We start from the raw sequence: 91,288 nt of genomic DNA on the forward strand, positions 1-91,288 counted from the left end.
TCCTCCTCTTCCCCCTTTCCCCCGCCCCTCCCATCCTCCCCCCGCACACAGAACCAAGTCCCCGGTTCTGCCATGTCAACGGCTGGGCATCCTTGAAAGCGAAGGTTGAACTGGCGTTAGGGCCGGGCCTTCATGGGGGAGGGGATGCATGGGGGTTGCCGGGGAGGCGCTTCCTTTGCGGCAGGGCGCTTTCAGAAAAACCCTACGGCGCGGGGCGCTGTTGGCCTACAGACACGAGGTCATCAGGGTATGAACGTAGGCGACCGTTTGCCTACAACGAGGTGCTTGAATGAACGTGCAAATTCTCGCTGTCCATGGACAGGGGGACTACCAGACTGAGTATGTGACGCTGCGGGTGCTCGATGACTGTGACCTGGGCAAATATCAGCTCTGTGACAGCACTTACACCGCCGAGAATACCGTTTCGAACCGGCTTCGCCATGTCTATTGGTTCCCGGATAAGCAAGTCGTCAAGGGTGATCTGATTGCGCTTTGGACCAAGCCCGGTAAGGCAACCACAGGAAAGACCCGAGACGGGCATACCATTCACCACTTCTACTGGGATCTGAAAACGGCCGTGTGGAACAACGACGGCGATGCGGCCGTTCTTCAGCGCTTGGCCAATTGGTCGCTCTTTCCCGCCAAGCGCTAAGGCATCGAGAACCCGCGCCGAGTGTCGCGCGGGATTCTTGATCAGTTAGGCTGGGTGGCCGGACTTGGGGCAAGTAAGGGCTGATCAAAAAGAGGGCGTCTGCCGCGCGGCCACTTCGTCGGCCAGGTCAAGCTGAGCCTGGTTACCGTCACGCTCCTTTCCACTCAATCCAAGGCGGCTTACCCTAACTTAGCCAAGGCACGGTGCAGGGCGGTCAACGTGGGGCGTCGGCGAGCCGCCTCAGCTCGGGGCGGGGTCCTGCGCTGTCTATCAGACGCCCATAAAAAACCCCGGAACAAGTCCGGGGCGAGTGTTCTGGGCATAGTGCGAAAGGACGTGAGCATTTCTGCTCAGTGGAAGCTCCCGCCAACCCTTGAAATAAAGCCTACCAGCGGAGGCCCTGTATGTCAACATACATCTTTGCAAACCAACCATGGAAGGCTGGGAAATGCCCAGAACGCTGACACTTAATCCCGATGTTCTTAACAATTTGTTCACATCGGAGCGACTCAACAGCTACACGGCTGTTTTCGCCCCAAGGGACGAATTCGAACTCGTTGGTGCTTATTTGTGGAACTCGCGCGTTTGCGGTGCGTTGCACCCTATCCTGGGAGCGGCGGAAATTACGCTACGCAACTCCATCGATGGAGCCGTCAGCAGTGGCCCACTAGGGCGATTTTGGTGGAGCTCTTCGAAGCTGCAATGGAAGTCGCGTGGTCAAGGGCTTATCCCTTATCCCGTGGCTAAGCTGCGCGAGAATTTCTCAAAAGCTTCTTCTCAGGTCATCCGCGAGAAGAAGGAGCGATATCAGATCAGGGGACACATTAAGCCCACCCATCACGAGATCATCTCTAAGACGGATTTCTCAACTTGGGAGTTCGCATTGGACGGAGAGTTCATGGGGCGCGGCTTGCTTTGGAACCTCTATCTTTCCTCAGTGTTTAGTGGGGATTGGGGCGGGCGGCGTCCAAGTGTATTGCTGACGCACGCTCGCAACCTTGTCAACGCTGTGCGCCACTTTAGAAATCGTGTTTCCCACCATGAGCCGGTATGGAAGGGAGCTGGCATTGCAAATCCAGAAGATGCGACGCGACATTTGGCGCGCAAGCTTTTGCAGGTGGTCCAGCTCATTGAGCTGATCGAACCCGTCCAGGTGCAGATTTTGCGGAAGAACGGATTGCTTGGCGAGGCGGAGCGCGCTTGTTCGGCGTCTGAGCTCCGGCGCTACCAGCTCATGACTCGAGAGCGCACGATCACATCCAGGCGCGGTCTAGCCCTCGTGATGAAGCAATGCGAGTCGTCAAATGCCTCCTTCTATGTGAGACGCAGTGTCAGTTCTTCGCGTTTCTTGCTTACCCCTGTGACCTAGCATGGGGTGGGGGCGTCCTGGGCGAAACGGCCGCTCTGGTGGCATGCTGCAACCGTTGACCCAACGCGTGCTAACGGGGAAGTGGTGTCAGTTCATTCGATAAGACGGGGAAGCGCTGGGGAACTCTTTTCCAGTGCCTATGCGCAGCGGTGGCTTCCCAGGCAAGCTCAGGCTCGCCTTCTGCGGACCATTGTGGCGGGCTTGAGGCTGCGCTGGACTAAAATTGTGGCGTAACTGGGGCCTTGCGGTCGCCTACAGGCGCTGATACGGGGCGACCGCTAAGTCGATAACTCAAAGGCTGTGTTTTGGATCGTCAAGTCAAGCAAGTAGAGCCTAAGCTGGAAGGTGTTGAAGGGGCACCTTTTAGCGCGTTCCAGCAATTCAAGAATATTGTCGTGCTCGGAGATCCAGGGGCCGGGAAGAGTGAGCTCTTCCGCTCGCAAGCCGTGGAGACGGGCGGGGCATTTTTCACGGTCCGTGAGTTGCTCAACACGCCGCTGGACGACATTCCGTCTGACCAGGTGCTTTGGATTGACGCACTGGATGAGACGCAGGGAGGGCGTGGAGACCGATCACCCGTTGACGAGCTCACGCGGAAGTTGGCTGAGATATCGCCCTGCGGAGTGCGCTTGTCCTGTCGCGCGGCAGATTGGTTGCAGACCACCGACCTAGAAGCGTTGAAGCCTTACCTCCGAAAAGGTGGGGCGACAGTCGTGGTGCAGTTGCTAGCGCTCAACAGGTCCGAGCAAGCTCAGATCCTTACAAGCAAGGGCTTTGCGAACCCAGGCAGTTTTCTCGATGAAGCTGAGCGTCGAGAGCACGGCGAACTCCTTGGGAATGCGCAGACGTTGCTTATGCTCGCAGCTGTCTCAGGTCAGGGCGATTGGCCCGCCACTCGCACCGAGCTATTTCGACAAGCCGCGTTGGCGTTGCTGGATGAGGCCAACGAACAACACGCTGATCGCGATCAGGGCGTTGCTCATATTCCTGGGACTCAGCTACTCGATGCGGCAGGTGCACTCTGTGCAATGCGTTTGACTTCTAACTGCTCGGGGCTTACTTGGAAAGCAAGGTCTGTTGGGAAGGATATTCCGAGCTACAAGGAGCTAACGCTAGCGCCGCAAGGTCATCTTTTGGCCTGCCTCAAAAGACGGGTGTTTGTGGCGACCGGCGTGGACAGGGTGGACTACGTTCATCGCACCGTTGCCGAATACTTGGCAGCGCGATGGATTGCTGATCGTGTCCAGTCAGGACTGCCCATCGGCCGTGTATTGGCTCTGATGGGTGTTCAGGAGCGTCCACCGACAGCGCTTAGAGGACTGGTTGCCTGGCTTACGTCTCAACTCCCCGATCCATCCCCCATGCTCCATTTGGACTTGGTTGGACTGCTGATGTATGGAGACTTGTCTACATGGTCCTCTTTCATGAAGATGCGCCTGCTCAACGCGTTGATCACCGAGAGCAGGAACAATCCCCTTTTCTTCCGCGAGATGCACCTGCCCACCGGTGCCCATGCGCTGGCCGACCCGGCGTTGCTGGCCATCTATCAAGAGTTGTTGGCTAGCCCAAGTGCTGAAGTCTCTGCCAAGCTGCTGGCCATTGTGGTCCAGAAGTCGGGGAGGATGACGCTTGGGATTGAGGGCGCGTTGGAACGCCTCATCTTAGATGAGACGCAGGTAATTGTGCTCCGCATGGAAGCGATCCACGCGTTGCTAGAGGGCAGCTCAGCGCACCGACAATTGCTCGTCGCTGCCTACCAGCGACTGGGAACAAGCGCTGATGACACGCAGCTTCGCTTTCTTCTGGTGCGGGCTCTCTATGACAGCGGCTTGGGCAAGGAGGAAATTGTTGTCCTCCTCCTACATTTTCTCCGCATGAACGAGCGCATCCCCATCGGAGCAAGTTGGGGGTTGACGGATGTTGTGACGCCAGTTGATGCCGCCGAAATCCTTCGCTCAGTCGATCTGCCAGTGCCAAGTGGGCCGCTGCTGGTCGGGCCCAATACGAGGGAGTTTGCGCGTATTTATGGCGAGCTCTTTGCCAAGGCGCTGGCTGTTGAAAGCGCGGGGCGCCTGATCTTCGATTGGTATCTGATCTACTGCCATTATCTGAGCGGTGAAAATCCGGGCAAGTCGCTGCTTCTTGCACTCTCAGGAGGTGAGGGCCAAGATTTAAAGCTGCTTCGGAGCGTGTTGCGGCACATCGATTTCGGTGTTGGTGTCAATCTGCCGTGGGATCGTTTTATGCGCCTGTTCGGTTCCGTCCTGGATCCGCAAGTGGTGCTTGATGAGATGGAGTCTGCTCTGCTGCAAAGTTGCGATCCGCGTCGTGGCCAGATCTACGCAGCGTGCCTTCGGCAGGCCATACGGGGTGATGTGTCACCTTATCCTGTTTTTTGGCGTCTCTACGCGCTGGCAGACAATGACGTAGAGCTAAGCGAAATCAGGTCGTTCCATTCAGTTGCCTACCTGGAAGTGGCGCCCGTCCTGGATATTGAAGAGCTGCACAGGCAAGACAGCGAAGCCGAGGCTGAGCGGTGGTTGCGCGAGCTCGGTGCTGAGTTCACAGCTAGGCGGGAGGAAGTTGTCGCGGGCAAGGCGTCCGCTTTCCTGGATAGCTTGGCAAGAGTCTATTTCGGCCAATGGCTGCCCATTCGATTCGCCGCATCGCTTACGCCGCTCGCCCGGCTGGAACAAGTTTTGGGTGCGAACGATGCTCTGACAACCTTGCGTGGCTTCGAGGTATTGCTCTCCAGCGGCGAGCTACCAAGCATTGGCGCGCTGCTTTCAAAGCGACGACGTCAAGAGGAATTTCGCTGGACAGCACTGTTGGCAGCACTTGATGATCATTGGCGCAGTAACGCTCGGATCGCTGATCTTCCGGAGGCCGTTTTGTCTGCGGGGTTGGCGGTTGCTTTGCTTTGTCCGGTGTATGTCGAAGTAGATTCGCATCCCCGCGTTCTGGAGCACGTCTGGTTTAGCCCGCTCTTAGAAGCCAAACCCAAGCTCGCCATCCAGACATATGAGACTGTTCTTGCTGCTGAGCTCGCGCTTGGTGGTCACGAGCTTCGAGCGCTCAGCGCTCTGGAAAACGTTGAGCTTGCAGGTCAAGATCGGGGCAAGGCCATTGTCCGAGTGCTCCAAGCGCACCCAAGAATGGCTGAGTATGACCTGCTTCGGATGCTTCGCTTGTGCAAGGCCGAGGGCTGCTGGAGCGACCTCCCGGCCTTAGCAAGAGCCCAGGTGGATCAGCTTTTGAGTGAGCAGGACAACGATGCCGAGCATCTAAGGGGCGGCTTGAGGGGCGGTTTGGCTGCGTGGCTTTGGTGTGGCTTCTCGCTCAGTCCAGAAGCTTACTTTAATGTGCTGCAAGGACTCAGTGGTGATCGAGAAGAGTCGGCGATGTGGGCTCTGCTCGAAGACGGCGGTGAAGCATCATGGGGATCTCAGAAGACGTGGACGTATAGCCTCACTCAAATTGAGTTCATCGTGACCTGGGTGGCATCACGCTATCCCCATATGTCGCATCCAACTGGATCATCGGTGGGAACACGAAATCCTTGGGACGCTGCTTCCATGGTTAACACGATGCTTGCGCAGCTTGGCAGCGATCCGGGTAGGGCGGCAGGAAATACTCTGGCGCGGATGGCGGGTTTGCCGGGCTTGATGAGTTATAGAAAATACATTTTGCACCAGCTTGCAAATCACAAGACGGTTGTTGCTGATACGGAATACGAAATACCGACCTGGGAAAAGGCGATGGGAACCTTGGAGAACGGAGCCCCCAGTAGTGCGAAGGATCTTCATGAACTTGTGTGCTGCCACTTGGAGCAAATTGCCAAGTCACTTTCCACACGCAACGAGGACCCGTTTAAGCAATTTTGGAATACAGGGTCGCATGGTGAGATCGTTGAGCCGAAAGTGGAGGAAGTTGCCCGGGATTGCCTGCTCGGTATGCTGAAGCCGTTGCTAGCCCCGCACGGCGTTCGCGCTGAGCCCGAGGGGCATATGAGCGCGGATAAGCGCGTCGATATCGTCGTGTATGGCGATAAGATCAAGAGCGTCATTGAGATCAAGCGGGACTTTCATAGCCAAGTGTGGACGGCGGCATCGGAGCAGCTTCATGGTCTTTATTCCGTAGATCCGGAGGCCAGTGACTTCGGCATATATCTGGTCTTTTGGTATGGAGAGAAGCGAAAAGCCACTCAACCTCTGCCGCCCAATAGAGGAGTTCGACCAGCCACCGCTAAAGAGATGCAAGCAATGCTCGAAGACGATCTTCCTGCGCATCTGCGAGCGACAACGCGAATAGTGGTGATGGATGTGACTGGCGCGCGGGACGATGCTTAGTTGCCCTAAGTCAACTGCCCGCAAAAGGCTTGGCCGCGCGGGTTCTGTTGGTAAGTGAGCCACGGTTCTAGCTGGCTCCCTGGCCCGTTATTCCGATAGGCGTTCGCGGCAAGAGATCAGGCTCGGTCGTGACTCGCTTAACGAACAATGAGCCTGCCCTAATCTAAGATTCTTTGGGAGATGGCGTGTGACTCTTGGCCGCAGCTTGATCGGAGACATCCAAACAGCGGATGTCAGCGCCATCATGAAGGTTGTCTCTGAGTCAACTGATAGTGGGCGCTTGGCATGGGAAGTGGTTCATGACGCCATCAATGCCAATCGTGAGGCGTTGATTGAAGCGTTGATTCCCATGTTGTCCTCCGACGACAGAGTCTTTGCCTTGGCGTTGGCGGCCGAGGAGGGGCTTGCCAATGTTGTTCGTAAGCTTGTTCCGCTGACTGAGCCAAGGGCAAGAAACTCGCTAGCGCTGGTGTGTGCAGCTCGGGCAGGGCACAAAGAGGTCGTGGAGCTACTGTTGCCCGTTAGTGACGCGCTAGCGGAACACTCCGCTGCACTATACGAAGCAAGCGCCTGCGGGCATGCGGACGTGGTGAAGCTACTAATTCCGCACAGCGATCCTCACGATAAGGATAGTCGAGCTCTTGCTCAGGCTGCTCACGAGGGCCATCTTCGTGTGGTCAAACTGCTGCTTCCAGTGTCGTCATCCATCACATGCGCCACTCAGATCTTTCCAACGGTAGCCGGCCACGGGGGAGCAGAGGTCGTCAAACTCATGCTTAAAGCTAAGCTCCCAGACGCTGCGCACACGTATGCAGCTGCTTTTGACGTTGCGGCGAGCAAAGGTCAACTTGAGGTCGTTCAGCTTATCCTGGGTGCAATTGATCAGCTAGGACGCCCGCGTCGTTTCGGCGAGAAGGCGATCTACGATGCAGCCAGCAACGGCCACCGAGAGATCGCGGAGTTGCTGGCACCGACCGTAGGTCAAAGCGCGTGTAATTCGGCGTTGGTCGGAGCAGTCGGTCACGCGCAGCGAGAGACAGCCCGAGTTCTCATTCGCCATGCAAGCTTGGATGAAGTCAGGGCGAGGCTGTTCGGTCCTGAGCACCACACGCTACTGGACGAGCTTGTGGCTGAGGTGTCTGCACAGCGGGACCGTGAGGCCTTGAACAAGCAGACCCGGCTGCCAATGGGGTCGCGATCAAAAGCGGTGCGGCTCTAATAGGTTCGTCGTGCTCTCCGAAGATCCAGCTTGCGATTGCAGCTTGGCGCTGAGGCAGGCTGGAGCGCAGCTTTCGTTTCGCAGTTACGGATACATCTTCGCCTCTTTCCCTAGCTTTTCTTTGAACTGTCCGCGTTGATACACCGGGAGCACTACGGCCGGGTTGTATTTTGCCAATGCCGCGATTTGACGCTCTCGCACCAGCTTCGGCGAGCGGTGGATGTAGTTGCTATGCAGCACGGGAACCTTCTTAGAGATGGAGTGACCCGTTATGAGAGCAATGTCCTCTTCATTGACGCCAGCGGCTTCCAACTCTGTGGCAAGCGTGTGGCGGAAGCCATGGAAGCCAACACCTTTCGGGAAGCCCAAGTCTTTGAAATAGTTGCTGAGCTGGATGACAAGGGCCTGGCTGTATCTCGCATTGGAGTTGCCCGTTGCCTTGTTCACACCCGCTGAAAGCTGCGGAAACAGGCGAGGGTGACCGCATGCTCGGATGTCGGCCACGAAGTCCAAGAGTCCTGCTTTGAGCAGGGCAGGGTGCACCGGGATCGTGCGGATCGCGCTTTTTCCTTTAAGCCGCTGCCTGGTTTGCTGCCCGTCGCTCTTAGCAAGATCAGCATCTTTGGTCATCCGAATTGCAATGCACCAGGTGCCTTGGTCTTGGATGATGTCTGCAACTTTAAGCTGTGCGACTTCGTTGACCCGTGCCCCAGTGAAGAGGCCAATCATCGTTGCCCACCAGCGATGTGGGAACTTGGATGCCCACGGTGTGAACGTGTCTGGATTGAAGATCCTCTGCACGTCTGCGGTGCTCAGTAGCCGCTCTGCGCTCTTGCTGCTTTCTAAAAGACTTGCCTTGACCGGGCGGAACGCGGACATGGGCGAGTGGGGGATGGCTTTGGTGTTGACGAGTGCTTGGAAGAACGTCGTGAGCATTCGACGATGGAGCTCTAACGTCGCCACGGCGGGGGCAGGCACGTTGAGCTTCTTGCCTAGCGCGATCAACTGCTCAGCGGTCATTCGTTGTAGCACCGGGTCAGTGGTCAGGCTCGGCGGCGATGAGCGCAGCAAGTCCCACATTTGGTGAATATGACGGTGGTCGATCATTGAGGCCGGAATGTCGCCACAGGTCATTTGTAAGATCTTCAACGAGCGCGCAGCTGCTTTGATCGTTGTGTCTTGCAACGCGCGGCGCGACATGTCAGCCAGATAGTCCGCAACTTCCTCTGAGAGACGCCGGGCGGGACTGGCGATTGGAAGTGTGTCCGGAAAGCGCGTGCTGTTGCGACGGCGTCGAGAGTTTTCGAGCTGCTGGATCGTAAGCTGCAATATCTCGTAGAGCTGGATGCCAGCCTGGCGACTGTTGACGACGACGTCTTTGAGTTCTAGCTTCCCAAGTTTGATGCTGCTGATTTGAAGCGAGTCGGTGGTGCTGAGAGGAATTTTGCGGTTGAAATTGGATAAATCAGAGGTCATCTACGATCCGTATTTGCGAAGGTAGATTGTTGATAAGAGATAAACATTTTCTGTCAATTGGAAATTCTGAACTATCTTCTCGTGGCTGGTTGATGTCCGGGCGTTGAGAAATAGCCTTGCAATCGACGTAAATTTTTAAAGAATATTATTGCGAAGAATTGTCGTAGAACATTTGGGGCGTATAGCCTCTAGAGTTTATCTACGCAGCGTTATAAAAGAACTTGCCATAGTGTTTAGTTATATATATTCGCCGAAAATAACTGAGATTTAATATGAACGCCAGATAAATTAGTCCCATTGGGCGCGATGCCGTTAGTATCTAAAGAGGGCCTTTAGGCATTCTCTGGCCCAGCCTGTTGGCTCCATTCAGTGCGCGCTGGCCGAAGAGTGGAAATTAGGAATAACTGGCGTTGACGGCGTCTTCTCCGTCTCATCGGCGTATCCAAATAGAAGGTGATGCTGTCATATTTGGACGGTATGATGCTCTTGCCGGAAATGACTCCGGCTAACATGGAAGTGTCATGAGTGACATTACGGCGGACGAGGCGCGTGCATTGCAGAAAAGCGCAGTGGGGAGCTCTGAGGAGCTTTGGGAAGAGTATGTAAACGCCATTCGCGCGGGTGCGACAGTGGGTATGTCCGCAGTCACGCTGGGACTCAAGCCGAAGTTCAACTCGGAGCAGAAAGCAGCGGCTGTCGAGATGCTTCGTCAGCGCGGTTTCACTGTTCAGGAAAACGGGGAATACCTCAACGTCTCCTGGGCTGATGTGCAGAGCGTCCACGCGCTCTGAGTTTGCTCTCACCAAGCAAACGCGCTCCTTAGGCTATTGCGGCCTGAGGAGCGTTTAGCAAGATAGAATAAGTGAGCTCAATTGATGCTCACGTCATGGACCCCATTCGCCGCAAGAAGACTGCTCGCTTCTCTGAGATCGCTGTTGCGGCTGGGGTGAGCGCGAGCACGGTGGATCGGGTCTTGAACCAGCGGGGAAGCGTGTCGGACGCCGCGCGTCGGCGCGTCATTGAAGCCGCCAAACGGCTCGGTGTGCCTCGCATTCTCCCAAGCTCGACCCATGGGCTGTTGCGTTTTGATGTGGTGCTTGGCTACGAGCGCGACAATGCTTACTACCAAAGCCTGGATGCGGCCGTGCAACGGCATGCTGAGCTCCTGGGAACACGCGTCGTGGTGCATCGGCATTACTGGACGCCTGATCGCGAGGCAGACATGCTCGCCTTCATCCATCATCCGCCCTACCCACGACACGGTTTGATTGTCGCAGCGGCAGATACGGACTCCATGCGTGCTGCGCTTTTGGCTCAGCAGCAATCGGGTGTCTCGGTGGTGACCCTCACCAGTGACATCAGCGGATTAGCTGGAAGCCACTACACCGGCATCGACAATCGCATGGCCGGCGCCACGGCAGGCTATCTCCTTGGTGGGCTAGCCAGGGCACCTGGCCGAGTGGTCCTGATGGTCACCTCCATGGCCTGGCTTGCCCATATTGAGCGAGTAGAAGGGTTTACCTCCGTTCTCGGTGCGCGCTATCCGCAGCTCACTGTCGATGCCCCGCTCGAACACGGTGACGACCCCGAACGGGCTCGGGCCCATATGCGCACGGCACTGCGAAAAGAGGGGCCGGTCGTGGCGCTTTACAACACCGGGGTCGCCTCCGCTGGGATCGTTTCGGCGCTGGGTGCGGCGCGCTCGATTGAGCGACCAGTATGGCTGACCCACGAGGCTACGGCCGAGCACCGCTTGTTGATGGGTCGAGGACACATTGATCTGGTGATCGATCAAGATCCCGACGCTCAGGTCTTGGCTGCCTTGCAGCGCCTCTTGCATGCATGCGGAGAGATCGACAGCGTCTCAGCAGGGCCCACGCGTTTTCGGATTGAGACCCCCGAAAACAGCATCGATCAAGCCTGATAAGCGTAGTAGCGCTTGGTTTTGGCGATAAATCGTCAAGGTCAAACACGCCTCATCCTGACTTTGATCTAGGCTCCCTCGCTTTCGTGCAGCAAGGGCATGCCTCGGAGTGGCTTGTGCCTGGGCGCGCTGCGCTTCTTGTCTGGATCCGTCTCATGAAACTGCCTGTTTGCCGGAAGCTGGGGTTGCCGGTGCTGACCCTGCTGTCACTTTGCCCCCACCTTGCTGCCGCCGCCACGCTGACTCCGTCGACCCCGGCTCGGCAGGCGCTGCGAGCCCAGGGCGTGACGGTTGATATCAACTACACCTCTGAGGATGCCGCCAATCTCAGTGGAGGGGCGAAGCAAAGCTTTGCTCATGCCGGACAACTGGGTCTGGGTGCGCAGCTCGACTTAGACAGGCTCTGGGGTTGGTCCGATACGAAGGCTCAGGTTGCTCTGTCGTTGCGCGATGGAGACAACCTCAACACCCGTGCTGGGTTGGGTCAGCAGCTCCATAGCCAAGAAGTCTATGGGCGCGGATCGATTTGGCGTTTGGGAAGCCTTTGGATCAGTAAGCGCTGGGCAAGCATCGGCATGAAGGTCAAAGTCGGGCGCATGGGCGTTGGCGAGGATTTCAACTCGCTCGATTGCATGGCCATGAACTTGACGTTTTGCGGCAGTCAGCCCGCGATGATTGTTGGCGACTATTGGCTCAATGGCCCAGCAAGTCAGTGGGGCGCGGTGATGGAGTTCTCACCCGATGAAGCGCGCTATGTGCGCTTGGGGGTTTACCAGGTCAACCCACGCTACACCGATGAGCAAGGCGGCGGGCTTCGCCTGGCGCCGTCTGGCACGGTAGGAACCCTGACACCGATTGAGCTTGGATGGAACGGCAAGACCAACGGTCTAAGCCACCACTATGCCGTGGGGGCTTGGTATAGCAGCGCCCCGCGAGCCGATGCTTGGCAAGACATCCAAGGTCAACCCTGGGTTGATAGCAGCCTGGCACCCGCACTGCGAAGTGGAGCGTATGGCGCTTGGCTGAGCGTGCACCGGCAGCTCACCCACGGCAACAGGAGTTCGGATCAGGCCGGGCTTGAAGTGAAGTTGGATGCCGTTGGCACCGACCATCGCACGGGCGCAGTTGTGGGCACAGCGCATGCGATCTTGATCTACACAGCTCCCTGGGCAACGCGACCGTCGGACCAGCTTGGCCTGGGCATTGGGGCCACCGAGATCAACCCACGAGCCAGGCAAGCGCGTGGAGACGAGCGGTCGAGCGCCAGCATCGAATACACCGCCGAGGCGTTCTTTGCCTATCACTGGCATCGAGGTGTGGTGCTGCAACCGGTGGTGCAATACGTCGTTCACCCAGATGGGCGCTCGTCAACGCCCGACGCGCTGGTTGTGGGCCTAAAGACACAGCTGTCCTTCTAAGCGCTGAGTCACAATTGGATCTGCTTTGACGAAATATCGTCAAACATTCCCGGCCTGAGGTTCGATCTGCCGCGACAATATGCCACTTGCAACCTGGCCGTGACGTCTCGAACCAGGCCAGTCTTAGCCAGGAACGGATGATGAAACGACGCCAAGCCTTGCTCACCATCGGTGCGGTGGTTGCCGCCCCGGTCGCCAAAGTGGTTGCCGATGAGCTCAGCGCCTACCCGCACGACATGGCGCTCGATCCGGCGTTCTTGCCGTCTCCTGTGCACAGCGGGCAAGCATGGCGCGTCCTGACCGAACCTGCTGATCGAACGACGTTGGCCGCTGTCTTTGATCGCTTGATCCCTAGCGATGACTTGGGCCCTTCGGCAAGCCAAGCTGGCGCCTTGGAGTTCCTCGATGCCCAGCTTTGGGGACCTTTTGGCAAGGGCGCGACGCAATACAAAACTGGACCCAAAGCGCCGGGTGAAGATGCCTTGATGCAAAAGCCCCAGTTCATCGCAACGCCACGCGAGCGCTACGCAACGGGCATCCAAGCACTCAACACCTACGCCAAGCGGGCCCATGGGGCGTTGTTCGCTGCGCTGCCGGAAGCGATCCAAGACCAGATCTTGGCCGGCATGGAAGACGGCTCGATCCAGCTGTCTCGCGAGGTCAACACCAAGGCATTCTTCGAGCTTTTGCTCATGAATGTCCGGGAGAGCTATTTCGCAGATCCCATGTATGGCGGCAACCGCGACATGGTGGGCTGGAAGATGATCGGCTTCCCGGGCGCGCGCTATGACTATCGCCTCTATGCCGACCGCACGGGCCAAGCGCTCAACCTGACGCCGGTCAGCCTCATTCCCAAGGACTGACCGCGCAAGCGGCAGTTCTTCGCACGTCAAAGAAGAATCTCATGGCAAGCAAACGCGCTAAGGCTGATGTCGTCATCGTCGGCCTGGGTTGGTCCGGCTCATTGATGGCCGAAGAGCTCACCCGGGCTGGACTGAATGTGGTGGCTATTGATCGTGGCCCTTGGATGGATACGTCCACGCACACCCCGCCTGCGGTCGACCCCGATGAGCTTCGGTGGGGACAGCGCAAGGAGCTCTTTGCGCCACCGCGCGACAACACCGTGAGCTTTCGCAATCGCTTAGACCAGATCGCCGCGCCCCTTCGCGACTTTGGCATCTTCGAGCTGGGCGGCGGGGTGGGTGGGGCTGGGTTCCATTGGGCTGGCATGGCCTGGCGGTTTAGCCCGTGGGATTTTGAAGTCCGGAGCCGAACGATCGAGCGCTATGGCAAAGCCAAGGCTGACGATGGCGAGTTGCAACTCCAAGACTGGGGCGTGACCTACGACGAGCTCGAACCGTTTTATGACCGCTGGGAGCGCATCGCCGGTGTGTCGGGTCAGGCGGGAAACATTCAAGGCGTGATCCAGGCGCAAGGCAATGTGTTTGAAGGGCCTCGCAGCCGCGACTATCCCACGCCCAAGCTCAAGACGCTTCGGATGATGGAGCTCTTCAACGACGCCACAACCCGCATGGGTTTGCATCCTTTCACGATCCCCTGCGCCAACATATCTCAGCCTTATGTAAACCCCCTTGGGGTCACCATGGGTGCTTGCACGTATTGCGGCTTCTGCCTGGCCTATGGCTGTGGCAACTTCTCCAAATCCAGCCCCCAGGCGTGCATCTTCCCAGTCCTGATGCGCCGGCCGAACTTCTCGGTCATCACCAAGGCCTGCGTAACGCGCGTGAACAAGGCGGCTGATGGGAAGACGGTCACGGGCGTCACCTATGTGGATGAGCACGGGACGGAGGTCGAGCAAGAGGCCGAAATCGTGTGCCTGACCGCATTCCAGGTCGACAATGTGCGCTTGCTGCTCAACTCCAAGATTGGCCAGACCTATAACCCGGCAACGGGCGAGGGGACCATTGGTCGCAATTTCAGCTTCCAGACCATCTCCGGAACGGACATGTGGTTTGAAGACGAGCAGATCAATCCGTTCATTGGCACGGGCGGGCTTGGATCGCAAATTGACGACTACAACGGCGACAACTTCGATCACGCCAAGCTCGACTTCATTGGCGGGGCAGGGATGCTGACGCTTTCGCGCGACGGCGCACCCATTGCCAAAGCCGCCAACTTGCCGCCAAGCGTGCCGCGTTGGGGCTCTGGCTTTAAGAAGGGCTACGCCAAGTATTACCAAAACTACGGTGTGATCTTTAACCAAGGCTGCTCCATGCCAACGCGCTTAGGGTCGCTGGATTTGGATCCGAACTACAAAGATCGCTTCGGTGTGCCCTTGCTGCGTTTGACGTATGACTACGCGCAAAGTGACCGCAACATGGCAGCATTCACCCGGGACCGCGCCGTTGAGATCGCGCGCGAGATGGGCGCATCGCATGTCTCGGCCTTTAACTTTGCCGATAAAGCATTCACCACTGCGATTGTGGCCTCGGATCATGTGGTGGGCGGGGCCGTGATGGGGGCTGACCCCAAAACGTCCGCTGTGAACACGTGGCTTCAAAGCTGGGACGCACACAACCTCTTTGTGGTGGGTGCCTCCGCGTTTCCCACCAATGCTGGCTACAACCCAACCGGCACGCTGAGTGCGTTGGCCATTCGCACTGCCCAGAAGATCCACCAAGACTACGTGCGCGACCCGCGCCCCTTGGCAGGAGCCTAAGCCATGGTTCGCTGGAAGAAAATCAGCTTGGCCGTTGCCCTGGTTGCCGCTGCTGTGCTTGCCACGCTGGCTTGGACACGCCTCAACACCAAGCGCTCGGTGGTCGCCAATGATACGGTGACGCTTGCCCAAGTGCGTGGCGCAGATCGTGCTGCCGTGGCACGCGGCGCCTATGTCATGCGCACGGGCGATTGCATGGCGTGCCACTCGGCAGGCCAGGGTGAATTTGCCGGTGGCTACAACATCGACACGCCCTTTGGCCGCATCGTGTCCTCCAACATCACCCCCGATCCCGAAACGGGGATCGGCGCGATGACTGAGCGTGAGTTCTTCAACGCGGTGCGCCACGGCCAAGGGTCCAAGGGGCTTCTTTACCCCGCAATGCCTTACACCGCCTACCAGCGCCTGACCGATCAGGACATGCATGATCTCTGGGCTTACATGTCCACAGTTGCCCCCGTCCACAACAAGATCGAAGAGACCGCAGGGCTTGGCTTCCCCGTCAATATTCGCCTGGTCATGGCCGGGTGGAACCTGCTCTTCTTCGACAATCGACCCTTCACGCCAACACCGGGGCTGAGCATTGAGCAAACGCGCGGGCAGTATCTGGTCGATGGCGGCACCCATTGTGCGGCGTGCCACAGTCCGCGCAACCTGCTTGGCGCTGAGAGCGGCAAGGGCTATATGCAAGGTGGTAACTTGGGGCTTTGGTATGCCCCTGACCTCACACCCAACCCCCACACGGGTCTTGGCGGCGCAAGCGAAGACAGTGTGGTGGAGTATTTGCAAACCGGCTCCAACGGGGTGGCAGTTGCCACGGGCCCCATGGCCGAAGCCGTAGAGCACTCGTTCCAACATCTGGAAGAGTCCGACATTCGCTCGATTGCCCGCTACCTGCAAACGCTCCCAGCCTCCCCCGGGACGCGGCCTAAGGCGATCGCGCAAGACACGCCTGCCATGCAGCGCGGAGCGCTGCGCTACGAGGTCAACTGCTCGGCCTGCCACGGTGTGAGGGGTGAGGGGATGGGCGGCATGACCGCAGCGTTTGCCGGCAACCGATCCTTGCAATCGGATGATGCGACAAGCTTGATGCACGTCATGCTTGTGGGTGGACGCGCAGCTGCGACAGACGCCAAACCAACAGGCGCCGGTATGCCGTCCTTTGCCTGGAAGATGAGTGACCGGCAGATCGCTGAGACGCTGGACTACATCCGAAATTCCTGGGGCAACGCAGCCAAACCGGTGGACGAGGCAGAGGTCGCGCGCCTAAGAGCGGTGCTCTCGGCTAGAGATCAGCTGCCTGCAAACTAGCAATGGAGCCGTTCGCATTATTGAGAGCCAATCGTGGTGGCCGAAAGCCAAGGCAGTCCGCGTCACGCTCCGCGCCGATCGTTGCGGGGCAGCGTGCACTAGGCGATGCCATTCGTCGTGCACGGACGAGCCAAGGGCTGACACAAATCGAGCTTGCCGAGTCGTTGGGCATGCATCGCACGCAGCTTGGACATGTTGAGCAGGGAAAAAAGGACTGCCAGCTTTCGACTCTGATGCGCTTGGCAGATGCTTTGGGATTGCCATTGTCGATGTTGGTCAGAAGCGCTCAGCTGTAATGTGCAGGACGTGGTCAGCACGGCTCAGCGACTCTCTGAGGTTGGGAGCGCGGCTGAGTCATTCTTGTAAGCCGGACCAGAGTTGCGCTACGCATCTTTGATCACATTGCGCTTTTCGGCCCGCCGCTAGGTCTGCTGACCATGGCAACGACGGCAGCAGCGCCCTGTGGGTTTGCTTGGATACCACCGATAGGCTCGAGAGAGGCTTGGTTGATGCAATCGAAATCCGGTGTAAGACCTGTGCCGCCCTTGTCATCCACGACGACGATTGCGCCCATTTCGATAAGCTCTGGCAAGAACTTCTTAATGACAGTGCGAGGAAGCACCAACCAGCCAGCCCCTTTGCCTGACAAGCCTTCAGTGATCGTGTCAATGAAAGGTGCGCGGGGTTTCGTCAACTTGTGGGACGTCTGGGCTGCTCTCGAAATCTCGGCCTCGATGCAGCCCTGATCCAGCTGGTTCAAGGGAACTGTCGTTGCTTCGCCATCTTGATAAACCACGTAATGGACCCAGTCAATGTGCTTCACAAGCGCTTCAACTTGATGCGATTGAAATTTCTCAAGCCGTGAAGCGGCAGCGATTGAGGTTGAGTCAGATGCAAACTCGTTAAAGCCGGGCGCTTGCGATTGCGCCAGTATTCTGCACACAAATGCAAGCAGCATGGTCATCTGAAAGTGCGGTTTGGCTGACTCTGCTGGGCCGCGCCTGATGGATAGAACACGAGATTTGACGTTGGATTCGAGCTTTTTAGCCTGAAAGATCGCGACCTTGGCGCAATCTTCGTCGTGACCAACAACGAGGCAGAAGTCTGAGCCTGTAGCGGTTTCACTCAATGGTGTTTTGGCACCGCCACTCTTCCGAAATGTCCCAAATCCGCAGGTCACTTGATCGGCTGGACTGTGGCCGCCAAAGACGGCTAACAGCGGTGCTGCTATTGCCGCGCCACCGAGGATGGTGGACGTGTAGCTTTCTTCATCGTAGTCCTGAACACCTGCGATGGTTTTGGTCCGCGCCATTGTCCAAGCAAGCGCTAGGTGCATTGGATCTAACGCCTGTTCGGTCGATTCTCTCTGTTCGCTCGTCGCCATCTTCATCCTCCTTTGGATAAACGAAGATATCATTGGGTTCGCAACCTGCGCGAGTAGGTTGACTGCGAACTATGCGGTTGGGAAGAAGATATTCATGGCGTCAGGCGCATGGCGACGGATAGCACGGAAGAGCTTTCCTCCGCCAAGGACAGCGCCCTCACCCTCACCCTCGATAGCCTGGGCTAGACGATCAGGCCAATCGTCGGGGATAGTCTCCATTGTCACTGATGAACTAGCGAACAAGTAATCCAATGGACTAGCCCTGCCATGTTCGTAGTCTGAAAGCGCGTTGAGCAGATTGATTTGCCCTTCAACATCGACGGCCAATAGGGCAGACATGAAGCAGGCACGTTTGCGCTCGTTTTCAAGAGCGAAGGCGACATACCAGCACCACTCCGCCCAGAAGTGTCCTAAGGTATCAAACCGAGAGGACTCGCTTCCTGCGCGCCATGCTCGCCAAGTGCTATCCCCTTCAAGAACGACTCCGTCGCCGTCACGAGTCAGGCTCATGCCGAAAGGCTCGATGGCATCGTTGGCGTCTTGCAAGCTTGGAAAGAACATTTTTGGGCTCCTTTAAATATCCTTTGGTAGGCCAAAAATAGGGCTTGTCAAGTGTGCTCAGTCTTGCGAAGGCGCCCAAACCCTTGAGCGCCTGGGGAGCACCAGAAGCGTCAGGGTGTAGTCGAACTGGTCAGCGCTGATCTTCATTTCCTTAAGGCTGAGCCCGTCTTCTGCATGCTTGAACCACGCGCGTGCGGGAAGCTCAACACCCAATCGTTCGTGCACGATCTGACCGTTAGCGGCCAAGGTGTCCTCACCGATGGCGATTGCGCTTTGCCGCGCACGGAAGAACGCGCCACCAGCCCGTGCCGATCGGCTCGAGATCGACCAGTTGATGAAGCCATCGGTGTGAGAAATGAGCACGGCGCAATGGTCGGTGTGGTCGATCCAGCGCAATGCAGCAGCAGTTAGCGATACGCCATACCGATCGGCGCAGTCTGCGAGCACGTCAAAGTCGGCGCCGTCCTGTGTGCTTTGGCGGAAGTCGTCCAGGGGCATCAGAAGCGTTGCCGCAAAGGCGTTGGCCTGGGCTTCCATTGATGCCTCTTGCTCGGTGAGACTCAACATGTCTTGCGTGGCGCACTTAAAGTCGATGCGATCTTGTCGATGCAGCAAGTAGTGGCCAAGCTCGTGAGCTTGCGTGAAGCGGATGCGGCCTGCGGATTTCAGTGTCTGGTTGTAAAGCAGCATCCACTTGCTGCGCGTATCGTTTGCGAAAAGCGCGCCTTCAAAGGTCTTGATGTCAGCCGATTCGACGTCAGTGATGGGGTCATCCCAGTGGAAGATCTCTGCCGCCCCCTTGGCTAGTGTCACGACGTCAACTGGAAAACGAGGGTCCCCGTGCGCCGCCGACATTGCGTTGAGCAAGTGCGTCAGACGGTAGGCAGCCTTGGAGGGAGTGAGCACATCAGCATTCATCGGCCAATCCTTTGGCAAAGTTAGGACTTCTTGAAGGTTTCCATGATCCTGCGCATCTGCTCTTTGGCGGTTGAGTCCAGCTCGCCGTAGTTCCTAAAGAACGCTTGGTCCAGATGTCGCTCCTCAGGACTCGTCGCTTCCTCATCCAGGAAATAGGACACATCCATAGAGAGCGCTTTAGCTAAGGCGGCGAGCTTCTCAACCGACGGGCGAGGGGACTCTCGGTTCTCCAATTCCCACAAATAGCTCTTACTCATGCCAGCAGCATCAGCGAGCGAGTCAAGTGTGAACCCCTTCTCTCGCCTTAGGTTCTTGATTTTATTGCCAAAAATGGTGGACATCGACAGTTCCTTGGAGGCCGGCACAGCGCCAAGTGCCACTATACCGAACAAAAGCTTTGACAGGAGCGAACGATGCGGGCAAGATCGTGCTGAAAGTTCGCTGCACCGAACAAAAAATAGTGCTATAAAAATGTGACTCAGCTCACATTCCACCCAGGAGCTGTGCTAGAGTCCAACGCAAAAGGGCCCGACCGGATGGTCGAGCCCAAGATATAGGGGGTCTTAATTTTTCAAGCACAACATGCAGTGGTTCAGAAGATCACTGCGTGAAGCAAAAAACCTCACCTGTACGGCGTTCAGCCGGTGGGGTCTTTAAGATTGGCTGCCTCGTAAACAGCCGTAAAAGTATAGCGCTCCGCAAAAGAGTGTCAATACACCAGTCTTGAAGTTGTCGGATGAGCGCCCTCAACCAAGAGGACCACCGGCCGTGTCTACAACGACCGCTACCCCTCGTCCTGGCTACAAGCTCATCTTCCGGGCAGTCATCACCTTGAAGAACGGCAAGAAGCTCCACGCTTCTGCTGCGGGCTTGAAAGCTTGGCCGATCTGGGTCCCTGACGTGTAGTCAGGTGATGTGCGGGGCAGCGATGCTGCCCCGCCTTCAACGGTCAGGACCAGTCGCCTCTTGTGCTTTTCTTCCTCAACTACCGAGAACTTCAATGGCTACCAATCCACCGAAAGGCGACGGTCACCGCAATGGCGCGGTGCGCAACCGGTCGCAAACCCAGACCCCGGCCGGCAATTTCGTCAAGCGAGACACCGGCACCGGGCGCTTCATGGACGTCAAAGCAGACAAGACGCCCTTCAAGGGCGTGCGCAAGGAAAAGTAAGTAACGGTCGGTGGTGCTCAGGCACCACCGACCACTTAGCTGCTGTCAATTTCAGGAGAAGCGCTTTGCCGAACTTCATCATCAACAAAAACGCCCAGGCCAACGGCGATCACGAGGTGCATAACACCACCACGGGATGCACCTTCATGCCGCTGTCGGCTAATCAGATCAGTCTGGGCTCCCACTTGACTTGCAAGCAGGCCGTGGCCGACGCGAAAGCCCGTTGGCCGCAGAACCGCATCAACGGGTGCTACTACTGCGCCAACGCGTGCCATACCAGCTGATGAGTCATCCAGGGTGCCGGCATCTTGCCGGCGCCCTTTCTAATGCATGTCGAAAGCGCGACAGCCGAAGCCAAGACTCACGCCCTTCAACAGAGGCAATTTCGCTGAGGAATGTGCGTGGCGTTGGGCCCTGATTGGTCGCCATGCTGAACGTAAGAAAACGATGAAACGGAGCGCCAAATCCCATGGCCTTTAGGCGTCACTCTTGTGCTGATTTGTTATCGCCCAGACTCCTTGTTTGTTAGGCCCCGCCGCCTATACATGGATGCTCAATCAACGGAGCATTTATGGCCATTTACCACACTCGCGTCAAAACCTTCAGTCGTGCCAAACAACACTCAGCCGTCGCCGCTGCCGCCTATCGTGGCGCACTCTGTCTCACTGACACACGCACAGGGATCGTGCACAACTATCAAAGTCGTTCGGGCGTCCAGCGCGTCATCTGCATCAGTCCCATCGGCGCGCCAGAGTGGACCGAAGATCCTCAGCGGTTGTGGAACGCAGTCGAAGCTGCTGAGAAGCGCAAAGACAGCACGGTCGCTCGTGACTTCGAGATAGCGCTGCCCCATGAGCTTGATGATGATCAGCGCTGGGAACTCGCGTTGGATGTCGCTCGCAAACTTGTGCTGCGTTTCCAGTTCGCCATTCAAGTCAGCATGCACGAGCCGCCCAAGAATGCAGATGCGCGCCACTACTACGCCCACCTCCTGGCAACGACACGCAAGGTAGATGCGCAGGGCCTCGCGCAGAAGACGCGTGAGCTCGATGGCGTCATCAATGGCAAGCCACAGGTCGAATGGATTCGCGCAACCATTGCCCAATCGATCAACGACCACCTTCGACAAGCCTCTGATGCAGCGCGAGCGGTGCTGGGTGCGGGGCAACCGAAGGATCAACCTACATCCACGGGGCATCTGTTGTCGAAACTCGTCAGAGAGTTCGAGAGCGCAATGCTGGCTCACCAGAGGAAGGACGTAACTCAGCCTTCGTCTGCTTCTCATGATTCGGTTGTCTTGAACAACAACGATGCAGTGCTAGCGGCATGGCAGAAAGCGAACAACGCACCATCGCAGCGCCTGTCGTAGGGCGCCGGCACCGCCGTGTAAGAGTCCCGACAACGACTGGTCTGCTTGGTGCCTCGCGCACCAAGCACGCCGCCAACGAACGATCTTGCTAAGCGACGCAGACTCAGTCTCGCGTTAGAGCGCCTAGTTATTAGCGGTCAGCAAACGGTCAATGTAGGTAAGGCTTGATGACTGCTTGGCTGAGCGCATGCAGATCATAGCTGCCGTCGACATACCGATCCAAAGCGACATGGATGCGGGCGTCGGGTTGCTCTCCGCGATCGGCCAGGCATCGGAGCCAGAAGTGCACATGTTTCCGACGCGAATCCGGGGTGTTTGGCTCGTCGAAGTCGGGAAGGTCTGGGGTATCGGGATTGCAGGAGAGTTTATTCATGCCTGATTCCTAACGCGAATCATCCCGTTGTCAAGTTGCGCCAGCTCAGTGGGTGACCAAGCGGACTTGCCTTAACTGATATAGCGTTCGATCGATTTCTTTAAGTCTTCATCGCTGCCCTTTTCATGAGGGACTAAATCCAGCGTCTTGGGAAGCAGCAGCATGAGTCTGTGCGTTTGCAACTTCCGCGTTGTATACGCTACATCTTCATAGCCCATCGTCTCGACGATTAGCGCATCCCTCTTCAACTCCGGATTCGCGCGGAGGATAAAGTCTGGCCTGATCTTAGCCGCCGTCTTCCCGTCCATCACAGTCAAGTCGGTCAGCGGCTTAATGATGGTGTAGGGCTTGGATGCTCGCTTCATCTTGGATAGGTCGCGCCTGAGTATGCGCAAGGTATGGCGCTCCAGATCCGAATCGACTAGGAAATATTCCCTTTCCGAATCCATGGGGTGCAGGTAGACCTGGTCAAACTCTGCGCTTACCCCTGGTCGCTTGGATGCCAGCGCGATGGCCAACCAAGGCCCCGGTGTGTTTGCGCCTGGAACGATGAGCCGTCCGGAAAAAAAGAACTGCTCTCCATGCACATTCGTCAACGCATGTGATGTTGCGTTGCTGTGGTAGTCGATCACTTGCTCAATGATAAATCCTTGGGGAACCGTCTTGCCCCAATCCTCCTGGTCTTGCTTATCGAGTTTCTTAATAATGGATTGAGCGGCGTAGAAGCTAAGTTTGCACCAGTCGAACAGCGATTTTCCCGGAGCGATGAAGTGCTTTCGTATCTCCACCTCAAGTCGAGATTTTGCGTCAGTTGTGCTTAGCCTTCCTTGTTGAAGAACATTGAGCCCGGCGCCCTCAAGAATTGTGAAAAGAACAGCGGCGAGCTTGGGCGTTCTCTTGGCCGCGCGCGCTTCCGATGTGCCGTGGGGTCTGGGAGCCGTGGCAACCAAAGGTGCCGTCGCACAGGGACCCCCCATCGCTGGAAGCACACTCATCATTCCAGTGATTGATGAGCGAGACTGATGAGTCGGAGTGTCCGTGAGGTCAGGCCTCTCGCGTTCAAAGTCGCAGCCCGCTTTATGGGGGTTGCGGTCATACAAAGGAACGAGAACGGCCGGCCTACTTGCGCTGCGGGGAACGGACCGTGGAAACAGCAGCGGGGTTTCCGCACTCAATGCTCCGGTGCAACCGCAAGCCACCCACATACGCTTTGCGATGAGTGACTGAATTCGCGTAACCGCAGCCTGCTGCGTGTGTGCCGAAACGTCGCCGCCTTGAAAATACTCTGCAAGGTGATCGACTTCACTGTGTGAGAGCTGCTCAACCAAAGCGGGTGTGTCGCCGCTTTCGGTGGGTTTGACGACGGAAAGGGCACGTGAGATTGACATGGGCCAACTGTGCTTGACTGGGCACAGGTGCGTCAACAGGCAAACTTCTTAGAGGCGCGTAGCAACCCTGATCAGGCTTACCGCCGCTGTTTGTTGATCAAGCCTCTCTCGCCCTGCGCGTCGTGCAAGCATGCGAAGCCAAGCGAAATAGCCTCGAACATCATGAGGTAAACGCTGAGAAGAATTGCAGGCATTCCTAAGGCCAAGTAGCTCATCGGAAGACAGCCAATGATAGGGCGTCGTTGCCCATGGCCATCCCGTGCGAAGCAATGTGCCACTCGCATGGTCCCATCGCGCATTGCGCCATGGCCAAGGTGGACTTTTTTTTCGTCTCATGTCGATGCTGTCACCTTCGGCTTCCAGCCAGACGTGGAACAGGCGTTGATCCTCTATGCTGGCATGGGTATAGCGTGCGATGAGCTGTTTAGCGCATCGGCGCTCAAAGAGGCGGTCCGACTGATCCTTCCACCAGTCTGCCCAGAGCTGATCAAACGTCCGGCCGCCGCAGCGGCCGTCAATTGCGTAGAGGGTTCTGCTGTCGTTGACTTCTATCCACACATACGCGTTTTGATTGACGATTGTCTGCGTCAGGGCGGCTCCCTGCGTGGCAAAGTAAGTGTCGAAACAGCGGGGCTGCATTGGCGGCGAGGGGCACGCTTTTGCAAATGGCGGAGTAAGAAGTGGCATGGAAGACACATAACCGGAATCTTGTTTCGGTCAAGTCTCACGAACGCTTATCGACGTTGTGCAACAGCGTCGTTAGCCGGTATGAAGCAATGAGCTTTGGCAATTTTCTAGCGAAGCACAATGCGGACGCTTGCTGTCGAGTGATGCTGGTTGCTAATAGTTCGCGACACGTTTGGAGTGTCCGCAGCCTACCTGTCGTTAATCGCTTGGTTCAACAGCTCATACCACTGATTCATCGTGGCCTCGCTGGTGAACCTGATCGTCCAGACAGGCTGGTCGACGTCGCGCATACTCACTGTTAGCGTGCCTTCTCGCTTAGTGCTGTGCCAGTGTTTTTCCCAGCTACGCACGTCAGTAAAGGTGTAGATCTTGGTCCGGTTGCGGTCACGAAGCTTGATCCTTGCTCGCTCAGGCGACAGCGCGATCGCACCCGAGCGCGAAAAGTGGCTTCGTGCGTAGTCCTGCTCAAAGTTGCCGCGCTCGCTCCGCAGTTTGAAACTGCGGCCCAAGCCAACAAGCACAAGCGCGGTGGCGCCGAGGACGAGCAGGAGGAAGAACGTGCCGACGGTCATGGGAACTCCTGATTGGCTCTGGGGTGATATGCGCGGGGTTGCGGTGCGAAGCGCGTCGCGGTCAATTAAAGGGTGCGACTGACGACGCCGATCACCTTCCACGCGCCGTCCACATCGGCGAACGTAAAGACACCATTGAAGTCTTCGTCGAAGCGACCATTCATGGCCAAGACGCGGGCCTGGACGGGGCAGTTGTAGCCACCGTCGCCTTTCTCGCACTTGCCGATAGCAAACTTGGTCAAGCGAGCGTCGTCAGATCCGTTGGCTTTCACAAAGACAAGCATCGCGTCCTCTGCTTTGTTTTGGGACGGCCCAGCAGAGCACGCGGTCAGGAGCAGGGCAGTGGCAAGCGAAGCCAGGAGGGTCTTGGACATGGTCATTCCTTTGAAGTCAGAAGGTGGATGGGCGAGGGTAGGCAGGACGAACAAAGCGATAGGCAGGTCCCGCGCGACTCGACCCGAGACGGCAAGGGCCGGTTTTGACGAGCACGTTTGAGCGAGCGTCAGGCGATGGAGGAGTGCCGATCCGGAGCAGGCTTGCCAAAAAGGTTACGTCAAACGTATGATGCGTTCAACGTAACTTTGCGTTGGGCGTAACTGACGTTCATCATTCCCAGATGAACGCGCTCGCCCTCTCGATCCAGACCCTTATCGCGACCCGCATGAAGGAGGTCCGCAAGGCGTCTGGCGTCTCTCAGCGGGCCCTGGGGAAGAGCGTGGGGTTAGATGACAAGCGGGCAGGGCCCTACATCAGCCGCTATGAGAGCGGCGTCCATGCGACCGACTGGGAAACGACTTTGAAGATCGCCCAGTCCTTGGGCGTGTCCGTGGCGTATTTGGTTGCCGAAACGCCCGAGCTTGCAGAGCTCATTAAGGCGGTCCAGGACTACGAACCGGAGGAGCTTCGGGCACTAGCCGAAGAAATCAGGGTTCGCCACGCTCAGATTGATCCCACAGCGCAGGATCAGCCGTAGCGGTTTGCCGGCGCAGAACCCAACTCCGCAGCTGAAGCTGGCCGAGCGGGTAGGCTGCTTTTAAGATAGGGCAACCTATCTGCGAGCTGCCAATGACTTCGGACCAGGAAGACGCGCGTCAGCCAGACCAAGCGCCGGGTGCGCGACTCACGCGTGTGATTGACCGAAGCTCGGCAACGCGGCTTGTTGAGCAGATGCAACGCAACTCAGCCATCCATGCTCTCCACGCGACCCAGCAGCATCCATCGATTGCCGCTATGCGAGGTATCGAGTCACCCGCTACCCGATTTGCGATAGAGCTGGCCAACAGCGACGTGCTGCGTATGTCCTCAGGCATACGACAGAATTTGGCCGACCGCATGGGTCAGTTGAACGAGTATGCAGAGATGGCCAGGCGATCAGCCATGGCATTGCGCCAGTCCCTCATGCCTTGGCAGCCGGTTGTCAGCGAACTCGCGATGGCTGCAAGCCGAACGGCAAATGACATTCTTGCTTGGCGCGACCGGTATGCGCCCCAACGCGACGCTGCCGTCGAGGCGATGCGCCGACTCGAGTCAAGCATTGGCCCTGTCAGACGCCTGGCTGAGCAATTTGGTGAGCAGTTGCACGTAGCAGCGCAGCTGATCCAATCGCCGGCGTTTCAGTCCTGGCTATCGGAAATGTCCAGCGTCGAGATGCAAGAGCGCATGGAGCAGCTTTTGCAGGAGGCGTCGGAGGATACGTCATCCTCGTCACCGGATATGGCACCGCCCCCTGCTGCAATGCAGGGAACGGCAACATCTTTAGTTTCATGGTTGGTGGGGTGTTTGGCTGCGTTGCGCTCATCGGGTCTACCGCATGCAGATCGAATGGTCCTCTACGGATATGCGCTGACAATTGCTTGCTTCCTCTATACGGAAATCGGAAGCAATCAAGACCACGCTGAGCACATGGCCAAGATTGACGCGCAAAGTCAGGCGATGAACGCCAAGCTTGACGAGCAGAATCGAAGCGGGCGTCAGATGGTCGCGCTATATCAAGCCAGGTTGGATCTAGAGATGGCTGATCATACCTACCAGGTCATCGTCGGTTCCGCTCCATTTCGGGCAGAGCTCTCTGAGCCAGCCAAGCACTGGTTGCCTTACGGTGAGGAAGTGCAAGTCCTGCGCGCTGCCGGCAAGTGGCGCTTTGTCCGAACGGTTGACGACGAGGGCGCGTTGCGGTTCGGATGGGTCCTGAACAAGCATTTGGAGCGCCTCACCGAGCCGGACTAATCGTTCCACTTTCGGATTGTGGTCACGAGTTCTTGCATGCGTTTGGCCCAGTCAAAGCGTGGGGCCATGATGGCTGATGTGGTGTGCTCGCGCGAGGCGAGGGCGAGCTCCACCTTATCGATATTAGCCCGATTGAGCTTGGCTTCTACGTAAGAGTCCCCCTTCTTCGACTTCGATGCGCTTGGAAAGAAGAGCTCGAACTGCGCAGGATCAACCGGATCAACTTTCATGCCAAGCGCCTTGCCAATCACTGAACCAGGCAGGTAAGTCTCAATTTCTTTGCCGGCAGTCACCCACATGTATCCATTACGCAGCTTTGCCATTTCTTCTTGTGCTTTCAGAACGCGCTTTTTGAGCGAACTGCTCTTTGATGACCGATCGCTGTCGCAAACCATCGCTGCGTTGCGGTTGAGTTGGATGAGCTTGATCAGCTCCGGGTTGGCTGCTGTGGGGTCACTGAGCGTGGTCCGAGAGAGCAATGATCCGCCGTAGAAGGCGCAGGCGTAGTCACGGCCTTCCAAGAGACTGCCTTCGGAGAAGGTCTCAATCCAATGGTTGAGATAGATGGCATCTGAGGGACCCTCAACCCAGATGATTCCGTTCGCCTGCAAGATGTCTGACGCGCGGGCACCCAGGTCACCGACGACCTGAGAGTGATCAAAATGCGCAGAGATCGTCTGGGTCGATGCAGCGGTCCCATCATGCGAAACCCGCACGAATTGGGCGTGATCCGAACGACTGAACTGGTCTAGAGTTGCGCTGGAATGGGTGGTTAGGAAAATCGTGCAGCCGTTCTCGACGGCGAACTCATCGATATATTTCAGCAGGCGCCGGAGTAGGGAAGGATGAAGATTATTTTCCAGCTCTTCAAACGCAAAAACATAATCCCGCGCTTTTTTACTCTCGAGCGCGGGGACGATGAGGAGATTGAGAAGAACCAGGATGACGGTCTTCAACCCACTGCCGGAACTGCTGAGTGGGACGAGCCCCTTGAAATCCTCTTCTAGGAAGATCTCCCATTCGCCGCCTGCCTGCTCATGCACCGAAATGGCTGAGAAGGAGCCATCTGGACCGAAGATATGGTTGAGTGCCGCTCGCAAATCGCTTTGGATGAGGCGCCGCGTCACCATGATGTCGTCCGCCCGGATCATGTGGTCACGGATGATGTTCGTCGCGCCTTGCCCGTCTGGTCGAAGATCAAGCTTGGCGCCGGCAGGCTCGTTTCGGATGTCGCGATCAGCCAACATATGACGGAAGATCTTGTCAGCAAACGGACTTTTGAGTCGACTAACTGCCTTAGCAAGCTCCATCTCTGCCGCTTCGTTAACCTGATGGGAGAGGGTCCTTCCCCAGGCATCAGACCTCTCTTTCGCCTGATGTGACAGGTCATCCACGAGTCCGTGGGCGTTCTCGATCCAACTCACCGGCATATCAACGAACCGCAGGCCGTGATAAGTCCAGTTACTTTCAGTGTTTGGAACGCCGAGGGCACCAGAGCGCTGAGAATTGGAAAAAATTCCTTGCAGCGTCCCTTCGTCGAAGGTGCCCGTGAATCGATACGAGGCAGGAAGGCGCGACTTGGTGCGATCCGGCGAGCAAAGACTCTGGACCACTTTCAGCAGCTGCGATTTGCCGGTGTTGTTGCGCCCGATGATGACATTGATCAGCTTGAACTCGTCAAAGCCGCAGAACTCTGTGGTGAAACAGCTCAGACCCTTGATCTTGACCCCGGTGATGGGCATAGCATTCCTTGCAAATTTGGACTGAGACGAACCGCCGCATGATGGGGCTCTTTCTGTGACCCGCATCGCAGTCTAGCGCGACAGCAAACGGAACCAAAGGTAACCACTGCTGCGCCCTATTCATATTCCGTTCACCAAAAGATACGTTCAGCGTAAGTCGTTTCGCGATTTGGCGGCGGCAACGGAGATACAGTTTAGAACGAGGAAGAACCCTAAAAATCAAAGTCAAAACCGCACTTATGGTTTCCGCTTCGCGTAAACCGTGCGGCCTGCCAGGGTTTGGCCGAGCGCTGACGCGCCCGCATTTGACGTGTCAAATGGCCAGGCAGGCAGACCAATCCATTCGCCGAGAAAAGTGTGAGCTAGCGCTCGCTTACGCAGTTGAGTGCTAGCACTAGACGAAGACAAGTCGCGCCTTTAATTGGGTGCTCCATTCACAGGAGCCCTACTTAAATGGCCATTTATCACGCAACACTGAAATCGTTCTCCCGTGGCAAAGGCGAGTCGTCTGTCGCTGCTGCTGCCTATCGGGCGGGATTTGATCTCGTCGACACCGCAACAGGTCTGTACCACCGCTACTCTCATCGTCATGGCGTTGCTCACCACCAGATGCTCGCGCCCATGGGTGCTCCAAGTTGGTGTTATGACCCTCAAAACTTCTGGGACGCCAACGAGGCAGCCGAAACACGTGCTAACGCGCGCGTTTGCCGTGAGGTCGAGGTCGCTTTGCCCCACAGCCTGTCAGACGCGCAACGCAAGGCCCTAGCTCTGGATTTGGGGCAGCTCATGGTTGACCGCTATCAAGTTGCAGTCTTGGTCGCGATCCACGCCCCGTCGAAAGAAGGCGATCAGCGTAATCACCATGTGCACTTGTTGATGTCGGCGCGAAAGGTCGACTCCAGAGGACTCGGCGAGCGCGCAGGCATGGCGTTTGACTCGCGGCAAGGCGGGGGCGCCAAAGCTATTCGGGAGCTAAGGAAAGCCATTGAAGGGGTCATCAATGCGCACTTGGAACGCGCTGGTGGCACGGATCGTGTGGACCATCGGACGCTCAGGGCTCAAGCCCGCGAAGCGGCATTAAAGCAAGATTTTGTCCGTGCCAATGAGCTCAGCCGCCCACCAACGAAGCATATGGGCAAGACCCGGACCGCGATGATGCGCCAAGCCAAGAAGATGGGTGTGGATCACGCGCTTACAACAGGGAGCTTTGTGGAGCGGGTCATTAGTCGACGCTTGCAGACCGCCGCCCTAACGCATGGCGTGCCCAAAGGGCACTCCCACCAATCTGCGCTGGCGGATCGTGCGCGCGAACAGGCGGCGCTATCGGAGGGGGCGCCAGGCAGAGGAAACACGGAGGGGAAATCGGGCCCGGTCGGTGGACGCATCATGCCAACAGCCGTGCCGGTAGGGATTACGCGAAGGATTAGTCGTGTCATGCGTTTGGCGCGGGCGACTGGGCAAGACGCTGACGTTCTCAACGCCGAAGCAGAGCTCGTCGAACAATGGTTGGAGAGCCAGCGCCAAGCTGCGCAGGACTCGCTCGATATGCTTCGGAGCGTGGGCGGCATCCAGATCGAACCAAAGTTTCAAAAAGCCTACACCACACTGATGTGCCGGCGAGTCGACGCCTATGCGACCAGTTCGTTCTTGTATGAGGACACTGAGCGCTTGTCGCAAGCGGTGATGAGCTATGCGCACGCTGTGGTGAGGCCTCAGCGGGCGCGAATGGCCTACCTGTATGCTCGGGCTAAGCTCTCTGAGCACGAAGCTTCGCCTACGTCACGCGAGGCTGCTCGCGCGAAGCAGCGCTACTTCCGCGCCAAGGCGCACATCTCCAAGCGTGCAGCGGCGTTGCAAGCGGACGCGATCGATCAGGCGCGTGAGCAGATGGTGGAAGCGGCTGACCACCTTGAACGAAGATTTGGCATAACAGGACCCCGTGCAAGGAGCTCAGGCATCAACCTAGGCGAGGGTGAGGCACGCAACGGCGTTCAATCCAGTGGTCAGCTTGATCTTCGCCCACGCCCTGCTCGACCCAAGGCTTAAATCTGCTGTGGAGATGCTTTCGCGTCAAAAGTTTGGGCGTCTCAAAGCGATCGGTGCTCCTCCTGCGGAGCACCGAATGTTGACCAAGTGCATCGACGTCCCGTGCAGGAGCCGCTTCGCCGAGGCGGACCAGCTACGTCAGTTTGACACCCGCCCTTGGGCCCAGGGGCGTTGTGCCCAGGCATGCTTAGCGCTAGTGGCGGTGCAGCATGGTTGTCAAAAGCACGGGCGGCATCGCAACGCCGGCCTTGATCAGGTGGGTCCCCGTGACCGAAAGGTGATACAGACCGTGGGTGCTGAGATGCAGCAGCATCTCTTGCCGCGTCATCGTGCCATGCATCCCATCCGTGAAGACAAATTCAACGACCTCCTGAGAGGCTTGATTGCTCATCGAGCTCGCAAGTTCAATCAGCGCGTCGTTCAGGGCGGTCGACCTGCCGCGCAGCTCATCCAGTTCGGGGATGTCGTCAGAGACGGTCGAGGTGAACGCATGCGTCTTACCAGTCAGATGCGCGAAGAAGATCCGGTCAACGATGTGGATATGCGAAAGCCAGTAGAGCACTTCCCGTTGAAGCTCAGGTTTGGACGCCACCGCCACGGAGCCAGCAACATCGTAGAACGCTGCATCAATCCATTGCTTGTGCTGCATTAATGTGGTCAGGGGATTTGTTGTCACGGTAAACCTCTTGCTCGTTGCTAGCGCCTAAGTCTATGCCAGGCACCGCGCGCCTTTGGGCAGCGCACCCGAACATTAGATTTGTTCGCCCATCAGAGATTTTCTTAAGAGGTTTGCGTGCGCAAGATCACCCTGATAGCGTGCCTTGCTTCTGCATTCTGAGGTCGTCATGTCTTCATTTGTCCCAACTATTGAGCCCGGTGTTTTGACCTTGGCACCTGGGTTTCGCGCGCTGAGCCTGTTTGTGGATGCAAAGCCTGTCGCTGCTTCCCATGTTGCAGCCGAGGCGGCGCTGCGCGCAGCGAATGCAGTGAAACAGGGCGGACCAGCATGGGCAGAGCAGCATCTGGCGGCTTGGGCTGAAGCTTTTCGGGCCTTTGGCGCAAAGCCGCAGCGCACCCCATGTTCTGCCGAGGCGCTTCGCAAGCGGGTATTGCGTGACGGGGCGTTGCCGGCCGTTGATCCGGTGGTCGACCTCTACAACGCAATCAGCGTTGAGTTTGCCGTGCCCATTGGCGGGGAGAACGTTGCTGCCTACCAAGGCTCTCCTCGCCTTGTTGTGGCGGAGGGCACGGAGCCCTTTGACACCATGAAAGATGGTCAGCAGGCCATTGAGTTCCCTGAGGCTGGGGAGGTGGTGTGGCGAGATGACCAAGGCGTAACGTGCCGCCGCTGGAACTGGCGTCAGGGCGTTCGCACCCGGCTTCATCAGGACGTGGAGCAGATGTGGTTTGTCTTGGAGGCATTGCCATCAATGCCAGATGCGGCATTGCATGCTGCTGGCGGGGCCTTGGCTCAGGACTTGATCAAGATGATGCCTGGCTCCACTATTCGCATCGAGCTGACGGACAAGTCAGCTGACTGAACAACGCACGAGTTGTTGAGGAGGACGACCTCCCCCAGTTGTGGGCATCAATCCAGGACGGCCTGGCAACATCAGGAGGCGTCTATGGCTTGGCTATACCTATTGCTCGCAGGACTGTTGGAAATCGTTTGGGCTGTTGCGATGAAGCAGTCCGAGGGGTTTAGTCGTCTTGTCCCCTCGATCATCACCATTGTCGGAATGATCTTTAGCTTCTGGCTGTTGTCATTGGCCATGAAGACATTGCCCCTTGGCACCGCCTACACGATCTGGACAGGCATTGGCGCAGTCGGTGCGTTTGTGCTTGGCATCGTGTTCTTTGGCGAACAGCTTTCGGTAGTTCGGGTCTTGGCAGCCGGTCTGATCGTCTCAGGTCTGTTGCTGATGAAAATGGCTTCGCCAAGCGCATGACCAGCAGTCCAACAGCGGGGCCCCAAGCTGTGTCGCCCACGCCCGAAGGCTTGGCTGTGGGCGGTTCCACCGATGAGGCCAGGTCCGGAAAGGGCTCGGGCTTGCCCATTCTCGTCTTGGCCGTTGCCGCGTTTGCGCTCCTGACCACTGAGTTCCTCATCCTAGGACTGCTACCGCCTTTAGCCCGAGATCTGGGCATCAGCATCTCCATGGCGGGGCAGCTGGTGACTGTGTTCGCAGTCGTTGTCGTCCTGACAGGTCCTATTGTTGCCGCCTATGTCTCGCATTGGCCGCGTAAGCCGTTGTTCCTGGGAATACTGGTGATCTTTGCCGTTTCCAATGGGCTTTCAGCGCTGGCCAATGACTTTTGGAGCCTGGCACTGGCCCGAACACTTGCTGCCATTGCATTGCCAGTGTTCTGGGGAACGGCCAGTGAGAGTGCTGCCGCATTGGTTGCGCCCGGGCGAGCGGGCAAGGCAGTGGCTCAGGTTTACTTAGGCATTACCACCGCGTTTGTCTTCGGTATTCCGCTTGGCACGCTCGCAGCTGCGAGCGTGGGTTGGCGAGGCAGCTTTGCGCTTCTCGGTGCGTTCTGCTTGCTTGTTGCCGCCCTCATGGCCGTCTTTATGCCAAATATTCCAGGCAGCGCAGAACGGACGGGGGGGACTTCTCAGTTCGCCATCCTTCGAGACAAGCGCTTTATGGCCCATGTGCTGCTGACCTTGCTTGTCTTCACCGGCATGTTCATCGCCTACACCTACTTGGCTGACATGCTTGAGAAAGTGGTGCTAGTGCCGCCCGCCAATGTGGGCTGGTGGTTGATGGGCTTTGGAGTCGTGGGTGTGGCAGGGAATGTGCTCGGCGGTAGACTGCTTGAGAAAGACGCTTCCGTGGCTACGGCGATCCTTCTCACCGTGCTTGCTGTGGGCATGGCGGCGTTGCCTGCGGTTGGGCAATGGCAACTTGGCGCTGTCATCGCGCTTTTGATCTGGGCAGTTGCCTACACCGCGTTGTTCCCTGTCTGCCAGGTGCGGGTGATGCAAGCCGGAAGCAGCGCTAAAGCGCTGGCTGGCACCATGAATGTGTCCGCCTCCAACGCCGGCATAGGACTGGGTGCGGCCCTTGGTGGCGCTGCCATTCCTATATTGGGGCTCAACCACTTGGGCTATTTGGCAGCAGGAGCTGCCTTGGTCGCCATTGCATTGGCCTTAGTCCTTCGGCCCAAGGCTGGCGTTTCCTCGCGTTAGTTCATGTGCGCCTTGGCCGCGTCGACAAAGGCGCGGCTCACAGCTTGAAGGGTGGAGGAGCGCACGGCAGAGTGCTGCCAGTAAAGCGGCACGTCGATTGGGCGATCCTGGTCCAGGACGACAACTTGCTTTGCCGCCACGGCGCTTCTGATCAACGCCTCTGGCGCCAAGCACCAGCCAAGCCCAAGCCTGGCCGCGTCGACAAACCCGGTGGAGGAGGGCAGGTAGTGGACCGGTGGGCTGATCTTGGCTTTGGTTACTCGTCGGACGAAGCGCCATTGCAGCTCGTCTTTCCGGTTGAAGATCAACATCGGGGCCTTGGCCATGGTCAGGGCGTCGACCCCGTGCGGGAAATACGTCTTCACGAACTGGGGCGAGGCAATCGGGCGGTATCGCATCGAGCCCAAGGAAACGACATTGCAGCCCTTCAAGGCGCTAGCCTGGGACGTGACCGCACCCAAGACGGCGCCATCGCGAAGCAGCGATAAGGTGTGATCCTGGTCGTCGACGCGCACATCAAAGAGGTAGCCGTGGGCTTGGTGGAGCTGCGCCAGAGCGTCGAGCACCCAGGTTTGAAGCGAATCGTCGTTGACGGCAATGGCTACCGCAATGGTGAAGAACGGGCCAGCCTTCTCGGGATGCAGGTCGGCCAAGGCTTCTGCCTCCAAGATTTTCATCGGTTGAAGGCGCTGCAACAGGCGCTGCCCTGCGGGCGTTGGCACACATGGGCTTTGACGCACCAGGAGCACTTGGCCCAGACGATCTTCCAGGGCTTTGACGCGCTGGGACACAGCCGAAGGGGTCACGGAGAGCTTCTTGGCGGCTGCATCGAAACTGCCTTCATCCAAGGCGGCTGAGAACGCGGCCAGCTGGGGGTGGATCAGGTCCATGGATCACTCCGTTAGGTTTTCTGTTGCAGGCGCTGAAATATTAGCTTTTCTGGCGCCGCTGAGGGCGGCAGGATGCGCTCATCCTTTTCGGAAGACCCCGATGCTCCTCTCCGCCGCTGTCTCCGGTTTCATTGCCGCCGCAGGCCTCATCATGGCCATTGGGGCCCAAAATGCCTTTGTGCTGCGTCAGGGGCTTCAACAAAGCCACGTAGGGCTCGTGGTTCTGGTTTGCATGCTGGGCGACATCGTTCTGATCATCGCCGGCGTGGCGGGGATTGGGGCTTTGGTCCAGCAATGGCCTTGGCTCTTGCAAGCCCTGCGCTTCGGTGGCGCAGCCTTCCTTGCCGTCTACGGCCTGCTCGCTGCTCGGCGCGCGATAGCCGGTGGCGGGGAGCTGGCTCCCGCCAACGCCGCCAAACAGCATTGGCGTCCGGTGTTGCTGACGGCCCTGGCCTTCACCTTCCTCAACCCGCACGTCTACCTGGACACCATGGTCTTGCTGGGGAGCCTGTCCACCCGGTATCCGGCAGAAATCCGGTGGGCCTTTGCTCTGGGCGCTTGCTGCGCCAGCACCGCTTGGTTCAGTGCCTTAGGCTTTGGTGCTCGGCTGCTCCTGCCGGTGTTTCGAAACCCAAAAGCCTGGCGCGTTCTGGACACAGTCATGGCGATCTTTATGTTTGCGCTCAGTCTGCTGCTGCTTTTGAAGCCGCTGAGGGTCGGGTAAGGATCCGGGCAGGGCTGTCGAGCGTTGCCCAAGGCGGGTATTGACAGCCACTGTATTTGCCTTAGTTGTGACTGCCTCTAATCGGGCTGCAAAACATGTCAAAAGACGAAAAGCAAAAAGGCAAAGGTGTTCAGGTCGGAAATGAATCACGCAGCGGGCGTAAGGATCTGGCTGAACCCCCAAAAGGCTGCAATACGGCAAATCTTCATGCGCGTGTTGAGGGAGAGGGGCCGCCAAGCGCAATGAGGGCCGAGAAGGTCGTCATTGCACGCGCACCTCTTGCACAACTTAGGTTCGACGAAGGCCGACCCGGCGACGTCGTGGGGCCTGGTCGGGGAATGCGGATTTTCCGGAGTCAGGAATCACTTCCACCGACTGAGCCTTCTGAAAGCTAACTCGCGCGATCTCAGCATTTGCGTCTGCCCCGATTGACTCAAAGGAGTTGGCGCGGCAGATGATCATGTCGTGTCCTTCAACACGGAGCTCAAAGTGAGCACTGACGTTGTGCCCAGCGCTGTTGAGCCAGCGCACCTGAACAATCTGTACGCCAGTGCTCGGGTCGTGAAACCTAATCATTGCACTGCAAAACAGAAGTCCATCGCTGGGGATGTTGGTAAGAATATTGCTGGCGCTCTGAGGGCTGTCCTCGAACAAGTAATTCTGAGAAGCCTCCTTAAAAAACGCCTCTGAGTCGATGGAAATATAAAGCCAAAGAGGAATGCGGCCGTCCTTCGGAACAACCATGAAGCCCAACGGTCCAGTGCTGGATATCACTTCGAAGCAATATGACATCGGCTTACTCAAGTTCTCATCCATGACGTTCCCAATCCCGTTTTGGTCGAGCTTGCAGCTTATCAGCACGGCGACGCCTTGGCGCTAAGGCCAGAGTGCTACGCGAACCGGTGGCCCATTCGCCAGAGTTCGAGGGCGCGCGTGCTTCACTGACCGGGCTATGCCACGTTCGTTTGGACCCTGACTTGGCTCGCCGCGTGTTCGGCCTGCGACCGGGCGATGACAGAAAGGTTCAATTCAATCCAATCAGCGAGATCACGGACCTTCAATGCTGCCTCGCGTCCGAGGGGCGTCAGGGTGTAGTCAACGTGTGGAGGAAGAACGTCATGGGCGCGCCGTTCAATCATGCCGTCTTGGATTAGCAGGCCCAAGGTGTGGGAAAGCATGCGTTCGCTGACCCCGCCGATGCGCTTACGCAGTTGACTGAAACGTTGTGTGTCGTCAAGCAGGGCTATGAGGACGAGCACACCCCAGCGATTGGTCAGGTGACTCAGGATGGGGCGCGAGATGCAGTCCCCACTCATGACATTGCCTCGCAGCGGGTGCGCGTCGTGGGAAGCGACAGTGCGGGCCGGGGTTGACGGTTTTGGACTCGAGTTGCGGGGCATGGCCATGCTTACCTTTTTGTCTGTATTTACGAACGGCGGCGTCTGTTCCTATAGTCCAGCCTCCTCCCCACAACGGCAAATCCACCATGACCATCGCAGTCACCGGCGCCGCCGGGCAGCTTGGCCAAATCGTCGTCAGCAAGCTTCGGTCGAAGTTCCCTTCGGATCAGATCTTGGCTCTCGTGCGCGACCCAAGCAAAGCCTCCTCCTTGGGCGTTGCCGCACGCGCCTTCGACTACACCAAGCCCGAGGACCTCTTGCCGGCACTGGAAGGCGTTCAGACCCTGCTGCTGATCTCATCCAGCGAAATCGGCCAGCGCGCCCTTCAACATGAGAACGTCATCAACGCCGCCAAGCAAGCAGGCGTGGGCCGGATCGTCTACACCAGCGTGCTCAACGCGCCCGGGTCGCAGTTGAGCCTCGCTGAGGAACACCGGGTGTCTGAGGGCCTGCTCATGGCCTCTGGCCTCACCTATACCATCCTCCGCAACGGTTGGTATACGGAGAACTATCTCCGATCGCTTGAGTCGGCCTTGGAACATGGCGCCATCATCGGCAGCGTTGGCGACGGCAAGATTGCGTCCGCCACGCGCGAGGATTTCGCCGAAGCGGCCGCCGTTGTGCTTGTCGAGCAAGGACACGACAACGCCATCTATGAACTGGCAGGCGATCGCGCCTGGACGCAGGCCGGTCTCGCTGCCGAAGTATCCAGGCAAACAGGCAAGACCGTCGTCTACAACGATTTGCCCGAGGCAGAGTATGCCAAGGTCTTGGAAGGTATGCATTTGCCGCCTTCAATTGCCGCAAGCGTGGCATCGTGGGACGCAGCAGCGGCAAAGGGTGCGCTTTTTTCCGAAGACAAGACGCTGTCAAAGCTGATCGGGCGACCGACGACAGCCCTCGAACAAGCCGTCAGAGAAGCCCTGAAAGCGATCTGACCCCTCCTCTAGATCGATTTCATATCCGCGCCTCCCGGGCTTTACACGGCGGCATCAGGCGAAGGGCCGGGCCGTGAGATCCACGGCCCGATCGTAAAGGGTGGCTGTCCTACGCCATCTCACAAGCATTTCTTGTCACGAAGCAGCTGACGCCAAAATCCTGCGTCGGGTTTGGGAAGAAGCAGCGCCAGAGAGATCGCAGATCTTAGAAAGCACCATCAATGTCGGTGATGGCGATCAGCTTGTGATTGACAAACTCCTTAATGCCCAACCCAACCAGCTCCCGGCCGTAGCCTGAGCGACGCACGCCACCGAAGGGAAGATCAGCAGCAACACCCGTTGGATGGTTGATGTAGACCATGCCTGTGGAGATCTTCTTGGCCACTTCGACACCGTGTGTGATGTCTTGGGTAAAGACCGAGCCGCCCAAGCCGAAGGGGCTATCGTTGGCGATCCGAATGGCGTCCGCTTCATCTTTGGCGCGAATAACCTGTGAGACAGGCCCGAAGAACTCCCACCGATACGCTGGGTTGTCCTCAGCCATGCTCAGCAAAATGGGCTGAAAAAATGCCCCTGTCTCTGGCACCGGCACGCCAATGACTTCAACCTTGGCCCCATGCGCAACCGCCTGTGCCACTTGGGCTCTCAAGTCATCCGCAGCGCCTTGAGAGGACAAGGGTGCCAGAGTCGTGCTGGGGTCCAGCGGATCACCGGCCTTTAACGCGGCGACGCCAGCCTTGTATCTTTCCAAGAAGGCGTCGTAAATTTCATCCACGACGATGATGCGCTTGGACGAGCAGCAAACTTGGCCCGCGTTCCAATGCCGTCCAATGACCGCCCATTTGGCAGCCTTATCGATATTTGCATCAGCCAGGACGACAAAGGCATCGGCGCCGCCAAGCTCCATGGTCGATTTTTTGAGGGCATTGCCAGCCTGGGCAGCCACCACGGCTCCTGCGCCCTCCGAACCCGTGAGGGCAACGCCTTGCACGCGCGGGTCTTCAATGATGGCCTTGATCTGCGCGCGGTTGGCGTAGAGGTTCGCAAATCCGCCATCGGGAAGACCGGCCTCGCGAAACAGTCGTTCGAACGCGGCAGCACATTGAGGCACGTTGGAAGCATGTTTGAGCAGGACAACATTGCCGGCAGCCAGCTGGGGAGCGGCAATACGCACGATCTGATAATACGGAAAGTTCCACGGCTCAATCGCCAGCAAAATCCCTTGGGGCTCGTGTTCAACCCAGGCTTGGGTATAGGAAGGGTGCTTGCTCGGCAGCTTCTCGGCAGCAAGAAGGTTCTCAGCGTTCTCGACGTAGTATTCCAAAATTTGCGCTGACAGCTCCACCTCCGCTTCGGCCTCACTCAACACCTTGCCCATCTCCAAAGTCAGCAACTTGGCGTAGTCGGACGCGCTGCCGCGCAGCAACGCTGCGGCCTTCTTCAAGACCTCGGTGCGCTTGAGGATGCTGACGTTCCTCCACACCTCGAACGCGGCCTGTGCTCGGTCGAGCGCGTTAGCGACTTCAGTATCCGTCGCGTCATCGTAGGTCTTCAACGTCTTCCCGGTGTAGGGGTTGATGGTGGCATAAGCCATGATTGTTGCTCCGTCTGAGAGGGGGAGGGACATGCGGACGAGGACGACTGATCTACATGGACGCCCAAAGCCGCTTACAACACTTGCGTAGGACCAGCGGTTAAGGAGTGACGAGGGCAACTAGCCCGGGTTTTCCTTGGTATGAAGCGACCGTCCGATTGATCGGGAAGGTGAGCTGAATTGGGCGGGTAAGCCCGAACTAAGAGGTTGATTGTGGTGTCGACTGCGGTCTGAGACGGCGCGTGCGCGGGACCGAGAAAATTGCAGCGAGCAGGGAAATCGAGAAGCGCAAGGACGAGTGTGGCAAACTGCTGTGCAGCCAGATGCGGTTGCGCGAAGTCGTGCATCGACAGCAGGGATTGAATCGCTCTTACAAAGCGTGCGCGTCTCGCGAGCCAGAATCGGAGCGGCTTGTTTGAGCTTCCCGGTGGCGGGTTCAGCAAGGCGATGGCAAAGCGTCGGCAGAGGGGGTCTGATGCGTCTCTAAGGAGCGCTTGTGCAGTCTTGGCTAAGTCGTCTTTGAGTTCGCCTTTGGTATTAGGGAGCACTGGCAATTGGGGCAGGGCACTCATCCACAGCTTGACCACTCTGGAGTAAAGCGCCTCCTTTGAATGGAAGTGCAGATAGACCGTCTTCTTCGTAACGCCGCTCAGTGCTGCGATCTCATTCATGCCAACTTCCGTGTAACCGCGCTCTAGAAAAAGAGCAGAGGCGGTTGCCAAGATATGAGGCTTTCGCGATGAGTGCGGAGATCGCATTACGGTCGCTCAACTAATTCGAATTTTGGGCTGAACCATTGCATTGGCCTGCTCGGCCATCCACAGTGCGCTGGCCCTGAGTGGGCCATGTAGAAGGAACTGATGGCGTCGATAGAGGTAGGCATGGCTTAGCTGTGCGAACTTGCCCTGGATAAAACCACCACGGAAAAATCCGAGGCGCCCCAGGGTTCCAAATGCGTTGTAGTTGCTCAGCGAGACCAGCGAGCCCAAGTCTTGGAAACGGAAGTCAGGGATAGGTGTGCCTCGACGTAAGCACTTGGGCAAGTGCTTAGCCAAGTGCTGCGCCTGCTGATTGGCCACTTGGGCCGTGGCGGGCAATGGGCGGTCACCACCAGCCGGCGTCAGGCTTGCGCAATCCCCGATTGCATAAATATGGCGTCGACCTTTCGCAGCCAAGTTTTCGCCGATGACAATTTGGCCGGAGCGGTTGACTTCCAACTGGCCTACGCCAACGGACATAGCGCAAATGCCTGCGGCCCAGACTTTGAGGCCCGCCTCGATGCGAGACCCGTCTTCAAGGCTGAAGCCGTCGGTGTCGGCGGCAACGACACGGACATTTGTTATGATGCTGACCCCAAGAGCTTGAAGTTGCGTCATGGCCGATTGCGCTACATTGTCTGGGAAAGCGCTGAGAATGCGGCGCGAGCTGTCTAGCAGCGTGATGCGCATTCGGCCACGGACATTTTTAATTCCGCCATAGGCCGAGGCGATTTCCATCAAGCGGCTGAGCTCGGCGGCAAGTTCCACGCCGGTGGCTCCGCCGCCGACAATGGCGATGTCGACATTCTGAGCGGTGACAAAACCCCGTGCCAAGGTTGCTCGCAGCTCGGTGTTGAAGTCCTCCGCCTGTTGCTGCCCATCGATGAAGTGGCAATGCTGCGACACCCCGGGCGTGTTGAAGTCATTGGCATGGCTCCCGTGAGCGAGAATCAGCTCATCAAAGGCTATGTCTCGCTCCTCGGCAACGCGTGTTGCCCCAATGTCTAATGCGTGGAGTTGGATAGAGCCCCGAGCGGTATCGACGCTCTTTAGGCTGCCTGGAACGAATTCAAAGTGATTGCTATGGGCGTGCGCGAGGTATTGAACCTGTTGTTGGAACACGTTCCAGGTCCCTGCGGCAAACGTGTGGAGCATCGGTTTCCAGACATGCGTCGGCCCACGATCGACCAAGATCACCTCGGCATCGCCTCGACGACCCATGCTGCGCCCTAGGCGCGTAGCAAGCAGCAACCCGGCCACTCCACCACCGACGATCACGATGCGAGGCTTGTGTATGGGGGTGCCGGTGTTCATTCGTCCTCCAATATTGCCTTAATGACTTTGTTTAAAAGGCGCACGGTGGCGTCTTGGTCCCTTTCAGGCTCCACGATGGATCGCATTGCCAATCCCTGGATCACGGCCGCAATCATCGTCATTCGCAACCGAAGTTCTTCTATCGGCAGGTTCGACAACGAGCCAATGCGATGGATCAGATCCACAAACTGATCACCGATGGCCCGATCGCTCCGCTGAAGGATTTGGGCGATGGTCGGGTTGCGCGCGGCTTCCGCAGCGAGCTCCAACATCAGCCCCACCACCGCCGGATCGCTGTTTTGTTCAACTGTTTGGGCGGTTTGCCGAATTAGGCGGGCAACGAGATTTCCGCCATCTGTGTCTTCCGCGAGCGTTTGCACCAAATGGGCCATGTTGTCCCGTTCACGGTCGGCGATGGCCTCGACGATGGCCTCTTTGTTGGCAAAGTAGTGATAGATGTGCCCGGCGCTCATGCCGGCCGCTCTGGAGATGCGGGCAATGCTGCTGCCATGGAAGCCCTCACGCCGGAAGCACTCAGTAGCCGCATCCAAGACTTGCCGACGGCGGAGGTCGGACTTGGCCTGGTCGCCCCGGTCATTCAATTCATTCATCTAGACAACTCCGCGCATGCGTTGCGCCTCCGTGGTTGGCCAGTATAGTATGAACGTTCTAGAATGAACGTTCAATCTAATTCCACCCACGTTTGTGAAGGTCACATGAAGACTGTTGAGAAGTTGGCTCTGGCGGCAGTGCTCGCCATCGCCCTGAGTGCCTGCCGTCCCCAGAGCGCTGCGCCGCCTCCGCAGGGCCCTGCTGAGGTGACCGTCCAAATAGTGGAGTCCAAGCCAGTGGTTTTGACCACGGAACTGCCTGGACGCACGCAGCCTTACTTGATTGCTGAGGTCAGGCCGCAGGTGGGGGGGATCCTCCAAGCGCGTCTCTTCGAAGAGGGTGCGACGGTTAAGACCGGGCAGCCGCTCTACCAGATTGACCCAGCTCCCTATAGGGCCACCCTTGCGCGGGCAACGGCGAGCTTGGAGACGGCCAAGGCTCGTTCAGAGCGCTATGAGCGATTGAACGAGAGCCAAGCCATCAGCCATCAGGACTGGGACGACGCGCGATCGGAATACCTTCAGGCCAAAGCGACAGCAGAGTCTGCCCGCATCGACCTGGGCTACACGCGCATCACCGCCCCCATCACTGGGCGCGTCGGGCGATCGTCGTTGACTCAAGGCGCGTTGCTCACGGCAAACCAAGCCAATCCGCTGGTCGTGGTGCAACAGCTGGACCCGATTTATGTAGACATCGTCCAACCTTCCACCGCGATCCTCAGGCTAAAAGAAGAGCTCGCCGCTGGGCGGCTCAAAAGCGCGGGCGACGGCCAGGTCGTGGTTGATCTGAGTCTGGAAAACGGTCGGGTCTATGCCCATCAAGGCCGCTTACAGTTCTCCGAGGTCAGCGTGGATGAGGGCACCGGCGCAGTCACATTGCGCGCGGTGTTCCCCAATCCAGACGGACTCCTGTTGCCGGGCATGTTTGTACGGGCGTCGCTGACGGAGGGCGTGCGCGAGGGGGGCATTGTGGTCCCGCAGCGGGCTGTTTCCCGAGACAACGAGGGCAAGGCGACGGCATTGGTCGTCGGATCGGACAACAAGCTCGTTCAGCGCTCGGTCGTTGTGGATCGCGCATTGGGCAGCGACTGGCTGATAACAGAAGGGCTAAAGCCTGGCGAGCGGCTCGTGATTGATGGGGGACAGCGAGCCAAGCCAGGAGATGTGGTGAAGCCGTTGCCGGTATCGGCCAAGGGCGCTTCCGCTGCCAAGCCGACCGCGCCGGCTTCGCCCAAGACAGAGGGCTGACATGTCCAGATTTTTCATTGATCGGCCCATCTTTGCGTGGGTGATTGCCATTGTGGTGATGGTGGCGGGCGTTCTTGCCATCCGCATGCTGCCCATCAACCAGTATCCCAACATCGCGCCGCCAGCCATCCAGATCAGCGGCGTGTATCCCGGTGCTTCCGCCCAAACCGTCCAGGACACGGTAGTTCAGGTTATTGAGCAGCAGCTCAACGGCTTGGACAACCTTCGCTACATCAGCTCTGCGGGCAACGCGGATGGCAGCTTTTCAATTACCGTAACCTTTGAGCAGGGCACCGATCCCGACATTGCTCAGGTGCAGGTGCAAAACAAGCTGTCTTTAGCAACGCCCCTTGTCCCTGATGAGGTTCAACAGCAGGGCATCCGCGTCGCCAAGTTCCAAATCAACTTCATGCTGGTGGTCGGTCTGATCTCGACCGACAACAGCATGAGTGCCTTTGACCTGGGAGACTACATTGTTTCTAACCTCCAAGATCCGCTTTCCCGCACAAAGGGTGTGGGCGACTTCATGGTGCTTGGCGCTCAGAACGCCATGCGGATCTGGCTGGATCCGGCCAAGCTCAACAGCTTTGATCTCACGCCGCTCGATGTAAGCAACGCCATTCGATCGCAGAACGTCCAGATTTCGTCCGGCCAGCTCGGCGGGTTGCCGACACTGGATGCAGTCGAGCTTAACGCCACCGTGGTTGGCAAAACGCGTTACCAGACTGCTGAGCAGTTTGAGAACATCTTGCTCAAGGTCAATTCGGACGGCTCTCAGGTCCGACTGCGCGAAGTGGCGACCGTGAAGCTCGGTTCGGAGAATTTTTCGATCCAAGCAAAATACGCAGGGACCGAAGAGGGAGGCAAGCAGGTGCCGACCTCGGCCGTGGCGCTCAGACTGGCCACTGGCGCCAACGCACTGGAGACTATGGAAGCGGTGCGGGCCACTCTAAAGGACTTGGAGCCCACCTTCCCCAAGGGCCTAAAAGTTGTGTATCCGTATGACACGGAGCCGGTCATCAGCACTTCAATCGAGGGCGTGGTTCATACGCTGATTGAGGCGATCGTTCTGGTGTTCTTGGTGATGTATCTGTTCTTGCAGAACTGGCGCGCCACCCTGATCCCCACGCTGGCAGTCCCGGTCGTGCTATTGGGAACATTCGGCGTCATGGCGGCGTTTGGCTTTAGCATCAACATCCTGACTATGTTTGGGCTTGTGCTTGCTATTGGCTTGCTGGTTGATGACGCCATCGTCGTGGTGGAGAACGTCGAGCGACTTATGGTGGAGGAGGGCCTGCCGCCCGTCGAGGCCACGCGTAGGTCGATGGATCAGATCACAAGCGCGCTGGTGGGCATCGGTTTGGTGCTCTCGGCGGTCTTCATCCCTATGGCCTTCTTTGGGGGATCAACAGGCGTCATCTACCGTCAGTTCTCGATCACCATCGTCTCTGCAATGGCGTTGTCGGTGCTGGTGGCTGTCGTCTTCACGCCGGCGCTGTGCGCAACCATTTTGAAGCCTGCCAGTGCGGATCACCATGAGAAAAAGGGCTTCTTTGGCTGGTTCAACCGGTGGTTTGATCGCATGGCCGAGCGATATCAAGGGCGAGTGCGTTGGATCCTTGGGGTCCGGAAGCGGGGCATGGCGGTATTCTTGGTCATCGTGGTCGGTCTTGTCGTCCTATTCCCCATGTTGCCGACGTCGTTCCTTCCCGATGAGGACCAAGGCATCTTGATGGTTCAAGTCCAGATGCCTGCCAACAGCAGTGTAGCGCGCACCCGCGACGTTCTCGAGCAGGTGTCGACTTACTTCATGCAAGATGAGAAAGATACGGTTGCCTCGATCATGACTGTGGAGGGTTTCAACTTCGCGGGGCGTGGTCAAGGCTCGGGAATGGCCTTTGTCCAGTTGAAGCCATGGAGTGACCGCAAGTCCAGCGTGTTTGACTTGGCCGGGCGCGCGATGGGGCGCTTCTCCCAGATCAAGGAAGGCACGGTCATTGCGTTTGCCCCGCCGGCGGTGATGGAACTGGGTAACGCCACCGGTTTCAATGTCTTCTTGGAGAACCGTGGGGGCCTTAGCCATGACCAACTCATGCAGGCGAGGAACCAGTTCCTCGGCATGGCTGCCCAGAACCCCTCGCTCTTCATGGTTCGCCCCAATGGCATGAACGACGAGTCGCAGTTCCAGATCGTCATTGACGACGAAAAGGTTCAAGCGCTTGGCCTTAGCCTGGCGGACGTAAATAGCACGATGTCTGCTGCGTGGGGTTCGGCTTATGTCAACGATTTTATTGACAAGGGTCGTGTCAAGAAGGTGTTCATTCAGGGCGTCCCGGAATCTCGCATTAGCCAAGAAGATTTCGACAAATGGTATGTGCGCAACAACGCCGGCCAGATGGTCTCGTTCGCATCCTTTGCGACCGGAAAGTGGATCTATGGTTCGCCTAAGTTGGAGCGCTACAACGGTGTGCCGGCGGTTGAGATATTGGGTTCACCTGCGCCAGGCAAGAGTTCTGGCGATGCCATGAAGGCTGTTGAAGAGATCGCTTCTTCGCTCCCGCAGGGCGTTCGCTTGGCGTGGACTGGCCTGTCCTACGAGGAACGGCTATCGGGGGATCAGGCGCCGGCGCTTTATGCCGTTTCGCTGCTGATCGTCTTCTTGTGCTTGGCAGCCTTGTATGAGAGCTGGTCCATCCCGTTCTCTGTGCTCCTGGTCGTGCCGCTGGGTGTGATCGGCACCGTCGTCGCTACCTTGCTTCGGGGGTTAGGCAATGACGTGTTCTTCCAAGTCGGTCTTCTGACCACGATCGGATTGGCAGCGAAGAATGCAATCTTGATCGTTGAGTTCGCCAAAGATCTGGTGCAGCGCGACGGGATCAGCTTCGTCGATGCAGCGGTGCAGGCTGCTCGACTGCGGTTGCGACCCATCATCATGACTTCATTGGCCTTCACTGTAGGTGTCATTCCCCTGGCCGTGGCGACGGGCGCCAGTTCTGGCAGCAAGCATGCGATTGGCACCGGCGTGATCGGCGGCATGGTGACTGCGACGGCCTTGGCCGTGTTCTTTGTTCCGTTGTTCTTTGTCGTGGTGGCTACGTTCTTTCAAAAGAAGGCGAAATAGGGCTTCGAATGTTCAGTGTCCGCCGGTGCGCAAAGCCGCACCGGCGTTTCGCAGAACGCCTTTCGAGTGACCACTGGCTGCCAGAGTGGTTACCACCCAACTCTGGAGAGACGCGACATGAGCGACTGGATTCCAGCCATTATTTTAATGCAAGCAGAATCTGAGCTGCCACAGGCGGACGAAGAGCCCCGTAACAAACATGTGGAGGTGATTAATGCGTTGATGCATAGACCACACCTAGAGAGAACATTAGGCCGGACGTTCCTACTGCCCCAAGTATTCAGTGATCCTGCCGATAGCGTATCGGATGGGGGCGGACAGGCACAGGGTATGCTTCTTTCACTGTTTAGAGCACTCCTGGCTGAGACTCAGGGCGACGCAGAAGGTGGCTGCTGGATACTGACACTGAGTCGTCGACAAAACCTAGATTGCGGACCAAAAGCGCAAATGGCGCTGTTGCCGATACCCGTCCGGTTTGGGCCCTATTGCTACCAAGACAAGCCCCCTCAGGTTGAGGCCGGTGGCAAGACATCAGCATTGACGCCGTCGGAAGCAAGGCTTCTTGAGGTTCTTTTGCTTCGAGCAGGTCAAGTGGTTGGTCGGGCCGAGTTGCTCAGCGCGGTGGCCCCTCTGCAATCGGATGAAAGGGCAGTGGACCGCGCTGTATGTCGCCTGAGACGGAAGTTAAGTGCGGTGGATGAGCCCCACGCGAACATCCTTCGCACAGCACGTAGGAGGGGATACATCATCCACGCAGGCAGGAGCGAAACCCGAACCATGCGTTGAAGTCCTGAAAAGAAAGGTGCTTTCCGCATCCTCTCAAGATGCACGACGGACATGAAGACTACTTTTGGATCGTCGTGGGAATCAATATGGTCAAGTTTGTTAGGGTATGCCGTCCCCGCTGATTGCATCGACCTCGGCCCATTAGAGGACATAGTATGTTGCCGATTACGCTGGTCATCTGTGGAGTAGCCGCCTACCTCACTCAAAAATATCTAGCTGATGAGCCGGTGTGGCTGAGAATTGTCATCTACACCGCGCTTTTTGCAGTCGCATTGGTCGTTTGGATTCGCAATCCTTGGATTGGCGCCTGAGCACGCGAACAACGCACATTTTTATAGTCAAGCTGCTGCGTAGTTGCAGCGGGTGCTGACATGGAGGATGACTGCTAGATCAGGCAACTCTGGTTGATGACGCTGAGCCCGTTGCTGCTTAGTGGGAACAGCCCCTCCCTGAGAGCCGATCCTTCGGTTCATTGTCCTTCGCCGGCGACGGTAAGGCGGCAGGGCGGCCTGCTTCGCTACATTGTAAGTAAGGCTCTGACATGGCTTGGCGTTCTGCTATGTATTTTTATAGGCAAGCCTTGCACAGCAATTACAAACGAATTGCATTGAGCAATTGTCGGCGGTCATGATGCGTTGTTGCTGGTTGGAGCCCTTGATGCTCGTTCGCAACGGCCTCAAGCAGCTTGTCCACTTCGTACGACAGCGTCAGTAGCGCATCGAGCTTCGCCTTGCTGTCGAAAATGTGGCGTGTGCCGTCAGGGACTTCCAAAAGCTTGGCTTTTTCAGGGTTGCGATAGAGGTAATCGAGGTGGCGTTGCGTCTCCGCCAAGATGGCAAGTTCGAAGGTGTAGCCCATTCGAAGTGCAGCCAGGTCGGCGTGATACATGATGCCGGCAAGGTCGAAGCTGGGTAAGGCAATCTCTAAATCTGAATCTGCCTTGATGTTCTTGACCAGGCGAATTGCTTTTTTAAGCGAGCCTAAAGTAACAGTGTCTCGGTCTGTCACGGCCTTGATGTGCTTGAAGGGGTAGTTGGTCATCGTGGAATTGATCTTCCGATCCAAAATGACAACGCCACGATCATGCATAGCGCCGGTTTGCTGGTAAGCGGTCGTCTCATGCCAATGGGATGGCACAACGTCAACCGAGCGAGCAAGTGATCCGCCTGAGATCTTGATGGCCTTGCTGCCTGAGGTGTCAATGGTTGCTGCATGAAACGCCTTGGCGAGTGCTGGCTCCTCCTCAGCTCTGAGATCTTTAAGCTGTTGCAACGAGGTTCGCGTTGTCGGAGAGTAGGCTCCGGCTAGGGCCTGAATCCCGTTGGGGTTGTAGGTGTAAAACTGCCCAGAGATCAGGGTGAGCAGATCGACATCGCTGACTCCGCGTATGTGGACATTCAGTGGCACAGAGCCTTGCAGGTGAAATTCAAGCCTGAAACCATCGATACGCTTTTCAAGCTGGTTTGCCACGCGCATGGCCGTTTCTTTGCTGATGCGCGTGTAGTCCGCATCGACCTCCTGCATGGCGCCCAACGCGTAGCGCGTATTGGGCTTGTCGACTGCTTTGGTTTCCCAGCTTTCTTGTTTGGCGATCTTGCCGAAATAGTCGGCAAGCGCAGCACTGTCTTGCGCCAGAAGGTCCAGGCGGTCATCGCCACGGCGTCGTGATTTCAGTGCCGAAAGCCGATCATTTACAGTCCTTGCCATTACTGCCTCCTAAGGGTGAGCGTGCCCGACGAGTGACGACCGTCACCGTTGAAATAGTCCCCCTTGCCTGTCTTCAAGTCTTTGGCAAAGATCAGTTTTGCAAAGCCGCGATGGGCGCTGAGCTCCGTCTGGCCAGGCTTTGGTTCATTCCTGTAGCTGTAAAGGAGGACAAAGCCCTCGATGGCGTCAGACAGCAGTCCGGCAACATCACTGTTGGACTTGGACAAGCCGGCATCGAGGTGGATGCGCACCTTGTCCCAATCTTGCGTGATCGTCATCGTTCCCTGCCAATCAATGGCGAGTGAGTCAGGGCGCGGGAAGGGATGGCCCTCACAGATCCAAGTGCCGGAAAGATCGGCGACCTTCAACCATCCTGCAACAAGTGGCACACGCCAGATCCAGCGACGGAAGATCAGATAGAGAGCGGTATAGACGGTGCCCGCACCAATCAGAGAGAGGATAACGGGCGGCAGGTTCGTGCTGAGCCCAAACTGCTTTGCAAGGTCGACTGCTTGAAGGAGCACCCAGACCAAGAGACCTGAAACGACCGAAGCCGTTCGCGTCAGATACTTGCCAATGTCCGCCCGATTAACCCCGCCCCGCACCACATACTCATGATCCATTTGAGTCCCCCGACTGTGCATAGGCGCACGATATCGGGAAATTGTCGCAAGAGGTGCGACCGAGCGCTTTCTAAGCGAGGCCGATAGGCCGGGCAAGGGAATGCGCTTTGACTGAGTGGAAGCCCCCGGATGAGGCCGGCGACGGCCAACAGGCTCCGCACCAAGAGCTAGCGACCGGGGACTGGCGGGGACTCTCGCGAAGGAGCGACTTGGTCGGGGCAGGCGCTGACGAACGTGGACCCACCTGATGTAGCGGCGGTGTAGCGCCAGCCTCAAATGGAGCGTCGTTTGCTGCGCAATCTATAGCAAATACAAGGTCTTGCTGAGCTAACGTGCTTAATGCTTCATGAGCGGGGTGTGCTCGGCGGTTCCCTTGCTGTCTTTGGACTTCGGTTTTGAATCGGTGGTGTGCAAGCAACGTCCTTACGGGAACGGAGGGGTGACGCGGGAACGACCCGTCGCCAGCAGGAGGACAAGTTTAAGCGCTGTTGGGCGCCGGAAGGCCGTTGGAGAGGGCGCCGGGGGGTGTTTTGCGGGGCGCGCGGATGGGCCCGAAATTGTGCTTGACAGCCATCGGGCCAGGCTCCATCTTGCGCCGTCCGTTCAAGCGATTCCGGGTGTTTCGCACACCGTGGGGCCGGTTGGAACGGGGGGAGATTCAGGGACGAAATCCGGGGAAGCACATGGCTGAATCAAGGCCGACTCTTGCTGTAGTCGATGCGCCGCCCGACGTGGCTGCCGCCGATGTGTCCCACGACCTGGGTTTGTCTGGCCTGGTACTGCTCGCGCAGTTCCACGGGGTGGCAGCCGATGCGCGCCAGCTGGCCCACCAGTTCGGCCGCGTGGGCGAGCCGTTCGACGACACCACGCTGCTGCTGGCGGCCAAGCAGCTCGGCCTGAAGGCCAAGATGGCCTCCATCGCCGCCGACCGCATCGAGAAGGTGGCTCTGCCGGCGCTGGCCTGGCAGCCCGACGGCGAGCATTTCATCGTCGCCAAGGTGAATGGCACACAGCTGCTGGTCCACGACCTGCGCCAACGACGGCAGCAGGTGATGAGCGCCGAACAGTTCGCCGAGCGTTATGCGGGCCGTCTGATGCTGCTGGCCTCGCGCGCCTCGGTGCTGGGCGAGCTGGCCAAGTTCGATTTCCGCTGGTTCGTGCCGGCGGTGGTCAAGTACCGGCGCATCCTCGGCGAGGTCTTCATCGTCTCGCTGTTCATCCAGCTGTTTGCACTGATCACGCCGCTGTTCTTCCAGGTGGTGATGGACAAGGTGCTGGTGCACCACGGCATGACCACGCTGGAAGTGGTGGCGGTGGGCCTGGTGGCGATCGCCGCGTTCGACGTGCTGCTCAACGGATTGCGCACCTACGTGTTCGCGCACACCACCAGCAAGATCGACGTGGAACTGGGGGCACGGCTGTTCCGCCACATCCTCAACCTGCCGCTGGCCTACTTCGAGTCGCGCCGGGTCGGGCAGACCATCGCCCGCGTGCGCGAGCTGGAGAACATCCGCAACTTTCTGACCGGGCCGGCGCTGACCTCGGTGCTGGACCTGCTGTTCACCGTGGTGTTCCTGGCGGTGATGTTCTATTACAGCGTCTGGCTGACCCTGATCGTGGTGATCTCGTTGCCGATCTACGCGATCTGGTCGGCGGCGATCACCCCGGTACTGCGCCGGCGGCTGGACGAGAAGTTCGCCCGCGGTGCGGAGAACCAGTCGTTCCTGATCGAGACCATCAACGGTATCGGTACGGTCAAGGCCACGGCGGTCGATCCGCGCATGGCGCGCACCTGGGATACCCAGCTGGCCGGCTACGTCGGTGCCGGCTTCCGTGTGACCCGGCTGGCGAACATCGGCCAGCAGGGCATCCAGCTGGTGCAGAAGCTGGTGGGCGTGGCGATCCTGTTCTTCGGCGCCAAGCTGGTCATCGACGGCAAGCTGTCGGTCGGCCAGTTGATCGCCTTCAACATGCTGTCCGGCCAGGTGTCCGCGCCGATCCTGCGCCTGACCCAGCTCTGGCAGGACTTCCAGCAGGTCGGCATCTCGGTCGAGCGCCTCGGCGACATCCTCAACACGCGCACCGAGATTCCGGGCAGCCGCATGGCGCTGCCGCCGATCAAGGGCCAGGTGACGTTCGAAAACGTCGGCTTCCGCTATCGCCCGGATGCGGCCGAAGTGCTGGCCGGCATCGACCTGGACATCGCCCCGGGCGAAGTGATCGGCATCGTCGGCCGTTCCGGCTCGGGCAAGAGCACGCTGACCAAGCTGGTGCAGCGCCTGTACGTGCCCGAGCGCGGCCGCGTGCTGATCGACGGCAACGACCTGGGCGTGGCCGACCCGGCCTGGCTGCGCCGGCAGCTGGGGGTAGTGCTGCAGGAGAACTTCCTGTTCAACCGCAGCATCCGCGAGAACATCGCGCTGGCCGACCCGGGCATGGCGCTGGACCGGGTGATCCGTGCCGCCACGCTGGCCGGTGCCCATGACTTCATCCTGCAGCTGCCCGAGGGCTACGACACGCTGGTGGGCGACAACGGCACCGGCCTGTCCGGCGGCCAGCGCCAGCGCATCGCCATCGCGCGTGCGCTGGTCACCAACCCGCGCATCCTGATCTTTGACGAAGCCACCAGTGCGTTGGACTACGAGTCCGAGCACGCGGTGATGCAGAACATGCGCGCCATCTGCCAGGGCCGTACCGTCCTGATCATCGCCCACCGCCTGTCCACGGTGCGCCATGCCAACCGCATCGTGGTGGTGGAGAAGGGCCGCATCGTCGAGTCCGGCCGCCACGAGGAGCTGGTCGACCGGCCCGGTGGCCAGTACGCACACCTCTACAAGCTGCAGCAGGGGACGGCATGAAACACATTTTCGGCGCCGCCGGGGAGTTCCTCCGGCGCTATCGGCATGCCTTCGGCGCGGCTTGGAAGGTCCGCCGGCAGATGGATCCCCCACAACGCAACGAGGACGAGCTGGCCTTCCTGCCGGCGCAGCTGGAACTGGTGGAACGCCCGAGTTCGCCGGCTGCGCACTGGACCATGCGGATCATCATGGGGTTCTTCTGCGTCGCGCTGCTGTGGGCGATCGTGGGCAAGCTGGACATCGTGGCGGTGGCCCCGGGCAAGACCGTGGTCGGCAGCCGTACCAAGGTGATCCAGCCGGCGGAGACGGCGGTGGTCCGGCGCATCATGGTGCGGGATGGGCAGCTGGTGAAGCAGGGTGACCTGCTGGTCGAACTGGACGCCACGGCGACCGGCGCCGATTACCGGCAGGCCGACGAGGCGCTGGTCAACGCGCGGCTGGCCGAGCTTCGCCACGAGGCGATGGCCGATGGCCTGGACAGCGGCCGTCTGCCGCCCGCGCCCGCGGCGGAACCGGGGCTGCCCGAGGAGGAGCTGCAGGCGACCTGGCAGCTGGTTGCCAGCGATTTCGCCTCATTCCAGGCGCAGCAGCAGCGGCTGCAGACCACGGTGGCGCAGCAGCGCGCGCAGCTGCAGACGGTGCGCACGCAGATCGCGCCGCTGGAGCAGAGCCTGGCCATCGCCCGGGAGCGGGTGGCCGATCTTGAGCAGTTGCTGGAGGGCAACTTCGTGAGCCGCCACGAGTACCTGGCGCGCAAGCAGGAAATGGTGGAGATGCAGCGCGCGCTGGTAGCGCAGCAGGCGCAGCTGATCGAGTCGCAGACGGCAATTGCCGGTGCGCAGGAAGAACTCCGGGTGATGCAGGCCGACATCCGGCAGAAGACGTACGACGGGCTGCGCCAGGCGCGCGAGCAGATCGGCCAGTACACGCCGCAGCGTGACAAGACCCGCCAGCGCGACCGGCAGATGCTGCTGCGCGCGCCGGTGGACGGCACGGTGCAGCAGCTGGTGGTGCATACCGTGGGCGGTGTGGTCACCCCGGCGCAGGCGTTGATGGCCATCGTGCCCAGCGAAGAGCATCTTGAGGTCGAGGCCACGGTGCTGAACAAGGACATTGGCTTCGTCCGGCCCGGCCAGCGCGCCACGGTGAAGATCGAGAGCTTCCCGTACACCCGCTATGGCTACCTGGAGGGCATCGTCGAGACGGTGTCCCACGATGCCGCGCAGGACGAGAAGATGGGCCTGGTGTTCCCCGCACGGGTGAAGCTGCGCGATGCCAGCCTGATGATCGACGGCGTCAAGGTGGCGCTGACGCCGGGCATGAGCCTGAGCGTGGAGATCAAGACCGGCAAGCGCCGGGTGATCGACTACCTGCTCAGCCCGTTGCGGCAGCATGGCAACGAAGCGTTGCGGGAACGATGAGGCCGATGCCCGATGCGCGCTCGACGCCTGCTCACTGCCGTGCTGCTGTGGCTGCCGCTGCTGGCGGCGTGTTCGCGCGAGCCGCAGGCCACCGCCCGCCAGGCGCCTGCTGACCACGCACGTTTCGAGCACGGCGTGCTCGTGTTCTGTGGCCAGGCCTTTCGGCTGGGCGACGGCGAGCGCTGGCCCGGCGATGCACAGGTGTCATCGATGTTCAGCATCGGCGACACCACGTTGACCCTCGAGGCGACCGGCACCACCGCCGCGCTGAACCTCGATCTTGGCAAGGCGGTGCCGCGTACCCCCACGGCCGCACCGCTGTCGGGCCAAGTCGCCATCGTGCTGAACTGCGACGCCCCCGCGAACCGCGCGCTGACCGATCCAGCGCGTGGGCAGTGGGACGCGCGGATTCCGCTTCCCGATCTGGACCTGCTGCAGCTGCGCGGCGGCCCGCACGCCGACCCGGCCGGACAGCACGTCTACGTGCCGTTGCGCACGCCGTGGCGGATGCCCGACGGCGCGCCGTATGTGCTGACCTGTTTCCGCGATGCGCAGGACCGGCCGGTCCGGTGCAGCGCTCGATTCAAACGGGCGCGCGTCTCCATTTCCTACACCTACCCGGCGGCCGCCAACCTCGGCCGCTGGAAGGACATCGATCTGCTGGTCCGCGACATCCTCGACATCAAGGAGTGATTCATGGCTGTGTTTACCCTGGAACAGATTGACTACATCACCGAGCGTCTGGCCCAAGGGGCCGGCCCGGTGCAGTTCAGCGATGCCTATCTGACCATTGCCGGGTTCCTCGAGGGGCAGGCCGGTGCGGAAGCGGTGCGGCTGTGGTTCCTGGGCGCCGCGCAGGCGAACGGCAACACGGGGCCGTACGCGGAGGTGATCCGCGGTTACACCAAACGCCAGGCCGAGCTGCGGGGCGTGTCCGTCACCGATCAGCTGATGCAGGAAGCCTCCAACGAGGTGGCCCGGCGCGTGCTCACCCAGATCCGCGACCAGGGGCAGCTCTCGCTGCTGGATATCGCCAACAGCGATGCCCCGGGCGTGGGTGAGACCGTGTTCCCGGACAAGGTGGGCGACACGGTGTTCGACGTGAACTCGGCGTGGGCCGGTTCCCTGCTGTTCCTGCCGCTGGGCTCCAACCAGTCCTGGCGTCTGTTCTCCGCCGGCGCGGCCAATGCGGTGGACACCCTGGATGACTGGAAGAACATCCTGTTCGCCTACGATTCGTTCGTGCATGCGATCCGGTCGGTCAACGCGCCGGTGATCAACGGCAGCGAGATCGACCTGTTCATGCCCGGTCTGTCGCTGATGATCCAGAACGAGCATGTGATCGACGCGGGGCTGATCTTCAACGACCTGCCGGTGGGTACGTGGATGGAGCTGGCGGGCGATGTGGCCAGCAACCTGACCCGTTCCAGCGACTACGCGTTCGGGCCCAAGCTCGCCACCATGTTCAAGGGCACAGTGCTGGAAGCGCCGTTTGCCACCATCGGCGCCTACGGCATGGCCGAGACGGTCAACATGCTGTTCAGCGCGTACCTCGGTCGCCCCGAGCGCAGCGTGACCGACGCCAACTACGCGGCCTCGTTGACCCAGTTCTTCGCGCAGCTGACCCCGGCCCAGACCCAGTCACTGGAGATCCGCTTCCTTGGCGGTCTCAATGCAACCCAGCTGCAGCAGCAGGCGCTGGGCGACATCCGCGTGCGCAACGCGCTGGCGAGCCTGTCGGTGTTCGCGCTGCAGCCGCTGGACAGCCGCGCCGACGCGCTGGCGCTGTACGACGAGGCGAGTGGCGAGGGCAGCATCACCCAGGAATGGATCCAGTCGCGCAGCACGTTCATGAGCTTCCTGGACATGTACCGCAGCGACCGCGAGACCGACGGGGTGCTCAGTCTGACCGCGGTCCCGCTGGGCGATCTGCTGTTCAAGGCGCGGGCCGGCAGCACCGACATCGACCTGATGGTCGATGGCCTGGACCTGGGGCTGATCAAGGCGCGCCGCATCCACTTCGGTGGCGATGCGGCCGACCTGCTGGTCGGCGGCGACGGCAACGACCGTCTGTTCGGCGGCGCCGACGATGACTCGATCACCGCCGGCGGCGGCGACGACTACCTGGAAGGCGGCACCGGCGGCGACCTGCTCAACGGCGGCAGTGGCGTGGACACGCTGATCGGCATGTCCGGCAACGACGTGCTGATCGGTGGCGACGGCAATGATCGCCTCGAAGGCGGCCTGGGCTTCGACCGCTACGAATTCGGCACGAGCGGGGAGCTGGTGGCCAACCAGAAGGACGTCATCCGCGACCTCGACGGCCAGGGCGAGATCGTGTTCGGCGGCGTCGTGGTGGGCGCGATGCAGCGGTTGGGCAAGGACGCCTGGGAATCGGCGGACAAGCGTTTCCGCGCCGTGGTCGCCACGGTCGGCACGGCCTACCACCTGACGGTGATCGACACCCAGACCAACAACCGCGTCGAGATCGAGCGGTGGACGCAGGGTGGATTGGGGCTGACCCTGCCGGGCATGGGCGAGGCCTTCCAGCCGCTGGGCGTCAATGCGCATTCCAAGTGGGACGGTGACGAGATTCCCGAGCTGGGCGTCATCAACGGTGTGTTCCAGGGTACCGACACCCCCACCGCGTACTACACCGGATTCGGCAGCGACACCATCACCGCCGGCAACGGCATCGACATGATCAACGGTGGGTCGGGCAGCGACATCATCAATGCCGGCGGCGGCAACGACCTCATTGTGGAGGTGGCCAAGACCGCGCGTCGCCTGGAGTACTGGCCGTCCGACAACCTGCCCGGTGAACAGCTGGCCAGCGGCCTGGGCTTTGTGATCCGCAAGCAGAGTGGTGACGCGTCGGATGCACGCACGTACTACTCGGATATCTACTTCGGTGTCGTCGGCTCGCACAATGCGAGCATGGGTGGCGGCCCGGAATGGTTCCCCAACCCGGAGCTGTTCGCCGACGGTGGCGACATCATCGATGCCGGCGCGGGCTCGGATATCGTCATGAGCGGTGAGGGCGACGACATCGTCAATGGCGGCACCGGAAACGACGTGCTGTTCGGCGGGCACGACAACGACATGCTGTTCGGCGATGACGGCGACGACCTCATCCGCGGTGATCTCACCCAGGGAACGCTGGCGTACTCGCAGTTCCAGAACCTGTCCTCGCGCGCCAGACACGACGGCAACGACTACATCGACGGCGGTGCCGGCAATGACGAACTGTGGGGCGACGGTGGGCACGACCAGATCTGGGGCGGGCAGGGCGACGACGTCATGCTCGGCGATACCAAGGAACTGGAGGCGGCCCGCCACGGCAATGATGTGCTGCACGGCGGCGATGGGCAGGACCGGATCTGGGGTGGCGGTGGCCACGATGTGATCGACGGCGATGCCGGTGATGACATCATTTTCGGTGATTTCGTCACCAGCGAGCTGGCCCTGCAGCACCACGGCAACGACCGCATCAACGGCGGCGCCGGCATGGACTACATCGACGGCCAGGGCGGCGACGACCTGATCGACGGTGGCGACGGCGCCGACACGCTGGTGGGTGGGGCGGGCAACGATACGATCAGTGGCGGCGCCGGCTACGACATCATTGCCGGCGATGCTTTGGACAGCGATGCGGCCGAGCATGGCAACGACGTGATCGATGCGGGGGATGGCAACGACGTCGTGGCCGGCATGGGCGGCGACGACGCCGTGCTGGGCGGCAACGGCGATGATGACCTGTTCGGCGATGACGAATTCAACCTCCACACGGGCAACGACGCGTTGTATGGCGAGGCCGGCAACGACTACCTGGATGGTGGTCGTGGCGATGACCGGCTCGACGGCGGCACCGGCAACGACACGCTGATCGGCGGCCAGGGCAACGACATCTATGTGATCGCCCGCGGTGATGGCATCGACACCATCCAGCAGCTGGCCGCCGCCGACGCCGGCAACGACCAGGTGCGCTTCACCGGCGCGACCCTCAGCCAGGCGGTGCTCCGCCGTAATGGCGATGCCCTGGTGGTGGAACTGGGCGCCGATCAGACCGTGCGTCTGGAAGGCTTCCTGGCCAACACGGGGTCGGCCCACACGCTGGTCTTCGCCGATGGCCAGACGCTGAACCGGGCGGCGGTGATGGCGCTGGTGAACACGGCCACGCCCGGCGCGGACCACCTGCTCGGCGGCAACGGCAATGACGAGCTGCATGGCGAAGGCGGCAACGACCGCGTCGAGGGCGGTGCAGGCAACGATGCCCTGTACGGCGAGGACGGCAATGACATCCTGCTCGGCGGCGAGGGCAACGACCACCTGCGCGGTGGCGCCGGCGACGATGTCCTCGACGGCGGTGCGGGCACCGACACGCTGGACGGCGGCGCCGGCACCAACACCTACCGCTATGGCTCCGGCTACGGCAGCGATGTGATCAAGGCCAGCGACCCGACGGAAGTCCGGATCGTGAACCTGGTCGATTTCTTCGGGCCGGACGGGCTGCTGTTCGGCGTTGAAGCCGGCGCGCTGCGGATCACCACCGACAATGGAGAATCGCTCACCATCGAGAAGTACACCGGCAACGACAGCGTGCCGGTGAAGATCTACTGGGCCGATGGTCGGGAGCTTGAGGCCGCGGAGATGTGGAGCGGCGGCAACCGCATCTTCCTGCACGGCTACGACGACCAGGCCATCCACGGCTACGGCGGCGATGACTGGATCTGGACCGGCTATGGGGCCGATACGCTGTATGGCGATGAAGGCGACGACACGCTGGTGGCCGACCTGAACGATGACGTGGTGTTCGGCGGCACGGGCAACGACCTCATCTACGGCGACGGCTACGACGTTGTCATGGAACACCCGTCAGGCGGGGACGACAGGCTCTACGGCGGCGAGGGCGACGACACGATCATCGCCAGCGCCGGCAACGATCTTCTGTATGGCGGCCAGGGCAACGATACCCTGCGGGCCGGGAGTGGCGACGACTACCTGGAAGGCGGTATCGGCAACGACCACATGTTCGGCAACGATGGCAGCGATACCTTCCGCTTCAGTGCCGGCGATGGGTGGGATACGGTGCACGACTACGGCTGGAACGCCAGCGATGTTGATCGCATCGTGTTCGATGACACGGTCTCGGCCGCGGACATCGTGGTGACCCGGAGCACTCGCGACGGAGCCCACCTGACCCTGGTGAACCTGAAGACCGGCGACCGTCTGACCATCGACGGGTTCTTCGACACCTCAGGCCCCGATGGTTTCCAGCGCATCGAGGCAGTGATGTTCGCCGACGGCACGGTGTGGACACCACAGATCCTGCGCGAGATGTACATGCAGGGCTCGCAGTTTGACGACAACCTGTTGGGCCACTACGGCAACGGGGATGTCATCGACGGTGGCGTGGGGCATGACCGCATCACCGCGCTCGATCACGACGACACCCTGCGCGGAGGCTCCGGCAACGACCTGCTCAGCGGCGGCAGCGGCAACGACATCCTGGAGGGCGGCAGCGGCAACGACATGCTCATCGGTGATGCCGGCAACGACCGCTACCGCTTCGGCATCGGCTCGGGTCTGGATTTCATCCGCAACGGCAGCGGCCTGGCCGACGACCTCGACGTGATCGAGCTGGGGGCCGGCATCGGTGTCGCCGATGTGCGGGTGGCGCGCTCGGGCAACGCCCTGGTGATCGACCTGCCAGGGTCGGAGGATCGCCTGATGGTGCTCAATCACTTCGGTGAGGACGGCTACTACGGGGGTGCGGTGGATGCACTTCACTTCGCTGACGGTACGGTGTGGACGGCTGCCGACATCCTGCAGCACCTGGGCCCGGAACTGGAGGCGATTTCGGTGGAGTACGACGGGTGGCGCTACACCGACCACAGCGGTGGGCCGGCCTACTACATCGGGGTCCAGGACGCGCAGGGCCCCTTCCAGGGCGACGCATCGGCATCCACCCTGTTCGACGTCGGCAAGATGATACTCAACCGCCAGGCGGGTCTGAGCAACATCTACCTGTACGGCGGGTCGGTCGCCGACACCTACGTGTTCGGTCTGGGGTATGGCAGCCACATCGTCGAGGACCAAGGTGGCGTCGACGTGCTGCGTTTCAACCTCGAGATCGCCCCGGGCGACCTGGCGGTGATGCGCTACGGCGATGAGCTGTTCGTCCGCTTGAACGCGGAAGACAGCCTGCGGATTCCGGATTACTTCGCCGGCCGCAACGCGATCGAGTCGTTCCGCTTCGCCGATGGCACGGTCTGGGACGCTGCGGCAATTGCCCAGCGCGTGGTGCTGGGCGACGTGACCGCCACGGGTACCCAAGGCAACGACACACTGATCGGCGGTGAGGGCAATGACCACCTGTACGGTCTGGGCGGCAACGACGTGCTCGAGGGCGGCGCGCGCGCCGACCTGCTCGACGGCGGCGAAGGGGCCGACATCATGCGCGGTGGCGACGGCAGCGATACCTATGTCGTCGACAACGTGGGCGACAGGGTGATCGAGACGTTCGTGTGGGGTGCCAGCGAGATCAGCATCAACACCGTGCGCGCCAGCATCGATTACGTGCTGGGTGAGCAGCTGCACTGGCTGGTGCTGGAAGGCACCGGCAACCTGAGCGGCACCGGCAACGAGGAGGCCAACGTGCTCATCGGCAATGCCGGCAACAATCTCCTGCGCGGCGCTGCGGAAGACGCATGGTCCTCGCAGCCCGACTGGATCGACGGCGGCGCGGGCAACGACGAGCTGATCGGCAACGCGGGTGACGACACCCTGATCGGCGGCACCGGCGCCGATGTCATGCGCGGTGGCAACGGACGCGACTTCTACGTGGTCGATGATGCCGGCGACCTGGTGATCGACGACGGTGCCGACGACGAGGTGCCCCAGACCTTCGCACGCAGTGCACCGCAGGCGTCGCTGACCGGCACGGGCGATGCGGCCGTCGACGCAGGCTTCAGCATCCCGACGCCCGGCGCCCACCCCTTGCGCGAGGGCGATACCGTGGCGGCCAGCATCGACTACACGCTGGGCGAGACCATCGAAGCGCTGCAGCTGTTCGGGCAGGCCATCCGCGGCACCGGCAACGCGCTGGACAATGCGCTCGCGGGCAACGGGTTGGACAACGTGCTGTCCGGGCTGGCTGGCAATGACGCGCTATGGGGCGACGCCGGGGCCGATACCCTGTACGGCGGCGATGGCCAGGACGCGCTCTATGGTGAGCGGGGCAACGATCGGCTGGTGGGTGGTGACGGCGACGACTTCTACGGGTTCAATGCGGGCGAGGGCGACGACATCATCGACAACGTCGACGCCTACGGCACCGACGAGCTCGGCATCCGCGGCGCTACCTTCGACCAGATGACGTTCCGCCGCGACGGCGACAACCTGGTGGTGGCACTGGACGACGACCAGGGCAGCGTCACGCTCACCGACTGGTACGTTGACGCGGCCAACCGTGTGGACTACCTCTCCGACGGCGACTGGAATGTGCTCACCGCCGACGAGGTGGAGGCGCGGGTCGCAGCGGGCCGTGCTTCCGCCGTGCCGGACAGCGGCGCACACGCAGACGGCGCCTCGGAACTGAGCCGGTTGGTGATGGCGATGTCCGATGGCCGTTGGAGCCGCCCGGACGCCGCCGATGGGCTGCTGCCCACCGAACCGGCGTACCCGCGGACGCTGCTGGCAACGCCGTAACCGCACCGCACCGCACCGCGCTCTATGGGCGCGGTGCGCGCTGCGGGCCGAGCCGCCAGATCGCCAGCCCGCCATACAGCACCACCAGCCCGGCCAGCGTCCACAGCTCCCGGGCGACGTCGGCCAGCGTGGCCTCCATCTGGTTCATGCGGACCACCAGATTGATGCCCGAGGTAGTGGGCAGCAGCTGCGACAGGGCGACCAGCGCGCGCGGCGATGCGATCGCCGGCCACGACAGATTGGCCAGGAAGAACAACGGAATGGAACAGGCGATGACGTACTGGAACGCGCGTTCGCGGGTACGGAAGAAGCTGCCGATGAACAGTCCGAACGCGACGGTGGCGGCGATGAACAGCGCGCCGCCCACCACCACACCGCCGGGATTGCCGCCACGCGGATAGTCCTGCACCCAGGCGGTGAAGCCAACGTAGTAGAGCAGGCCCAGCATGCCGATCAGCCAGAAGCCCACGGCCATGCCGGACAACGTCGACAGATCGAAGCGCAGGCGCCGGCCCAGCGCCAGGCGGCGCGTGCCCAGCAGCACACCGATGCCCATCAGCAGGGTCTGGTGGACGATGAGTTCGGCCACCCCGGCGACGATGGCGCTGCCGTACCCCTCGTGGGTGTTGTACAGCGGGCGCTGCACCAGGCGGATCGGCGGCGGCTGCGGCGGGCCCATGAAGGCGGCCTGCGCGACGGCGGCATCGCGGCCGAAGGCACCCAGCGCCTCGGCCACACCGGCCAGCACCCAGCTGGCACGGCCCAGGTAGGCGCCGTTGCCGATCAGCACCAGTTCGCCACTGCCGCCGCGCAGGATGTCGCGCTCCAGCCGGTCGGGGATGAGCAGAATGCCTTCGGCATGGCCGGCTTCGAGCACGCGGCGGGCCTGGTCCAGGCTGGCCGGCTGGCCGACGATGCGCACCGCGTTGAGCGCGTCCACCCGGCGCAGCAGTTCGCGGCTGGTGGCGCTCTGGTCCAAGTCGACCACCACGATCGGCAGGTTGCCGGCGACCTGGTGCCGGTAGGCGGCCGGATAGAAGAACGAGTACAGCACCACCGCGCCGATCATCACCACCAGCGCATAGCGGTCGGTGAGGACCGCGCGCAGGGTCTGGCGCAGGCTGTCCCAGACCCAGGTCACGGCGACACGCCGTGGGCAGGTGCGGCAGGGCGCGGGGCGCGAGCGGCGACGATCAGACGCCAGCCACCGATGCCGCCGGCGACCAGGACCATCAGCGTCAACGTGGCCAGCGGCCACAGCGACACCGCCCCCGGGGCGCCAACGAACTGCTGCTGGGTCTGCAGCTTCACGTACGCGGTCAGTGGCAGCAGCAGGTTCCAGACACGGGTGAACAGCGGCGCGTCGATCACCGGGAAGGTGGCGCCGGAGAACGCCAGCGCGGTGCCCAGCGACAGGCCCACTACCGACAACGCGGTGCCCATGTCGCGGGTCAGGCCGACGAACAGGACCGCATAGGCCGCACAGGCCAGGTAGAACAGCGGCTGTGCGAGCAGCAGGAGCAGCAGGCTGCCGGCCACGCCATCGCCGCGCAGGTAGGCCAGATACAGCACGCCGGCGGCGCCGTACAGCGCGAACAGGGCGACATACGGCATCAGCTTGCCGGCGAGCGCCGCCCACGGCGCGTCGCCCAGCCAGGTGGCAAGCGTGCCGTCGCGCACTTCGCGGCCGACGCTGCTGGCGGCGGCCAGGGCGAGCACCAGCGACAGGACCGCCGGGAAGATCAGCGGCAGCAGGAACAGCTCGTAGCTGCGGGCCGGGTTGTAGAGAATCTCCGACTGCACCCGGATGGGCGCGGCGCGCAGCTTGGCCGGGCCGACCTGCAGCCCGATCCGCTCCTTGAGCAGGCGGGCGTTCCAGGCGCCGACCGCGTCGGTGACGTCACGTGCGGCGGACTGGCCGGTGGTCAGGTAGCTGGCGTTGTAATACGCCAGGACCGTGCCTTCGCCGCCACGCAGCGCCTGCCGGGTGGCGTCGCGTGGCACCAGCACCACGGCGAATACGTCCAGCCGGCGCAGCTGGGTCTGGGCGTCGGCCAGGGTGGCCGGCTGGGAGGCGACGGCCAGCCCGGGGCTGGCATCGAGCATGCGCGTGAGCAGGCGGCTCTCGGCGCTGTGGTCCAGGTCGACCACGGCGATGGGCACCGCGCGCATCACCGACGCGGAGAACAGCCAGGCCATCACCACCAGCATCAGCAGCGGCAGCACGGTGACCAGCGCCAGCTCGGCGCGGTCGGCGCGCAGGTGCCGCAGTTCGCGGTGCAGCGCGGCGGAGAATCCCGCCCGCAGCGGCGGCTTCATCCCTGTGGCCACGCGAACAGCACGCTCATGCCCGGGCGGAAGCCCTCGATGCGGTCCACCGCGCGCACCCGGATCTCGAAGCTGCGCACGTCGTAGCCGGACGACTGACGGGTGCTGCGCCAGGTGGCGTAGTCACCGGCCGGATTGATGAAGTACACCTCGAAGTCGGCATCGCGGCCGAGCGCGGGAATGCTGCCGCGCAGGCGGCTGCCGATCTTCAGCCCCTGCATCTGCGTTTCGCGCAGGTTGACCGACACCCACATGCGGTCGATATCCACGACGGTGAACACCGGATACCCGGCCGGGACCAGTTCGCCGATATCGGCCATGCGCTTGTTGATCTCGCCGGCCACCGGCGCACGCCCGTTGACCTCATCGCGCGCGGCATCCACTTCGGCCACGGCGCCCCGGGCCTGGCGCACCTGGCCCTGCGCGGCGCGCTTGTCCTGGTCGCGCGCGCCGGCCAGCGCCTGGTCGTACTGGGCGCGCGCGGCATTGGCCAGCTCGCGCGAGCTGCGCGACTGGGCCAGTGCCTCATCGCGCTTCTGGCGGCTCATCACGCCCTCGTTGAACAGGTTCTGCACGCGCCGGTAGGTCGCGTCGGCGAGCGTGGCGCCGGCCTCGGCGCGCTTCCAGTTGGCCTGCGCGGCGCGGATGTCCTCGCTGCGCGCGCCTGCATCCGCTTTGTCGGCCACGGCCCGCGCGGCGTCCAGTGCGCCGTGCGCCTGTTCCTCCTTGGCCGACACTTCGGGACTGTCGAGCACGAACAGGACCTGGCCCGCCGTGACCCGATCGCCCTCGCGCACCTTCAGCTCGGCCAACCGCGCGGTGATCTTGGCGGCCACGTTCACCGTATCGGCGTCGGCCATGCCCTGCAGCTGATCGGCCGGTGTCCGCCATGCCAGCCACAGGCCCAGCACCACCACCAGCGCGAGCGCCACCAGGATCAGCGCGCCGGCACGGCGCTTGTTCGGGGGCGGGGCGTCGGCAGGCGCCTGCAATGTGTCATTCATGGTCGATCACCTCGTCCGCACGGCGTCGGAATTCGTCATAGCGGTCCATCTGTCCACTGATCTCCAGCAGTTGCGCCAGCGCCACGTCGTACTGGTAGGCGGCCTGCGCGCGCTCCACGCGGGCACCCCCGAGCCCGAGCCGGGCGTCGATGACATCCAGCGAGGTGGCCTGGCCCTCGCGGTAGGCCAGCTCCTGCAGGCGCAGGTTCTCGCGCGACTGTTCGATGCTGCTGTCGAGCAGCGCGTACTGGTGGCGCGCGGTCTCCAGCTCGTTCCACGCCTTGCGTACGCCGAGCGCCACCTGGTTCTCGGCCTCGCGCAGACCGGCCTCGGCCTGCTCCTGCTGCGCACGCGCGGCGCTGATCTGCGCCGGGCGCGAGCTGGGCGACAGGAAGGTGTATTTCAGGCCGATGCCGAACGCCCAGTCCGGGTCGGTGATCATTTCATCGCGGCGGCGGAAGTCGTACTGACCGAACAGGTAGACGGTCGGCTTGAGCTTGGCCTGCTGCACGCGCACGCCCTGTTCGGCCTGCGCGACCACGGCGCGCAGGCGCGCGATCTGCGGCTGCCGCGCCTGCGCCACGCGCTCGAAGCCGGCCATATCGCCGAGCGGCGCGCGGTGCACGAACAACGGCGAGGTGGGCCGCACCTCGCCGCCGCTGCGCAGCAGGGTGGACAGCGCGGCCTTGAGCGTCTGCAGGTCGTTCAGCGCCTTCTGGTACTCGCGCTCGGCCTTGTCGCGGGCCACGTTGGCCTGCAGCCGCTGGGCGCGGGTGGCAAAACCTTCGCGTTCCAGCTTCAGCGCATCGTCGAGGTGGCGCTGCATGCCATCGCGCACGTCGCGGCGGACGCTCACGGCCTGCTCGGCCAACTGCTGGCCGAAGTAGGCCTGGGCCAGCTGCACGCTCAACGACTGGCGCTGCGCATCGCGCTCGGCGTTGGCCTGCTCGGTGGCGCCGGCCGCGGCCTGCTGGGCGGCGGGAATCAGGCCACCGGTGTACAGCGGCAGCACCGCGGTCACCACCGGGCGGGTGCGCCAGTCGCGCTCGGTGAACTGCAGCGGGGAGTCGATGCCGAATGCCTCGGCCACCGGGGTCAACGACCCCAACGGCAGGGTCAGCGTCTTCTGGAACTGCAGGCGGCGCACCTCGCCGGTGATCTCCGGCAGCCGCAGCAGCCGGGTGGCGTCCTGCAGGTCTTCCTTGTTGCGCACCGATGCATCGGCGGCGGCAAGCGCGTCGGAGACCTGCTCAAGCCGCTCCTGTGACTGACGCCAGTCCAGCGCGGGACTGTCCTGGGCAACGGCGGCGAGCGGCAGGGCGGCGGCCAGCAGTGCCGTGCCAATCCTCCCGGCGATCCTGCGTCGCGCGTTCGTTATGCGCGCCTGCGCTGCATGCCGGCTCACGTTCTGGCGGCTCCCTGCGTAAAAAGTTTGGCAAAAGATAGTGCGCATCGCGTGAAGCCCGGGTCTTTGATGTGGATCAAGGCGCGCCCGACGCCACTGCGTAACATGGGCGGCGCAGGGTATCCCCATCGCTACAGGAGCAGTGCCATGAGCCAGCCGACCGCACCGGGACAAACCGCGGGGGCCGCGCCGCCCTTCGAACACGAGCCGGACAGCACCGGCGGCTACTGGTCCAACCAGCCGCAGAACACGCTGCCGCCGCCGGACATGATGGGGGCCTACATGCGCAACCGGCCGCTGCCGCCGGACGGCGTGGCGCAGCGCAAGGCCTACATCATCGGCACCGGCATCGCGGGGTTGGCGGCGGCGTTCTACCTGATCCGCGACGGCGGCATGCCGCCGGCCAACATCACGCTGGTGGACAGCCTGGATATCGAAGGCGGCTCGCTGGATGGCGCGGGGGATGCCGAGCAGGGCTACCTGATCCGCGGCGGCCGCGAGATGAACTGGAACTACGACAACTTCTGGGACCTGTTCCAGGATGTGCCGGCACTCGAACTGCCTGCCGGCTTCAGCGTGCTCGACGAGTACCGCGCGGTCAACGACAACGATCCGAACTGGTCCAAGGCGCGGCTGCTGCACCAGCAGGGCAAGGTCAAGGACTTCACCACCTTCGGGTTGAGCCGGGGCCAGCAATGGGAACTGGTCAAGCTGCTGCTCAAGCGCAAGGAAGACCTGGATGACGTGACCATCGAGGACTACTTCAGCGAAGGGTTCCTGCAGAGCAACTTCTGGTTCTTCTGGCGGTCGATGTTCGCCTTCGAGAACTGGCAGAGCCTGCTGGAGATGAAGCTGTACATGCATCGGTTCCTGGATGCCATCGACGGCCTGAACGACATGTCCGCGCTGGTGTTCCCCAAGTACAACCAGTACGAGAGTTTCGTGGTGCCGCTGTCGCGGATGCTGCGCGCGCAGGGCGTGAACGTGCAGTTCGATACCCGCGTGCATGACCTGGAGATGGCGGTGGACGGGAACGCGCGCACCGTCACCGGCCTGCGGTGCCGGGTGGCGGGGGAGGCCACCACGCTGCCGGTGGCCGCGGGCGACCTGGTGTTCGCGCTCACCGGATCGATGACCGAGGGCACCGCGTACGGCGACATGGACACCGTGCCGCCGCTCGCGCGCGATCGCCACGACCCGGGCGAGGACAGCGACTGGGCGCTGTGGCGCAATCTCGCGCGGCAGTCGCCGATCTTCGGCAAGCCGGAGAAGTTCTACGGCGACGTGGACCGCTCGATGTGGGAGTCGGCCACGCTGACCTGTCGTCCGTCGCCGCTGGTGGACGCGATCCGCGCGCTGTCGGTCAATGATCCGTATTCCGGCCGCACGGTGACCGGTGGGGTCATCACCATCACCGATTCCAACTGGGTGCTCAGCTTCACCGTCAACCGCCAGCCGCATTTCGTGGACCAGCCCAAGGACGTGCTGGTGGTGTGGGTCTATGCCTTGCTGATGGACCAGGACGGCAACCACATCAAGAAGCCGATGCCGGCGTGCACCGGGCGCGAGGTGCTGGCCGAGCTGTGCCACCACCTCGGCATCGGCGACCGGATCGATGCCGTGGCCGCCGCCACCAAGGTGCGGCTGGCACTGATGCCGTACATCACCGCGCAGTTCATGCCGCGTGCCGCTGGTGATCGTCCGCACGTGGTGCCGGCGGGCTGCACCAACCTGGGCCTGCTCGGCCAGTTCGTGGAAACGCGCAACGATGTGATCTTCACGATGGAAAGCTCGATCCGCACGGCGCGTGTGGCGGTGTACACCCTGCTCGGGCTGCGCAAGCAGGTGCCGGACCTGAGCCCGACCCAGTACGACATCCGCAACCTGATCAAGGCGGCGCGGGCGTTGAACAACAACGCGCCGTTCCCCGGCGAACGGCTGCTGCACCGGCTGCTCGGCAACAGCTACTACGCGCACATCCTGCCGCCGCTGCCACAGGCCGAGAAGAACCGGGAGGGCTTTCTGGAGGAGGAACTGTCCTGGTTGTCGGGCAAGGGCAGCGTGGCGCTCAAGGACCTGTCGGCGCGGCTGGACCGCTTGGGCGAGAAGCTGGGCCGGCGCACGCGCTGAGGGCATGACGGCGTGCAGCAGCGGGGCGGCGTTGGGGCGTCGCCGACCGGCTGCAGGCTGAACCATGCGTGGCGCCTTGACGCGGTATCCACACGATTTCACGGTGTGCAGCCGTCTGCGCGCGGAGACTGTGTGCACGAGCCGACACAAGGAGCCGACATGAAACCGACCCTCTCCCATCTGGTGTGCGTAGGCGCGCTGCTGGCGTCGTCCTTTGCCGCCACGGCACAGACCTACGGACCGAAGGACGAAGGACGCCGTTTCAATGACGGCAGCAAGGTGGTGTGCAAGAACGTGGAGGTCCAGCGCAACGCCAAGGACCCCAACCGCATTACCGGTACCGCCACCGGCGCCATTGTGGGCGGCCTGCTTGGCAACCAGGTAGGCGGCGGCAACGGCAAGAAGGTGGCCACGGTGGCGGGCGCAGTGGCAGGCGGTGCGGTGGGCCGAAACGTGCAGGGCCGCCACCAGCAGGAATCCGGCAACCGGGTGGTCGAACGTCGCTGCGAGCGCGTGTACCGCTGATCCTTGCCGCAGCCGTTCCCTTCTTCAGCAGCAACGCGACGCCGGCCCTGGGCCGGCGTCGTCGTGTCCGGACCTTGCCGAATGTGGCGGCAGCCCCCGTATACTCCGCCAAACCGCATGGACGACCCGCCCGTGAGCGACACGCTCGAGCCTGGCAGTACCCCCGCCGTACCTGTTGTTGCCGAGAGCGATGCGAATGGCCGCTTCGCCCGCCTGCGCGAGCGCACCGACGAACTGGAAATGTTCATTTCCGGTCTGCTCGCCTTCGCGCTGCTGGCCGTGCCCGGGCGCATTTTCGATGCGTGGGCGGTCAGCGAGGTGCACACCGACGGCATCTACTGGCAGGCGCTCTGGTTCGGCTTCAGCACCAGCGTCGGCCTGTGCTATGTGCTTGCGATCGCGCTGATCGCGCACCTGGCGATCCGCGGCTACTGGGTCGGGCTGATCGGATTGAAAAGCAATTTCCCTGACGGTATCCGCTGGGATCACATTCCCTTTCTCGGCCGTACTGCGCGCGGGTTCTACCAGGCACGGGTGGTCAGCCTGGACCAGGCCATCACCAGTGCCGACCGCGCCGCGTCGACGCTGTTCTCGACCACGCTCCTGTTCGCCCTGACGATGGCCGTCATCGGGCTGATGTCGATACTGGCGATCACGGTCGCCGCGGGCATCGGCGCGCTGTTCCCGCAGTCGGATGATGTGGCCCTGGCGATCCTCGCCGTGCTGACGGGTGTGCCGGTGATACTGGGCCTCGGCGCCGGGATAATGGACAAGGCGGTGGCCAGGCGGCACGCGCGTGGCGAAGCCAGCCCGCGCCTGGAGCGGGCCACGCATCGTGTCCTGGCGCTCAACCAGTGGTTTGTCCCGATGCGAATGCTGCTGCCGGTACAGTTGATGCTGCAGAGCAATCAGCGCGCCCGGCACTTCATGTGGCTGTACATGGGCGCGGTGATGGTGGCGATGGTGATCGGCGGGGTGCAGGCAGTGGGGTCGATGCGCTTTTCGCTGCTGGACCGCTATTCGGTGGTCACCGAAGCAGCGGTCGAGCAGGGCATGCTCAGCGCCCACTACGAATCGCTGCGTACCGAGCATGATCGCCTGCTGCGCTATCCGATGATCCCGGCCGACGTGATCCAGGGCAGCACGCTGCGGCTGTTCATTCCGCACCAGCCCAAACGCGAGAACGCGCTGGCGCAACGCCTGTGTGCGCTGCCCGACGGCGGCAACACGGCTGTGGGCCCGGAGGCGTCGACCCACGCGGTGCAGTGCCTGGCGAAGGTCTGGCAGGTGACCCTGGATGGCAAGCCGGTGCCGCTCGACGGCTTCCTGCCCATCGAACGGCGCGACCTGGAGATGCGCGGCCTGGCCGGCTACCTGCCCCTGGACGGGCTGTCGCCGGGGCGCCATGACCTGCTGCTGGTCTGGAATGCAGACGGTGGGAAGCGCGGCCGCGAGCGCCGCCGTGAGTACCGCATTCCGTTCTGGTACGCGCCCGACGGGAAGCGCTGACGGCTGAGGCCGCTCAGCGCGTTGGCGGATTGCCGGCGATCGTACGCGCGCCGGTGATGATCATGCGCAGCATCTGCGCCAGCTGTTCGATCAGCTCGGGGTCCTTCTCCGGGGGCTGGTCCACCGCCGTGGCGCCCATCGCGAACACCAGGCGGGTAATCGCCTTGGACGCCAGCGCGGGCTCGTGCAGCACCGCGCCATCGGCAGCGGCCAGCCGGATCAGGTCGACGCGCAGTTCGTCTTCGAAATAGTTCAGCTCGCGGTCCACCGCCTGCTTGAACGCATCCGAGCCGGCGCTGCCCTCGCGCAGCAGCACATGCAGCAGCTTGTCGTCGGCGCGCAGCTGTTCGATGAAGGTCTCCACCGACAGCCGGATCACGCTGCGCTCGGAGGAGGCCGCGCGCTGGCGTGCCTCGCCGATGATGGTGCGCAGTGAACGCCCGGCCAGGTCGATCAGGGCGACGGTCAGTTCGTCCATGTCGCGGAACTGGCGGTAGAACGAATTCGGTGCGATCCCGGCCTCACGCGCCACTTCACGCAGGCTCAGGGTGGAGACGCTGCGATGCGGGCCGATCAGGGCCAGGGCGGCGGCCAGCAGGTCGTCGCGGGTGATCGATGCTTTGCGCCCGTGGTGGGCATCATCGAGCACGGTCAGGGGCAGGTCTGGGGAGGTCATCGGGGGCAGGGAGGTCACGTCGCTGAATCATAGCCGGTCCCGTCGATATACAAGTGTATACACAGGCGTATGCTCGGCCGTATAGTGCGCCCATGAGTGCACGCCTTCGCCCCGATTCCCGCCGCCGCAACCCGCTGTCGCCCCGTCGCTGGGTGTCCGAGGAGCTGTTCGACTTCTGGGCCGGCGGCCTGCATCCGCTATGGACGCTGCGTCGCCCCCGCGCGCGGCTGGTGGCGCGGGAGGCCGCCAGTGCCGATGCGGTCACCCTGATCCTCAAGCCGAACCGCCACTTCCGCGGCATGGCCCCCGGCCAGCATGTGAATCTGGGCGTGGAGGTGGACGGCCGCCGCCTGACCCGCAGCTACAGCCCCACGCCCCTGGCCGACGGCACCCTGGCGATCACCGTGAAGACGATTGCCGGTGGCCGCGTCAGCCAGCACCTGGCGACCGGTGCGCGCGTGGGCGAGGTGTTCGAGCTGGGCCAGGCCTTCGGCGAGATGACGCTGCAGCCGCAGGCCGGTCAGCGCCTGCTGCTGCTGGCCGCCGGCAGTGGCATCACGCCGATGCGCGCGCTGCTGCGCCAGCTGGATGCGGCCGGCATGCCGGCGCAGGTGGACCTGCTGTACTGGGCACGCCAGCGCGAGGCGTTGTGCTTCGTCGACGAGCTGGCCGCGATGGCCGCACGCCATCCCGGCCTGCGCGTGCACTACCTGCCGACCCGCGATGCGCAGGCCCCGGCGCCGCGCGTGGATACGTATGCCTTCGATGCGCTGGGCGATCTGGCCAGCGCCCGCGTGCTGGTGTGCGGGCCCGGCGGCTTTGTCGATACCGCGCGCGCACGCCTGCAGCCGCAGGTCGCCGCGCTGCAGGTTGAAGCCTTCAGCCCGCCGGTCCTGCCCGATGCCGAAATCGGCCTGGTGCAGGTCGAACTGCGTCGCAGTGGACGCACCCTGGCGCTGCCGCGCGGCACCTCGCTGCTGCAGGCGCTGGAAGCGGAGGGCCTGCGCCCGGCCAGCGGCTGCCGCATGGGCATCTGCAATACCTGCGTGTGCGGCAAGGCGTCCGGCGTGACCCGGCACACCCTGACCGGCGAGTACGCGGCCGAACCGGCCACGCAAGTGAAGCTGTGCGTGAACAGCGCCAGCACCGACCTGATCCTGGAGCTGTAAGCATGTCTTCCGTCAACAACCGCGTGCTGTCCGCCGCCGAACTGCAGTCCTTCGGCGCTGAACTCGACGCGCTGCGCGCGCGCCAGCTGGCGACGCTGGGCGCCGCCGATGCGCGCTACATCCGACGTGTGGTGGCCGGCGTGCGCTGGACCGGTGTGGCCGGTCGCGCGCTGCTGTTCCTGGGCGCCTTCGTGCACAGCGTGCTGATCCCGGCGTGGATCGCCGGCGTGGTGCTGCTGGCGCTGTCCAAGATCCTGGAGAACATGGAGCTGGCGCACAACGTCATCCACGGCCAGTACGACTGGATGGGCGACCCGCAGCTGCAGGGCAGCACCTACGAGTGGGACATCGTCGGCACCGCCGACAACTGGCGCAAGACCCACAACTTCCGCCACCACACCTACACCAACGTGCGCGGGCTGGACGACGACATCGGCTATGGCCTGCTGCGCATCTTCCCCGAGCAGCGCTGGCGCCCGTTCTTCCTGATCCAGCCGGTGGTGGCGGTGGTGTTCGCGCTGCTGTTCGAATGGGGCATCGCCATCCAGGACCTGCGCCTGGGCCGCTGGCTGGCCGGCAAGATGACCTTCGCGCAGCTGCGGGCGCAGTTCCGCCCGGTCGGCCGCAAGATGGGAAAGCAGATGTTCAAGGACTACCTGCTGTTCCCGGCACTGGCCGGCCCGTTCTTCCTGCCGGTACTGCTCGGCAACGTGGTGGCCAACCTGATCCGCAACGTGTGGACGTACGTGATCATCTTCTGCGGGCACTTCACCGCCGATGCCGAAACCTTCCCCAAGGAATGCGTGCGCGATGAAACGCGTGGCCACTGGTACCTGCGCCAGCTGCGTGGCTCGTCCAACCTGACCGGCGGCAAGCTGATGAACCTGATGTCGGGCAACCTCAGCCACCAGATCGAGCACCATTTCTACCCGGACATTCCCGCCAACCGCTATGCCGCCATTGCCGTGGACGTGAAGCAGATCTGTGCGCGCTACGGCCAGCACTACAACACCGGTTCGCTGCCCCGTCAGTTCGGTCAGGTGATGTGGCGGATCCTGCGCCATGCGTTCCCGAGCCGTCCGGCGCGTGCGCCGGTGCTGGCGCCGGCCGGCCAGGGCAGCACGCAGCCGGGCTGAGGGCAACGCCCGGTCAGAGCTGTCGTTCCCACTGCAACCGCCACAGCGGGGCACCGCTGCGGCGCCGTTCCAGCACTTGCCGGCCCTGCGCATCCCGCAGTTCCTGCCCGGACACCAGATCGCGCTGCAGCAGATTGTTGGCGCTCAGACGCAGCTTGCTGCGTGCCGACAGCGTCCACAGCACGTACAGGTCCAGGTCGCGTCCATCGGCGGTCGTGTCGATCTGCGCGGCGTTGATCCGCGTGGGGCCGCCATTGCGCCAGGTGTAGCTGATCCCGGTGGTCCAGCGCAGGTCGATCCGGTAGTCGGCGCCCACCGTGCCGGTGAAGCGCAGTTGTTCGTCCAGCCGGTTGTCCGGCCCCGGCACGTCCTGCACCTGCGACCAGTTGCGGGTGGCATTGGCGCGCAGCGTCACCTGCGGCGCGGCGTCGATCCAGCGTGCCAGTGCAACCTGCGCATCCATTTCCAGGCCCCGGCTGGTGGCATCGCCGCCATTGCGGGGCGAAGCGACCCAGCGTCCATCGATCAGCGTGGTCTCGGTGCGCACCACGTTGCGGATGCGGCGCGCATAGGCGCCCAGACTGAGCTGGGTGCCCTCCCGGCCCTGGATCTCATAAGCGATGTCCACGCCGGTGGCCAGCTCCGGGCGCAGTGCGGGGTTGCCCTGCTCATCCGGATTCAACGGGCGGTTGTTGGTCGAGGTGTACGGGCGCGGGATCAGCGAGGCGAGCGTTGGCGACTTGTAGGTGCGGCTCACTGCGACCCGCAGCTGGTCGTCACGGCCGGGTACCTTCCAGAGTGACTGCAGTACGGGCGACAGCACCTGGTCGCGTTGCTGGACGACGGCAAAGCCGCTGCCGACGCTGCGCGTGTCGATGTGCTCCCAGCGCAGGCCAAGGTACAGCGACCAGCGTGGGCTGAGCTGCATCTCGTCCTGGCCGTAGAGTGCAAGCCGGCGTACCCGGGCGTGGAAGGAAAGATCGCTGGTACTGCCGGCGTCGCCGCCGATCGGCAGCAACCGCTGCAGGCGCGTTTCATCACGCCCGTCCACGCTGGCTTCCCAGCCAAATTCCACGGCGTGCCGTCCGTGGGCGGGCCGCGCGTATCTGCCGGTACTGTTGATGTTGTGCACGCGCAGACGGGCGTCGGTGTGGTCGTCCAGGTTCTGTGTACCCGCCGCGTCGTAGCCCTGCTCGCGATAGCGGTAGCGCTCGCGATTGCCGCCCACGGCCAGTTTGCCGACAACGCTGCCGCCCGCGGCAAGGCCATGCGTCCAGGTGGCGCTGCCGCCGAGCTGGGCCACCTCGATCTCCGTCTGCTGCCGGTACTGGTCGTGCTGCAGGGGAGGGCCGAACAGGGTGTTCCAGTCGACGTCGACCGCGCGCTGGAAGCGGCTGGCGTCGGCCAGTGCCTGCAGCGCCAGCGAATCGCCGTTGCGCAGGCGCAGGTCCAGGCTCGGCGCCAGCGACACCGCTTCGCGTGCGCCACGCGCCTGCAGCCGGCTGCCGCGCAGCAGCGTGGCTCCGCCGGCAGCGTCATGGCCGGCTTCGATGGTGCTTTCGTCCACCTGGAACGCGCGGCGCGACGCGGTGGCGGTCACCGTGCTGCTGCGATCCCGGCCACTGCGGCTGCGCTGCCAGGTCAACGATGGCGTGCTGCGCCCGTTGGACACGCCCCACGCGGCGGTCAGTGAAGCGGCGTCCTTGCGTGCGCCGGCCACCAGCACGATGTTGAGCGTGCCGGCGATCGCTTCGCCGCGCAGGTCGGCGGTGGGGGCGCGCAGGATCTCGATGCGTTCGACCATCGCCGGGGTGAGTGCGTCCAGATCGAATCCCAGCGGGGCCCGCTGGCCGTTGATCAGGATCTGGGTGTAGCCGTTTCCGAGTCCACGCAGGGAAATCGTGCCCGAACGCCCCGGTGCGCCCGGGGCGACGGTGACGCCCGGCAGGCGTTTGAGCGCATCGAGCAGTGCGGGGTCGCCGTACCGGCGCAGTTCCTGCGCGCCGATCACGATCCGCGTGGCGGTATCGTCGCGACGTGCGTCGTAGGACGCGGCCTGCACCTGCACGGTGTCCAGCGTGGCGGGTGGGGCGGCGGACGGTGCAGGCTGTGCACCGGCGGGAACGACGGCGTACAACGGCAGCATCAGGGCGAGCGGGCAAAGGGCGGAACGGAGCATGGGCGAGGTCCGTGCGGTGGGCCGGCGCAGCCAGACGGTGGGCATTACCCCTCCCTCCTGCGGCCAGGAAGACGAAAACGAACGGCGGCGATGGGTGAACGGCGGGGTGGGGCGGGCGGTCAGTTCAGGTGGTGCTGGGGGTCGACACGTTCGCCGTGACGCAGCATCTCCATATGCAGATGCGGCCCGGTGACCCGGCCGCTGTTTCCGCTGCGGGCAATCTGCTGGCCGCCGAGCACCCGCTGGCCTGCCTGCACGTCGGTGGCGTCGAGGTGGGCGAACAGCGTCTGCCAGCCGTTGCCGTGATCGAGTACCACGACCGTGCCGTACTGCGGTCCCTCGGGATACGCATCGGTGGCGACGAGCACGGTGCCGTCCGCAGGGGCCAGCACGGGCGTGCCGATCCGGGCGCTGAAGTCGGTGCCGCGATGCGCGCGCTGGCGGATACCGCCGGTCTCGCCGAACTGGCCGGTGATCCTGGCCTCGGCCAGCGGCGCGGCGAACCGCAGCGGGGGCGGAATGCGCAATGCGCTGCCGGTTGCCGGGGCGGTGCGAACCCCGGCCACGGCGACGATCTGTGCCGGTGTGGTGGCGGCAACGGCCTGGGCGAGGGTCAGCATGGCCCCCGCCGCGAGCGCGCCGGCACCGAGGAGGGCGCATGCGGTGCGCGGCAACGGGCGCGCACCATCGCCATGCAGCATGTGCAGGATGCGCAGGCGGTGGCCGGCCACCTCACGGTGGGTCAGCGCGTTCAGCGCAGTGGGCGCGCTGCCATGCCCGGCCAGGCGCAGCGCCTGGAGGTAGGCGCCGGCGAAATCGCGCCGGGCGTCGTCGTCGCCCTGCAGCGCCTCGGCATCGCAGTGCAGCTCGACGGCCATCTGCACGCGCGCCGCGATCAGCCGCACGAAGGGGTTGAACCACAACAGCGCGCCGGTCACCGCCATTGCGGCGGCCCGCTGCGGGTCGCGACGCGACAGATGTGCGGCCTCGTGGCGCAGCACCAGGCGCAGTTGGCGGTCATTGAACCGCAGCAGCGCAGCGGCCGGCACCACCACCGTCGGGCGCGGCCAGCGCACGGCGAAGGGGGTCATGGCCTGCTTGGTGGCCCGCAGTGCGATGCCCCTGCCGGCGAGCTGCCGTGCCGTGTCGCCACTGAGCCTACCTGGCCATGCAGTGTCTGCGATCGGCGTGGCGAGGCGCACGATCCGGGCCGCACGGTACATGCCGCCGACCAGGCGCAGCAACAGTGTGGCGGCCACGGCCAGATACGCCGCCAGGGCCACGTGGGCCAGCGACGGCCACCCCAGCCCGGTCATCGGCGCCTGGACCACGGTGCTGCCAGCGGCCCCCTCGTCCAGCGCAATCGGCAGGGCCAGCGGCGCGGGCAGTGCGGCGAGCTGCATTGGCGCGGCAGTGGCCAGCGCGACGGCCAGCAACGGTGGCAGCACCGCAAGCAGCCAGATCCCGAGCCAGTAGCGCGGCGCCGCAGTGGAAAGCCGCAACAGGCGGTGCAGGGCGATCCCCAGTGTCCAGGCCAGACCGGCCCCCAGCAGGCTGCCGAGCAGGTGCAGGGTCCACGGCGACATCGCAGACACACTCATGGCTGCGGGTCCTGGTCGGGATCGCGCAGCAGTGCCTCCAGCTCGGTCAGTTCGGTGTCGCTGAGCAGGCGGCTGTCGGCGAAGGCCTGCACCGGCAGTGCACCGTCGATTTCGAGCACACGTCGGGCGAAGTCGCTGCTCAGCGCCGCCAGCGTGGCGACTTTGCCGGCCCTGGCCCGGTAGACGTTCAGTCCGTGCTCGGCGGCTTCGGCGACCAGGCCCTTGTCGACCATGCGTTCGAGTGTTTTGCGCGTCGACGAGTAGGACCAGTCCAGGGTGGCAGCGACGCCGTTGTGCAGTTCACGGGCGCTGCAGGCGCCCGTGCGCCACAGGCACTTGAGCAGTTCCAGCTCGGCATTGGACGGCGTTGGCAGTCGGGACATGTCGGTCACGGCATCCGGGAGTGATGTCGCAAGTGTGCGACAACTGTCGCACGCTCCGCAAGGCCCGCTGCCGGCCCTCAGTCGTCCTCGGCGAAAGTGCCTTCGGCCAGCGGCACCCGGCTGCCGTCGAGCAGGCCACGGCTGAGCACACCGTTCTCGATGAACAGCAGTTCGCCGTTCTCGCCGTCCTTGATGCTGCTGTCGATGGCGATGATGCGATCGCCGTGGAAGCTGCTCACGTGCGGCATCGACGTGTGGCCTACCACGATCCGCGTCAGGTCCAGCGCCGCGAGCAGCGCCGCCACCTGGTCGGTATCCATGCGCCCGTCGAAGTAGCCGCGGTACCAGATCGGGCTGGTCTTGCCATCGAACAGGCGCGCGCTGTCCGGCGCCGCCTTGACCTGGTCGCGGGGCAGGCCGAGCGATGCCTGGTAGGTGGCATTGGTGGTCGCCATGTCGCGGACCAGGTCCAGGTTCTCCGGTGCGATACCGCCATGCAGGAACAGGGTGTCGCCGATCTGCAGCAGCGCCGGGCGGGTGCGCAGCCACTGGCCGAGCGTGCTGTCGGCCCCGTACAGCGCGGGATAGGAACGACCGAGCAGCGCGGCGCTGCGCAGGTATTTCGGGTTGATGTAGCGCAGGTCGTCGTAGAGCACCAGCGTTTCGTGGTTGCCGAGCACGAAATGCACAGCGCCGCCGGCCTCGCGTGCCTGTTCCTGCAGGCTGTAGAGCAGCCAGAAGGCTTCCGTCACCTGCGGACCGCGGTCAAACACATCGCCGGCCACCACCAGCGTGGCATCGCCGAGCGACCAGCGGTCTGCCGCGTCGATCACATGATGGGCGCGCAGCAGCGTGACCAGCAGTCCGTACTGGCCGTGGATGTCCGACAGCGCGACGATGCGCGGCACGGCCGGCAGTCGCGCCGCAGCGGGGGGCTGCGCCGGCTGCACGGTGAGGGGATGGGCATATCCGCATTCCGGTGCGACCACGGTGCCCGCGCTGCGCGCCGGCAGGGTGCGGCGCACCACGCGGTCGTTGCACACCCACTGCGCTTCCAGCCCCGTAGCGGTGGTGAACACGTACGGACCATCGGCGTCCACGTGGTCGGCGGGCGGCGGCACCTCGCGCGCGGCCACGGTGAGGGGTGCCAGCAGCATCAGCATGCGCAGGCCGCGGAGGCCGCAGGACAGGATGGAACGGGTGGACATCGGGGAACTCCTTGCAGGTACGGGCAGACGCGCGACGCCCGGCGATGCTACGCGGCCGTGACGCGCCGGACCATGCAGCATGCGGCGGCATGCCTTGCCGCACGCCACGATCGGCAGGCTTGCCGACGGCGTGTCGCGCAGGCTAAATATCCGGCGGCCGCTGCCGATAGCAATGCGGTGACCTGCGCTTGCAGGGCGCGGTGGTGAAAGGCGTGATGGCAGCTGTGGTCGATCGGCTACGGATCTTCAGGACGAAGCGGAGCGGGTGTTGAGAAAGGATTCGAAAGGAACGTTGGCCCGGCAGTGGGCCCTGCTGAACATGCTGCCGCCCGCCCCCCAGCGGATCACCGCCGGCGAGCTCGCCGACCGCCTCGCGTCGGACTACCCGATCACCAAGCGTTCGGTCGAACGCGACCTGCAGGCCCTGTCGGCCGTGTTCCCGCTGGAATGCGACGAGCGCGAGCGGCCGTTCGGCTGGAGCTGGCAGCGCGATGCCAAGGCGTTCTCGCTGCCGGGCATGTCGGCCATCCAGGCGGTGGTGCTGCTCACTGCCCGTGGCCATCTGCGCGACCTGCTGCCGCTGCACCAGTGGCGCGAGCTGGAACCGCTGTTCCAGCAGGCCGAGCGCACCCTGGGCAAGGGCCTGGGGCGCGCGGCGACCGCGCGCTGGGATACCCGGGTGGCCCGCGTGGATGCCACCCAGCCGTTGATCCCGCCCCGCATCGACGACCAGGTTCTGCTCGCCGTGCACCAGGCGCTGTACGCCGGCCAACAGCTGCAGGTGGACTACCTCGCGCGCGGCCGCGCGCAGGCACGGGTGCACGTCCTGCACCCCCTGGGCATCGTGCTGCGTGGCCCGATCACCTACCTGGTTGAGCGTATCGACGGCAAAACCGCGCGCAGTCGCGCGCATCGACGGCAAACCCGCGCGCAGCATGCTGGCGCTGCACCGCATCGCCGCTGCCGTACGGCTGGACGCCGATGCCGACAGTGGCGACGCCGCAGCCCTGGAGACCGCGCTGCCACAGGTGGCGGCGGGCTTTGAACGGCACGGACGGATCGCGCTGTCGCTGTGGGTCGATGCCGCGCTGGGCCAGCATCTTGGCGAGGCGGCACTGGCGGTCGACCAGGTGCTGGTGCCCGATGCCGCCACCGGCGGCTTCCATCTGCATGCCGACGTTGAAGACACCTCGCAGCTGCGCTGGTGGCTGATGGGCCTGGGACCTTCCGTCCGCGTGCTGGCCCCGGCCGCGCTCGCCGACGCGCTGCGCCTGCAGCACCTGCGCAGCGCCCTGCAGGGGCTGTCGCCCGACGCTGCGGCGCAGCTTGTCGCAGCCGCGTGTTCGGATGGCGTTCCTGGCTGATCCTGCGGGCGCCGCGTGGGTCGGCGCCTCCCATTCCCTTTCCCGGTTCTTCTGCAACGCATGAAAAAGGACAGTCACGTGACCACCGACCTGCAATCGCCGACGGATATCTATCGGCACGTCGCACGCGACGTCGAAGGTATTCTCACCCGCTTCGACGTCCCGTCCACCCACCCGCAGCTCGAGGCGCATACCCGCGCCGCGGTGGCGCTGCTGGCCGATTTCCGCCAGCGCATCGACGAGCAGGTGCAGGCACTGGACCGCAATGCGGAATGGGATGCCTTCACCATCGCCTTCTATGGCGAGACCAATGCCGGCAAGTCCACCCTCATCGAAGCGCTGCGGATCGCGCTCGGCGAAGCCAGCAAACGCGATGCACAGCAGGCGTTCGACCAGTTCCAGCGCGAGCACGGGCTGAGCGAAGCCGACATCGCCGCGCTGGAGGCGCGCATCGACGAGGCGCGGCACGCGCTGGCGGCGCTGCAGGCCGGGCAGGAGACGGCCATGATCCAGTACGACTCGCGCCAGACCGCGCTGCTGGACGACATCGCCGCCTTGCAGGCCGAGGCCGCAGCGGCGCCGGCACCCTCCTGGTGGGCGCGCATGCTGGGCGTGTTTCGCCGTACGCCGAAGGACACCCGCCTGGACGATGCCCAGCAGCGGCTGGCCGAGGTGAACGGCGAGCGCGAGGCGGCGCGGCAGGCGCAGCAGGCCCGCCTGGCGGAGGTGCAGCAGCGGCTGTCGGAGGACGAGCAGCGGCAGGCGGGCCTGGGCAAGGCACTGCAGCAGCTGGCCGCCTACGCCGATGGCGGCATCATCGGCGACGGGCGCTCGGATTTCACCGTCGCCACCGGGCGCTTTGCCTTTGAAGCCAACGGACAGTCGTTCGTGCTGCTGGACGTGCCGGGTATCGAAGGCGACGAGGCCAAGGTCCACGATCACATCGACAACGCGGTGCAGACCGCCCACGCCGTGTTCTATGTCACCGGCAAGCCGACCGCGCCGCAGAAGGGCGAAGCGGGGCGCCCCGGCACGCTGGAGAAGATCGAGCGCCATCTGGGGCCGCAGACCGAAGTCTGGACCCTGTACAACAAGCGCGTGACCAACCCGATGCAGCTGCAGGCGGCCCGGCTCACCAGCGACGACGAGGAGGCCAGCCTGGCCGACCTGGACGGCCGTGTGGCCAGCGTGCTGGTTGACCAGTACCGCGGCAGCCGCACGGTCAGCGCGCATCCCGCCTTCCTGGCCAATGCACGGCATCTGGTGCCCGGCTCGGACAATGCGCGCAACCAGCGCAAGTTCCTGGACCGGATGGATGCCGATGAACTGCGGCAGCGCAGCGGCTTTGCCGACTTCCAGTCGTTCCTGACCACCGAGCTGGTGGACGACTGCAAGGCCAAGATCCAGCGGTCCAATTTCAACAAGGCGCGCGAGGTGGTGGATACGGTTGCCGCAAGCATCGCCACGCTGCAGCAGGAGCGGTTCCAGCCGCTGTCCACCAGCCTGGCCCAGGACGCCGACGGCGCCGTGCGCCAGATCGGCCTTGCGGTGAAATCGATGCGGGCGCGGATGCGCGACAAGGGCCGCTCCTGCATTGCCCGTTACACCGTGCGCGTACGCGAGCACATGTACGCCTACATCGAGGGCGACCACGGCAACGACGTGTTCGCCGTGGTGCTGGAGGACTGCATGGCGCGGGAAGCGAACCAGCTCGTGGAGGATGTCGGCGTTGCGATGGCCGCACAGCGCGAGCGCCTCGAACAGGATATCGCCTCGATCATCGAGACGTTCCAGCACCAGGCCGAGGAACTGCTCGACGCGTGCCGCGGCATGTCCGTGGGCGGCCTGGGCAGCCGCATCGACCTGAAGTTCAACATCGATCACGGCATCCAGATCGGCAGCCTCATCGCCACGCTGATCGGCGGCGCTGCGCTGTTCTGGACCCCGGTGGGCTGGCTGCTGATGATCCCGTCCGCGCTGACGCTGGCGTTCTCGGCCTACAAGGCGATCCGTGGATTCTTCAGCAGCGACTTCCGCCAGACGCAGCAGCGCAAGACCGTGGACGAAAACATCGCCAATGCGGCCGATCAGCTCAAGCGCCGCCTTGAGGACGGTCTGAACGAGGCCTTTGCCGAACTGGATACGGTGGTTGCCAGTATCCAGGCGTCCCTGCGCGCGCCCGTTGAAGAGGTCGACCACCTCAACCAGGTGCTGATCGCGTCGACCCGCAACCTGCAGCAGCTCTCCTCCCGGATCCACGCACAAGGAACCCTCTGATGGAAACCACGTTGAGCGCCTTCAAGGCGCAGCAGTCCCAGGCCAGCGATGTGCTGGGCAAGTTGATCCAGTTCCTTGAGCGCGGCAGCGCGCTGGGCATCGCGCTGGAACCGTCGGTGATCGACAAGCTCGCGGCCGTCCGCGACGGCATCGCCGGCGAGAAGCTCAAGGTCGCCCTGATCGGCGGGTTCTCCGAAGGCAAGACCTCCATCGCGGCGGCGTGGCTGGAGCAGCTCGACGAAGCGAGCATGAAGATCAGCCACCAGGAGTCCTCCAACGAGGTGAAGGTCTATGACGTCGGCGACGACTTCACGCTGATCGACACGCCAGGGTTGTTCGGCTTCAAGGACCGTATCAGCGCCGACACCCATGAGGTCGAGAAGTACAAGGACATCACCCGGCGTTACGTCAGCCAGGCGCACCTGGTGCTGTACGTGATGAACTCGGTCAACCCGGTCAAGGAAAGCCACCGCGACGAGCTGAACTGGCTGTTCCGCACGCTGGACCTGCTGCCGCGCACGGTGTTCGTGCTGAGCCGCTTCGATGACGTGGCCGATGTCGAGGACGAGCAGAGCTACCAGGCGGCGTTGGCGATCAAGCGCGACAACGTCGCCGGACGCCTGACCGACCTGCTCGCGCTGGACGCGGCCGAGCGCGCCGACCTGTCGATCGTGGCGGTGGCGGCCAATCCCTTCGACATGGGGCTGCCGCACTGGCTGTCGCAGCTGGACACCTACCATCGGCTGTCGCGCATCGCCATGCTGCAGCAGGAAACCCGGCAGCGCATCGCGCGCAGCGGCGGGGCGGTGGCCCTGGTGGAAGAAGCCCGCCGCAGTGTGATCCGCGACGTGCTGGACAAGCAGCTGCCGGTGGCCCGGCAGAACGATGCGCGCATCGCCGAGGAGCTGCAGCGCACCGAAGCGCTGTCCATTCGCATGAACCAGCAGCTTGTCCAGGCCAAGGGCGATGTTTCCGACACGCTGGGCGAGCTGCGCGGTTTCGTTGCCGACTTCTTCGCCGGGCTGATCCTGCAGGCCAAGGGCGTGGACCGCCAGACCTTCAACGACTTCTACGAGCGCGAGATCGGTGCCGACGGCATCATGCTGTCCACCCATCTGCAGAAGGAGTTCGAGCAGCGCGTGAAGGGCGTCAACCTGCAGATGGCCAAGGTCCAGCTCGACCTGGATACCGAGGTCAACCACATCAATGCGGTGATGCGCGACATGGGCAAGCAGGGCCTGCAGTACGTGCTGAAGGGCAACCTGATCAACAACGGCTCGGTCCTGGCGGCGCGCGACGGCATCGTGGGAGCGGCCAAGGCACTGGGCATGGACAGCGTCGGCAAGGCGCTCAAGTTCAAGCCCTGGGGCGCGGTCAAGTTCGCCAAGGCCGCCAATGGCGCGCTGGTGTTCGTGGGGGCCGCCGTCGAGATCTGGGACAGCTGGAACGAAGCCCGCCGCGAGCAGGCCTTCCAGACGCTGATCGCGACGATGGTGACCTCGTTCGAGGATCAGCGCGCCGATCTGCTGACGATGCTGCAGGGCGAGCAGGCCGTCCCCACGCTGTTCCCGGACTACCAGGAGCTGGCGGCCAGCGTACAGGTCGTGCAGGCCGAGACGGCGGTGGTCAAGGAGCGTCGTCTGCAGTTCCAGGCGTGGAACGAGGAAGCGCTCGCGCTCGACGCCGAGTTCAAGCGCCTGCCCAACTGAGGCGGCGTGCGGGCCGATGGCGCTGCGACGCAGATCGTCGCGCCACCGGGCCACGATACAGGCTCCTCCAACGCAGTAAAGGAAGCGCCATGTTGAAGAATGCCCTTGCCCTGGTCGGTCTGTGGGTCGTGATCGCCAAGACCCAGGCGCTGATCGAACGGGTGCGCGATGAAGCGGCGTCCGACTGACCGCGCCGCATCGGTACCGGCATGATCCGTCCTCCCGCCCGCGTCTACCTCTGTCCCGCCTGCCGCTGGTTCCGCTGGGTACGCCCGCGCAGCGATTGCCTGCTGGACGGCGTGGACGTTGTCCGCCGCTGTCCCCGCTGCGCGTCGAGCGTCATTGCCCTGGGGGGCGACTGGCGCAGCCTGCTGTCGCGCTGGCTGCGCCGTCGAACGCGGTGACGGCCCCGCTCAGCCCCGCTGCAGTCCGCGGCGGCCGGGCGGTTCGGGCAGGTCGTCACTGGCCAGCACGACCTGGTTGCGGCCGCGCTTCTTGGCCTGGTACATGGCGGCATCGGCGCGGGCCATCAACCGTTCGTAGTCGGGGTGACCCTCGTGTGCGGCCACCCCGATGCTGGCGGTGAGTGCCAGCGCCTGGCCATTGGCGAGCTGCGCCGGGGTCTGCGCGATCTGCTTGCGCAGGTTCTCGGCGATCACCTCGGCCTGTGCCGCCGTGGCGGCCACCAGCACCACCACGAACTCCTCGCCGCCGTAGCGGAACAGGTAGTCGCTGCCGCGGGTGAGCTGGCCGAGCAGGGCGGCCACATGCTGCAGGGCGCGGTCGCCGCCGTCATGGCCGTGTGCATCGTTGATCGCCTTGAAGTGGTCCAGGTCCAGCAGCAGCACCGAGAACGGGGTGTGGGTGCTGTTGGCCAGTTCGATTTCCCGGCGCAGCACCGTCGGCAGGAAGCGCCGGTTGAGCAGATTGGTCAGCGCGTCGCTGCCCGCATCCAGCTCACCGATGCGTTCGAACAGCATGCTCATCAGCGTGCGGATGCGTGCCAGCTGCTCGCGGATGCCCTGCAGGGCGGCGAAGCGCGCGCCTACGTCGGCATGCGCCTGCGCGGCACGCAGCTGCGCATCCACGGTGGCGATCAGGGCGCCCACCTGCGCGGTCTCGCTGCTTTCACCGAAACTGGGAATGCCCTTGTGGGTGAACCACAGACCGAATTCGGAATGCGCCAGATCAACGGTGTCGGTCTCGCTGGCCTGGCTGGCGATCGCGTAGAGCAGCGCGTTTTCCCAGTCGAGCAGCAGCGCACGCTGGCGCTCGCGCTCGGTGCTGACGTTCTGCACCAGCGAGAACAGGCGGTAGGCTGCATCGGTGCGCGAGGAGCGCTCGCGCGCGTGCGTGTACGCCAGGGTCATGCCCTCCAGCGCGATGTCGACCGAGGCGCTCAGGCAGGCGATCGCTTCGAACGCCACCGTGCTGCCCGGTGCCTGCGCCCAGATGCGCTCGAACAGGCGCTGCTTGAGCACCCGCGCGCCGCGCGTGACCAGATCCACCGGAATGCCGACGCGCGCATGCACATCGCCGATCACGCGCTGCGCCGCCACCAGGGCCGGAATGCTGGCCGGGGTGGCGGTGAGCAGTTGGGAGAGCCAGCGCTGCATGGCCGGCTTCAGGCGCAGGCGGACCTGGTCGTGCGACAGGAACCGGCTGGCGCGCGGGTCTTCCAGCAGCACGTCGTAGAAGTGGTGGGACAGCTCCGGCGGCGAATCGGCGGCCAGGGCGCACAACAGCGACGCGGCCTCCGCGCCGGTGGACTGCAGGGTATGTTGCCAGGCATCGGCCAGCGGTCGGCTGGCCTCGTCCAGGTTTGGAACGTTATCCACGATGATTGCTCTTCCCGCCACACAGGCCGTCGAACGTTAGCGGCCGTGCGCAGCTGTAATGAAGTTACAGAATGAACGCTGGCACAAGTGTAATAGTCTCCGCCGCACGCCCTGCTTAACCTGCGCCCATTGTTCCGGAGGTACTGTCATGGCCCACGATCACGATCACCTGCCCAGCGAAATCCGCCACGAGAAGCCGTTGTGGTGGGCGCTCGGGTTGACCACCACGTTCCTGCTGGTCGAGGTGGCGGGCGCCTTCTGGACCAACAGCCTGGCGCTGTTGTCCGATGCGGCGCACATGGCCACCGATACCCTGGCGCTGATGATCGCGCTGGTGGCCGTGCGGCTGAGCCGCCGCCCGCCCGATGCCAAGCGCACCTACGGCTATGCGCGGCTGGAAGCGCTGGGCGCGATGGTCAACGGCGGCATGCTGTTCGTGGTGGCCGGCTACATCCTGTACGAGGCGATCGAGAGGTTCCGCACGCCGCAGGAGATCGCCTCCACCGGCATGCTGGTGATCGCCGCGTTCGGCCTGGTCATCAACCTGATCTCGATGCGCCTGCTGCGTGCCGGCAGCGGCGAGAGCCTCAATGTGAAGGGCGCCTACCTGGAAGTCTGGGCCGACATGCTCGGCTCGGTCGCGGTGATCCTGGGCGCGCTGCTGATCCAGTGGACCGGCTGGAAGCCGATCGATCCGATCCTGGCGGTGCTGATCGGGCTGTGGGTGTTGCCGCGCACCTGGGTGCTGATGCGCGAGGCGATCAACGTTCTGCTGGAAGGCGTGCCCAAGGGCATGGACGTGGCAGCGGTGCGCACCGCGCTGGGCAGCCACGACGGCGTGGTGGATGTGCACGACCTGCATGTGTGGGCGCTGGCCTCGAGCACGCCGGCGCTGACCGCCCACGTGGTGATGGGCACCGGCGTGGACCCGGACCGCCTGCGTCGCGAACTGGGCGCGGCGCTGCACGAAGGCTTCGGCATCGACCATGTGACGTTGCAGATCGAAGCCGACCACTGCGGGGATGCCTGCAGCGTGGGCACGCCGCGGCCTGCCCATGCCGACGATCATGAGGGCCACGACCACGACCACGGCACGCATGCCCACGACGGCGCGGGCGAGCGCCGCCGCAGCGGCCCGGACGCGCAGGGCCATCACGGCCACCCGCACCCCTGACCGCCGCGTACGCAGGCGGGCCGGGCGGGGTTGCCGCTACAATGCCCGCCTGCCTTGCCATCTGTCGGAGATACTGCAGTGACCCGGAAACTCGTACTGTTGCGCCACGGCCAGAGCCAGTGGAACCTGGACAACCGCTTCACCGGCTGGGTGGACGTGGAACTGACCGAGCAGGGGCGCCGCGAGGCCGCCGCCGCCGGCCGTCTGATGCGCGAGGAAGGCCTGCAGTTCGATGTGGCGCACACCTCGGTGCTCAAGCGCGCCATCCACACGCTGCAGGGCGCGCTGGCCGAGCTGGACCAGGACTGGCTGCCGGTCAGCAAGAGCTGGCGCCTGAACGAGCGTCATTACGGCGGCCTGCAGGGCCTGGACAAGGCCGAGACGGCTGCCAAGCATGGCGAGGACCAGGTCAAGATCTGGCGCCGCTCCTACGACATCCCGCCGCCGGCGATGGACATCGAGGACCCGGGCCATCCGATCCACGACCGCCGCTACGCCGGGCTGGACCGCAATGCGCTGCCGGGCACCGAATCGCTGGCGACCACGCTGGACCGCGTGCTGCCGTACTGGTTCGATTCGATCGCCCCGCAGCTCAAGGACGGCAAGACCGTGCTGGTCACCGCGCACGGCAACTCGCTGCGCGCGCTGTACAAGTACCTCAACAACGTCTCGCAGGAAGCCATCCTGGAGCTCAACATCCCGACTGGCATTCCGTTGCTGTTCGAGCTCAACGACGACCTCACCGTGCAGTCGTTCCGTTACCTGGGCGACCCGGAAGCGGCACGCAAGGCCGCCGAAGCCGTGGCCAACCAGGGCAAGGCGAAGTAACACCCCCAGCCCGCCCCGGTTCGCGATCCCCGTAGAGCCGGGCTCTGCCCGGCTGCTGTTGGCGCAATGAGCGGCCACACCAGTGCGGACCAACGGTCCGCACCCACCATCAGGTCGGCTGTGCACGCTGCATTGGCTGGGTGTGACCTTTGGCCGGTCCCGAGCTTTCCCTCCCGCGCTACGCTCCGTGATTGCCCGCCATCCGGGCGTTGCATCCATCCGTAGCCGGAGAGTCGAATGAAGTTGTCCAAACTGGTCCCGCTGGGCCTGACCCTCGCCATCGCCGCGTCGCTGGCGTCGTGCGGCAAAACCGAAACCACCCCTGCGGCCACGGCCGATGCCGCCGCCAAGCCGGCCTTCGACCAGTCGCAGATCAAGACCGCGCTGATCTCCCTCAACAGCGCCGACCTGGACCCGACCATCGCGGCCTGCACGGACCTCAACGGGTTCGTCAACAGCAAGTGGCTCAAGGCCAACCCGGTGCCGAACGACCAGACCACCTGGGGCAGCTTCGAAATCCTGCGCGAGCGTTCGCTGGAAGTGCAGCACGCGCTGGTCCAGCAGGCCGCCGCCAGCCAGGCCAAGGCCGGTTCGGTAGAAGCCAAGATCGGCGACATCTGGAAGACCGGTTCGGACGAGGCCAAGATCGAAGCTGCCGGCATCGCGCCGCTGCAGCCGCAGCTGGACAAGATCGCCGCGCTGAAGGACACCGCCACCATCGCCCAGTACCTGCGCGACAGCCAGGCGCAGGGCCAGGGCGTGCTGTTCTCGCTGTTCGGCAATGCGGACTACAAGGATTCGGCCAACGTCATCGCGTACGTCGGCCAGGGTGGCCTCGGCCTGCCGGAAAAGGGCTATTACTTCGACGATTCGCAGGCCAAGATCCGCGACGCCTATGTGGCCTACATCGCCCAGGTGCTGACGCTGTCCGGCGTCGATGCCGAGCAGGCCAAGGCACAGGCCAAGGCCGTGCTGGACTTCGAAACCCGCCTGGCCAAGGCCTCGCTGTCGCGCATCGAGCTGCGTGACCCGTCCAAGCGCTACAACCCGATGAGCGCCGCCGAGGCCGACAAGCTGACCCCGAACTTCAGCTGGACCGCACTGTTCGACACCCTGAAGGTGCCGGCCGCGCAGAAGTTCTCGCTGGCCCAGCCGGGCTTCTTCGGCGAAGTGGACAAGATGCTGGCCGACGTGCCGGCCGCCACCTGGCAGGCGTACCTGCGCTTCCACACCGTCGATGACGCCGCGCCCTACCTGAGCAGCGCCTTCGAGAAGGCCAACTTCGACTTCTACGGCACCACCCTGCGTGGCCAGAAGGAAATGCAGCCGCGCTGGAAGCGCGTGCTGGAATCGGTCAATGGCGCCATCGGCGAAGGCCTGGGCCAGCTGTACGTCGATGCCGTGTTCCCGGCCGAATCCAAGGTGGCGATGCAGCACCTGGTGGAGAACCTCTCGGTGGCGCTGAAGGCGCGCCTGGAGACGCTGGAGTGGATGAGCGAAGACACCCGCAAGAAGGCGCTGGAGAAGTGGGCCAGCTTCACCCCGAAGATCGGCTACCCGGACAAGTGGCGCGACTGGTCGGGCCTGGAGACCAACGGCGACAGCTACCTGGCCAACATGCAGGCCGCGCGCGCGTTCAACTACCGCTTCATGCTGGGCAAGATCGGCAAGCCGGTGGACAAGACCGAGTGGGGCATGACCCCGCAGACCGTCAACGCCTACTACAACCCGACCAAGAACGAGATCGTGTTCCCGGCGGCCATCCTGCAGGCGCCGTTCTTCGACGCCAAGGCCGATCCGGCGCTGAACTACGGCGGCATCGGTGCGGTGATCGGCCACGAGATGATGCACGGCTACGACGATTCGGGCAGCCAGTTCGCCGCCAACGGCAACTTCGACAACTGGTGGACCGATACCGACCGCAGTGCCTTCACCCAGCGTACCGACCAGCTGGTTGCGCAGTTCGACGGCTATGAATCGCTGCCGGGCGTGAATGTGAAGGGCAAGCTGACCCTGGGCGAGAACATCGGCGACCTGGGCGGCCTGACCGTGGCCTATGACGCGCTGCAGATGGCGCTGAAGGAAGACCCGAAGGTGAACGTGCCGGTCGACGGCCACACCCAGGACCAGCGCTTCTTCATGAACTGGGCCACCGTGTGGCGCCGCAACTTCACCGAAGGCGAGCTGCGCGTGCGCCTGAACACCGATCCGCACGCCCCGGCGAACTTCCGTGCCAACGGCGCGCCGTCGAACATGCCCGCCTATGCGCAGGCATTCGCGTGCAAGGCCGGCGACGGCATGGTGCGTGCCGACGACAAGCGTGTCGTGATCTGGTGATCGCGCGCGGTTGAGTGATACAGAAAACCCGGCAATCGCCGGGTTTTTTGTGGGCGGACCGCAGGGAACTCAGCCCAGGGTCGGTTCGCGGCGCAGCAGGTCCTGGAATGCGCCCAGCACCTGCGGGTCGATCATGCCGCCGGAGGCATCCTCCAGCAGGAACATGACGCGGCTGCGCTCCATCGCATCCCGGTAGGGCCGCTCGCTGGTCATGGCATCCCAGGCATCGACGACGGTGAGCACGCGGGCGCCCAACGGGATGTCGCTTCCACGCAGGCCATCGGGGTAGCCGCTGCCGTCGTAGGCTTCATGGTGGCCACGGATCAGGCGCGCCACCGCGTGGGCATCGCTGCGCCCGGTGGCGGCGAAGATGCGTTCGCCGCGTTCGGGATGGGTGCGCATGATCGCGCGCTGCTCGTCGTCCAGGCGTGCCGGATGCAGCAGGACGTTGTCGGGAATGCCGATCTTGCCGATGTCGTGGAAGCGCGCGGCAAGGGCCAGGTGCGCGCGATCGGTGGCATCCAGGTCGCAGTAGCGGCCGAGCTGCTCGCACATCGTGCCGACGCGGTCGCAGTGGAAACGGGTGTAGGGGTCGCGCATCTGCAGCGACATCGACAGCGCGTCGATGGAGCAGGCGAGGGGGTGATCGGTGGGGCGGGGGAGGGGATCGGTCACGGTCACGACTTCAAGGGTCCCGGGGGGGGGGGGGGGGGGGGGGGGGGGGGGGGGGGTGTTTCGGGTTGGTTGGTTTTTTTTTTTTTTGTTTATCTCCTG

At 62.5% G+C, this 91,288-nt stretch carries 75 protein-coding genes; 43 read left to right on the top strand and 32 right to left on the bottom strand.

Going from position 1 to position 91,288, the window contains the following annotated elements; all coding sequences use genetic code 11:
• The first annotated feature begins 289 nt into the window (after positions 1–289).
• The 4 genes from ACO6VK_RS02635 to ACO6VK_RS02650 all read left to right on the top strand — a co-directional run bounded on the left by ACO6VK_RS02635 (position 290) and on the right by ACO6VK_RS02650 (position 7,589).
• The gene (locus ACO6VK_RS02635) at positions 290–652 is read left to right on the top strand and encodes a hypothetical protein (protein ID WP_422505359.1); all 363 of its coding nucleotides are present in this window, start codon (positions 290–292) and stop codon (positions 650–652) included.
• Positions 653–1,085: 433 nt separating this feature from the next.
• A complete protein-coding gene (locus ACO6VK_RS02640) occupies positions 1,086–2,021 on the top strand; it encodes a CAAX protease (protein WP_164157941.1) in 936 nt (311 codons plus the stop codon).
• Between the two features lie 305 nt (positions 2,022–2,326).
• A complete protein-coding gene (locus ACO6VK_RS02645) occupies positions 2,327–6,370 on the top strand; it encodes an NACHT domain-containing protein (protein WP_422505361.1) in 4,044 nt (1,347 codons plus the stop codon).
• A 244-nt stretch (positions 6,371–6,614) separates the two neighbouring features.
• The gene (locus ACO6VK_RS02650) at positions 6,615–7,589 is read left to right on the top strand and encodes an ankyrin repeat domain-containing protein (RefSeq protein ID WP_422505363.1); all 975 of its coding nucleotides are present in this window, start codon (positions 6,615–6,617) and stop codon (positions 7,587–7,589) included.
• Between the two features lie 84 nt (positions 7,590–7,673).
• On the opposite strand, the gene ACO6VK_RS02655 is transcribed toward ACO6VK_RS02650, so the two are convergent.
• Positions 7,674–9,065, bottom strand: a complete 1,392-nt coding sequence (locus ACO6VK_RS02655; RefSeq protein ID WP_422505365.1) for a site-specific integrase — start codon at positions 9,063–9,065, stop codon at positions 7,674–7,676.
• Between the two features lie 521 nt (positions 9,066–9,586).
• Here ACO6VK_RS02655 and ACO6VK_RS02660 point away from each other — a divergent pair.
• The 7 genes from ACO6VK_RS02660 (at position 9,587) to ACO6VK_RS02690 (ending at position 16,694) form a co-directional block, all read left to right on the top strand.
• A complete protein-coding gene (locus ACO6VK_RS02660; RefSeq protein WP_422505367.1) occupies positions 9,587–9,856 on the top strand; it encodes a hypothetical protein in 270 nt (89 codons plus the stop codon).
• Positions 9,857–9,951: 95 nt separating this feature from the next.
• Positions 9,952–10,989, top strand: a complete 1,038-nt coding sequence (locus ACO6VK_RS02665; protein ID WP_422505368.1) for a LacI family DNA-binding transcriptional regulator — start codon at positions 9,952–9,954, stop codon at positions 10,987–10,989.
• A 155-nt stretch (positions 10,990–11,144) separates the two neighbouring features.
• The gene (locus ACO6VK_RS02670) at positions 11,145–12,407 is read left to right on the top strand and encodes a carbohydrate porin (protein WP_422505370.1); all 1,263 of its coding nucleotides are present in this window, start codon (positions 11,145–11,147) and stop codon (positions 12,405–12,407) included.
• A gap of 140 nt (positions 12,408–12,547) precedes the next feature.
• Positions 12,548–13,270: a gluconate 2-dehydrogenase subunit 3 family protein gene (locus ACO6VK_RS02675; protein WP_422505372.1), complete on the top strand. Its 723-nt coding sequence runs from the start codon at positions 12,548–12,550 to the stop codon at positions 13,268–13,270.
• Between the two features lie 41 nt (positions 13,271–13,311).
• Positions 13,312–15,087, top strand: coding sequence for a GMC family oxidoreductase (locus tag ACO6VK_RS02680; RefSeq protein ID WP_422505374.1), 1,776 nt, complete (start codon positions 13,312–13,314; stop codon positions 15,085–15,087).
• 3 nt (positions 15,088–15,090) lie between these two features.
• Entirely contained in the window at positions 15,091–16,398 is a 1,308-nt protein-coding gene (locus tag ACO6VK_RS02685; RefSeq protein ID WP_422505376.1) for a c-type cytochrome, read from the top strand.
• Positions 16,399–16,400: 2 nt separating this feature from the next.
• On the top strand, positions 16,401–16,694 hold the full coding sequence (locus ACO6VK_RS02690) for a helix-turn-helix domain-containing protein (protein ID WP_422505378.1): 294 nt from the start codon (positions 16,401–16,403) through the stop codon (positions 16,692–16,694).
• Positions 16,695–16,795: 101 nt separating this feature from the next.
• Here ACO6VK_RS02690 and ACO6VK_RS02695 read toward each other — a convergent pair whose 3' ends face one another.
• The 4 genes from ACO6VK_RS02695 to ACO6VK_RS02710 all read right to left on the bottom strand — a co-directional run bounded on the left by ACO6VK_RS02695 (position 16,796) and on the right by ACO6VK_RS02710 (position 19,602).
• A complete protein-coding gene (locus tag ACO6VK_RS02695) occupies positions 16,796–17,782 on the bottom strand; it encodes a hypothetical protein (protein WP_422505380.1) in 987 nt (328 codons plus the stop codon).
• Between the two features lie 69 nt (positions 17,783–17,851).
• On the bottom strand, positions 17,852–18,343 hold the full coding sequence (locus ACO6VK_RS02700) for a hypothetical protein (RefSeq protein ID WP_422505382.1): 492 nt from the start codon (positions 18,341–18,343) through the stop codon (positions 17,852–17,854).
• 57 nt (positions 18,344–18,400) lie between these two features.
• A complete protein-coding gene (locus ACO6VK_RS02705; protein ID WP_422505384.1) occupies positions 18,401–19,261 on the bottom strand; it encodes an ImmA/IrrE family metallo-endopeptidase in 861 nt (286 codons plus the stop codon).
• 20 nt (positions 19,262–19,281) lie between these two features.
• Positions 19,282–19,602 carry a helix-turn-helix domain-containing protein gene (locus tag ACO6VK_RS02710; protein ID WP_019184228.1) on the bottom strand — a complete coding sequence of 107 codons (321 nt, stop codon included), beginning with the start codon at positions 19,600–19,602 and terminating at the stop codon, positions 19,282–19,284.
• Between the two features lie 659 nt (positions 19,603–20,261).
• Here ACO6VK_RS02710 and ACO6VK_RS02715 point away from each other — a divergent pair.
• From ACO6VK_RS02715 to ACO6VK_RS02725, 3 genes are all read left to right on the top strand, one after another.
• Positions 20,262–20,432, top strand: coding sequence for a hypothetical protein (locus ACO6VK_RS02715; RefSeq protein ID WP_019184226.1), 171 nt, complete (start codon positions 20,262–20,264; stop codon positions 20,430–20,432).
• A gap of 65 nt (positions 20,433–20,497) precedes the next feature.
• Complete coding sequence (locus ACO6VK_RS02720) at positions 20,498–20,716, top strand: hypothetical protein (RefSeq protein ID WP_197579802.1); 219 nt, start codon at positions 20,498–20,500, stop codon at positions 20,714–20,716.
• Positions 20,717–21,003: 287 nt separating this feature from the next.
• Positions 21,004–21,801, top strand: coding sequence for a MobA/MobL family protein (locus tag ACO6VK_RS02725; RefSeq protein WP_422505387.1), 798 nt, complete (start codon positions 21,004–21,006; stop codon positions 21,799–21,801).
• A gap of 148 nt (positions 21,802–21,949) precedes the next feature.
• On the opposite strand, the gene ACO6VK_RS02730 is transcribed toward ACO6VK_RS02725, so the two are convergent.
• The 5 genes from ACO6VK_RS02730 to ACO6VK_RS02750 all read right to left on the bottom strand — a co-directional run bounded on the left by ACO6VK_RS02730 (position 21,950) and on the right by ACO6VK_RS02750 (position 25,195).
• Entirely contained in the window at positions 21,950–22,174 is a 225-nt protein-coding gene (locus ACO6VK_RS02730; RefSeq protein ID WP_422505388.1) for a hypothetical protein, read from the bottom strand.
• 71 nt (positions 22,175–22,245) lie between these two features.
• Entirely contained in the window at positions 22,246–23,562 is a 1,317-nt protein-coding gene (locus ACO6VK_RS02735) for a hypothetical protein (RefSeq protein ID WP_422505390.1), read from the bottom strand.
• A 48-nt stretch (positions 23,563–23,610) separates the two neighbouring features.
• On the bottom strand, positions 23,611–24,249 hold the full coding sequence (locus ACO6VK_RS02740; RefSeq protein ID WP_422505391.1) for a hypothetical protein: 639 nt from the start codon (positions 24,247–24,249) through the stop codon (positions 23,611–23,613).
• 188 nt (positions 24,250–24,437) lie between these two features.
• Entirely contained in the window at positions 24,438–24,821 is a 384-nt protein-coding gene (locus tag ACO6VK_RS02745; RefSeq protein ID WP_422505393.1) for a hypothetical protein, read from the bottom strand.
• A 65-nt stretch (positions 24,822–24,886) separates the two neighbouring features.
• Positions 24,887–25,195 carry a hypothetical protein gene (locus ACO6VK_RS02750; RefSeq protein WP_422505395.1) on the bottom strand — a complete coding sequence of 103 codons (309 nt, stop codon included), beginning with the start codon at positions 25,193–25,195 and terminating at the stop codon, positions 24,887–24,889.
• Between the two features lie 242 nt (positions 25,196–25,437).
• Between ACO6VK_RS02750 and ACO6VK_RS02755 the strand changes: the two genes are divergently transcribed.
• On the top strand, positions 25,438–25,794 hold the full coding sequence (locus tag ACO6VK_RS02755) for a helix-turn-helix domain-containing protein (RefSeq protein WP_414490256.1): 357 nt from the start codon (positions 25,438–25,440) through the stop codon (positions 25,792–25,794).
• A gap of 404 nt (positions 25,795–26,198) precedes the next feature.
• Entirely contained in the window at positions 26,199–27,047 is an 849-nt protein-coding gene (locus ACO6VK_RS02760) for a hypothetical protein (RefSeq protein WP_422505396.1), read from the top strand.
• Here ACO6VK_RS02760 and ACO6VK_RS02765 read toward each other — a convergent pair.
• Complete coding sequence (locus ACO6VK_RS02765; protein ID WP_422505398.1) at positions 27,044–28,789, bottom strand: ATP-dependent nuclease; 1,746 nt, start codon at positions 28,787–28,789, stop codon at positions 27,044–27,046. The genes ACO6VK_RS02760 and ACO6VK_RS02765 overlap by 4 nt on opposite strands.
• Before the next feature lie 453 nt (positions 28,790–29,242).
• On the opposite strand from ACO6VK_RS02765, the gene ACO6VK_RS02770 reads away from it, so the two are divergent.
• Entirely contained in the window at positions 29,243–30,835 is a 1,593-nt protein-coding gene (locus ACO6VK_RS02770) for a MobA/MobL family protein (protein ID WP_422505400.1), read from the top strand.
• A 193-nt stretch (positions 30,836–31,028) separates the two neighbouring features.
• Here ACO6VK_RS02770 and ACO6VK_RS02775 read toward each other — a convergent pair whose 3' ends face one another.
• Entirely contained in the window at positions 31,029–31,484 is a 456-nt protein-coding gene (locus tag ACO6VK_RS02775; protein ID WP_422505402.1) for a DinB family protein, read from the bottom strand.
• Positions 31,485–31,680: 196 nt separating this feature from the next.
• On the opposite strand from ACO6VK_RS02775, the gene ACO6VK_RS02780 reads away from it, so the two are divergent.
• The 3 genes from ACO6VK_RS02780 to ACO6VK_RS02790 all read left to right on the top strand — a co-directional run bounded on the left by ACO6VK_RS02780 (position 31,681) and on the right by ACO6VK_RS02790 (position 34,031).
• Positions 31,681–32,376, top strand: coding sequence for a B3/4 domain-containing protein (locus ACO6VK_RS02780; protein WP_422505404.1), 696 nt, complete (start codon positions 31,681–31,683; stop codon positions 32,374–32,376).
• 84 nt (positions 32,377–32,460) lie between these two features.
• Positions 32,461–32,784 (top strand): DMT family transporter, encoded by a 324-nt coding sequence (locus tag ACO6VK_RS02785; protein WP_422505406.1) that lies wholly within the window; start codon positions 32,461–32,463, stop codon positions 32,782–32,784.
• A 101-nt stretch (positions 32,785–32,885) separates the two neighbouring features.
• Positions 32,886–34,031, top strand: a complete 1,146-nt coding sequence (locus ACO6VK_RS02790) for an MFS transporter (protein ID WP_422505408.1) — start codon at positions 32,886–32,888, stop codon at positions 34,029–34,031.
• On the opposite strand, the gene ACO6VK_RS02795 is transcribed toward ACO6VK_RS02790, so the two are convergent.
• Positions 34,028–34,921, bottom strand: a complete 894-nt coding sequence (locus ACO6VK_RS02795; protein ID WP_422505409.1) for a LysR family transcriptional regulator ArgP — start codon at positions 34,919–34,921, stop codon at positions 34,028–34,030. The genes ACO6VK_RS02790 and ACO6VK_RS02795 overlap by 4 nt on opposite strands.
• A 100-nt stretch (positions 34,922–35,021) precedes the next feature.
• On the opposite strand from ACO6VK_RS02795, the gene ACO6VK_RS02800 reads away from it, so the two are divergent.
• Positions 35,022–35,645 (top strand): LysE/ArgO family amino acid transporter, encoded by a 624-nt coding sequence (locus ACO6VK_RS02800; RefSeq protein WP_422505411.1) that lies wholly within the window; start codon positions 35,022–35,024, stop codon positions 35,643–35,645.
• 288 nt (positions 35,646–35,933) lie between these two features.
• On the opposite strand, the gene ACO6VK_RS02805 is transcribed toward ACO6VK_RS02800, so the two are convergent.
• Together ACO6VK_RS02805 and ACO6VK_RS02810 are read right to left on the bottom strand one after the other, a co-directional pair.
• Positions 35,934–36,461 carry a hypothetical protein gene (locus tag ACO6VK_RS02805; protein ID WP_422505413.1) on the bottom strand — a complete coding sequence of 176 codons (528 nt, stop codon included), beginning with the start codon at positions 36,459–36,461 and terminating at the stop codon, positions 35,934–35,936.
• Between the two features lie 134 nt (positions 36,462–36,595).
• Positions 36,596–37,051, bottom strand: a complete 456-nt coding sequence (locus ACO6VK_RS02810; RefSeq protein ID WP_422505415.1) for a winged helix-turn-helix transcriptional regulator — start codon at positions 37,049–37,051, stop codon at positions 36,596–36,598.
• Between the two features lie 80 nt (positions 37,052–37,131).
• Here ACO6VK_RS02810 and ACO6VK_RS02815 point away from each other — a divergent pair, with 80 nt between their 5' ends.
• Positions 37,132–37,983 (top strand): SDR family oxidoreductase, encoded by an 852-nt coding sequence (locus ACO6VK_RS02815; protein WP_422505416.1) that lies wholly within the window; start codon positions 37,132–37,134, stop codon positions 37,981–37,983.
• A gap of 205 nt (positions 37,984–38,188) precedes the next feature.
• Here ACO6VK_RS02815 and ACO6VK_RS02820 read toward each other — a convergent pair whose 3' ends face one another.
• The 4 genes from ACO6VK_RS02820 to ACO6VK_RS02835 all read right to left on the bottom strand — a co-directional run bounded on the left by ACO6VK_RS02820 (position 38,189) and on the right by ACO6VK_RS02835 (position 42,260).
• The gene (locus ACO6VK_RS02820; protein ID WP_422505418.1) at positions 38,189–39,577 is read right to left on the bottom strand and encodes an NAD-dependent succinate-semialdehyde dehydrogenase; all 1,389 of its coding nucleotides are present in this window, start codon (positions 39,575–39,577) and stop codon (positions 38,189–38,191) included.
• A 74-nt stretch (positions 39,578–39,651) separates the two neighbouring features.
• Positions 39,652–40,335 carry a TetR/AcrR family transcriptional regulator gene (locus ACO6VK_RS02825; RefSeq protein WP_422505420.1) on the bottom strand — a complete coding sequence of 228 codons (684 nt, stop codon included), beginning with the start codon at positions 40,333–40,335 and terminating at the stop codon, positions 39,652–39,654.
• Between the two features lie 9 nt (positions 40,336–40,344).
• Positions 40,345–41,649 (bottom strand): NAD(P)/FAD-dependent oxidoreductase, encoded by a 1,305-nt coding sequence (locus tag ACO6VK_RS02830; RefSeq protein WP_422505422.1) that lies wholly within the window; start codon positions 41,647–41,649, stop codon positions 40,345–40,347.
• Positions 41,646–42,260: a TetR/AcrR family transcriptional regulator gene (locus ACO6VK_RS02835; RefSeq protein WP_422505424.1), complete on the bottom strand. Its 615-nt coding sequence runs from the start codon at positions 42,258–42,260 to the stop codon at positions 41,646–41,648. Before ACO6VK_RS02835 ends, ACO6VK_RS02830 begins: the two co-directional genes overlap by 4 nt.
• A 105-nt stretch (positions 42,261–42,365) precedes the next feature.
• On the opposite strand from ACO6VK_RS02835, the gene ACO6VK_RS02840 reads away from it, so the two are divergent.
• The 4 genes from ACO6VK_RS02840 (at position 42,366) to ACO6VK_RS02855 (ending at position 47,726) form a co-directional block, all read left to right on the top strand.
• Positions 42,366–43,508, top strand: coding sequence for an efflux RND transporter periplasmic adaptor subunit (locus tag ACO6VK_RS02840; protein WP_422505425.1), 1,143 nt, complete (start codon positions 42,366–42,368; stop codon positions 43,506–43,508).
• A 1-nt stretch (position 43,509) separates the two neighbouring features.
• Positions 43,510–46,629 carry an efflux RND transporter permease subunit gene (locus ACO6VK_RS02845; RefSeq protein ID WP_422505427.1) on the top strand — a complete coding sequence of 1,040 codons (3,120 nt, stop codon included), beginning with the start codon at positions 43,510–43,512 and terminating at the stop codon, positions 46,627–46,629.
• A gap of 447 nt (positions 46,630–47,076) precedes the next feature.
• On the top strand, positions 47,077–47,415 hold the full coding sequence (locus tag ACO6VK_RS02850) for a winged helix-turn-helix domain-containing protein (protein ID WP_422505482.1): 339 nt from the start codon (positions 47,077–47,079) through the stop codon (positions 47,413–47,415).
• A 155-nt stretch (positions 47,416–47,570) separates the two neighbouring features.
• Positions 47,571–47,726, top strand: coding sequence for a hypothetical protein (locus ACO6VK_RS02855; RefSeq protein ID WP_422505429.1), 156 nt, complete (start codon positions 47,571–47,573; stop codon positions 47,724–47,726).
• A gap of 280 nt (positions 47,727–48,006) precedes the next feature.
• Here ACO6VK_RS02855 and ACO6VK_RS02860 read toward each other — a convergent pair whose 3' ends face one another.
• Positions 48,007–49,122, bottom strand: coding sequence for a hypothetical protein (locus ACO6VK_RS02860; protein ID WP_422505431.1), 1,116 nt, complete (start codon positions 49,120–49,122; stop codon positions 48,007–48,009).
• Complete coding sequence (locus tag ACO6VK_RS02865; protein ID WP_422505433.1) at positions 49,122–49,745, bottom strand: hypothetical protein; 624 nt, start codon at positions 49,743–49,745, stop codon at positions 49,122–49,124. The genes ACO6VK_RS02860 and ACO6VK_RS02865 overlap by 1 nt, the downstream gene beginning before the upstream one ends.
• Positions 49,746–50,428: 683 nt before the next feature.
• Between ACO6VK_RS02865 and ACO6VK_RS02870 the strand changes: the two genes are divergently transcribed.
• From ACO6VK_RS02870 to ACO6VK_RS02885, 4 genes are read left to right on the top strand one after another with little or no spacing between them, the layout of a single operon-like run.
• The gene (locus ACO6VK_RS02870) at positions 50,429–52,603 is read left to right on the top strand and encodes a type I secretion system permease/ATPase (RefSeq protein WP_422505435.1); all 2,175 of its coding nucleotides are present in this window, start codon (positions 50,429–50,431) and stop codon (positions 52,601–52,603) included.
• Positions 52,600–54,024 (top strand): HlyD family type I secretion periplasmic adaptor subunit, encoded by a 1,425-nt coding sequence (locus ACO6VK_RS02875; RefSeq protein WP_422505437.1) that lies wholly within the window; start codon positions 52,600–52,602, stop codon positions 54,022–54,024. The genes ACO6VK_RS02870 and ACO6VK_RS02875 overlap by 4 nt, the downstream gene beginning before the upstream one ends.
• Before the next feature lie 12 nt (positions 54,025–54,036).
• Entirely contained in the window at positions 54,037–54,717 is a 681-nt protein-coding gene (locus ACO6VK_RS02880; RefSeq protein WP_422505438.1) for a hypothetical protein, read from the top strand.
• Positions 54,718–54,720: 3 nt separating this feature from the next.
• A complete protein-coding gene (locus ACO6VK_RS02885) occupies positions 54,721–61,734 on the top strand; it encodes a calcium-binding protein (RefSeq protein WP_422505440.1) in 7,014 nt (2,337 codons plus the stop codon).
• 22 nt (positions 61,735–61,756) lie between these two features.
• Here ACO6VK_RS02885 and ACO6VK_RS02890 read toward each other — a convergent pair whose 3' ends face one another.
• The 4 genes from ACO6VK_RS02890 to ACO6VK_RS02905 are packed head-to-tail and all read right to left on the bottom strand — an operon-like array spanning position 61,757 to position 66,444.
• On the bottom strand, positions 61,757–62,875 hold the full coding sequence (locus ACO6VK_RS02890) for an ABC transporter permease (RefSeq protein ID WP_422505442.1): 1,119 nt from the start codon (positions 62,873–62,875) through the stop codon (positions 61,757–61,759).
• Complete coding sequence (locus ACO6VK_RS02895) at positions 62,872–64,053, bottom strand: ABC transporter permease (protein WP_422505444.1); 1,182 nt, start codon at positions 64,051–64,053, stop codon at positions 62,872–62,874. The genes ACO6VK_RS02890 and ACO6VK_RS02895 overlap by 4 nt, the downstream gene beginning before the upstream one ends.
• On the bottom strand, positions 64,050–65,066 hold the full coding sequence (locus ACO6VK_RS02900) for an HlyD family secretion protein (protein WP_422505446.1): 1,017 nt from the start codon (positions 65,064–65,066) through the stop codon (positions 64,050–64,052). The genes ACO6VK_RS02895 and ACO6VK_RS02900 overlap by 4 nt, the downstream gene beginning before the upstream one ends.
• Positions 65,059–66,444: a TolC family protein gene (locus ACO6VK_RS02905; RefSeq protein ID WP_422505484.1), complete on the bottom strand. Its 1,386-nt coding sequence runs from the start codon at positions 66,442–66,444 to the stop codon at positions 65,059–65,061. Before ACO6VK_RS02905 ends, ACO6VK_RS02900 begins: the two co-directional genes overlap by 8 nt.
• 174 nt (positions 66,445–66,618) lie before the next feature.
• Here ACO6VK_RS02905 and ACO6VK_RS02910 point away from each other — a divergent pair, with 174 nt between their 5' ends.
• The 3 genes from ACO6VK_RS02910 (at position 66,619) to ACO6VK_RS02920 (ending at position 70,635) form a co-directional block, all read left to right on the top strand.
• Positions 66,619–68,601 carry an oleate hydratase gene (locus ACO6VK_RS02910; protein ID WP_422505448.1) on the top strand — a complete coding sequence of 661 codons (1,983 nt, stop codon included), beginning with the start codon at positions 66,619–66,621 and terminating at the stop codon, positions 68,599–68,601.
• Between the two features lie 159 nt (positions 68,602–68,760).
• Positions 68,761–69,126 (top strand): glycine zipper 2TM domain-containing protein, encoded by a 366-nt coding sequence (locus tag ACO6VK_RS02915; protein ID WP_422505450.1) that lies wholly within the window; start codon positions 68,761–68,763, stop codon positions 69,124–69,126.
• Between the two features lie 132 nt (positions 69,127–69,258).
• On the top strand, positions 69,259–70,635 hold the full coding sequence (locus ACO6VK_RS02920; protein WP_422505452.1) for a hypothetical protein: 1,377 nt from the start codon (positions 69,259–69,261) through the stop codon (positions 70,633–70,635).
• Between the two features lie 13 nt (positions 70,636–70,648).
• Here ACO6VK_RS02920 and fabR read toward each other — a convergent pair whose 3' ends face one another.
• Positions 70,649–71,311 carry an HTH-type transcriptional repressor FabR gene (gene fabR, locus ACO6VK_RS02925; RefSeq protein WP_422505486.1) on the bottom strand — a complete coding sequence of 221 codons (663 nt, stop codon included), beginning with the start codon at positions 71,309–71,311 and terminating at the stop codon, positions 70,649–70,651.
• A gap of 92 nt (positions 71,312–71,403) precedes the next feature.
• Here fabR and ACO6VK_RS02930 point away from each other — a divergent pair, with 92 nt between their 5' ends.
• Positions 71,404–72,480, top strand: coding sequence for a ferredoxin reductase (locus tag ACO6VK_RS02930; RefSeq protein ID WP_422505454.1), 1,077 nt, complete (start codon positions 71,404–71,406; stop codon positions 72,478–72,480).
• A gap of 2 nt (positions 72,481–72,482) precedes the next feature.
• Complete coding sequence (locus ACO6VK_RS02935; protein WP_422505455.1) at positions 72,483–73,616, top strand: fatty acid desaturase family protein; 1,134 nt, start codon at positions 72,483–72,485, stop codon at positions 73,614–73,616.
• Positions 73,617–73,629: 13 nt separating this feature from the next.
• On the opposite strand, the gene ACO6VK_RS02940 is transcribed toward ACO6VK_RS02935, so the two are convergent.
• The 4 genes from ACO6VK_RS02940 to ACO6VK_RS02955 all read right to left on the bottom strand — a co-directional run bounded on the left by ACO6VK_RS02940 (position 73,630) and on the right by ACO6VK_RS02955 (position 78,987).
• Positions 73,630–75,795 (bottom strand): TonB-dependent receptor plug domain-containing protein, encoded by a 2,166-nt coding sequence (locus tag ACO6VK_RS02940; RefSeq protein WP_422505457.1) that lies wholly within the window; start codon positions 75,793–75,795, stop codon positions 73,630–73,632.
• Between the two features lie 119 nt (positions 75,796–75,914).
• Positions 75,915–77,396, bottom strand: a complete 1,482-nt coding sequence (locus tag ACO6VK_RS02945; RefSeq protein ID WP_422505459.1) for a peptidoglycan DD-metalloendopeptidase family protein — start codon at positions 77,394–77,396, stop codon at positions 75,915–75,917.
• Positions 77,393–77,779, bottom strand: a complete 387-nt coding sequence (locus tag ACO6VK_RS02950) for a BlaI/MecI/CopY family transcriptional regulator (RefSeq protein WP_422505461.1) — start codon at positions 77,777–77,779, stop codon at positions 77,393–77,395. Before ACO6VK_RS02950 ends, ACO6VK_RS02945 begins: the two co-directional genes overlap by 4 nt.
• Before the next feature lie 77 nt (positions 77,780–77,856).
• Entirely contained in the window at positions 77,857–78,987 is a 1,131-nt protein-coding gene (locus ACO6VK_RS02955) for a metallophosphoesterase (RefSeq protein WP_422505463.1), read from the bottom strand.
• A 268-nt stretch (positions 78,988–79,255) separates the two neighbouring features.
• Here ACO6VK_RS02955 and ACO6VK_RS02960 point away from each other — a divergent pair, with 268 nt between their 5' ends.
• The 5 genes from ACO6VK_RS02960 to ACO6VK_RS02980 all read left to right on the top strand — a co-directional run bounded on the left by ACO6VK_RS02960 (position 79,256) and on the right by ACO6VK_RS02980 (position 84,741).
• The gene (locus ACO6VK_RS02960) at positions 79,256–80,032 is read left to right on the top strand and encodes a helix-turn-helix transcriptional regulator (RefSeq protein WP_422505465.1); all 777 of its coding nucleotides are present in this window, start codon (positions 79,256–79,258) and stop codon (positions 80,030–80,032) included.
• Positions 79,923–80,351 (top strand): WYL domain-containing protein, encoded by a 429-nt coding sequence (locus ACO6VK_RS02965; RefSeq protein WP_422505467.1) that lies wholly within the window; start codon positions 79,923–79,925, stop codon positions 80,349–80,351. The genes ACO6VK_RS02960 and ACO6VK_RS02965 overlap by 110 nt, the downstream gene beginning before the upstream one ends.
• Positions 80,352–80,429: 78 nt before the next feature.
• Positions 80,430–82,628, top strand: coding sequence for a hypothetical protein (locus ACO6VK_RS02970; RefSeq protein WP_422505469.1), 2,199 nt, complete (start codon positions 80,430–80,432; stop codon positions 82,626–82,628).
• A complete protein-coding gene (locus ACO6VK_RS02975; protein ID WP_422505471.1) occupies positions 82,628–84,337 on the top strand; it encodes a LeoA/HP0731 family dynamin-like GTPase in 1,710 nt (569 codons plus the stop codon). The genes ACO6VK_RS02970 and ACO6VK_RS02975 overlap by 1 nt, the downstream gene beginning before the upstream one ends.
• A 209-nt stretch (positions 84,338–84,546) precedes the next feature.
• Positions 84,547–84,741 (top strand): hypothetical protein, encoded by a 195-nt coding sequence (locus ACO6VK_RS02980; RefSeq protein WP_422505473.1) that lies wholly within the window; start codon positions 84,547–84,549, stop codon positions 84,739–84,741.
• Between the two features lie 9 nt (positions 84,742–84,750).
• Here the strand turns inward: ACO6VK_RS02980 and ACO6VK_RS02985 are convergent, their stop codons facing one another.
• Positions 84,751–86,175 (bottom strand): GGDEF domain-containing protein, encoded by a 1,425-nt coding sequence (locus ACO6VK_RS02985; protein WP_422505475.1) that lies wholly within the window; start codon positions 86,173–86,175, stop codon positions 84,751–84,753.
• A gap of 148 nt (positions 86,176–86,323) precedes the next feature.
• Between ACO6VK_RS02985 and ACO6VK_RS02990 the strand changes: the two genes are divergently transcribed.
• The 3 genes from ACO6VK_RS02990 to ACO6VK_RS03000 all read left to right on the top strand — a co-directional run bounded on the left by ACO6VK_RS02990 (position 86,324) and on the right by ACO6VK_RS03000 (position 90,514).
• Positions 86,324–87,349, top strand: a complete 1,026-nt coding sequence (locus tag ACO6VK_RS02990; protein WP_422505476.1) for a cation diffusion facilitator family transporter — start codon at positions 86,324–86,326, stop codon at positions 87,347–87,349.
• 78 nt (positions 87,350–87,427) lie between these two features.
• On the top strand, positions 87,428–88,177 hold the full coding sequence (gene gpmA / locus ACO6VK_RS02995; RefSeq protein WP_070426899.1) for a 2,3-diphosphoglycerate-dependent phosphoglycerate mutase: 750 nt from the start codon (positions 87,428–87,430) through the stop codon (positions 88,175–88,177).
• Between the two features lie 237 nt (positions 88,178–88,414).
• Positions 88,415–90,514, top strand: coding sequence for a M13 family metallopeptidase (locus ACO6VK_RS03000; RefSeq protein WP_422505478.1), 2,100 nt, complete (start codon positions 88,415–88,417; stop codon positions 90,512–90,514).
• Between the two features lie 69 nt (positions 90,515–90,583).
• Here ACO6VK_RS03000 and ACO6VK_RS03005 read toward each other — a convergent pair whose 3' ends face one another.
• Complete coding sequence (locus ACO6VK_RS03005) at positions 90,584–91,189, bottom strand: HD-GYP domain-containing protein (RefSeq protein ID WP_422505480.1); 606 nt, start codon at positions 91,187–91,189, stop codon at positions 90,584–90,586.
• Positions 91,190–91,288: the final 99 nt, after the last annotated feature.

The sequence above is a fragment of the Stenotrophomonas sp. GZD-301 genome (assembly GCF_049310345.1).
Taxonomy (GTDB): Bacteria; Pseudomonadota; Gammaproteobacteria; order Xanthomonadales; family Xanthomonadaceae; genus Stenotrophomonas.

What these genes read in the sequence shown, in the direction of transcription:
- ACO6VK_RS02760 (WP_422505396.1), top strand. Translation starts at nt 26,199, where the DNA reads ATGGCATTGCGCCAGTCCCTCATGCCTTGGCAGCCGGTTGTCAGCGAA.
- ACO6VK_RS02845 (WP_422505427.1), top strand. Translation starts at nt 43,510, where the DNA reads ATGTCCAGATTTTTCATTGATCGGCCCATCTTTGCGTGGGTGATTGCC.
- ACO6VK_RS02935 (WP_422505455.1), top strand. Translation starts at nt 72,483, where the DNA reads ATGTCTTCCGTCAACAACCGCGTGCTGTCCGCCGCCGAACTGCAGTCC.
- ACO6VK_RS02635 (WP_422505359.1), top strand. Translation starts at nt 290, where the DNA reads ATGAACGTGCAAATTCTCGCTGTCCATGGACAGGGGGACTACCAGACT.
- ACO6VK_RS02860 (WP_422505431.1), bottom strand. Translation starts at nt 49,122, where the DNA reads ATGGCAAGGACTGTAAATGATCGGCTTTCGGCACTGAAATCACGACGC.
- ACO6VK_RS02785 (WP_422505406.1), top strand. Translation starts at nt 32,461, where the DNA reads ATGGCTTGGCTATACCTATTGCTCGCAGGACTGTTGGAAATCGTTTGG.
- ACO6VK_RS02895 (WP_422505444.1), bottom strand. Translation starts at nt 64,053, where the DNA reads ATGAAGCCGCCGCTGCGGGCGGGATTCTCCGCCGCGCTGCACCGCGAA.
- ACO6VK_RS02900 (WP_422505446.1), bottom strand. Translation starts at nt 65,066, where the DNA reads ATGAATGACACATTGCAGGCGCCTGCCGACGCCCCGCCCCCGAACAAG.
- ACO6VK_RS02715 (WP_019184226.1), top strand. Translation starts at nt 20,262, where the DNA reads ATGGCTACCAATCCACCGAAAGGCGACGGTCACCGCAATGGCGCGGTG.
- ACO6VK_RS02730 (WP_422505388.1), bottom strand. Translation starts at nt 22,174, where the DNA reads ATGAATAAACTCTCCTGCAATCCCGATACCCCAGACCTTCCCGACTTC.
- ACO6VK_RS02965 (WP_422505467.1), top strand. Translation starts at nt 79,923, where the DNA reads ATGCTGGCGCTGCACCGCATCGCCGCTGCCGTACGGCTGGACGCCGAT.
- ACO6VK_RS02855 (WP_422505429.1), top strand. Translation starts at nt 47,571, where the DNA reads ATGTTGCCGATTACGCTGGTCATCTGTGGAGTAGCCGCCTACCTCACT.
- ACO6VK_RS02710 (WP_019184228.1), bottom strand. Translation starts at nt 19,602, where the DNA reads ATGTCCACCATTTTTGGCAATAAAATCAAGAACCTAAGGCGAGAGAAG.
- ACO6VK_RS02980 (WP_422505473.1), top strand. Translation starts at nt 84,547, where the DNA reads ATGATCCGTCCTCCCGCCCGCGTCTACCTCTGTCCCGCCTGCCGCTGG.
- ACO6VK_RS02725 (WP_422505387.1), top strand. Translation starts at nt 21,004, where the DNA reads ATGGCCATTTACCACACTCGCGTCAAAACCTTCAGTCGTGCCAAACAA.
- ACO6VK_RS02950 (WP_422505461.1), bottom strand. Translation starts at nt 77,779, where the DNA reads ATGTCCCGACTGCCAACGCCGTCCAATGCCGAGCTGGAACTGCTCAAG.
- ACO6VK_RS02975 (WP_422505471.1), top strand. Translation starts at nt 82,628, where the DNA reads ATGGAAACCACGTTGAGCGCCTTCAAGGCGCAGCAGTCCCAGGCCAGC.
- ACO6VK_RS02955 (WP_422505463.1), bottom strand. Translation starts at nt 78,987, where the DNA reads ATGTCCACCCGTTCCATCCTGTCCTGCGGCCTCCGCGGCCTGCGCATG.
- ACO6VK_RS02670 (WP_422505370.1), top strand. Translation starts at nt 11,145, where the DNA reads ATGAAACTGCCTGTTTGCCGGAAGCTGGGGTTGCCGGTGCTGACCCTG.
- ACO6VK_RS02850 (WP_422505482.1), top strand. Translation starts at nt 47,077, where the DNA reads ATGGCGCTGTTGCCGATACCCGTCCGGTTTGGGCCCTATTGCTACCAA.
- ACO6VK_RS02865 (WP_422505433.1), bottom strand. Translation starts at nt 49,745, where the DNA reads ATGGATCATGAGTATGTGGTGCGGGGCGGGGTTAATCGGGCGGACATT.
- ACO6VK_RS02685 (WP_422505376.1), top strand. Translation starts at nt 15,091, where the DNA reads ATGGTTCGCTGGAAGAAAATCAGCTTGGCCGTTGCCCTGGTTGCCGCT.
- ACO6VK_RS02775 (WP_422505402.1), bottom strand. Translation starts at nt 31,484, where the DNA reads ATGCAGCACAAGCAATGGATTGATGCAGCGTTCTACGATGTTGCTGGC.
- ACO6VK_RS02915 (WP_422505450.1), top strand. Translation starts at nt 68,761, where the DNA reads ATGAAACCGACCCTCTCCCATCTGGTGTGCGTAGGCGCGCTGCTGGCG.
- ACO6VK_RS02805 (WP_422505413.1), bottom strand. Translation starts at nt 36,461, where the DNA reads ATGGATGAGAACTTGAGTAAGCCGATGTCATATTGCTTCGAAGTGATA.
- ACO6VK_RS02740 (WP_422505391.1), bottom strand. Translation starts at nt 24,249, where the DNA reads ATGCCACTTCTTACTCCGCCATTTGCAAAAGCGTGCCCCTCGCCGCCA.
- ACO6VK_RS02940 (WP_422505457.1), bottom strand. Translation starts at nt 75,795, where the DNA reads ATGCTCCGTTCCGCCCTTTGCCCGCTCGCCCTGATGCTGCCGTTGTAC.
- ACO6VK_RS02910 (WP_422505448.1), top strand. Translation starts at nt 66,619, where the DNA reads ATGAGCCAGCCGACCGCACCGGGACAAACCGCGGGGGCCGCGCCGCCC.
- ACO6VK_RS02875 (WP_422505437.1), top strand. Translation starts at nt 52,600, where the DNA reads ATGAAACACATTTTCGGCGCCGCCGGGGAGTTCCTCCGGCGCTATCGG.
- ACO6VK_RS02680 (WP_422505374.1), top strand. Translation starts at nt 13,312, where the DNA reads ATGGCAAGCAAACGCGCTAAGGCTGATGTCGTCATCGTCGGCCTGGGT.
- ACO6VK_RS02695 (WP_422505380.1), bottom strand. Translation starts at nt 17,782, where the DNA reads ATGGCGACGAGCGAACAGAGAGAATCGACCGAACAGGCGTTAGATCCA.
- ACO6VK_RS02650 (WP_422505363.1), top strand. Translation starts at nt 6,615, where the DNA reads ATGAAGGTTGTCTCTGAGTCAACTGATAGTGGGCGCTTGGCATGGGAA.
- ACO6VK_RS02885 (WP_422505440.1), top strand. Translation starts at nt 54,721, where the DNA reads ATGGCTGTGTTTACCCTGGAACAGATTGACTACATCACCGAGCGTCTG.
- ACO6VK_RS02870 (WP_422505435.1), top strand. Translation starts at nt 50,429, where the DNA reads ATGGCTGAATCAAGGCCGACTCTTGCTGTAGTCGATGCGCCGCCCGAC.
- ACO6VK_RS02770 (WP_422505400.1), top strand. Translation starts at nt 29,243, where the DNA reads ATGGCCATTTATCACGCAACACTGAAATCGTTCTCCCGTGGCAAAGGC.
- ACO6VK_RS03000 (WP_422505478.1), top strand. Translation starts at nt 88,415, where the DNA reads ATGAAGTTGTCCAAACTGGTCCCGCTGGGCCTGACCCTCGCCATCGCC.
- ACO6VK_RS02690 (WP_422505378.1), top strand. Translation starts at nt 16,401, where the DNA reads ATGGAGCCGTTCGCATTATTGAGAGCCAATCGTGGTGGCCGAAAGCCA.
- ACO6VK_RS02835 (WP_422505424.1), bottom strand. Translation starts at nt 42,260, where the DNA reads ATGAATGAATTGAATGACCGGGGCGACCAGGCCAAGTCCGACCTCCGC.
- ACO6VK_RS02825 (WP_422505420.1), bottom strand. Translation starts at nt 40,335, where the DNA reads ATGCGATCTCCGCACTCATCGCGAAAGCCTCATATCTTGGCAACCGCC.
- ACO6VK_RS02820 (WP_422505418.1), bottom strand. Translation starts at nt 39,577, where the DNA reads ATGGCTTATGCCACCATCAACCCCTACACCGGGAAGACGTTGAAGACC.
- ACO6VK_RS02640 (WP_164157941.1), top strand. Translation starts at nt 1,086, where the DNA reads ATGGAAGGCTGGGAAATGCCCAGAACGCTGACACTTAATCCCGATGTT.
- ACO6VK_RS02780 (WP_422505404.1), top strand. Translation starts at nt 31,681, where the DNA reads ATGTCTTCATTTGTCCCAACTATTGAGCCCGGTGTTTTGACCTTGGCA.
- ACO6VK_RS02815 (WP_422505416.1), top strand. Translation starts at nt 37,132, where the DNA reads ATGACCATCGCAGTCACCGGCGCCGCCGGGCAGCTTGGCCAAATCGTC.
- ACO6VK_RS02810 (WP_422505415.1), bottom strand. Translation starts at nt 37,051, where the DNA reads ATGGCCATGCCCCGCAACTCGAGTCCAAAACCGTCAACCCCGGCCCGC.
- ACO6VK_RS02655 (WP_422505365.1), bottom strand. Translation starts at nt 9,065, where the DNA reads ATGACCTCTGATTTATCCAATTTCAACCGCAAAATTCCTCTCAGCACC.
- ACO6VK_RS02745 (WP_422505393.1), bottom strand. Translation starts at nt 24,821, where the DNA reads ATGACCGTCGGCACGTTCTTCCTCCTGCTCGTCCTCGGCGCCACCGCG.
- ACO6VK_RS02830 (WP_422505422.1), bottom strand. Translation starts at nt 41,649, where the DNA reads ATGAACACCGGCACCCCCATACACAAGCCTCGCATCGTGATCGTCGGT.
- ACO6VK_RS02750 (WP_422505395.1), bottom strand. Translation starts at nt 25,195, where the DNA reads ATGTCCAAGACCCTCCTGGCTTCGCTTGCCACTGCCCTGCTCCTGACC.
- ACO6VK_RS02795 (WP_422505409.1), bottom strand. Translation starts at nt 34,921, where the DNA reads ATGGACCTGATCCACCCCCAGCTGGCCGCGTTCTCAGCCGCCTTGGAT.
- ACO6VK_RS02705 (WP_422505384.1), bottom strand. Translation starts at nt 19,261, where the DNA reads ATGAATGCTGATGTGCTCACTCCCTCCAAGGCTGCCTACCGTCTGACG.
- ACO6VK_RS02765 (WP_422505398.1), bottom strand. Translation starts at nt 28,789, where the DNA reads ATGCCCATCACCGGGGTCAAGATCAAGGGTCTGAGCTGTTTCACCACA.
- ACO6VK_RS02735 (WP_422505390.1), bottom strand. Translation starts at nt 23,562, where the DNA reads ATGTCAATCTCACGTGCCCTTTCCGTCGTCAAACCCACCGAAAGCGGC.
- ACO6VK_RS02675 (WP_422505372.1), top strand. Translation starts at nt 12,548, where the DNA reads ATGAAACGACGCCAAGCCTTGCTCACCATCGGTGCGGTGGTTGCCGCC.
- ACO6VK_RS02990 (WP_422505476.1), top strand. Translation starts at nt 86,324, where the DNA reads ATGGCCCACGATCACGATCACCTGCCCAGCGAAATCCGCCACGAGAAG.
- ACO6VK_RS02700 (WP_422505382.1), bottom strand. Translation starts at nt 18,343, where the DNA reads ATGTTCTTTCCAAGCTTGCAAGACGCCAACGATGCCATCGAGCCTTTC.
- ACO6VK_RS02840 (WP_422505425.1), top strand. Translation starts at nt 42,366, where the DNA reads ATGAAGACTGTTGAGAAGTTGGCTCTGGCGGCAGTGCTCGCCATCGCC.
- fabR (WP_422505486.1), bottom strand. Translation starts at nt 71,311, where the DNA reads ATGACCTCCCCAGACCTGCCCCTGACCGTGCTCGATGATGCCCACCAC.
- ACO6VK_RS02665 (WP_422505368.1), top strand. Translation starts at nt 9,952, where the DNA reads ATGGACCCCATTCGCCGCAAGAAGACTGCTCGCTTCTCTGAGATCGCT.
- ACO6VK_RS02660 (WP_422505367.1), top strand. Translation starts at nt 9,587, where the DNA reads ATGAGTGACATTACGGCGGACGAGGCGCGTGCATTGCAGAAAAGCGCA.
- ACO6VK_RS02945 (WP_422505459.1), bottom strand. Translation starts at nt 77,396, where the DNA reads ATGAGTGTGTCTGCGATGTCGCCGTGGACCCTGCACCTGCTCGGCAGC.
- ACO6VK_RS02880 (WP_422505438.1), top strand. Translation starts at nt 54,037, where the DNA reads ATGCGCGCTCGACGCCTGCTCACTGCCGTGCTGCTGTGGCTGCCGCTG.
- ACO6VK_RS02755 (WP_414490256.1), top strand. Translation starts at nt 25,438, where the DNA reads ATGAACGCGCTCGCCCTCTCGATCCAGACCCTTATCGCGACCCGCATG.
- ACO6VK_RS02930 (WP_422505454.1), top strand. Translation starts at nt 71,404, where the DNA reads ATGAGTGCACGCCTTCGCCCCGATTCCCGCCGCCGCAACCCGCTGTCG.
- ACO6VK_RS02800 (WP_422505411.1), top strand. Translation starts at nt 35,022, where the DNA reads ATGCTCCTCTCCGCCGCTGTCTCCGGTTTCATTGCCGCCGCAGGCCTC.